Consider the following 84,745-nt stretch of genomic DNA (forward strand, 5'->3'; position numbering starts at 1 on the left):
ACGCCCCGTGGCCCGTCGCGGTGCTCTCCACCAAGATCAAGGGCTGGATCGACCGGCTCGGCACGGTCTGGGTCGAGGGCGAGATCACCCAGTGGGGGCTCTCCGGCGGCAACGTCTACGGCAAGCTCAAAGACCTCAGCGTCGACGCCACCGTGGGTTTTACCGTGTGGTCGTCGGTCAAGGCGAAGATCCCCGCCGATCTGAAACAGGGCGACCGGGTCGTCGCACTGGTCAAGCCCAATTACTGGGTCAAGGGCGGCACGCTCACGATGCAGGTGTTCGAGATGCGCCATGTCGGACTCGGCGACCTGCTCGAGCGGCTTGAACGGCTGCGGCAGACGCTGCGGGCCGAGGGGCTCTTCGACGCCTCCCGCAAGAGGCCGCTGCCGTTCCTCCCGCACCGCATAGGGCTCATCACCGGGAGGGACTCGGATGCCGAAAAGGATGTCCTCCGCAACGCGCAGTTGCGCTGGCCGTCGGTAGAGTTCCGTGTCGCCCATACCGCGGTGCAGGGCGACCGCGCCGCGGCTGAAGTGACGGCCGCGATCCGCGAGCTCGACGCCGACCCGCTCGTCGACGTCATCATCATCGCGCGCGGCGGCGGCGACTTCCAGAACCTCCTCGTCTTCAGCGACGAGACCCTCGTACGCACCGCCGCGGCCTGCTCCACGCCGATCGTGAGCGCGATCGGCCACGAGGCCGACCGCCCGCTGCTCGACGACGTTGCCGACCTGCGGGCATCCACCCCCACCGATGCGGCAAAGCGGGTCGTCCCCGACGTCGCCGAGGAGCTGAACAAGGTGCAGCAGGTGCGCGCACGCATCGGCATGCGGATGACGAGCCTGCTCTCGCGGGAAATCGACCGGCTCGAGCAGATGCGCAGCCGCCCGGTGCTCGCCTCCCCTGTCTCGCTCATCGATTACCGGGCGGAAGAGCTCTCCCGCTACGTGGGGCGCAGCACCGAGCTCATCGAACTGCGACTCGAACGCGCCGCGGAGAGGCTCGACGACCTGCGGTCGCACCTGCGGTCGCTGTCGCCGCAGCGGACCCTCGACCGCGGCTACGCCATCGCCCAGCTTCCCGGCGGAGCGGTCCTGCGCCACGCCAGCGACGCCCCGCCCGGCATGAAGCTCCTCCTGATGCTCGCCGAGGGATCGCTTCCCACGACGGTCGACGACGAGGCCGCGGCGCCGCGGACCGCTCGGTAGACTCATTCTGTGACAGCTTCCCCCATCGACACCGCCGAGTTGAGCTACGAGCAGGCCCGCGACGAGCTCATTTCCGTCGTGACCGAGCTCGAGCAGGGCGCGGCGACCCTCGAGGAGTCCCTCGCCCTGTGGGAACGCGGCGAGGCGCTCGCCAGGCGCTGCGAAGAGTGGCTGCTCGGCGCGAAGGCCAGGCTCGACGCCGCACGCACGAACGGGGCAGTGTAACCAGATGGCCAAGGAACCGCGCATCGTCGCCGAGCTCGGCAGGCCGGAGACCCCGGAGGAGACCGCCGCCCGCAAGGCGGAGAACTCCCGCAAGCACCGTGCGAACCAGACCGTCATCAATCTGGTGCTCGCGCTCGTCGCCTCCCTCGCTATCGTGCTGGTCCTGGTACTTGTGGTCGTGCGCCCGACCCAGCCGCCGCGGGCCGCGATCGACTACGCCGCCATCGCCGCCCAGGAGCAGCCCGGCGTTGACGAACCGCTCGCGAGCCCGACCCTGCCGCCCGAGTGGACGGCGAACGCGGCCACCCTCGACACGGGCACCGACGACATCACGACCTGGTCGATCGGCTTCATCACCCCGGCTGAGCAGTTCATCGCCCTGCGCCAAGGGATCGACGCCAACCCCACCTGGCTTGCCAACCGGCTCGACAAGCTCACCCCGACGGGAACAGAGATGATCGATGGCGTCGAATGGGCCGTCTACGACAACCGCGACAGTCGGGATCCCGGCAATCTCGCCTACGCGATGTCCTCGACGAGCGGGTCGAGCCGCTTCGCGCTCTACGGCACCGCAGAAACGGCAGAGTTCCTCGCCCTCGCGACGGCTCTCAGCGCCGACCTCGACGGGACGACCGAATGAGGGACCCGTCGCGCACGCCCGCGACGACGTGGAACGAAATGGTGCGCGGGAACGCGCGGTTCATCGCTGGCGAGCCCAAGCATCCGCGCCAGGACGTCGAACGCCGCGAATCCCTCGCGAGTGCGCAGGAGCCGGATGCTGCGCTGTTCGGCTGCAGCGACTCCCGACTCGCCGCCGAGATCATCTTCGACAAGGGGATCGGCGACCTGTTCGTCGTGCGCAACGCCGGACAGATCATTTCCGACTCGGTCGTCGGCTCGCTCGAATACGCGGTCGGCGTGCTGCATGTTCCCCTCATCGTCGTCCTCGGCCACGATGAGTGCGGGGCGGTGCACGCCGCGATCGCCTCGCAGGCCGCGGATGCCGCACCGCTCCCCCCGCACATTGCCAAGCTGATCTCGAAGATCGTGCCAGCCGTGCGCCGCGTCGCCCTCGCCGGCGGGGTCGCGATCGAGCCGCAGCGCGCCGACCCTTTCGAGGTCGGCCGCGAGCACCTGCGCGACACAATCTCCGAACTGCTCGAGGTATCCGAACTCATCAGCGACGCGATCGCGGCCGGAACCCTGGCCATCGTCGGCGCGAACTACCGCCTTCTCGAGGGTCGCGCGGTCCCCGACATCCACGTCGGCAATCTCACCATCAGCACCCAGGAAGGCGCACCGACATGAGCCACACCACCCAGACGCAACAGGGCGACGAGTTCCGCGTGGAGCACGACACGATGGGCGAGGTGCTCGTGCCGATCGCCGCCCTGTACGGGGCACAGACCCAGCGCGCCGTCGAGAACTTCCCGATTTCCGGCTCCGGGCTCGAGCCGGCGCAGATCGTCGCCCTCGCCCGCATCAAGCGCGCCGCCGCGCTCGTCAACAAGGAACTCGGGATCCTCGACCCCGCCATTGCAGACGCGGTCGCCGCCGCCGCCGACCGTCTGATCGCCGGCGAGCACCACGAGCAGTTCCCGGTCGACACGTACCAGACCGGCAGCGGCACCTCCTCGAACATGAACATGAACGAGGTTCTCGCGACGCTCGCGACGGGACTGCTCGGCTCGCCCGTGCACCCGAACGACCACGTCAACGCGTCGCAGTCGTCCAACGACGTCTTCCCCACCTCGGTGCACGTCGCCGTCACCGGTGCGCTGCTGCACGACCTGATCCCGGCGCTCGACCACCTCGCGTTCGCCCTCGAGACCAAAGCCGAGTTGTGGAAGACCGCCGTCAAGGCCGGCCGCACCCACCTCATGGACGCCACCCCCGTGACACTCGGCCAAGAGTTCGCCGGCTACGCCCGGCAGATTCGCCTCGGCATCGAGCGCGTCAGCTCCACGATCGGGCGCGTCGCCGAGGTCCCACTCGGCGGAACCGCCGTCGGCACCGGAATCAACACCCCGGCCGGGTTCTCCCAGCTCGTCATCGCCACCCTCGCCGAGGACTCCGGGCTGCCTGTCACCGAGGCGCTCGACCACTTCGAGGCACAGGGGGCCCGCGACGGCCTCGTCGAGGCATCCGGCGCGCTTCGCGTCATCGCCGTGAGCCTCACCAAAATCTGCAACGACCTGCGCTGGATGGGCTCCGGCCCGAACGCCGGCCTCGGCGAGCTGCACATCCCCGACCTGCAGCCCGGCTCCTCGATCATGCCCGGCAAGGTCAACCCGGTGATCCCCGAGGCTGTGCTCATGGTCGCCGCACGGGTGATCGGCAACGACGCGACGATCGCCTGGGCCGGAGCATCCGGCTCGTTCGAGCTCAACGTCGCGATCCCCGTGATGGGCACCTCCCTGCTCGAGTCGATCCGGCTGCTGTCGAACTCGACGCGTGCCCTGGCCGACAAAACCGTCGACGGACTTGAGGCGAACCTCGACCGCGCCCGCGCCCTCGCCGAGTCCTCCCCCGCGATCGTCACCCCGCTGAACCGGGTGATCGGCTACGAGGCCGCCGCGAAGGTGGCGAAGAACGCCGTCGCGAAGAGCATCACGGTGCGCGAATCGGTCATCGACCTTGGCTTCGTCGACCGCGGCGAGGTCAGCCTCGACCAGCTCGACACTTCCCTCGACGTGCTCTCAATGACGCGGCCTCCCGCAGCGAAGTAGGCGTGGGCCGCAACGCGGCCCGGGAGAATGCGCTCGGCTAGCGCACGGGCAGCGGCACGAGCGCGAGCGGCTCACCCGCGAGCGACTGCACGACCCTGTCGCCGAGCGGGTCGACGAGGTCGATGGGGATCAAAAACCCCCGGGTGTCGGATGCTGCCGGCGCGGAGTCGCAATCCGCGACGTTCTCGGCGTTGGAGCCATCCGCGGGATTGGGCTGGCCGAAGAATACCCCGACCTGCACGGCGCCGTCGACCGGAGTGACGACCACCTGATGCGGAATGCAGCGGTCGTCGCCGCGGACGTGGACGACGAGATCGGCGGTTCCGAGGGCCACGGTGCCCGGCAGCGGGACGACCCCGAGGAACCCCGGCTGGGTTGCGAGCCCTGCGGCGCGGATCTTGCCTGTCGCGAAGAGGTAGCTGGGGCTCTGCTCGAAGCCGATAACTCGCTGGTACCCGGTGACCTGCTGCTCGACGAGGCCCTCGGGCGGCGCGGTGAGCGGGGTGAACACCCGGTCGACGACATACGGGCGCGGAGAGCCCCACACCCGTTCGGCCACCGTGGGCTGCCGAACCGACTCGTCCTCGTCGAACGCGATGGCCCCGGCGCCCCAGCTCACCGCGATGGCCAGGACCGTCAGGAGCCCGAGCAGCGACACGAACCGGCTCGTCGCGTACGCCGCAGAACCGGGTTCGGTAGTTCGAGGATCGGTTCGCGTCCAGCCGACGAGCACGTGCCACTGGCTGCGCGGAGAGACGACGCCCCAGAGGAAGAACAGTCCGAGAACCCCGGCAACGGAGCTCAGGAAAGTGTTCACCTCTCGACCCTATGTCGTCCCTCCGCGCACCAGCGACCGCACGCTCCCTGTTACGCCAATTCGTTCGATTCGAGCATCTCGGTCACGAGTGCGGCGATCGCCGAACGCTCGGAACGCATCAGCGTGATGTGCCCGAACAACGCGTGTCCCTTGAGCGTCTCGATCACCGAGGCGACCCCATCGTGGCGTCCGACCCGCAGATTGTCGCGCTGGGCGACGTCGTGGGTGAGCACGACGCGGGAGTTCTGCCCGATGCGGCTGAGAACGGTGAGCAGCACGTTGCGCTCGAGCGACTGTGCCTCGTCGACGATCACGAAGGCGTCGTGCAGGGACCGGCCCCGGATGTGCGTGAGCGGCAGCACCTCGAGCATCCCGCGAGCGATGACCTCCTCGAGCACGTTCGGCGAGACGACCGAGCCGAGGGTATCGAAGACGGCCTGCGCCCACGGGTTCATCTTCTCGGATGCGTCACCGGGAAGGAACCCGAGCTCCTGCCCCCCTACGGCGTAGAGCGGCCGGAAGACCATGATCTTGCGGTGCTGTTGTTTCTCGAGCACAGCCTCGAGCCCCGCACACAGGGCGAGGGCCGACTTGCCGGTGCCGGCCCGACCGCCGAGCGACACGATCCCGATCTCCGGGTCGAGCAGCATGTCGATCGCGAGCCGCTGCTCGGCCGAGCGGCCGTGCAGCCCGAACACATCGCGGTCGCCGCGCACGAGCCGCAGCTCGCCGCGGGCGGTGACGCGCCCCAGGGCGGACCCGCGGTCGGAGTGGATGACGAGGCCGGTGTTGATTGGCAGGTCGGCGACGATCCGGGTCGACAGCCTCTCGTCCTCGTACAGGCGTGCGAGCTGTTCGGACCCGAGCGTGATCTCGTCGGTTCCGACCCAGCCGGAGTCGACCGCGAGCTCCGCGCGGTACTCCTCCGCGGCGAGACCGATCGACGCGGCTTTCACCCGCAGCGGAAGGTCCTTCGAGACGACGGTGACGGCGAGGCCGTCGTTGGCAAGGTTGAGCGCGACGGCGAGAATGCGCGAGTCGTTGTCACCGAGCTGCAGCCCGGATGGCAGCACCGACATGTTCGAATGGTTCAGCTCGACCCGGAGCGATCCGCCGTCTTCCCCGACGGCGATCGGAAAGTCGAGCCGCTCGTGCTGGATGCGCAGCTCGTCGAGGTTGCGGAGGGCCTGCCTCGCGAAATAGCCGATCTCGGGATCGTTACGCTTGGACTCGAGCTCCGAAATCACGATGACCGGCAGCACGACGGCGTGTTCCGCAAACCGGAACACCGCCTTGGGATCAGACAACAAAACGGACGTATCGAGCACATACGTCCGTTCGGCAGTGCTGGTCTTCTTTGTCGCGGATTCCTGGCCGGTCTTCTGGTTCGGGCGGTTTACCGTGGGCACTTGCACTCCATTCCCGAGTGACTGGCACTCGGATACTGTCGCACAGACGGCCATTTTGTGTTGCGAAACGAACTTTCGTGGCCGTCTCGATCAGGCGCCATACCTAATGATTATGAAACTACGTCGAGGTACCGGAATCAACCCCAGCGACACGCCCCCCGTACACGTTACGCTCACGTGAACATCACGAGACGGACAGGATACGCGGCCTCGAGCTACGTGCTGCGGAGGCTGAGGAATGCGGCCCTGAGCATCGCAAAGGTTTCGTCGCTCGTGGTGACGTGCGCGCTGAGCCGCACCCGGCCACCACGCGTCGTCGCCGTCACGCCGTGGTTGAAGAGCGAGGCGGTGAGGGTCGTGAGCCGATCAGCGGGCGGCTCGAGCACGACGATCCCGGCGCGCTCGTTTGGTGCCCTCGACGAGGCGATCGGGATGCCGAACTCGTCGGCAAGGTCGATCATCTCCGACACCTTCTCGGCGACCCCCTCGTGGATGACCTCGACCCCTACCTGCTCGATGTCCTCGAGCGCCGTCGCGAACATGGCTTGCGCGATGGGGCTCGGGTTGGCGACGCTGAACGCGGCCGCGCCGGCGAGCGGCTCGAGCACGTCGTCGAGGGGCAGCTCGTCGCCGCTCGCAATGGCCCCGGAGACGCCGGAGAAGACCGGTGTGAGACGCTCGGCGGCGCGGTCGCTGAGCGCCAGGAACCCGGTGCCCCAGCCTGCCCGCACCCACTTCTGGCCACCCGAGACGATGACGTCGGCGACCTCCCACGGAGCATCCACAATCCCGAAGGCCTGCACGGCGTCGACAATGAGCAGCCGGTCACCGATGACTTGGCGGATGCCGTCGAGATCGGCGAGATAGCCGGTGCGGAAGTCGACGAGGCTCACGGCGACGGCGGCGCAGGCCGGCGTGAGCTGGTCGCGGATCATGCCGGGGGTCACCTTGCCGTATTCCGTCTCGAGCCAGGTCGGCTTCAGCACGCTGAGCGTCTCGGCAGCCCGCGCCGCGGCGAAGGTCAGGCTCGGATACTCGGCCGGCGACATGGCAATGCCGCCGGTGATGCCGAACATCGCGTGCATGAGGCCCGAGCTGGTGTTCGGCTGGAAGACGACCTGGTCCGGCCGGAAGCGCAGCAGCCCGGCGACCGCCTCGCGCACCCGCGCATCCTGCCGTTCGAGGCTGTCGAGGCTTCCGAATCGTGCCCGTCCGAGCTGCTCGCTCAGGCCGCGTTGCTCGTCGAGAACGGCACGGCCGAGCGGTCCGACGCGGGCGAAGTCGAGGTAGCCGGGCTCCTCGCCGAATCCGGCAACGAAATCGTCGATGCTCACCGCGGTCTCAACTGCCGAAGCGGCGGTGCCGCCTCGCGTAGTCGCGCACGGCCCGCAGGAAGTCGACCTCGCGCAGGTCGGGGCCGAGCGCCTCCACGAAGTAGAACTCGCTGTGGGCGCTCTGCCAGAGCATGAAGTCACTGAGCCGCTGTTCGCCCGAGGTGCGGATGACGAGGTCGGGATCGGGCTGGCCGCCGGTGTACAGGTGCTCCGCGATCAACTCGGGGGTGAGGATCTCGGCGAGGGTCTCGAGCGCACCACCCTGGCTCTCGTGGGTGCGGACGATGCTGCGCATCGCCTCGGCGATCTCGGCGCGCCCCCCGTACCCGACGGCGAGGTTGATGTGCAGCCCCGTGCTGGACTTGGTGCGTTCCTCTGCGCCCTTGAGCGTCGCGACGAGCTGCTCGGGAAGTCCCTCGTCGGAGCCGACGTGCTGCACCCGCCAGTCACGGTAGTGCGAGAGGTCGTCGGCGAGGTCGCCGATGATCTGGAAGAGCTCGGCGAGCTCCTCCGGACCTCGGCCCGTGAGGTTGTCGGTGGAGAGCAGGTAGAGGGTGGCGACCTCGATGTCGAGGTCGTCACACCAGATGAGGAATTCGCGCATTTTCTCGGCGCCCGCCCGGTGGCCGTGCGCCGCGGTCTCGAGGTACCGCTGCTTCGCCCAGCGCCGGTTGCCGTCGATGATCATCGCGATGTGCCGGGGCAGCTCCTGGCTGCCCAGCCAGCGGCGAATCCGGCTCTGGTACAGGCCGTAGAGGATGCCCCGCCCGAGAGGTACTTCCCGATTGCGCACGTCACTACGCTAGCCCACCGGCGCCGGATTGAACTCGAACGGGGCGCGACCGGCTCTGCGCGCATCCGGGGCGATCTAAACTTGCCCCATGACGGGGCCAACAGACGACGTCAGCGTCGAGCACGAACCGGGCGCTGACCTTCCGAACCTTCCACTGCTCGACGACGCGATCGACATCGCCGACCGCAAGCCGACCTGGCGGGGCTGGATCCACGCAGGCACCTTCCCGATCGCGATCGTGCTCGGCATCGTGCTGATCACCCTCGCGGAGGGCTCTGCCGCCAAGGTCAGCTCATCGGTGTTCGTGGCGTCGTCGCTGCTGTTGTTCGGTGTCTCCGCCCTCTACCACCGGTTCAATTGGAGCGAGACGACCCGTCGCGTGCTCAAACGCATGGATCACGCGAACATCTTCCTGCTGATCGCTGGCTCGTACACGCCCATCACGGTGCTTGCGCTTCCGTCGGACAAGTCGACTCTGCTGCTCTGGCTCGTCTGGAGCGGGGCCGGCCTCGGCATCCTGTTCCGGGTCTTCTGGATCGGGGCCCCGCGCTGGCTCTATGTGCCGCTCTACCTGCTGCTCGGCTACGCCGCGCTGGTGTTCATTGTGGACTTCTTCGAGGCGAACGCGGCCATGATGACGCTCATCCTGGTCGGCGGCCTCTGCTACACGGTGGGTGCGGTCATCTACGGGCTCAAGCGGCCGAATCCGTTCCCCGGCAAGTTTGGCTTCCACGAGATCTTCCACACGCTGACCCTCGCGGCGTTCCTGTGCCACTGGACGGGCATCTTCCTCGTCGCGACAGACCCGCCCGTCTTCGGCTGAACCCGGGCACTGTCAGTTCGGCGCTACCGGGGCTGGCGGCACCCTTCATCATTCAGGAGTGACAGCCGACGGCACCCTTCATCATTCAGGAGTGACAGCCGACGGCACCCTTCATCATTTAGGGGTGGTCTGACTCCAGACCCCGAGCACTCGACCGGCACAACTGAAACCGCGGAAGACCGATGACTAAACGGGGCGGATGCTGTGCGGCGCGGCATCCGACACCGAATATGCTCGTTGCCCGCGGGCGCCCAGCCCCACACCTCCTGAATAATGAAAGCCGCCCGGCCTCACAACTCCTGAATAATGGAAGCCGCCCGGTTCCACTACTCCTGAATGATGAAAGCCAGCCAGCCCCACTACTCCTGAATAATGAAAGTCAGCGGCGGTCGTTCAGGTCGGAATCGTCTGTGCTCGGGCTGTCGGCGGGATCGTCTGTGCCACCGTCCGCCTCGGCGCGCGCGATCGCGCGAGCCTCGGCCTCCTCGGCGTCGAGCTGCTCTCCGATCTCCGCGCGGTACCGCGTGCGACGCACCCGGCGCACCATATCGAACGCGAGCAGCACGACCGCGAGGGCGAGGCCGAAAGTCGCCAAGAAGCCGATGACTCCCGGCGTCACGGTGTTCGGGTCGAACTGCTCGCGCTCCGCGAGCATCGTGAGAGCCAGGAGCCCAGCTGTAACGGTCATGCGGGGGCCTCTTCGGTCTCGGTGATTCCGGCGAACAGGTCGCTCTCCGGGAGAGTGGTTTCAACGGTCGAGCGGGCGAGCTCGTAGTCCTCGAACGGCCACACCTCCCACTGGAGGTCGTTGGGCCAGAAGAAGAACCGACTGTCCGGCGGCACCTGGCTCGCGTGGGCGCGGAGCGCGTCGTCGCGCGTGTCAAAGAACTCGCCGCAGTCGATGTGGGTCGTCGCCGTCGCGGGGCGCGCGCCCATCCACTCTTTCAACTCGGCCATCTGGGTCGTGCGCTCCGAGTCGGGCTCGGTCGCCAGCATCCGGTCGTAGACGGCGTTCAGCCGGGCGGCGTTGAAAATGCGGTCGTAGTAGGTCTTCGACACGGTCCAGGGGTCGCCGGCCTCCGGGTAGCGGGCCGGGTCCGCAGCGGCCTCGATCGCGTAGACCGTGAGCTCGTGGGTGCGAATGTGGTCCGGATGCGGGTACCCGCCGCTCTCGTCGTAGGTGTGGACGACTTGCGGTCGGAACTCGCGGATGATCTTCACGAGGGGTGCTGCCGAGTACTCGAGCGGGATGACCGCGAAGGAGTTCGCGGGCACCGTCTCACCCTCCCCGGGCAGCCCAGAGTCGTGGTAGCCCAGCCAGCGGTGCTGGCAGCCGATGACCTTCCGGGCGTGGGCCATCTCGTACCGGCGCAGCCCGCCCATGTCGCGATCGGCCATCGCCCGTGCCGAGAGCGCCTCGTTCTGGATGTCGCCCCGCTCGCCGCCGGTGCAACTGACGACCATCACGTCGACACCGATGCTCGAATAGTGCGCGTAGGTCGCCGCACCCTTGCTCGATTCGTCGTCGGGATGGGCATGGACCGCAAGCAAACGCCGTGTCACGAAACTCCTAGGTAAAAGCACTTAGCCTAGAGGCAAGCCTAATCGTCGCCACGAGTGCTTTCCTGCGAGAGGATCACCTTTTGTCCAGCTCCGCCCCCGCCTCCATCCCCACGGCGGAGATTGACGAACGCTATGGGCGCACGCCCGGCCGCAGGCGTTGGGGCAGGCGTGGCGCGTGGGCCGCGGCGGCCGCGTTCGTGGCCGTCTTCACCGCGTGGGTCGTCTGGGGTGGGCTGAGTGGCACAACCACCTCGGTCGACACGGTCGATGCCGCCCACAAGGTCATCGACGACCGGTCCGTCAGCATCACTTTCCGGGCCGCACTTCCCCCGGGCTCCTCAGCCAGTTGCGCGCTCCAAGCGCAGAACCAGGCGCATGGGATCGTCGGCTGGAAGATCGTCGACGTACCGGAATCGGATGTCAGGGTGAGGTCTATCACGAGCGTTGTCAATACCACCGAGCTTGCGGTCACGGGCTTGATCTACCGCTGCTGGCTCACGTAAACTTCCCGCAAGCAAGACCGGCCGGAACGCCGGTCTTCTTTGTTTGTTGCTGACGCGTCCCACTTCTGCAGGGCGCACGACCACTCCCGAGGAGTATCCCCATGTCCACTGAAACAAGCGAGACCTGGCTGACCCAGGAAGCCTACGACCGGCGCAGCGCCGAGCTCGAGCAGCTGAGCGGTCACGGTCGCACCGACATCGCGAAGAAGATCGAGCAGGCACGCGGCGAGGGCGACCTCAAGGAGAACGGCGGCTATCACGCCGCCAAGGAGGAGCAGGGCAAGATCGAGGCGCGCATCCGTGTGCTCACCGAGCTCCTGCGGCACGCGAAGGTCGGTGCCGCTCCCCAGAGCAACGGCGTCGTCGAGTCCGGCACCGTCGTGACGGCAACGATCCAGGGCGACCCGAGCGAGTTCCTGCTCGGCAGCCGCGAGATCGTCGACGCCGCCAGCGAACTCGACGTCTACTCCGAGGGAAGCCCGCTCGGCGCCGCAATCCTGGGCCACAAGGTCGGCGACACGGTCGTCTACACGGCCCCCAACGGCAAGGACATCACCGTAGTGATCTCCAAGGTCGAGCCCTACGAACCCTAGGCCGGCAGCCGACCGAGCCGTCGGTCAGTAGCCAACCCTCGGGTCGTAACCCGCCTCGCGCAGGCGCTCGATGACCCCGCGCACGTGCTCCGGCCCGCGCGTCTCCACACTGAGTTCGAGCTCGACCTCGCTGATGAGCGCGTTGCGGCCGTGTCGCGTGTGCAGCACCTCGACCACGTTCGCGTTCGCCTCCGAGATGAGCTCGGCGACGCGTGCGAGCTGGCCGGGGCGGTCGGGCAGCATGAGCTTGAGCTTGAGGTAACGCTCGGAGGCGGCGAGACCGCGCGAGATGATGCGCTCCATCACGAGCGGGTCGATGTTGCCGCCGCTGAGCACCACGACCGTGCGACCGAGATCCTTCACCTGCCCGGTGAGGATCGCGGCGACCGCGGCGGCACCGGCGGGCTCGACGACGAGCTTGGCGCGCTCCAGCAGCACCAGCAGCGCCCGCGCGATGTCGTCGTCGGTGACCGTGACGACCTCATCGACGGCGTCCTTGATGATGTCGAAGTTCAGCCGCCCGGGCTTGCTTACCGCAATGCCATCGGCGATCGTCGGCATCATCGTGATCTCCGTCGGCTCCCCCTCGGCGAGCGACACCGGGTAGGCGGCGGCGTTCGTCGCCTGCACCCCGATGATGCGCACCGTGCGGCCGTCCCGTGAGGCCGCCTGCTTGAGAGCGCTCGCGACGCCGGAGATGAGTCCGCCGCCGCCGATCGGCATGATGACGGTGTCGATGTCGGCGACCTGGTCGAGCATCTCGAGACCGAGGGTTCCCTGCCCGGCGACGACATCCGGGTGATCGAACGGTGGGATCAGAACCGCCCCGGTGCTCTCGGCGAACTCTGCCGCGGCCCGCAATGGCTCGTCCACCGTGTGCCCGCGGAGGATCACATCGGCTCCGTAGCTCCGGGTTGCCTGCAGCTTGGGCAGAGCGACCCCGACCGGCATGAAGATCGTCGCCGCGATGCCGAGCTCGCGAGCAGCGAAGGCGACGCCCTGCGCGTGGTTGCCCGCGGATGCCGCGACGACGCCGCGCGCACGCTCGTCGGCACTCAGCTGCGCCAGCCGGTTGTAGGCCCCGCGAATCTTGTACGAGCCGGTGCGCTGCAGGTTCTCGCACTTGAGGTAAACGGGCGAGCCCAGCAGCTCGGAGAGGTAGCGCGAGCTCTCCATCGGGGTGACCTCGGCGACACGAGAGACACGCTCGCGCGCCGCCTCGATTTCGGCCAGGGTGGGGCCGGCCAGGGTTTTCTCAGGCATTCCGCGTGACATCCTTCGCATTCGGATCAGGGTACGGGGTTTCTCTCCACGCTCCGCTTGCCGCGTACGCCGCCATCGTATTCACAGTCGCGACGACCGGCACGGCGAAGAGCGCTCCGGGGATCCCTGCGAGGTATCCGCCGGCACCGACGGCGAGCACGACCGCGAGCGGGTGCACCTTGACGGCCGCTCCCATCACGAGCGGCTGCAGCACGTGGCCCTCGATCTGCTGCACGAGCAGCACGCCCGCGAGCATGATGAGCGCGATGACCGGCCCTTGGTACACGAGGGCGATGAAAACGGCAATGGTTCCCGTGAGCACCGCGCCGACGATCGGGATGAACGAGCCGAGAAATACCGCGACCGCGATCGGAATCGCGAGCGGCAGCTGCAGGATGAGGGCGATTCCGCCGATCCCGACGGCATCGACTGCGGCGACGAAGATCTGCACCCGGACGAACCGGGTGAGGGTCGTCCAGCCGGCGATCCCGGAGCCGTTGACCGAGGCGCGCGCGTTGCGCGGGAACAGGCGCACTACCCAGCCCCAGATTCCCCCGCCGTCAATGAGCAGGATGAGGGTCGCGAACAGAACAAGCAGAATGCCGATCAGCACGTGGCCCGCCGTCGACCCGACCGAGAGCGCCCCCGTGACAAAGACGCCGCTGTCGGCTTGGATCGACTGGAGGGCCTGCCCGAGGTAGTCGCTGATCTGGGAGTCGGTTAGTTGCAGGGGAGAATCGAGGAGGAATCCACGGAAGGTGGCGATGGCCTCGACGGTGCGTTCCTGGAGGGCGGGGAAGCCGTCCCTGACCTGTGCGACAACGAGGTAGACCAGGGCCGAGACGATCGCGAGAATTCCCACCTCGGCAATCGTGATGGCCAGCCATTTGGGCCAGCGGTGCCGCTGCAGGAACGTCACAAAGGGCACGAGGAGCGCCGCAATCAGCACAGCGACCATGAGCGGGATGACGATCAGTCGCAGCTGCACGACGAGGAAGACGAAGATCGCGACAACGCCGGCGATCACGAGCAGACGCCAGGCCCACGCCCCGGCGATGCGCACACCGACCGGAACCGCCTCGTCGACCCTGACCCGGCGGTTCGAGGCCTCGACGGATCGGCGCACGCGGACCACCGCTTCCACCCTCCGTCTGCCGAATATCACTCGGTCATTCTAAACGCGTGGACTCGCCGAGACCGGCCGTCCCCTCAGCATGATGTGCACGACGTCTCCCGGCGCGGGGTGCTCCCCCACCTCGTGCTGGATCGACAGCATGAGGCCGTCGGCCACGCGCACCTGCGTGCGCCGGAGGGAACCGAGAAAACTCGACGCGACCACCGTCGCCGGGATGCCCTCGATCGCGAACTCGACGTCCTCCGGGCGGATGAGGGCCGTCACCGGACCGTCGGGCTGGCGCTCCCCCAGCAGGGGAAGCCGGGTTCCGAGCACGGTGACCGTGCCGCCGGCGTGCTCGGCGTCGACGTGGTTGCTCAGTCCGACGAAGTCGGCGACGAAGGGGCTGGCCGGAGACATGTACAGCTCCTCCGGCGTTCCGATCTGCTCGATATTGCCGTCACGCATGACCGCGACCCGGTCGGCGACGGCGAGGGCCTCCTCCTGGTCGTGCGTGACGAACAGCGTCGTGATTCCGAGGTCGGTCTGGATACGCCTGATCTCATCGCGCAGCTGCACTCGCACCTTGGCGTCGAGGGCGGAGAGAGGCTCGTCGAGCAGCAGCACCCGCGGGCGGGTGACGAGTGCGCGGGCGAGCGCGACGCGCTGTTGCTGGCCACCCGAGAGCTGGTGCGCGTAGCGTCCCTCGAGGTGGCTGAGGCCGACGAGTTCGAGGGTCTCCGCGGCCCGCCGGCGGCGCTCGCTCGCCGCGACCTTGCGCATCCGAAGTCCGAATTCGACGTTCTCGATCGTCGTCATGTGCGGGAAGAGCGAATAGGACTGGAACACCATTCCCATGTCGCGCTTGTTGACGGGCACGTTGACCACGTCGACGCCGTCGATGAGGATGCTGCCGCCGTCGACCAGCTCGAGTCCGGACAGTGCCCGCAGGGCCGTGGTCTTGCCGCATCCGGAAGGTCCGAGCAGGGCGACGAACTCCCCCGGCGCAACCGACAGGTTCACTCCGCTCAGGGCCCGCTGGCCCGCGAAGTCCTTGATGACGTCGACAAACTCGACTGTTGCTCCCGGATCTTGCTGGCTGGTGTCGCTCATGTGGTTTTCCGGCCTGGTCTGGTCGAGCCGACTCGACCGATGAGTAGTAGGAGGATAAAGACAAAGGCGAGCGCGAGCAGCGCGAAGATGACCGCGGCGTAGGGGTCGGACTTCGACACCTGCACGAGCGCCGTCTGCAGGTTCTGACGGTTGAGCAGCGAGGCGATCGTGTACTCCCCGAGTACGACCGCGACCGAAATGAGGGAGGCCGCGAGGATGCCGCGGCGCAGGTTCGGCAGCAGCACACGCCAGAGCACGTTGAGCCAGCCGGCGCCGAGCGACCTCGCCGCCTCCGACAGCGTGATCATGTCGACCGAGGAGATGCTCGCCTGGATCGCGCGGTAGGCATAGGGCAGCACCGTGATGCCGTAGGCGAACGCCAAGGTCCAGACCGAGCTGCCGAACACCCGCACGACGATGCTGTAGACCGGCGCGAGACCGACGACGAGTACGATCGCCGGCACGGTGATCGGGATGATGCAGATGAATTCGAGCACCCGACGGAGCCTCGGAAACTGCAACTGCACGAGGATCATCGTGGGCAGCAGCACGAACAGGATGATCGTGACGGTCACCACGGCGAGCACAGACGAGTTCTGCACCGCCTGGAACAGCTGCCGGTACTTGCGATTCTGCTCGGGGTCGAACAGCGCCGCCCAGTGGTCGAACGTGTAGCCGCCGCCGAGGCCGTCGCGGAAGGTGAACTCCATCATCGAGATGATGGGGATCGCGAACACGAGGCCGACGACCGTCAGGATCGTGCGGCGGGCCAGTATTCCCGGCTCCGCTCCGATGCGCACCGCGTTGGAGGTCACTGCTGCCACCTCGCCGTGCGCGCCTGCAGGAACGAATAGGCGGTCATGACGACCACCATGACGATGATCATGCCGAGGGCCAGGGCCCCGGCGAGGTTGGACCTGCCGAGCACCGTCTCGCTGATGAGCGCGGCGCGGATCTGCAGCGGCACGATCTGCGCGCCTTGGCTGATGAGCGCCGCCGCCGTCGCGTACGACGAGAAGGCGTTCGCGAACAGCAGAAGGAGGCTGCCGAGGAATGACGGCGCGAGAACGGGGCCGGCGATGCGCGTCCAATAGGTCCAGCGGGTTCCGCCGAGCGTCGCCGCGGCCTCGGCCCACTGGGGCTTGAGCCCTTCGAGCGCCGGCATGAACGTGATCACCATGAGCGGAACCTGGAAGTAGATGTACGGCAGCAGCAGCCCCGGCACCTGATAGAGCCACACGCCGTTCGCAAAGATGTCGAATCCGAGGGTGTCCTTGAGCAGGATCGTCACGAGGCCCTGGATGCCGATCGTCGCGATGAACGCGAAGGCGAGCATGACGCCGCCGAACTGGGCCAGCACACTGCTGGCCGAGCTCACGAACGAACGGAGCGGACCGTCCGGCTTCGTGCCGAGCATCGCGTAGCAGACGAGCGCCCCGAGCACGGAGCCGATGACGGCGGTGAGAGCCGAGACCCAGAAGGAGCTCGCGAAAGTGGCGAGGATGACCGGGTCGGCGAGGGCGCCGACGTTGTCGAGGGTGAGTGCGCCGTCCCCGTCGAAGAACCCGGTGCCGAGCGCGATGAGCGTCGGCACCGCGAGGAACAGCAGCACATACAGCGCGAACGGAACCAGACCGAGATATCTAGTGAGACCGCGGCGGACACCCGAAGGGCGACGCCGAGGCCCGGAGGCCTCGGCGTCGCCGCTCAAGAGTTCCGGCGCATTCGCGACACTCATGCCGCGATGCCGCCGGGGGTGGTGGCGTTAGCCAATGGCCGCGGCCCACTTCTCGGCCAGCAGTGCAGCCGCGGCTTCACTCTGCTCGGTTGTCGGGGTGACGAGCTCGTCGGGCAGCTCGCCGACCGCGTCGAGGGCATCCTGATCGACCGTTCCCGCGTCCATCATCGCGACGAGGGTCACGGGGTAGGCGCCGGCGGCGAGGTACAGGTTCTGCGCCGCTGGGCTGAAGATGAACTCCTGCCACAGCCGCGCCGCGGCCGGGTGGGGCGCGTCGACGTTGATGGCCTGGTTGTAGTAGCTGGTGTACGCGACGCCGGGAAGGGTCGTGACCTCCCAGCCGTCGACCGTCGAGGCGACCGCGAGGTTGTTGTAGCTCCAGTCGAAGACCACGGGAGTCTCACCCGACGCGATCGTCGCTTCCGTGGGGTCGAGCGGCAGGAAGTTGCCCGCGGCGTTGAGCTCCGAGAAGAAGTCGATGCCGGGCTGGAAGTCGTCGAGCGATTCGCCGCGCTGCGCTGCCGCGAGGCCGACAGCAGCGAAGGCCGCGCCGGCCTGGGTCGGGTCGCCGTTGATGGCGACCTTGCCCTTGTAGCCCTCATCGAGCAGGTCGTCGAGCGACGTCGGCTCGTCGACCTCGTTGGAGTTGAAGCCGATCGACATGCTGCCGGTGTAGTCGTTGACCCAGAGGCCCGTCGACTCCTTGTTCTCGTCGGGGATCTCGGCCCAGTTGGCGACAGTGTAGGGCGCGAAATAGTCGAGGCTGTCGAGTGCGACGGCGGTGCCGAGGTCGAAGACGTCGGGGGCGGCGACCTGGCCGGCGAGGTTCTTGGCGGCCGTGATCTCCTCGGCGCTGGAGACATCCGGGTCGGCGGAGTTCACGGTGATCCCGTACTCCTCCTCGAACGCGGCGATGATCAGTCCGTAGTTGGCCCAGTTCTCGGGGAGTGCGATGACGTTGAGCTCGCCCTCCTCCTGGGCTGCTGCGACGAGGGCGTCGAGTCCGCCGAAGTCGTCCGCGCTGGTCGCGGTGGCGGCGTCGACGCCGCCGCCGGCGGCGCCGTCTGTGCCGGAGTCCGTCCCAGCGCAGCCGGAAAGCGTAATGGCGACCACGGCGATTGCCGCCAGGCCTGCGAGGTTTCTCTTTCTGAACACGACTTCCTCCTGAGTTGGCCCGGCGTGCCGCCCATGCTGTGTTGCCGGCGGATGGGATACCGGGCACCTTTTCGGAGCATACTCACGCTCGACGGGTGCGTGACACCCCTCTCGTTAACGATTGGACAATCTCTCGTAATGATTTGGGGATCGGTGGCCATGGTTAGGCTCGGGGGGTGGCCGACGACATCTCTCCCGCGCACGCGCGCAGGATCGCGCTCGCGGCGCAGGGCTTCGGCCAGAAGACCGTCGCGGCACCGGGCATCCGGCAACTCAACCTCGCGATCGCGCGGCTCGGGCTGCTGCAGCTCGACTCGGTCAATGTTTTTGAGCGCAGCCACTACCTGCCCTTGTTCGCCCGGCTGGGCGCCTACGACAAGGCTGCCCTCGACCGTCTCACCTTCGCCCGCGGCAGCCGGTATATCGAGTACTGGGCGCACGAAGCGGCCATCATCCCCGTCGACACGTGGCCGCTGATGCGCTGGCGCATGCAGCGCTTCCGGGACCGTGCCGAGTCGGATGCCGACCACTGGGCCCATGCCAATCGGCCCATGATCCAGTGGCTCAGGGCGGAGCTGGCCGAGAAGGGACCGCTCCCGGCGAGCGCCGTCGAGCACGACCTCAACAAGAGGTCAGGACCCTGGTGGGGCTGGTCCGACGTCAAGACCGGGCTCGAGGCGATGTTCCGCTGGGGCGATCTTGTGAGCGCCGGGCGAAGCCGGTTCGAGCGCATCTATGCGCTGCCCGAGCAGGTGCTGCCCGGTGAGGTGCTCGAGCGCACCGTGTCCCGGCAGGAGGCCCACCGCGAGCTCCTGACCCGCGCGGCATCCGCACACGGCATCGGCACGGCATCCGATCTCGCCGACTACTTCCGGCTCGGCCAGGCGGAGTCGGTCGCGGCCCTGCATGAGCTCGAGGATGCCGGCGTGGTCTCGAGGGTCGCCGTTCCCGGCTGGAAGCAGCCCGGGTGGCTGCACCGCGATGCGCGCAGCCCGCGGCGGATCGACGCCGTCGCGATGCTCTCTCCGTTCGATCCCGTCGTCTGGAACCGGCCGCGTGCTGAGCGGCTGTTCGGTTTCCACTACCGGATCGAGATCTACACCCCGGCGCCGAAGCGGATCTTCGGCTACTACTCGCTGCCGATCCTGCTCGACGACGCTCTGGTCGGGCGCATCGACCTGAAGAACGATCGGCAGAACGGCGTGCTGCGGGTGCAGTCGGCCTGGTTGGAACCTGGCGCGCCCGCCGAGACGGCGGCGAGGCTCGTGCCGGTGCTGCGCGATGCGGCGTCCTGGCAGGGACTCGAGCAAATCGAGGTCGTCGGCCGCGGCACGCTCTCCCCCGGCCTCGCGGCCGAGCTCGGGGTCGCACTGATCTGAGGGGCGCCTCTGGGGGGCGTCGGTCCGCCCGCCCGCAAGCGTCATACAACTGGTGTTTTCTCAACAATCAAAAGGAGGTTTGTGCCCATAGCCTTCGAACATGCCCACCGTTCCGTTCCGTGCGATCCGTGCCCTCGCGATCATCCTCGCCGTATCCGCTGCCGCGACCGGGTGCGCGACGCCGGCGGGTGTGTCGCCGTCGGCATCCCCCGCGGCGGAACCGAGTCCGACTCCGAGCCCAAGTCCGAGTGCGGTCGAACGGATCGCCGCGCCGCTGCCCTACGTCGACGCGAGCTGTGCCGAGCTCCTCTCGACGGCGTCTCTCGCCTCCGGGTTCGCGGTGCCGGTGGCCGCTCTCGAGGTCGTCGAGAACATCTACCTCAGCGGGAGCGACGGACCGCTGCGCTTCGCCCTCCGGCAACTCGGCGGGATCGAATGCGAATGGAGCAATGGCGAACCGATCATCGCGAACTTCGGACCGAATCCGCGCTATGTCGGTGTGACGCTCCGCGTGCTTCCCGGCGCCGAGGACCGCTGGCAGTACTTCAGCGACTACTACAGCGTCGAGGGCGCAGAGCAGGCCTACTGCGGCGAGACCGCCGAACCGACCTCGTGTCTCATCAACGCTCTCGTGGCGGACGACTGGGTCGAGCTCGAGCTCCAGGCCGCCGCCTCGGTGATCGGGGACGGCTCGAACGCCGAGGCCGTGACGAGGCGCCTCTACGACGAGTTCGTCGCGGCGCTGTCCGCAGCGCCCGCCTCGTCGGCGGAATGGTCGCCGCCGACCGGCACTATCCCCCTGAGCAGCGAGTGCGCCCAGTTCGTGTCTCCGGCGGACGCGGCGGCCATCATCGGCCTGCCCGTGTACTTCGACGGGATGGATGGTGGAGCGAGCCTGGTCGCGGCGTCCTGGGCGAACTCGGGTGGCTCACCGTGCTTCTGGGCGCATTCCCCGGAGGAGCCGGCCGGCGTGTTCGTCTCCTGGTTGCCGGGCGGCGAGTGGGCATGGATGGAGCAGCAGCGGCCGGGATCGTACGAGGCCGTCGCGGTACCGGGGCTGCTCCCCGACGACGCGGCCTGGCTCGACTGCCCGGCGTCGACGGGTGACTGCGCCCTGGACCTGATCGTCGGTCACAACTGGATCCAGATCGCGCTGAGCCGCGACGACGCCGACAAGCCCGCGGTGCTCGAGCAACTGGCCGCCAAAGTCGTCGAGTCCATCCGCGGCTGACGTCGCGCGCGACGTCAGCGGCGGAGGGGTGGGCCGGCCTCACCCTCGCGAGCCGCCCAGTTACGTCGCCTCCACGAGCCCGAACACGACACATGCGGGCAACTCGCGGGTAAGGGTACCGCGCTACCGGTGCTCCGGGGCTACCGGAGGCGACGTGGGGTGCGCTTCGGCCGGTCGGCGCCCTTCGCGGAGGTGGTGCGCCCCACAGCATCCGCCCGCCCCGCAGCATCCGCCCGCTGCTCCTGCTCGACGCGGATCGCCTCGATCTCGGTCGTGTGGACGTCGGTCGGGCGGTCGCCGGGCTCCCACATGTGGTCGACCGCTGCCGACACCGAGGTCTCGGCCTCGAACGCCGACTCGAGCGCCCGTTCCAGCCGGCTCTGCCGGCGCTTCAGCCAGAGTCCGAGCAGGATGATGACCGCGAGCGACACGTAGCAGGCCAGCGCGAACGGGCGCGTCACGAGCGCGGTCAGGTCTCCTTGGCTGAGCTGCAGCGCACGTCGCAGCTGCGCCTCGGCCATGGGCCCGAGGATGAGGCCGATGACGAGAGGCGCGACCGGGTATCCGAAGCGCCGGAGGAAGTATCCGAGCACCCCGACGATGAGGAGGATCACGATGTCGATCGTCGAGAAGTTGACCGCGAACGCGCCGAGCGCGGCGAAGGTGAGGATACCGGCGTACAGGTACGGGCGAGGGATCTGCAGGAGCTTGACCCAGATGCCGACGAGCGGCAGGTTCAGCACGAGCAGCATCACGTTGCCGATGTAAAGACTGGCGATGAGCGCCCAGACCAGGCCCGACTGGTTCTGGAACAGCTGCGGGCCGGGCTGGATGCCGTACGACTGGAACGCCGAGAGGATAATCGCGGCCGTCGCGGTCGTCGGCAGCCCCAGGGTGAGCAGCGGCACGAGTACTCCGGCTGCGGCGGCGTTGTTCGCCGACTCCGGTCCGGCGACGCCCTCGATGGCGCCGCGCCCGAACTCGTTCTTGTGCTTGCTGAGCTTCTTCTCCGCGGCATACGACAGGAACGTCGCGACGTCCGCCCCGCCCGCGGGGATGGTGCCGATCGGGAACCCGATCGCCGTGCCGCGCAGCCACGGCTTCCATGAACGGCGCCAGTCCTCGCGGGTCATCCAGTTGCGCCAGCCCTTGGTGATCGGGATGAGCGAGACCGGCCCATGGCGCATCCGCGAGGCGACGTAGAAGGTCTCGCCGACCGCGAACAGGCCGACCGCGACGAGCACGACGTCGATGCCGTCGGCGAGCGGCAGCAGCCCGAACGTGTAGCGCTGCTGGCCGGAGAGGATCTCGGTGCCGACGAGGCCCAGGAACAGGCCGATACCGAGGGAGGTGAGGCCGCGCGACACCGAGGAGCCGAGCAGGGCGCCGACCGTGATGAACGCGATGACCATGAGCGCCACATAGTCGGCCGGCGCGAGGTTCACGGCGAGCGCCGCGATCGTCGGGGCGAGCAGGGTGAGGCCGATTGTCGCGACGGTTCCCGCGACGAACGAGCCGAGCGCCGCCGTCGCGAGGGCCGCGGCCCCCCGCCCGAGCTTCGCCATCTTATTGCCCTCGAGCGCCGTGACGATCGAGGCGGACTCCCCCGGGGTGTTGAGCAGGATGCTGGTGGTCGAGCCGCCGTACATTCCGCCGTAGTAGATGCCGGCGAAGGTGATGAGCGCCGCGGTGGGGTCGAGCGTGTAGGTGAGCGGGAGCAGGAGGGCGACGGTCATCGCCGGGCCGATGCCCGGCAGCACGCCGACTGCGGTGCCGACGAGCACGCCGAGGAAGGCGTAGATGAGGTACTCCCACCGCAAGGCGGTGGCGAAGCCCTCCATGAGCAGTTCGATGTTTTCCATGTCAGCCTCTGAGGAGTGCGATGAGTGGTTGGAGGAACCCCAGCACGGGTCCGAGGGGAAGCGAGAGCCCGAGGAGGCCGCCGAAGACGACCTGCACGGTGAGGCTGAGTGCGAGGCCGACGAGCAGCGCGACCCACCACCTCTTCGCCCCGAGCGACCAGGCGACGCCGCCGAACAGGATCGCCGCGGCGATCGGCCAGCCGAGAAGCGGGATCAGCACGATGTGCGCGACGACGAAAGCCACGAGCTTCGCCAGCGTGATCCAGTCGGTCCTGGCGTTGGGGTCGGCGTCTTCCGACTCCTCCTGGGGCCCCAGGTGTCCCCGCCACAGGTCGACGAGCACCATGGCCGCCGAGGCGATCAGGATGATGCTGACCAGGTAGGGGAACACCCGGGGGCCGACCGTGCTTCCGGCGCCCGGAACCCGGATCGCCCCCGCCCCGATGAGGACGAATAGCCCGAGGCCGAGCGCGAGCGCCGCGAAGACGACCTCGCCGATCCTCTGCGCCGTCGCCGGACGCACGGTCTGCACCATGGTCAGTCGACCAGGCCGATGTTGCGCAGCGTCGCGGTGACCTCGTCGATGTTGCCGGTGAGGTACTCGTCGAACTCGTCGCCGGCGAGGAACGCGTCGCTCCAGCCGCGCGTGTCGAGTTCGGTGGCCCACGTCTCTGTGTCCTGCAGCTGAGTCGCGACGTCGATGAGGGCGTCACGCTCGGCGTCCGAAATTCCGCCGGGGGCGAGCAGCCCGCGCCAGTTTGTCAGCACGACGTCGTAGCCGGCCTCGGTGATGGTCGGAGTGTCGGGCAGCAGCTCGACCGGTTCCTCCGACGACACGGCGAGCGCGCGCATCGTGCCCGCCTCGATGTGCTCGACGAATTCACCGACGCCGGAGATGCCGGCGGAGACGTTGTTGCCGAGGAGCAGCGTGACGGCCTCGCCTCCGCCCGAGTTTGGGATGTAGTTGAGCTTGGTGGAGATCTCGTCGTCGGTCAGTCCGGCCTCCTCGAGGAGGAGGCCGGCGAGGATGTGGTCGGCGCCGCCGGCGGAACCGCCTGTCACCGTGACGTCCTGGCCGGTTTCGACGATGGCGTCGACAAGGTCTTCGAGGGTCTCGTACGGCGAGGCCTCCGGGACGACGACAACCAGCGCCTCCTCCGTCAGCCGCGCGATCGGCGTGGTGTCCTCTATGCGGTTCGCCGCCGCGTTGGTCTCGACCGCGCCCACCATGACAAGCCCGGTCACCATGAGGGTGAAGGGGTCGGTCTCGTTGGCGAGGGAGGCGAGGCCGACGGTGCCTCCGGCGCCGCCGATGTTGGTCACCGCCGCGGAGTCGACGATGCCCTCGGACGTGAGGATCTGCGAGACGGCTCGGCCGGTCTGGTCCCAACCGCCGCCCGGATCGGCCGGAACGATGATCTGGACCTCGGAGACCGAGACCGCCGCGTCGTCCTCGGTCGGGGCTTCCGTCGGGGCCGGCGTCGAACTGCAGGATGCGAGGGTGAGGGCCGTGACCCCCGCGAAAACGATGATGCCAAGCGAACGCATGTGTACTCCTCATTGAGTGCCCGCGTCATCGCGGGCTGTGAACGTGCTGTGTGCGTCAACGCTAGAGATGGCGAGTCCCGCGCGGTGGACGGAAGGGGCTTTTGTAACTAGGAGACGGCTTTCGTAACTATTGGCCGCTACTCGCGATGTCGATCGGGAGAACCGGGCAGTCGCCACGGGGTGCACACTTGAGGGGTGGTCCAGTCGATGTCGCTGCGTCTTCAACTCCTGCTGTTGCAGGCGTTGATCATCTTCACGACCGTCGTCGGAACCGGAATTGTCGCCGGCGCACTCCAGGAGCGGCATCTGCGTGAGGCGTACCTCGACCGGATGATCGGCGTCGCGCAGTCTGTCGCTCGGCTTCCCGCGATCCTCGATGCCTTCGACACTCCCGATCCGGCGGCGATCATCCAGCCGATCGCCGAGGTGATCCGCACCGCCTCCAACGTCACGTACGTCGTCGTGACCGACGAGAACGGCATCCGCTACTCGCATCCGAACCCCGACCGTGTCGGCGAGCTCGTCTCGACCGACCCCTCCGCGCCGCTCTCCGGCGAGATGTGGGTGGGCACCCAGACCGGCACGCTCGGCGAGTCGTGGCGGGTGAAGGTGCCGCTCTACGGTCTCGATGACGAGATCGTCGGAACCGTCTCGGTGGGGATCCTTGAGTCGTCGCTGCGCGAGGAATTCATGGGCGACCTGAACTGGCTGCTGATCGCCCTCGGAGGTTCGGTGCTGCTGGGGCTGTTCGGATCGGCCTGGGTCACCTCGATCATCCGGCGGCGCATCTACCGCCTCGAGCCGAAGGAGATCGCGTCGCTCGTCGGCTCGCGCGAGACGATGCTGCACGGCCTCAGCGAAGGGATCGTCAACGTCGATGAGGGCGGCCGGATCACGCTCGTCAACGACGCCGCGCTCGCCCTGCTCGGTGTCGACATCGGCGCACTCGCCGGTCGACCCGCCGCCGAGGCTCTCGAGCAGGCGCTCGTCGAGGTGCTCGAACGGGGCGAGCCAGAGGGCCAGCTCGTGCTTGCGGGAGAACGCATCCTCGTCGCCCGCAGCACCGGCACCGAGCTCGACGGCCGCACGGTCGGGGCGACACTGCTGATCCGCGACCACACCGAGCTGCACGCGCTGCTGCGCCAGATGGACGGCGCCCAGTCGCTCACCGACGGTCTCCGGGCGCAGGCGCACGAGTTCGCCAACAAGCTGCACGTCGTCTCGGGCCTGCTCGAGCTCGGCCGGGTCGAGGATGCGCGCGCGTTCGTCGAGCGCGCCGGGCGCGGCGGGCCGCTCGGTATCGCCGGGGACGACAGCGTCGTCGACAACGCCGAACTGGCCGCGCTGCTCATGGTCAAGTCGAGCCAGGCGCGCGAGCTCGGGATCTCGCTCGAGATCCGCGATTCGCAGGTCGTGGACGAGCTCGGCGACCGCGATGCGGCAGCGCTCGCGGGCGGCGACCTCGTGACGGTCATCGGCAACCTCGTCGACAACGCACTCGAGGCCTGCTCGGCCGGCGACCGAGTGCGTCTCAGCCTCGCGACGGGAGGCGACGACCTCATCATCACCGTCGAGGACGACGGCCCCGGGATCTCACCGGAGCTGTACGACAGTGTCTTCGTCGAGGGAGTCAGCTCGAAGCTGCCCGACCTCGGCGAGGGCGACCGGCGGCTGCACCGTCGGGGAATCGGGCTCGCGCTGGTCCGCCGGGTCGTCCGGCGCCATGGCGGGCAGGTGAGCGTGGGCCGGTCGACGCTCGGTGGCGCGTGCTTCACCGTGCGTCTGCCGCTGGGCGCGCGCGGGGCGACCGAGCTCGAGAGGTCGACCCGGTGAGCGCGGGAACGCGCCTGCGCGTCGTCATCGTTGACGACGACTTCGCTGTCGCGGCGCTGCACGAGCGGTTCGTGGAGGCGCATCCGGCATTCGAGGTCGTCGCGACCGCGGCAACCGGCCCGCTCGCAGTCGACACGATCGCCGAGCACAGCCCCGACCTCGTGCTCCTCGACTTCTACCTGCCCGGCATGTCGGGCCTCGAGGTGTTGCGGGAGATCCGAGCGACGCATCATACGCAGCCCGAATTCATCGCCGTGACGGCCGCGCGGGATGCCGAGAGTGTGCGGCGCGCCCGGGTCGCCGGCGTGCGGCACTACCTCGTGAAGCCGTTCACCGCCGCCGACCTGCGATCACGCCTCGACGACATCGTGCGGGATCGCACCCTGCTCTCACGCACGACGCCGAACGCAGGGCTCGACCAGAACGACATCGACTCGCTCATGACCGGGGCGATGCGCCGGCCGCTGCCACTGCCGAAGGGACTCAGCGCGGAGACCCTCGCGGCGACCGCGCGGGCGCTTCTCGAGGCCCCGAATTCCTCCGCGACCGAAATCGGGGCGATCGTCGGCATCTCCCGGGTCAGCAGCCGCCGCTACCTCGAGCACCTCGTGCTCACCCGGCGGGCCGAGCGTGCGCTCGACTATGGCACAGCGGGCCGTCCGTCGAGCCGCTACCGTCTGGCGGACAGCGCGACGACCCCGTAGCCCCGCCACTCGCCCACTTATGCGGCCTCACCGCGCCGGAACCCGACCTATATGGGCAACTCGCGGACAGGGGGGCACAGGCTGTCGCGAAAGTCGGAGTGCGGGTGTCGGCTGCGGCGGCGAAACGCCCAACGCCAGTCATGTTCGGCGCCACGCCCGCCGCATCCGCCGGGATTTCCGACTTTCGCGACATCCCACCCCGAGGAGTGCACGAGCACACCGTCGAGACTTACCGAACGGCTAGAAGCGCAGGCCGCTCTCGCGCAGGCGCTTCGCGCGCTCGGCGATCGGCGGATGCGTGCTGAACATGCGGTCGATGATGCCGGGCTTGGTGGGGTCGGCGATCCACATGTGCGCCATCGTCGAATTCTGCTTCTGCATCGGCCGCCCGTACGCGCCGAGCTTCTCGAGGGCGCTCGCGAGGGCATCCGGATGCCGGGTGGTCAGCGCCCCCGTCGCGTCCGCAAGGTACTCGCGCTGGCGTGACACGGCCGCCTGCACGGCCGTCGCCACGATGGGTGCGACGATCATCGCGGCGAGCCCGAGCACGAGGAAGACCACGTTGCTGTTGTTGTTGCGGCCGCCGCGGGAGAAGAAGCTCATCCGCAGCAGGATGTCGGCGAGGAAGCCGATCGCGACGACGAGGCCGAAGACGATCGTCGTGACCCGGATGTCGTAGTTCTGTACGTGCCCCATCTCGTGCGCCATGACCCCTTCGAGCTCGGAGTCGTCCATCAGGTCAAGCAGTCCCGTGGTCGCCGCGACGACCGCGTGCTTGGGGTCGCGTCCGGCCGCGAACGCGTTGGGGGCGGGATCGTCGATGATGTAGACCTTCGGCATCGGCATCCCGGTCGTGATCGCGAGGTTCTCGACGGTGCGGTACAGCCTGGGGTTGTCGCGCTTCTCGATCTGCTTCGCCCCGCTCAGGGCGACGGCCTGGCCGCTCGCGGCGAAGTACTGGATGACGACGTAGATGAGCGCGCCGACGACGGTGCCGATGAAGATCGAGTACGAGCCGCTGGGGCTGTACATGTAGTTCGCGACAAGCCCGAGCGCGCCAATGATGACCAGAAAGAGCGCGATGATGAATATGGTGTTCCGCTTGTTCGCGGCAATTGCCCTGTACATCGGATCTTTCGACTACTCGCCGGTCAGAACTGCACGCGCGGGGGCTCCGCGATCGCGGCAGGGTTGGCAACCTCGAAGAAGTCGCGCTCGGTGAATCCGAGGCTGCGCACGAAGAGGGTGTTCGGGAACTGCTTGATCTTGGTGTTCAGCTCGCGCACGCCACCGTTGTAGAACCGGCGAGAGGCCTGGATCTTGTCCTCGGTGTCGACGAGCTCGCCCTGCAGGTGGAGAAAGTTCTGGCTGGCCTGCAGCTGCGGGTAGGCCTCGGCGACGGCGAAGATGCTCTTGAGTGCGGATTGCATGTGGTTCTCGGCCGCGGAGGCATCCGCCGGTCCCTGCGCCTGCAGGGTCTCGGCTCTGGCCTTGGTGACGGCCTCGAAGACGCCCTTCTCGTGCGCCGCGTATCCCTTCACCGCTTCGATGAGGTTGGGCAGCAGGTCTGCCCGGCGCTTGAGCTGAACGGTGATGTCGCTCCACGCTTCGTCGACACGCACGTTGAGCGCGACGAGAGAGTTGTAGGTCGACCACAGGTAGATGCCGGCGATGACGGCAAGGAGCACAATGATGCCGACAACGATCAGGATTTCCATATGCGCAACTATAACGGCGGTCTGCCGAATGTTGGCCGGACGTTTGCTGGACCCGCCGCGATTCCCGCCCCGCCCGCGGGTGTCGCGGGGGCGTTTACATGAGCGACACAGAGCTGGGATTTACTATCGCACTATGCACCGCGGTAAACCCGAGCCCGATTCAACCGCGCGCCGGATGCTGGCAGAAGGAGTCGCGTGGACCTGAACACCGTCGCGGCGATCCGCCAGCCGCGCGAGCGCGCCGACCTTGCCCTCGCACCGGGCGAGGCGATCCTCGGCGGCGGCTCGTGGCTCTTCTCAGAACCCCAGAACCACCTCACCGGGCTCGTCGACCTCACCACCATGGGGTGGGCCCCGATCGAGGTCACCGAGTCCGGGCTGTCGATCGCCGCGACCTGCACGTTCACCGAGCTGAGCCGCTTCGAGCTCTCCGCGGCCGCGACCGGCTGGGCCGCCGTGCCCCTCTTCCGGCAGTGCTGCACGGCCCTGCTCGGCTCGTTCAAGGTGTGGCACGCCGCCACTGTCGGCGGCAACATCTGCCTCGCCCTCCCCGCCGGACCGATGACGTCGCTCGGCGCCGCGCTCGACGCCGACGCCGTGGTCTGGATGCCGGACGGACGGGATCGGCGCGTGAGCGTGCTCGACTTCGTGACGGGGGTGGAGTCGACGGTGCTTCAGCCCGGTGAGGTGCTTCGCTCAATCGAGATCCCGACCCGCACCCTCGCCTCCCGCACCGGATTCCGCAAGATCGCCCTGTCACCCCTCGGCCGCTCCGGCACCGTCGTCATCGCCCGCCTCGACACCGACGGCGCCGTCGCCGTGACGGTCTCGGGCGGCACCGACCGGCCGGTGCAGCTGCGCTTTGACGCCCTGCCGACCGCCGCCGAGCTCGCGAGCAGGGTGCACGGCATCGACAACTGGTACGACGACGCCCACGGGGCTCCCGACTGGCGTCGGGCTATGAGCGCGCATCTGGCCGAGCAGCTACGCGCAGAATTGGCGGTCACGGCATGAGGTTCGAGGTCAACGGCATGCCGGTGGAGACATTTCCGGCCGCCGGGCAGAGCCTGAGATCGCTGCTGCGCGACCAGGAGCACTTCGAGGTCAAGAAGGGCTGCGATGCCGGCGACTGCGGCGCCTGCTCCGTGCTCGTCGACGGGGTTCCGATGCACTCCTGCATCTACCCGGCCGCGCGGATCGAGGGCCGCCGTGTGACGACCGCCGACGGTCTCGCCACGATCGGCGCGACCGCCACCGACCCGGGCACGGCGGGGCGCGGCGAGGCCGGGCACCTGCATCCGGTGCAGCAGGCCTTCGTCGACGGCGCCGCGTTCCAGTGCGGCTTCTGCACCCCCGGCATGGTCGTGACGGCATCGACCTTCACCGAGGGGCAGCTGTCCGGCGAGGCGCACGGCGACCTGCCCCGGCTGATGAAGGGCAATCTGTGCCGCTGCACGGGCTACCGCGCGATCGGCGACGCCCTCTGCGGCCGCACCAACGTCGAGCGGCCACTCGCGGGCACCTCGATCGGCAAGTCGGTGCCGGCCCCGGCCGGGGAGCGGATCGTGCGCGGCGTCGAGCCGTTCACTCTTGACCTTGCCACCCCTGGCCTGCTGCACCTGAGCGTGCTCGGCAGCCCGCATCCGCATGCGGGCATCCGGTCGATCGACACGGCCGCGGCGTGCGCCCTTCCCGGCGTGCACGCGGTGCTGACCCACCTCGACTCCCCCGATGTGCTGTTCTCGACCGGACGGCACCAGAACCGCACCGACGACCCCGACGACACGCGCGTGCTCGACACCGTTGCGCGGTTCCGTGGCCAGCGGGTCGCGGCGGTCGTCGCGGATACCCTCGCGATCGCCGAGGCCGCCTGCCGCCTGATCGCCGTCGACTATGAGCAGCTGCCCGCGAACTTCGACCCGGAGCTCGCCACCGCGCCCGGCAGCCCGCTGCTGCACGGCGAGAAGGGCGCCGAGTCCGGGCTCGCCGATCCGGCGGCGAACCTCGTCGCCGAGCTGCACGGCGAGATGGGCGACGTCGCCGCGGCACTGACCGCCGGCCACGCCGTCGTGCGCGGCACCTGGCGCACACAGCGGGTGACCCACGTGGCGCTCGAGACGCACGCGACGAGGGGCTGGTTCGACGAGCTGGGCCGCATTGTGCTGCGCACCAGCTCGCAGGTGCCGTATCTGGTGCGCGACGAGCTCTGCCACATCTTCGGGCTGCATCGCTCGCAGCTGCGGGTCATCACCGCGCGCGTCGGCGGCGGTTTCGGCGGCAAGCAGGAGCTGCTCACCGAGGACATCGTGCTGCTCGCGATGCAGAAGACCGGCCGCCCGGTGCAGTACGAGTTCAGCCGCGCCGACGAGTTCACGATCGCGCCGACCCGGCATCCGATGCGCATCCGGGTGGCCGTCGCGGCGGATGCCGAGGGGGCGCTCACGGCGATCGACGTCGACGTTCTCGCCGACACGGGCGCCTACGGCAACCACGGACCCGGCGTCATGTTCCACGGCTGCAACGAGTCGCTCAGCATCTACCGCTGCGCCAACAAGCGCGTCGACGCCCGCTCGGTCTACACGAACAACCTGCCGTCCGGGGCGTTCCGCGGCTACGGGCTCGGCCAGATCATCTTCGCCGTCGAGTCGGCGATGGACGAGCTCGCCCGCGAGCTGGGCATCGACCCGTTCGAGTTCCACCGCCGCAACGTGATCGTGCCCGGCGACCCGATGGTCGTGACCGACCCCGACGAGGAGAGCGACCTGCTCTACGGCAGCTACGGCCTCGACCAGTGCCTCGACCTTGCCGAGGCGGCCCTCGCCCGCGGCAACGGCGTGCAGCCGCCGGCTGGCGACAGTTGGCGGGTCGGCACCGGCATGGGCGTCGCGATGATCGCGACACTGCCGCCCCGCGGGCACTTCGCCGACGTGACCCTGTCGGTGGATGCCTCCGGCACCTACTCGGTTGGGGTCGGGACCGCCGACTTCGGCAGCGGCACGACGACCGCGCACACCCAGCTTCTGGCGAGCGCGATGAACACGCGGGTCGAGCGGATCGCGATGCGGCAGTCCGACACTGACATCGTGGCGCACGACACGGGCGCGTTCGGCTCGGCGGGCACCGTCGTGGCGGGTAAGGCGATCCTCGTGGCCGCCAGCGCGCTGCGGGCACGGTTGCTCGAGGGGGCGGCGGTGCTCGTCGGCGCCGGTGGTGCCGCAGAGCTGAGCGAGCGCGGCGTCGCGGTCGGCGACCGCCTCGTGACCTTCGCGGAGCTGTTCGCGCCGACCGCGGCATCCGAGTGGACGGCAACGGGTAGTGACGACGGCAGCCCGCGCTCGGTCGCGTTCAACGTGCACGCGTTCCGGGTCGCGGTCGACACCGCGACCGGCGAGGTGCGCATCCTGCAGTCGATCCAGGCGGCGGATGCCGGCGTCGTGATCAACCCGGAGCAGCTGCGCGGCCAGGTCGAGGGCGGCACAGCCCAAGCGATCGGCACCGCGCTCTACGAGGAGATGCGGCTCGATGGCGAGGGCCGCGTGCTCAACCCCGAGATTCGCAACTACCACCTGCCGCAGTTCGCCGATGTACCGCACACCGAGGTGTATTTCGCCGACACCGTCGACGCGCACGGCCCGATCGGCGCGAAGTCGATGAGCGAGGCGCCGTACAACCCCGTCGCACCCGCGCTCGCGAACGCGGTGCGGGATGCGATCGGGCTGCGTCCGGTGGAGCTGCCGATGTCGCGCGACCGGGTCTGGCGGATGCTTCACGGCTGAGGCTGCGGACCTGCGGCTCACCGCTTCCCCGGCCTGCGGTGCCCGCGCCGTCACGCGCGCGACACATGGAGGTGTTAGAAGTGAGCATGCTCACCATCACCGGCGCTGCCGCTATTCTCGTCGACGACAAGACGGAGTCATCCGGCGACATCCATCTCGACGGGGGCGTCGTCGTCGGGTCCGATGGGAGCGAGCGGCTCGAGCCAGCCGGCTCCCTCCGCCCCGCAGGCGAGACGCTCGACGCGAGCGGATGCGTCGTCACACCCGGGCTGGTGAACGCGCACCACCACCTGCTGCAGAGCGCGTTCCGCACCCTCCCCGGCACCCGCGGCGTGCCGATGTCGGAGTGGCTCCCGACCATGGCCGCAGAATATGCGCGGATCGGCATAGACCCGGAACTGTGCCACGCCGCGGCATCCGTCGGCCTCGCCGAGAGCCTGCTCTCTGGCGTCACAACGGTCGCCGACCACCACCTGACCTGGCCGGCCGGATGCGACTCGGTCTCGATGGCCCGCGGGACGGTCGCGGCGGCCCGCGAGCTCGGGGCGCGCCTGGTCTTCGTGCGCGGGACGGCGCGGGACGACCCGGAGCAGGCTGCCGCGTCGGCCGAGGCCATCGCCGGCGACCTCGTTCCCGGCAGGCCGGGCGGGATCAGCGCCGACGGGATGCTGCAGCTCGCGGTCGGCCCGGCCGGGGTGCACAGCGACGCGCCGGAGACGTTCCGGCTGCTCGGCGAGGTCGCCGCCCGGCTGGGACTCGCCCGCCGCACCCAGTCGAACGAGCAGGTCGACGTCGCCGTCGCGCTCGAACGCTACGGCCGGCGCCCGCTCGAGCTGCTCGAGGAGTGGGGCTGGCTCGCCGCTGACGTGACCCTCGCCCACCTGTGTGACGTGACCGCAGCGGAGATCTCCCGGATCGCGGCATCCGGCGCCACGGCGACCCACGCGCCGGGATGCGACCTGCCGATGGGCTGGGGAATCGCGCCCGTTGCCGCCCTGCAGGCCGCGGGTGTTGCGGTCGGCCTCGGCACGAGCGGCGGCGGCAGCAACGACGCGGGACACCTGCTCGCCGACGCGCGGCTCGCGATGCAGGTCGCGCCGCTCGTCGGGCCGCCGCTGTCCGCGCGCACCGTGCTCGGCATGGCGACCGCCGGCTCGGCCGCCGGACTCGGCCGCAGCGAGCTCGGCCACCTGCGGGTCGGGGCCGCCGCCGACCTGTGCGTGTGGGACGTCTCCGGTGTCTCGGATGCCGGGGTGGCCGACCCGATCGCGGGGCTGCTCTGGGCCTCACCCGGCCGGCGCCCGCGGCATGTCGTCGTGCGCGGTCGTGTGGTCGTGCGCGACGGGCGGCTCGTGGGGGCGACCTACGGTCTTGGCGACGGCGTCGATGAGCGGGCCATCGCGGGTCGGCTGCGCGACCGCATCCGCCGCCCTTTCATTATTCAGGAGTAGTCACTGCCGCGGTGGCCCAGGTCGCTTTCATTATTCAGGAGTGGGCGCTGCCGCGACCCGGCAGGTCACATTCATCATTCAGGAGTAGCTGGTGCGGCGACGCGGCTCTGTGCACAGAACTGGACCGCGACCCGGATGCTGCGGGATCCGAGCCCCGCAAAGACGGGCATCCGGGAGCCACCGGCGGCAAAACACAAGAGATGTCGGCGGAAGCCGCCCCACCACTCCTGAATGGTGAAAGCGAGCGGAGCGGTCACGCCGGCCGGATCACTCCCCCACTCCTGAATAATGACAGCGCGTGGGCCGGTCATCCAGCCCTCATCACCCCACCACTCCTGAATGATGAAAGCTAGAGGTCCAGCACGAGCCGCGGGCAGGCGGCGCGGGAGACACAGATCATCATCGTGTCGCCGCCGGCCTGCTCGTCCGGGGTGAGGATCGAGTCGCGATGCTCGATCTCGCCCTCGAGCACCGGCGTCTCGCAGGTGCCGCAGGTTCCCTTCCGACACGAGGAGACCACGAGGATGCCGTTCTCCTCGACAACCTCGAGGATCGAGCGGCCCAGCGGCACCTCGAGGGTCAGTCCCGACAGGGCGAGCTCGACCTCGAACGGCTGCTGCCAGACCGGCTCCCCGAACTCCTTCGCCTCGAAGCGCTCGACGTGCAGCAGCGCGGCGGGCCGGGCGGATGCTGCCTCCTCGACGGCATCGAGCAGGCGCGACGGCCCGCAGCAGTAGACAGCAGTGGTCTCGCGGAGCGATGCGACGAGTGCCGCCAGGTCGAGCCGGTCGCCCTCGTCGGCGGCGTGGATCCGCACGCGGTCGCCGTACTCCGCCTCGAGGGCATCGGCGAACGCCATCGTGCGGCGGGACCGGCCCGCGTAGACGAGGGAGAAGTCGACGCCGGCTGCATCCGCGGACCTCGCCATCGACAGGAACGGGGTGATGCCGATCCCGCCGGCGACGAACACCACCGGGCCAGACGGCGCGAAGGCGAAGTGGTTGCGCGGGCCGCGGATGCGCACGGCATCGCCGACGGCAAGGCCGTCGTGGACGACGTCGGAGCCTCCCCTGCCGTCGGGCTCCCGCAGCACCGCCACCCGGTACCGGGACCGGTCGTCCGGGTCGCCGCAGAGCGAGTACTGCCGCTCGATCGCGGTGCCGTCCGGGGCGGTGAGTATCAGGTCGATGTGGGAGCCGGCGCTCCACGGCGGCAGGTCGCGGCCGTTGACCGCGACGAGGTCGATGGCGACGACCCCCGACGCGACATCCTCCCGCCGATCGAGAACGCAGCCGCGTTCGACGTCGCTGAAAAAGCTCACTTCGCGTCCTCCAGTTCGACCATGAGGGCCGGGTCCCACACGCTGCCGAGGTCACGGAGCGGAAAATGCTGCTTCACGATAAACAGGCGGTAGCGGCTGCCGGTGCGCGAGAACCACCGGTGCGGGGTGCCTCCGACATAGTAGATCGAGTCGCCGGTCTCTAGTTCATGGATGCCCTCCGGACCGAGGTCGACCGTGCAGGGACCTGCCGAGACGTGCAGGAACTCATCCTCGTCGTGGATGTGCAACTCGCCCGGATCGACGTTGCTGGCCTCGAATGCCATCGGGTGGAACGCCCGCTCCCCGTGCACGAGAAGCCGCGCCTCTCCGCGGCTATAGGGGCCGCGATCGCCCTCGTCGGCGCGGACGAGGGTGGGCGCGGTGGGCGCGATCTGTCTGGACAGGTCCGCGGCGCCGGCGATGAGCTCGAGCTGGCTGCTGCCGAGTGCTCGCGCAATCTTCTCGAGCGACGTCATGCTCGGCCGGGCGCGGCCCCGCTCGAGTTGGGAGAGGAACGGATGCGACAGGTCGGCGAGCGCCGCCAACTGCACGAGGGTGAGCGCGCGGGATCGCCGCACCCCGCGGATGTACCGCCCGAGAAGCTCCGCGGCGGTGCTGTGCTCAGTCTCCATGGCCTCTGACTATAGGGTGTGCAAGCCGGGCGAAAGTCCCGCCCGGAGCCGCGCTCCCGGCTACGGCAGCGAAGCCCGCCGCGCTGTTTACGCGGCGGGAATGAGCGCGACACATAAACGAAATGAGTCGTGCGTAGATTCGCCGATGTTGAGTCCATCAACATTTCCGGTCGGATCGCGGCCGAAGGCACACGCCGACACGAGGAGACCCGTTGAACCTCCCCCGCCCCCTGTCGCTGCTGCGGAATGCGACCCTCCCGGACGGCCGCACGGTCGATGTGGAGATGATCGGCGACACGGTCTCCACTGTGCTCCCCGCGGGCTCCGCTCCCGGCAGCGCCGACGAACTCGACCTCGCCGGTTTCATGCTGCTCACCGCGACCGCCGACCCGCACGCGCACCTCGACAAGTCCCGCTCCTGGGATGCCATCCTGCCGCCCATGGGCGACCTCCTCTCGGCGATCGGGTCGTGGCGCGAGTACACCGCCACCATGACCGAGGACGACGTCGCCGACCGGGCCAGGGCGCAGGCGCTCGAGATGCTGCGCCAGGGGACGACCGCGATCCGCTCGCACGTCGACATCCTTGCCGGCGACGACCCGCTGCTCTGCTCCCGCGCCCTTGTGAGGGTGCGCCGGGAACTCGCCGGCCTGATCGACCTCGAGCTCGTCGTGCTCGCCGGACCCGACGTGCCGGACGTGCACATCGAGGCCGCTCTCGACCTCGGCCTCGACCTGGTCGGCGGCGCCCCGCACCTCGCGACCGACCCGAGTATCGACCTGCAGCGCCTGCTTGCGATCGCGCAGCGGCGCGGCAGCGGCGTCGACCTGCACACCGACGAGTCGCTCGACGGCCCGATGACCCTCCACGAGCTCGCGCTCACCGTGCGTGACTGGACGCAGAACGTGTCGGCCGGCCACTGTGTGCGCCTCGGCACCCTGCCGGCCGACGAGCGAGCGCTCATCATCGCCGACGTCGTCGTGAGCGGAGTCGGCATCATCGCGAATCCGATCACGAATCTCTATCTGCAGGGGTGGGACCACGACTCCTCCGCCCCGCGCGGACTCACCGCCGCCCGCGACCTGATCGATGCCGGCGCACGCTTCGCCGCCGGCGCCGACAACGTGCGCGACCCGTTCAACCCGCTCGGCCGCAGCGACGCCCTCGAGACCGCGATGCTGCTCGTCGCGGCCGGGCACCTCACCATCGACGAGGCCTACACCGCGGTCAGCACGGGAGCCCGCGAGGTGATGGCACTGCCGGAGGCCGGCGCCGCCCCGGGGTTGCGCGCCGAGTTCCTCGCCGTCCGCGGCACCAGCCTCGCCGACGCCGTCGCGACTGCTCCCGCCGACCGGCACGTGATCCACGCGGGGCGACTCGTTTCATCGACCACAGTCCGCTCGGAGACGGCAGCGCCATCCCGTGCTGCCCACCCCGTTTCCATCCTGGAGGGATGACCATCGTGTCCATCGCACCCACGATCGAGAAGCCCCTCGTCGACACCGACGCGCTGCTCGACTTCCGCAATGTCGCCATGCAGTTCCCGAACGGCACGGTCGCCCTCTCCGGCGTCGACCTCACGGTCAACCGCGGCGAGTTCGTCACCGTCGTCGGGCCGAGCGGATGCGGCAAGAGCACCCTGCTGAGGATCGCGTCGGGTCTCGAGACGGCGAGCGAGGGAACCGCCACGCTCGGCACCACGCGGATAGGCTACGTCTTCCAAGACGCGACCCTGCTGCCGTGGCGCACCGTGCAGGCGAACGTCGAGCTGCTCGCCGAACTGGGCGGCCAGCCCCGGCGCACGCGGGCGGAGAATGCCCGTGCCGCGATCGAGCTCGTCGGGCTCTCCGGATTCGAGAAGAACCTGCCCAAGGAGCTGTCCGGCGGCATGCGCATGCGCACCTCCCTCGCCCGCTCCCTCACCCTCGACCCGGAGCTGTTCCTGTTCGACGAACCGTTCGGCGCCCTCGACGAGATCACCCGGGAACGGCTCGGAGACGAGCTGCTGCGCATCTTCGCCGAGCAGAAGTTCGCCGGGCTCTTCATCACCCACTCCGTCGCCGAAGCCGTCTACCTCTCCACCAAGGTCGTCGTGATGAGCGGCAGGCCCGGGCGAATCGTCGACACGTTCGAGGTGCCGTTCGACTACCCGCGCGACCCCGACCTCCGATTCACACCCGAGTTCGCCGCTCTCTGCGGCGACGTGTCGCACGCACTCCGGGAAGGCCACTCATGAGCACCACGACCGCCACGACGGCAACGACGGCCGCGAACGACAGCCCGCCGGTGGCGAACCCGGCAGCCAAGAGCGGCACGCGGTCGATCCGCATCTGGGGTCCACCGACACTCGTCTTCGTCGGCCTCATCGCCGGTTGGTACGCGCTCGCGATCTACCTCGCGAGCATCGGGCGCACCACCCTGCTGCCGATCCCTCACCGCATCATCATCGACTCGTTCTTCCCGACGGATGCTGGCGCCCCGATCACGGATCAGCTGCTGCGCGGTCTGCTGCTGTCGACGACCGTCGCGCTCGCGGGCCTCGCGATCTCGATCGTGATCGGCATCGGCTGGGCGGTGCTCATGGTGCAGGCGAAGTGGGTGGAGCGGTCGCTGTTCCCGTACGCCGTCGTGCTGCAGTGCGTGCCGATCCTCGCGCTCGTGCCGCTCATCGGCATCACCCTCGGCTACAGCCTCGAGTCGCGGATCTTGGTCTGCGTTCTCATCTCGCTCTTCCCCATGGTGTCGAACACGCTGTTCGGCTTGCAGGCGGTGGAGAAGAGCCAGCGGGAACTGTTCCAGCTCCAGCACGCGAGCCGCTGGACAGTGCTCACCAAGCTGCAGTTCCCGAACGCGATGCCCGCCATTTTCGCGGGGATGCGCATCTCGGCCGGACTCGCTGTCGTCGGCTCGATCGTCGGCGACTTCTTCTTCCGCCGCGGACAGCCCGGCCTCGGCATCCTGATCAACAACTACGCCTCACGCAACCAGACCCCGGAGCTGTACGCGACGATCATCGTCGCCGCGCTCCTTGGTGTGGTGATCTTCCTCGTCTTCGGCTGGATCGGCAAGCTCGCCGTCGGCCGCTGGTACGAGTCCTCCTCCTAGACTCTCCCGTCGCAGTCCCGCCTCTCGCTCCACCACAGCACCGCACCAGCACCCACACCGCACGCAGCACACCACAGTGATCCCCAAGGAGAACCATGCCCAGCACACCCCAACGCCGCACGCTCGCGGCCGTCGGCGCATTCGCCGCCCTTGTCGCCCTCTCCGGATGCTCGACGGGAGGCGACGCCGAGGCGACACCGAGCGCAGACCTTGAGATCGGCGCGATCGACCTGTCCGCGGCATGCCCGGAGACGGTCGTCATCCAGACCGACTGGAACCCCGAGTCCGAGCACGGCGCCCAGTACAACCTCCTCGGCGAGGAGTACACGGTCGACGCCGACCTCAAGGCCGTCTCCGGCCCGCTCATGGCGGCCGGCGAGTACACCGGCGTCGACGTCGAGGTGCGATCGGGCGGTCCCGCGATCGGCTTCCAGACCGTCGCCGCCCAGATGTACCAGGACACCTCCATCACCCTCGGCTACGCGGGAACGGACGGCCAGGTGCAGCAGTCGGCCGACCTCCCCACGAAGGCCGTTCTGGCCCCCCTCGACATCAACCCGCAGATGATCATGTGGGACCCGGAGACCTACCCCGAGGTCGAGACCATCTCCGAGCTCGGCGAGACCGGGGCCTTCGTGCGCTACTTCGGCGGCGCCGCCTACATGGAGTACTTCATCGCCGACGGCCAGCTGTCGATCGACCAGGTCGACGGGGGCTACGACGGAACCCCGGCGAACTTCATCGCCGCCCAGGGCGCCGACGCGCAGCAGGGCTTCGCGAGCGCCGAGCCGTTCATCTACGAGAACGAGGTCGCCGACTGGGGCAAGCCCGTCGCGTTCGAGCTCATCCACGACGCCGGCTGGCGCGCCTACGCCGGCGCCATGTCGGTTCGGTCCGCAGAATTCGAGGAGCTCTCGCCCTGCCTCGAGCTGCTCGTGCCCGTCATGCAGCAGGCCACGGTCGACTACTACGCGGAACCGACGGCGACGAACGACCTGATCGTCGAGCTCGTCGAGGCCTACGACACCGGCTGGGTCTACTCCCCCGAGGTCGCCGACTTCTCGATGCAGCAGCAGCTCGACCTCGGTCTCGTCGGCAACGCCGGCAACGACACGCTCGGTGACTTCGACCTCGAGCGGGTGCAGGAGACGCTCGAGATCATGACGCCGATCGCGGAGGCGCTCGGAACCCCGCCGCTTGAGGGCCTCACCGTCGACGACCTCGTGAGCAACGAGTTCATCGACGAGACCATCGGCCTGCCGTAACCCGCACGACGACCATGACGACATCACCGGTGGCCACGGCCGACCCGACCCAGCCCGTCGCGCAGCGACTGGCCGGTACACGGGTCGTGGTCACCGGCGGTGCCCGAGGCATCGGCGCCGAGATCGCCATCCGGCTCACCTCCGATTGCGCCCGGGTTGCCGTGCTCGACCGGCTCGTGGACGACGGGACCGCCCTTGCCGCGCGGCTGGACGGATGCTTCGCGCCGGCCGATCTCGCCGACCCCGCCTCCACGGCGAGCGCGGTCGAGGCGCGGTCGCTCATCGCCGCGAATCGGCCGGGCAAGATCATCAACATCGCAAGCATGGCCGGCAAGTCCGGCGGCGCCGGGCAGGCGCACTATGCCGCATCCAAGGCCGCCCTGATCGCGCTGACCCGCGTCACCGCCCTCGAGCTCGGGGCATCCTGTATTACCGCCAACTCGCTCTGCCCGGGCCACATCCTCACCGACATGGGCGCGGCGACCCGCACCGACGACGACGTGGCGACCTGGTCGACCTACTCGCCGCTGGGCAGGCTCGACAGCCCGCGGGACGTGGCGGGCGTCGCCGCGTTCCTCGCCTCACCAGATTCCGACTACCTCACCGGGCAGGCCATCAACGTCTGCGGCGGAATGCACATGGGCTGAGCCGCACCGCCGGCCACCCGCACCAACCAGCAAAGGAAGCGCACACATGTCGGTCGAAGACCTCCACGCCGAGCTCGTCGAACTTCTGGGCGCGCGCGGCGCGTCCATTGACCTGCGGGCACGGGAGAAGGCCTCGGTCGACGGCGCGAAGATGTCGCCGATCATCACCGAGCTCCTGCCCCTCGGCCTCGCCGACATCGTCGCCTTCCCGACGAACGCGGTCGAGATCGTCGCCGTCGTCGCGGCCGCTGTTCGGCACGGGGTCGGGATCACCCCGCGCGGCAAGGGGACCGGCAACTACGGCCAGGGCATCCCGCTGCAGGGCGGGCTCGTGCTCGACCTGTCGAAGGCCCGCTCGATCATCGAGGTCGGCGACGGCTACATCACCGCCGAGGCCGGAGCGCCGATGGTCACGCTCGAGCAGGCCGCCCGGGAGACCGGGCAGGAGCTGTGGATGTACCCGTCGACGGCGCAGTCGAGCATCGGCGGATTCCTCGCCGGCGGGTCCGGCGGTACCGGGTCGATCGTCCACGGCGCCAACCACCAGGGCTTCGTCGCGGCCCTCGATGTGGTGCACGCCTCCCCCGACGCCGCACTCGTGCACGTCGAGGGCGACGACGCGCAGCCTTACGTGCACAATTACGGCACCGCGGGAATCATCGCCCAGGCGACGGTGCGACTCGACCCGGTGCACGACTGGGTCGGTTTCTACGCCAGCTTCGACACGTTCTACGACGTGCTCGCCGTCCTTCGCGGGATGCGCGCGCTCACCCCCACCCCGCGGCTCGTCTCGGCCGACCTGCCGGAGATCGCGGATGCCCTGCCGGACGACCCGGCGATCCCGAAGGGGCGCGCGAGCCTGCGCGCGATCCTCGACACCGCCTCCCTCGACGCCGCCCGCGCGATCGTCGAGGCCGGCGGCGGACGCGTTGAGGAGGTGCGGGAGGGACCGCAGGCGTGCGTGCGCATCAGCACCCTCTCCTACAACCACCCGATCGAGTGGCTTCAGAAGACCTCCCCCGGCACCTACTTCCACCTCGAGGTCGGCGGCGAGGCGCTCATCGACCGCATCGACGAGCTGCACGCGGTGTTCCGCGGCGGGATGCTGCACATCGAGGCCCAGCATGTGGGGCCGATCGGGATGCTCGCGGGCGTCTACGAGTCGCCGGAGCAGGTCTACGCGGGCATCGAGGCGCTCGGCGAGCTGGGGGTGGGCGTGCACAGCCCGCACCAGTGGAACGTCGACTTCGAGGTCGAGCGCACGGTCGAGCTCGCCCGGGAGACCGACCCGCTGGGTCTGCTCAACCCGGGCAAGCTCAACCTCGACTACGCCGGTCCCCGCAAGGGAGCGATCCGATGACACGCCTGCTCGCCGAGCTCTCCGGCACCGCGGTCACCGAGCGGCTCACCGCCGAGTCGGTCATCGTGATCCCGACCGGTGCAATTGAGCACCACGGGCCGCACCTGCCTCTGTCGACGGACGCGCTCCTCGCCGAGTCGCTCGCGACGGCCGCGGTCGAGCGGGGCGTCGCAGCCGGCCTCGACCTCTGGCAGCTGCCAACGCTGAGCTACACGAAGTCGGACGAGCACCACTGGGCGCCGGGAACAATGTGGCTGACCTGGGAGACCCTCATGGCCACCCTCGTCGACATCGGCCGCTCGGTCGCGTCCACTCCCGCCCGCAAGCTCGTCTTCATGAACGGGCACGGCGGAAACGGCGCACTGCTCCAGGTCGCCAACCGCGAGCTGCGGCGCCGGTTCGGACTGCAGACCTTCACGATGCCGGCGGGAATCCAGCGGGCCGGATCCGGCGGCGACACGGGCGCCGACGAGCACGGCCTCGGCATCCATGCGGGGCACGGCGAGACCTCCCTCGTGCTGCACGTGCGGCCCGACCTCGTCGACATGTCGCTTGCGGAGCGCAACGTTCCCGAGCACATCGCGAAGCTGGAGTACATCGGGTTCAACGGCATGCCGGTGTCGTTCGGCTGGATGAGCAACGACTTCGGTCCGAGCGGCGTGATCGGCGACCCGACCGCGGCGACCGCCGAGGCCGGCGCGGTGCTGTTCGAGGAGTCGGTGGCCCGGTCGGTCGAGGCGCTGCGGGAGATCTCGCGGTTCAGCTTCACAGATCCGGCGCATGGCTGAGGCGAGCGGGGCCAGCCCCGAGCTCGTCGACCCCGTGCTCGTCGACCCCGTGCTCGTCGACCCCGTGCTCGTCGACCCCGTGCTCGTCGACCCCACGCCCGTCGACCCCGTGCTTGTCGACCCCGTGCTTGTCGACCCCGTCGCGCTTGCGCTCACCTGGCTACCGGGCAACGACGAGGCGGAGCGGCCCCAGGTCACGCTGTCCACTCTCGCCACCGACGGCTGGCCGGATGCGCGCACGGTGCTGCTGAGCTCGGCCGGTCCCGAGGGGTTCTGCTTCCACACCGACGCGAACTCGCGCAAGGTCGCCCAGCTGCTCGCCGATCCGCGCGCCGTGATCACCGTGCTCTGGCCCGGATTCACCCGCCAGCTCGTTGTTGCGGGCCACGCCGAGCCCGTGTCGGCGGCGGCACTCACGTCGGCATACCGGGCCAGGTCGCCGTACCTGCAGCAGCTCGCCTGGCAGAACACGGCGCAGTTCGCACAGTTGCCGAAGGACGAGCAACGACGGCGCTGGGCGGCGTTCGCGGCTGAGTCAGGCGAGCAGTTCGACCAGCCGTCGAACTGGACGGGATTCGTGATCCGCCCGACACGCCTCGCCTTCTGGCAGAGCAACCCCGACACGGCAAGCGAGCGGCGCGAGTACACCCGGGCGGGCGACGGCTGGGCGCTCGAGCGTCTGCCCGGCTGAGCCTCGCCCGGAGCTGGCCGGGTCGCCCGGCGGCCGACGTGGCTCGACTGGGGCCCGGACCGAGCGCCGTGCCACCCACCTCGTCCGGAAGCCATTCCACGCCGCCTCGCTAGCCGATGGCGCCACAGAAGACGAGTGTCGGTCAACCCATGGTCGGTCGCGTCGTGCACGCATCGCGGCGGCGCTCCGATGTTGTCCAGAGCCGCGCCGCGCTCTCAGGACCGGCGCGCGATGAGCACAGTGTCGACGGCGTGGGCGTCGCCGACCGGGCGAAGCACCTGTTCGCAGCGCTCGATCTCGACGTCAGCGGCGGCCGCGCGGAGGGAGTCGACACTCGTGAGCACCGCGGGGTTCTGCGGACCCCCGACGCCGCGCTCGAGGTTGTCGAGGTCGTGCGCGACGAGAACAATCAGTCCCTCCGGCTCGAGCGATCCGGCGCAGGTGGCAATGACCGACGCGAGCTCGGCGGCGGGAAGCTGAAGATACGCGATAACGATGAGGTCGACGAGGGCCGGCGGCACCCAGTCCGTGACATCTGCCACGACCCAGTTCACCTCAAGGCCGAGGTGGTCGGCGCGCCGGCGCCCGGCTTCGACCGCAACGGCCGAGAAGTCGACCGCCGTGACCTGCCAGCCGCGCTGGGCCAGCCACAGCGCGTTGCGTCCCTCCCCGCAGGCGAGATCGATCGCGGTGCCGGGTGCGAAGCCGGCCACGACGGAGGCGACGAAGGCGTTGGGCTCGAGCGACCAGACGCTCGAATCGGATCTCGCGGCCTCCGCGTAGCGCGCATCCCACGCGCTGCTCGAGCTGGCGGCGCCGTTCCCCGCACTGCTCGCGGTGCCGTTGGTGTGACCGTGGGGCTTCTTGGCATTCATGGGCGCAGCTCCTGACTGATCGTGGCGAGCGCCCCGGCGAAGGCCAGGTCGCCGCCGGGTGAGGTTCCGCCGGAGAGGTTCACGCCGACGACGCCGTCGAGAGCCAGCATCCGCCGGCCCAGCTCGACCGCGGCGGTGATGCCGGCGCTGCGCGGGTCGGCCGCGGCGAGGATAGCGTCGAGGAAGCCCTCGGGCAGCACGAGGGTCGTGAAGGTGAGCATGAGCTCGGCGCTCGCTCGGTCGATCACGACCGGGATGCAGGGGACGAAGCTCATGGTGACGCCGAGCACACGCGCCTGGGCGATGAACGACTCGACCCGGTCGGCGCCGCCGGCGTGGTTGACGAAGCAGATCTCGGCGCCCGCGCGCTGCTTCTCGAGCAGCCTCTCGGCGCGACGGCCGACCGGCGGCGCGAGGGGCGACTCGGCGACCGAGACGAGGTGTCCGGCGGTGCGGGCGAGCGCCGCGACCCTCGTGGAGTCGAGGTCGAACACCGGCGCCGCATCGGGCCGAGCGCCGGTGAGCGTGTGGTCGCCGGTGACGCAGTGCACACCGGCGACGCCGACGTCGGCGAGTCCCGCCAGCTCGCCCTCGATCGCGACGCGGTTGCGGTCGCGGCAGTTCAGGCCGGTCCACACCTCCAGGCCGGTCCGGCGGATGAGGTGCGCGCGGTAACTCGGCGAGAACTGCACGCGCGCGCTCGGTGCATCGCCGGCGAGGACCGCGTCGACGGTGCCGGCGAGCGCCGCTCCGCACGCGGCGATCGACGCCGCGTCGAGGGCGCGGGCGGGGAAGTCGGCGACGACGATCGCGCGCTGCGCGAGGATGCCGCGCAGGCGGGTCGCCCCGGCGCTCGGCACAGCCGAGTCACGGGCATCCGGCCCGGCCCAGTGCACCGTCGGCATCTCGAGGAACACGCACGGGTGGTCGGCGACCTCGCAGCTCCCGTCGAATTCGACGCCGCCGCAGGGACCGAACCGCATCTGCTTGGGGCAGGCGGATGCCGGGCTGGGCTCGATCGTCCCTGGACTGTCGGGCACCGCGTCTCCTCGCTCTCACAGTGCGGCGGCTGGGTCCCGCTCCGTCTGTTTGAATGGTAGCGACCCAGAACGGAGCCCTGCATGTCGGACACGTTCGACCGGATCATCACGGCAGAGTCTGCGCTCATCGATGGGGTCTTCGTCGCCGCGTCGCTGGGGATCCGAAACGGCGTCATCGCCGCCATCGGAACTCGCGAACTCCCCGGATCGGGCGAGCGAATCCGCCTCTCCCCCGGCACGGTGCTGCTGCCGGGACTCGTGGACACCCACGTGCACGTCAACGAGCCCGGCCGCACGGAGTGGGAGGGGTTCGCGAGCGCGACCCGCGCGGCCGCCGCCGGCGGGGTCACGACGATCATCGACATGCCGCTCAACAGCATCCCGGCGACAGTGGATGTGGCAGCCCTCGACACGAAGCGCGCGATCGCCGCGCGCAAGGCGATCGTCGACGTCGGCTTCTGGGGCGGCGCGGTGCCGGCGAGTCTGGGCCGGCTGGGCGAGTTGCACGAGCGCGGGGTCTTCGGGTTCAAGTGCTTCCTCGCACCGTCGGGCGTGGACGAGTTCCCGCACCTCGACGCTGGGCAGCTCGACGACGCCCTCGCCGAGGTCGCCGGGCTCGGCGCTCTGCTGATCGTGCACGCGGAGGATCCCGGCGTGCTCGACGCGCACGAGAACGCGGGCGGCATCGGCTACAGCGACTTCGTCGCATCCCGGCCGAACGAGGCCGAGCTCGTCGCGATCGACCGGGTCATCGACGGGGTACGGCGCACCGGCGCCCGCGCCCACATCCTCCACCTCTCCTCCGCCGCCGCCCTCCCCCGCATCGCCGCGGCCAAGGCCGAGGGGCTGCCGATCACGGTGGAGACCTGCCCGCACTACCTGTGCTTCACGGCAGAGCAGATCCCCGACGGCGCGACGCAGTTCAAGTGCTGCCCGCCGATCCGCGACGAGCGCAACCGCGATCTGCTCTGGCAGGGGCTGCTCGATGGGGTCATCGACGTCATCGTCTCGGACCACTCGCCGAGCACGCGCGAGCTCAAGCTCGGCCACGGCGGCGACTTCGGGCTCGCCTGGGGCGGCATCTCGGGGCTCCAGCTCGGGCTGCCGGCCATCTGGACGGAGGCGCGGCGCCGCTGCATCCGCCTCGAACGCGTGCTCGGCTGGATGTCGCAGGCCCCGGCCGACCTCGTCGGGCTGCCGGCAAAGGGGCGGATCCGGGTCGGCGCCGACGCCGACCTCGTCGCATTCGACCCCGACGCCTCATTCACGGTCGACGTGGAGGCGCTGTTCCACCGCAACCGGGTGAGCGCCTACGAGGGCCGCCAGCTGACCGGGGTCGTGCGCGGCACCTGGTTGCGCGGCGAGAGCGTCGACCTCGCGCCGACCGCCGTTCCGCGGGGAGTACTGCTCGCGCGCTGATCGCGGCGCGTACGCTGAGCATCCGTCGACACGACCGAGGTATGAAACACCCCGGTCACATGGCTCTGGAAGAATCACCGCATGGCCATCGTTCTCGGATCACATCAATACGGCAAAGCCGAAAGCCGCCTCGTGCGCATCTACCGCGACCAGGTGCGGCATGAGATCCGCGACCTCAATGTGAGCACGAGCCTGCGCGGGAGCTTCGCCGAGGCACACCTCTACGGCGACCAGAGCCAGGTGCTTCCGACCGACACGCAGAAGAACACCGCCTACGCGTTCGCGAAGTCCGCCGGAATCCGCTCGATCGAGGGATTCGGGCTCACCCTCGCTCGCCACTTCGTCGACCACACCGCTCCCGCGACAGGGGCCCGCGTCGAGGTCGAGGAGTACGCCTGGCGGCGCGCCGTCGTCAACGGCGCCGAGCACGACCACACCTGGATCCGCGCCGGCGAGGAGGTGCGCACCGCCGCCGTCACCGTCGAGGGCAAGGGCGAGGAGCAGGTCGCGCACGTGGTCGGCGGATTCAAGGACCTCGTGCTGCTCAAGTCGACCGGGTCGGAGTTCCGCGACTTCCTGACCGACGAGTACACGACCCTCGCGGCGACGAGCGACCGCGTGCTCGCGACCTCCCTCGTCGCCCGCTGGCGCTTCTCCTCGACCGAGCCCGACTGGGAGGCCGTCATCTGGGACGACGTGTACTCCAGCGTCAAGCAGATCATCGTGACCCAGTTCGCGACCCTGCAGTCGCTCGCGCTGCAGCAGACCCTGTGGCACATGGGCAAGGCTGTTCTGCAGGAGCATCCGGAGATCGCCGAGATCCAGTTCTCCGCGCCGAACAAGCACCACTTCGTCGTCGACCTCGCCCCGTTCGGACTGGACAACCCGGGCGAGGTGTTCGTCGCCGCCGACCGGCCATACGGCCTGATCCAGGCGACGGTCACCCGCGACGACGCCTCGAATGCCGGCGGCGCGTGGGCCCCGGGGGCGGGTCTCGCATGAGCACCCCGACCGACAAGGACTGGCTCGCCCAGACCATCCAGCTCGCGATCGAGAACGTTGCGGAGGGCGGCGGGCCGTTCGGCGCGCTCATCGTGCGCGACGGCACGCTGCTCGCGACGGGCCAGAACCGCGTGACGCGCGACCTCGACCCGACCGCGCACGCCGAGGTCATGGCGATCCGCGCGGCCTGCCGAGCTGTCGGGGACTTCTCGCTCGCCGGCGCCATCCTGTACACGTCGTGCGAACCGTGTCCGCTGTGCATCTCGGCGTCGCTCTGGGCTCGGGTCGACCGCATTGTCTATGCGGCCGACCGGCACGATGCGGCCCGCGGCGGCTTCGACGACCTGGAGTTCTACGAGCTGTTCGCCAGGGACCGGTCGACCTGGCCGACCGCGGTCGACGCCGTGCGGCTCGACGACGCGGCACGGCCGTTCGATGTGTGGCTGAACGATGCGGAGCGTACCGCGTACTGAGGATGCGCGTGGCCTGTGCGGTCGTGGGGTTCGTAGGTTCTCGGCGTGCCGCGGATGAGCTTGCGGGCGCAACTCGGGAGATTCTGCGACACGCCGAGATCTCGGTCGCCGGAGCTCGGCGTGGCGCAGAATCTCCTGAGTTACGCGCGGGCTCGAGGTGGCCGCCGCAGCAGCGGCAGGTCGCCGCGTACCTGCGGTGACGTACTGATCACCACGACGCATCCGACTCTGCCATCTCCTGCGAACCGACTAACCGACCAACCGACTAACCGACTAACCGACTAACCGACTAACCGACTAACCGAGGAGATTCTGCGACACGCCGAGATCTCGGTCGCCGGAGCTCGGCGTGGCGCAGAATCTCCTGAGTTACCGACGAGCGGCCGTCAGCCCGCGCCGCGCTCAGCTGCCGCGGTAGCTGCTGAACGCGAACGGGCTCAGCAGCAGGGGCACATGGTGATGCGACGCGTCGACGACCGTGAAGACAAGGGTCACCTCGGGGAAGAATCCCGCCTGCCCTGTCGCGGAGGAGTACTTCGCGGTGTCGAAGGTCAGGCGGTAGTCGCCGGGCTCGAGCGACTCGGCGCCGAGCTGGCCGACACGGCCGTCGGCATCCGTCATGGCCTGGTCGAGGAGGGTCCAGGCGCCGCTCGCGCGGTGTTCGAGCGTGACCGGCACACCCGCGGCGGGCCGGCCGAGGGCGGTGTCGAGCACGTGGGTGGTGATCTGGCTCATGACGGCTCCCCTCCGAATGTCGGCCCGAAGGTCTTCTCCAGCCGCAGGAGCGCGATCTCGATCAGCTGCGCGCTCACGATGGCGAGCTCGGTCCGATCGTCGAGCAGCAGCCGGCGCTCGAGCTCGGCGAGGATCTCGGCCCGGCTGCGGCCGGCGGCGCGAATCAGGAAGACCCGGTCGAAGCGCTGCTCGTAGCGCCGGTTGCCGTCGGCGACGGCCGCGGCGAGCGCGCTATCGCCGGCATCCGCCGAGGCCTGCTCGGCGCGCGAGAACTGTTGCGCGGCGCCCTCGCCGACGGGCTTCTCGCCGATGCGCGGGTGGTGCCCGAGGGCCTCGTCGATCTCGGACCGTCGCAGCGGCGCCGCGACCCTCGCGGCGTCGAAAAGCGCATCAAGGTTCGCGAACGGGGCGTGGGAGGCGACCTCGTCGACCCAGCGGCGCACGGCGAGCGCCGCGGTGAGCCCGTCGCGCAGCTCGGCGTCATTGAGTTCGCGCATGAATCCCCCTCGCGGCGGCCCGTCACCGCTCGTGTGGGTATAACTGTACTGGTGACCTCCCCCACCGCCCCGACCCCGCAACCTCCCGCCGGCCTTGTTCTCGCCGCGGGCGCGGGAACGCGGATGGGCCAGCCGAAGGCGCTTGTCGTCGATGACCGCGGAGGCTGGCTCGAGCGCGCGACGGTGCTGCTGCTCGATGCCGGATGCGCGCCGGTGATCGTCGTGCTCGGCGCCGCGGCGGACGAGGCGCGCGCGCTGCTACCCGCCGACCCCCGTGTCTCGGTGGTCGTCGCCGAGCACTGGGAGCGCGGCCTCTCTGCGTCGCTCGCTGCGGGGCTGCGCGCGGCGGAGCGGACGGATGCGGCGTCCACCGCCGTCACCCTTGTCGACCTCCCGACGCTCGGCCTCGCCGCCGTCGAGCGGATGCTGCGCCCCGAGCCCCGTGTCGATACGCTGCGCCAGGCGAGGTGGGACGGCCGTCCCGGGCATCCGGTGGTCATCGGCCGGACGCACTGGGCGGCGCTGCTCGCCGAGCTGTCCGGGGATTCGGGCGCGCGGTCGTATCTGCAGCGCCACGGTGCCGACATGGTCGACTGCTCCGACCTCGGCGACGGGATGGACGTGGACGCGCGGCCAGAGCATCCGACCGGCTGAGCACGCCCGCCGCATCCGTGTCCGACGCTATCGCCCCGCGGCGTACCCCTGAGAGCCCCGCGGATTTGCGGCGGCGGAGAGGATGCCCGTGGCCGGGTCGCGGGACACGGACGACAGTCGGCCGAGGCTCCAGCCGCCGGCAACGACGATGCGGTGGCCGCGCTGCTCGAGCTCCGCGATGACGTCGGCGCCGAGGCGGTCCTCGACGACCGACTCTCCCGGCGCCCAGACCCGCGGCCAGAACGACGACGCGAACGAGTTCGTGTGCATCGCGGGGGCATCGATCGCCTGCTGCGGCGAGTAGCCGCCGACGATCGTGCGCAGCAGGTAGAGGAGCTGCCACTGGTCCTGCTGGTCGCCGCCGGGCGAGCCGAGGGCGGAGACCGGCTCTCCGTCGATCAGCACGAGGGTCGGGGTGAGCGTGGTGCGCGGGCGGCGTCCCGGCGTCAGGGTCGACGGCGAGCCGGGTTCGAGCCAGGTCATCTGCAGGCGGGATCCGAGGCAGAACCCCAGCTCGGGGATCGTCGGGGAGGACTGCAGCCAGCCCCCTGACGGCGTCGCGGAGACCATGTTGCCCGCGCGGTCGACGACGTCGATGTGGCAGGTGTCGCCGCGGGTCTGCCCCGTGCGGGCGACGGTCGGTTCGCCGACGCCCGCGGCGACGTGTCCGGCCATCGCGTTCGGCGGGGTGTACTCGGTGCGCAACGGCGGCGACGCGGGCTCGTGGCCGGCGAGAGCTCCAGGCCGCACCTCGTGCGACGCGCGCTCCGTGATGAGGGCACGGCGCTCGTCCGCGTAGTCGGCCGAGAGCAGGCGGTCGAGCGGCACGTCGGCGTCGCCGTAGAAGGCCTCGCGGTCGGCCATCACGAGCTTGATCGTCTCGAGGATCGTGTGCGCGCCGAGCGCGGTGGACGGATCGAGGTGATCGTCGTCGAAGCCGTCGAGGATCATGAGTGCCTGCAGCAGGGCGGGCCCCTGCCCCCAGGCGCCGGTCTTGGCGATCTCGTGCCCGCGGAACGTGACGGTCGTCGCGGGCTCGTAGCCGGCACGGAAGCCGGCGAGGTCGTCGGCGGCGATGACCCCGGCGTGGTCGGTGCCCGACGAGTGCCTGTGCGGCTCGCGGATGAACTCGACGATCTCCCGCGCGACGAAGCCCTCGGACCAGGCGACCCGTGCCGCGTCGATGCGGTGCTCCCGGGTGGGGGCGGTGCCGGCACTCGCGCTCGTCGCGCCCTCCTCGCTGGCCGCCACGATACCGGCACCGTCCTCGCTCGCGGTGAGGATCCGGTCGAGGGTGCGCGCCCAGGCCTCATTCGTGATCAGTTCGCCGGGCACGGGAGCCCGGCCCTGCGGCATCCACCTGTCCGCGGACGACGGCCAGTGCTCGGCGAACAGGTCGGCGACGGAGGAGATCGTGGCGCACACGTTCGCGAGCACCGGATGCCCGTTGCGGGCGTAGTCGATCGCGAAGGCGAGCACGGGCCCGAGCTCCCAGGTGCCGTGGTCGCGCAGCAGCAGGAGCCAGGCGTCGACCGCTCCGGGAATCGCCGCCGCGAGCGCTCCCGAGCCGGGCACCAGTTCGAGCCCCTCGGCGAGGTAGTGCGCGGTTGTTGCGGCGGCCGGGGCTGGCCCCTGGCCGACGAGCACGATCGGCTGGCCGGGGTTCTCCGCGGTCGCGAACACCCCGGTCATGTCGCCGCCCGGACCGTTGAGGTGCGGCTCGACGACGTGCAGCACGAAGGCCCCCGCGACGGCGGCGTCGAAGGCGTTGCCGCCGCGCTCGAGCACCGCCTGCGCGGTCGCTGTCGCGAGCCAGTGGGTCGATGCCGTCATGCCGAAGGTGCCGGTGAGGTCGGGGCGGGTCGTGAATGGGTCAGGTGCGGTGTAGCTCACGGAGTCACTTTCGGCGGGGACGGATGCTGCAGAAGCAGTCTTCCCATCATGCGCGCCCACCGGCTCGCATCCGCAATCGGCGCCCCGTCTCGCGAGGTGCCCAGTTGTGTCCCCTCCGCACCCAGAGAAGCAGCCAATTCAGGCAACTCGCGTCGTCGGGCATCCGCGGCATCACGCATCCGCCCGGGAACGCGTCCGGCGACCACCGGTCAGGGCGCTTCGATCTCCGCGAGCGCTGCGTAGCTGGCGCCGATGCGAGCGACCCGCTCCCGGCCAGCGCGACCGGTGCGGGCGAGCACGGCCGCCGCGAGCAGGCTCACGACGCTCATGGCCGTGGCATAGCTGTCGAAAGGCAGGCCCGTGTCGAGCGGACACTCGATGAAGTGGGCGGATGCCGCGTGCCGGCGCGCTCCCGCATCGCCGAGCAGCACGAGGGACGCGCCGCTCTCCCGCACGCCCTCCGCGACGCGGGTGAACGACTCCGGCCGTCGGCGGAAGCCCACGAGCACGACGGCGTCGTCGCGGCCGAGGCTCGCGAGCTCCTCGCCGAGCGACTGGCCCGGCTGCGGGGCGAGCGCGACGCCGGGCCTGGCCTGCGCGAGCTGCTGACGCAAGTGCAGCGCCACCGGATAGCTGTTGCGGAATCCGACGATCAGCACAGAACGGGCATCGGCGAGGAGCCGGGCGGGCTCGGTCAGGTCGAGGGATCCGAGCGTTGCTGTGAGGTTCGCAAGCTCCCGCTCCAGATGGCCGGATGCCGACCCGCCGGCGATCGGCGCCCCGGCGCCGCGGGTGGCGCGCACCTGCTCGCGCACCGCGCCCGCGTTCTCGAAGCCGAGCCGACGGAAGAGCCGCGACACGGTCGCCTTCGAGACACCGCTGTGGGCCGCGAGCTCGGTGGCCGTGTAGACGGCGAGGTCGCCGAGGTTGGCGAGGATAAAGTCAGCCGCACGCTTCTCCTGCGGGGTGAGGTCGGCGTAGCTCGCGTCGATCCGCTCCCCGATGCCAGGCGCCAGAGCGCTGCTCACGGCGCGGCCGGAGCCGCAGCGGCGTGCTGCGCGGCGACCTCGAGCACAGCCGTTTCGAACGCGTCGAGGGCGACGGCGACGTCGTCCTCCCGCACCGACTCATCGGGGTGATGGCTTACTCCCGCCGCGCAGCGGATGAAGAGCATCCCGAACTCGGTCACGGCCGACACGGCCACGCCGTCGTGCCCGGCGCGACTGTAGAAGGCGAGCGGGTCGCCGTCCCCGGTGGAGCGGATGCCGGCGGAGACAGCCCGGCGCAGCCCGAGTCCGCACCGCACGGCATCCGCACGGTAGATCTCGCTCACCGTGAAGCCCAGCCCGCGACGGGAGCAGATCTCGGCGGCGGACTGCTCGATTTGCTCCCAGCATCGGTCCCGCGCGTCGTCCGTCTCGGCGCGCAGGTCGAGGCTGAACTCGACCCGACCGGGGATGACGTTGACACCGCCGGGAAAGGCCTGCAGCCGGCCGACCGTGCCAATCGTGCCGTGGGCCTTCGACATCGCCTCGACCGCGAGAACGAGTTCACTCGCGCCGACGAGCGCATCGCGACGGAGCTCGATCGGGGTGCCGCCGGCGTGTCCGGCCATGCCCGTCATCTCGAGCGAGAACCGGCGTGCCCCCGCGATGGAGGTGACGACGGCGAGGGCACGGTCGGTGTCGTCGAGCACCCGGCCCTGCTCGATGTGCGCCTCGAGGTAGCCGACGAGCTGTTCGGGCCGGCGGAAGGCGCCGGGCAGGCGTGCGGGGTCGAGTCCGAAGTCCTGGAACGCCTCGAAGAGGGTGATGCCATCGGCATCCGTCAGGTCCCACCAGGCCTCGTCCCAGGTGCCGGCAAGGGCGCGGCTGCCGAGCAGCGCCGTGCCGAACCGGGTGCCCTCCTCGTCACTGAACGCGACGACCTCGAGGGCGAACGGCAGTGCCCGGCCGGACCCGGCGATGCGGGCGGCGACGGCGATCGCGAGTAGCACGCCGAGCATGCCGTCGTATCGCCCGGCGTCGGGGACGGTGTCGATGTGCGAGCCGAGCAGGAGGGCGGGCAGGCCGGGGGTGGCCCCCTCGAGGCGTCCGCACTGGTTGCCGGCGGCATCCTGCCAGGTCGACAGGCCAGCCTCGGTCATCCAACCGGCGACCATGGCGTTGCCGGCGGCATGCTCGGGCGAGAGGTGAACGCGCTCGAGGTGTTCCGCCGAGCGGGAGAGGGTCGCGAGCTCGTCGCAGCGCTCCATGATGAGGCCGGCCTCGGCGATGGCAGACGGCGGCATCGTCATGGGGTGCCGCCCGGGTTGGTCGCCGCGTCGGAGGGGTGGTCGCCCGACGCACCCGCCCCCGGGCTGCCAGATGCGCTGGCCGCGAGGTCGGCGTAGGCGTCGAGGGCCGCACCGACGCCACCGCCGGGAGTGACGGTGGCGCCGCCCGCGCGGAGCACCTGCTCGAGGGCGGCGAGGGTCGTGAGCACCGTGTCGCGGCGGGCGTTGTAGCCCATCGTTCCGATGCGCCAGATGCGGCCGTGCAGTGGACCGAACGACGTGCCGATCTCGATTCCGAAGTCATTGAGCATTACCGAGCGCGCCCCGTCGCCGTCGATGCCGTCGGGGATCTCGATTCCGACGACGTTGTTCATGCGATGACCCTGGTCGCCGAAGAGCACAAGGCCGAGGCCCGTTAGCCCGTGGACCATCGCGGTGCCGTGCACCCGGTGCCGCTCGACGGCGTTCGCCATTCCCTCGTCGACCAGCAGCCGCGCGCACTCCCGCGCGCAGTAGAGCATGCTCGTGGCCTCGGTGTGGTGGTTGAGGCGCTTCTCTCCCCAATAGTCGAGAACCATCGCGAGGTCGAAGTAGTTCGACCGGATCGGGGACTGGCTGACAGGATCCCCCGGGGAACGGATGCCGGACTCGATGCTCTTCCGCGAGGTGATCACCTCGACCGCGCGCGGCGAGAGACTGATCGGGGCGCTGCCGGAGGGACCGGCGAGGCACTTCTGCAGGCCGGCGGTCACGGCATCCAGCCCCCACGCGTCGAGGTGGAACTCGTTGCCCGCAAGCGAGGCCGTGACGTCGGTGTAGAACAGCACGCCGTGCCGCCGGCAGATCTCGCCGAGTTCGTCGAGCGGCTGAGCGAGCGTCGTCGAGGTGTCGCCGTGCACGATGGCGAGGAGCTTGGGCCTTGTCTCGGTGATCGCCGCCTCGATCTGCTCCGGGGTGAAGACGGTGCCCCATTCGGTCTCGATCACGTGCACCTCGGCGCCGCAGCGCTCGGCGATCTCTCGCAGCAGGTGGCCGAATCGGCCGAAGATCGGCACGAGCACCCGGTCGCCGGGCTCGATGAGCGACACGAGGGCGGCCTCGATGCCGGCGCGGGAGGTTCCGTCGACAACGAAGGTCGCCTCGTTCTCAGTGTCGAAGACGCTGCGGTAGAGGGCCATCGTCTCGTTCATGTAGGCCGTCATCGCCGGGTCGTACTGGCCGATGAGCTGCGCCGACATCGCACGCAGAACCCGCGGGTCGGCATTGATCGGGCCGGGACCCATCAGCAGTCGGGCGGGCGGGTTGATCTGCTGGCTGGCGATGGTGGCGCTCCCTGGACTCTGATGCGTTTGTTTCAGTGCACCAAGTTTACGCAACAACTGTTTCAGATGGGTTTCGCGCTGGGGTCGGGCGCCGCCCTCCACGACCCGCCCAACTGTGTCACCTCGAACGCGTGCTGGCACCTACCTCCTCGGATGCGCCATCCGCTCCCCGACCTCGATGAGGCCGAGGTCACTGCCGCGCGGACCGACCAGGCACAGCCCCACCGGCCCCCCGGCCACGCGCAACAGTGGCACCGACAGGGCGGGCATCCCGGCGATCCCGGCAATGCAGGTGAGGCGCAGCGTGCGGGCGCGGGTCTGCTCGTTCTCGGCCGCGCCCATGGTGGCCTGCGGTGCGGCGGAGGATGCTGCGGGCAACAGCAGGACACGTCCATCGAGCGCACGCTCGATGTCGACCCGGGCGGCGAGCACGGCCACGCGCGCTGCCTCCTCCTCGTCCGGGCCGAAGCCGGAGGCCCAGGCGAAACGCCCCGCGATGTCCGCGCCCAGCGCACTGGGGTGCGCTGAGATCCAATCGCCGTGCGCCCGCCATGCCTCGGCTGCCTGCACCGTGCGGAACGCCTCGAACAGAAGGTCACCGTCGGGCAGCTCCACCCGTTCGAGATCGTCGAGCAGACCGCCGAGCCCGGCAAGCGCGTCGTCGAAGGCGCCCCGCACGTCGGCATCGGCGAGCGAGGTGACGGCGTCGCACACCGCGAATCGCCTCAACTGCACGGCACCCGGATCCCCCGACGGGAGACTCAGCACGGCGGCCGCCTGGAGGGTGGCCGAGTCGCGGGTGAGCCAGCCGACAGTGTCGAACGACGGCGCGAGCGGTAGCAGTCCGCCGCGATCGACCGCGCCGTGGGTCGTGCGCAGCCCCCACAGCCCCTGGTACGACGCCGGCACCCGGACGGAGCCGCCGGTGTCGGTGCCGAGCCCGATGTCGGCCTGGCCGAGCGCGACGGCGGATGCCGGACCGTTCGACGATCCGCCCGGGATGCCGCCGACCACGGCGGGGTTGGGCGGCGTGCCGTAGTGCGGGTTGCGGCCGGCGATGCTGTACGCGAACTCGTCGGTGCGCGCGATTCCCTGCACGTCGGCGCCCGCGGCGAGCAGCGCGGCCACGGCGGGCGCGCTGGCTGCGGCGCGCGGAGACTCGGCGAGGAACGCCGGAACTCCCGCTCCGACGGCATGCCCGGCGACGTCGAACAGGTCCTTCACGGCGACGCGGCGGCCGGTGAGGGCGCCGCCCGGCTCCCCGGCGACGAGCGGCGTGCCGACGACCCGCCACACCGACGGGTCGATCGCGCGTGCGGGCCCGCTCACGTGCGCGGCGTCGATGACCCAGCCGGATTCACCGCGGTGCCACAGCTGAGTCTGCTGGCCGCGCCCGCCGCCGAGCGGGGCGAGCACCGAGACGACGAGGGCGTGATCGTCGTCGATGGTGCGCACCTCGACCGACGCGATCTCCCGCTGAGGCGCGCCGCCGCGGCCCTGCCGGTACCGGCTGATCCGCTCGTGCCCGACGAGCAGCCCCGCCGCATCCCCGCGCATCGTGCTGTCACCGTCGGCGAAGAATGCGTCCAGGGCATCGAGGTCGTTCGCCATGAGGGCAAGCTCGTACGCGTCGACCGCATCGAGCAGCCCGTCCGGGGGGTGGATGCCGGGCGCCCCGGTCGATCCGTCGCTCTCACCCACCGAAATCACTCACCCTGATTCGCGCGTGAATGCCCGTGACGACATCCACCACCTGCGAGATGTTGAAGTCGGTCGCGGCGCTGAGGTAGGCGTACGCGAGGTGCGCCTCCATGCCGTACCTGGCCTGCAGCAGGGCGATCGCCGCCCGCACGCACTGGCGAACCGCCTCGTCGAGGTCCTCGTCCATCCCGGTCGGCACCAGGAACTCGGTCGTCTCGACGAGCGGACCGGCAAGTTCGCCGAATGACTCGAGGGCCGACGCCTGGGTCACGACCTCGAACCGCAGGTCGGCGCGCAGCGACGCCTCCATCGCGGTCAGCGCGACTTCGCCGTCACCCTGGGCGAAGTGCGGGTCGCCGACGTACGCGAGCGCGCCGTCGACCTGCACCGGCAGGTACAGCGCCGATCCCGCGGTGAGCAGATTGATGTCGATGTTGCCTCCGTGCGCCCCCGGCGGCACCGAGTGCGGGCGCGTGTCCCCGGCGACCGCGACGCCCATGATGCCGAGGAACGGGTTGAGCGGAAATCGCACCCGCGGCCCGCCGCCCTCGCGCAGAGGCAAGCTGCCGACCCCGTCGTCGTCGACCGACGCGAAGACGCTCACCGTGCCACCGCCGGCCGGGTACTCGCCGGGAAGCGCCCCGCGGGCGTGCCGGTTCGAAATGACGCCGTAGGGCACCCGCGGCTGCACCCCCAACACCGTGATCTTGAGCAGGTCGCCGGGCCGGGCGCCGCGCACCGCGATCGGTCCGCTGACCACGTGCGGCCCGTCACTGCCGGCCTGGCTCGTCGGCCCGGCATTGCGACGATGATCGGATGCCGCCACCGCCACCGCGTCGTCGAGAACACGGTCCCGGGCGACGCCGTGCGCGGCGAAGAACGCCGCCGGGTCGCGGCCCTGGTCCTCGAGGATGCCCTCGTGGCTGAGGGTGTCGATCGTCACCTCGGTGCCGGAGTCGATCGTGAGCACGGGGCTATCGGCCGCGCAGGGAAGCCGACCCCAGAGATAGCTGCCGGGCTCGACGGGCAGGTAGTGCGGGGAGCGGATAGTGCCCTCGCCCGAGTTGAGGATGCCGGTTCCGAGCTGCACACCGTCGGAGATTGCCGGGTCTGGGGTCACGTCAGCCGCCTTCGGGTGTCCACTGTCGATCGGTCACACTGCCCTCTCACAGTAGCGCCGCGCCCAGCATCCGTCCGCCCGGCATCCGCCGGCCGCAGCACTCGCCCGCCCGGACATGCGCCGTCGTCAGCGATTGCCGAGCAGCTCCTGCAGTAAGCGGTAGCTGCGCTTGGGCGTGCGGTCCTGCGTGTCGGCGTGCACGTGCACGAGGCCGGACGGCTGGGTGAACCCCGCCTCCCAGTCCCAGCCGTCGAGCAGCGACGACACGAAGTACCCCTGCAGGTCGACTCCGGGCGCCCCCGCGAAGGCGACCGCGAGGTGCTCGGCGAGATGCGCACACCTGCCCTCGTCGTCGATCGACCCGTCGCGCTGCACGACATCGGGGTAGCTCGCACCGGCGGTCACCACGACGGGCGGCAGTGCGTCGCCATACCGGTCGGCGAGCTCCCGCAGCGCGACGCCGAGGAACTCGGGCGCGTTCGGCAGGCCGGAGCCGGTCGCCTGGAACTCCGGCCACGGCACGAACGAGAACGGGAAGTGGCCCGGCCCGCCCGCCCGGATGCGCGTCGGCGCGTGGTAGTTGAGCCCGTAGAAGTCGATGGGCCGGGAAATCGCCGCGAGGTCGCTCGGCTCGATTTCGTCGAACGCCGAAGTGAGGTGGCGCAGCTCCTCCGGCAGCGCCGGAAACCGGCCGAGCAGCAGCGGATCGGAGAACAGCCGGTTGTGGAGAGTGTCGAACAGCTCCGCCTGGAGAACATCGTCGTGCCGGTCGGATGCCGGCTCGACCGGCGAGTGGGTGTTCGCGATGCCGATACCGCCGCGCACGTCAGCGGCCCGCAGCGCCTCGACGGCGAGGCCGTGGCCGAGCAGCTGGTGGTGCGCTGTCGGCAGCGCGTCGAACAGCAGGGTCGCGCCCGGCGCGTGCACCCCGAGGGCGTACCCGCCCAGCATCACGGTGGCGGGTTCGTTGATCGTGACCCACGAGTCGACCCGGTCGCCGAAGGCCTCGCCGGCGAGGTAGGCGTAGTCGGCGAGCCGGTACGCGGTGTCGCGATTGAGCCACCCGCCGGCGTGCTGCAGCGGCTCGGGCATGTCCCAATGGTGCAGCGTGACCATCGGACGGATGCCGGCGGCGAGCAGCTCGTCGATCAGACGGTCGTAGAACGCGACCGCGGCACGGTTGGCGCTGCCCCGACCGTTCGGCTGCAGCCGGGGCCAGCCGAGCGAGAACCGGTAGGAGTCGACACCGAGCTCGCGCAGCATCCGCACGTCCTCCCCCGTGCGGTGGTACGCGTCGGCGGCGACCGCTGCGGTGCTGTCGTCGACGATGCGGCCGGACTGGCCCATGAAGGTGTCCCAGGTCGACGGTTCGCGACCCTCGTCGCGCACGGCACCCTCGACCTGCATCGCCGACGTCGCGACGCCGATGGTGAGGCCGCCGGGTGCGAGTGCGGCGAGGCCGGGCAAATCGTGCAGCCAGGGGCTCTCGGTTTTCTGGGGACTCATGGGCCGAGCACCTTCTCGAGGTAGGGGTTGCTGAAGAGGCGGTCGGGGTAGAGCCACGGCGTCGCCTCGGGACGGACGAGTTCGAGGGTCATCCTCGCCTGTTCCGGAGGTTTCCCGCACTGGAATGGCGAGGCGCTGCAGAGACCGGCAGCGGCCGGCCCTGGACGACATGGCGCATCTGCTGAATCTACCGTCCCGCGCCGGACCGGGCGGCGATAACCATTGCGCAACGTGCCGGGGAAAGGTTTGACACTCCTTCCTGAAGCCCGCTAAATGGAACCACGGTGCGATCACTTTTCTCAGATTCTCACCGGCGGGCGTCGCGCAGTACAGCCAGGACACCCGACCGGGTGCATCGTCGAACGGGCGGCGCAACAGCTATTGCGGTCCTCGTGCTTGCGGCCCTGATGCTCGCGGCATCACCGGCGAACGGGGCAATCGAGGACTCCCCGCCCGACCCGAGCTCATCGGCCGACCCGAAGTCGTCGCAGGACCCGGTCGGCCCGACGTCTGTCACGACCTCTCCCGCCGATTTCTCGCCCACGGGTTTCGTTGCCGTCTCGGGCACCCGCCAACCCGGCAGCAGCGTCACGGTCACCCGCACCGACACTGGGGCGGCGGTCTGCGCGGTGAAGGCCGCGGATGCCGAGAACTGGTCCTGCACCGGCCTGCAGGCACTGCCGAACGGGGCGGACATCTCGCTCACCGCAACCGAGACTCCGGCCGAGGGCGAGATCGCGCCGGGGACGATCACCGTGGATGTGCTCGGGCCGCCCACCATGGATGGAAGCGGCAGCTACCTGACCACTGGCCTGGTATCGGGGAGCGGGAATCCGGGATCCACCGTCGCGGTGTCGATCGACGGTGAGGTCGATCCGAACTGCTCGTCGGTGCCCGTGTCGGCGAGCACCTACTGGTCGTGCAACGTCTCCACGCCGACCGGTGGGCCGTACTTCGTGCGTTCCCAGCAGTCCGACTCGGCGATCGGGGGCGGATCGCTCTCGGACTACTCCGACGTACGCCGCGTCACCGTGGACCGCGATGCCCCCGCGGCCGCCGTCATCACCTCACCGCGCAGCGAGGGCAGGATCGTCGGGCCGCAGATCGTCATCTCCGGCACCGGTGAAAGCGGTTCGACCGTCGACGTCTACGTCAACGACATTCCCGCCTGCACCGCTGCGGTCGCGAACGGAACGTGGGCCTGCGACATCGGCACGCACGGCAAGGGCCCACACATGCTGCAGGCACTGCAGAGGGACGCGGCCGGCAATTTCGCCGCACCCAGCGAGCAAATCCGGGTATATTTCGGCCCTCGCGACGCGGGGGCTCCCCCACCCGCCCCCTCCCCGGCGGCGCCATCCGAAACCCCCGCACCCGCACCGGAACCGGAGCCCTCCCCGGACGACGCGGACACGGCCCCCCTGCTCCCGACGCGCCCGGACATTCGCGACTGGTCCGCGCCGGCGCCGGACGAGGCCCTGACAAACTGGGGAACCCCGACCGGGTTCGGCGGCACCCTCACGACCTTCACGGATTCGGTGCGCACACCCTGGTACTCCCCGCTCATCCTGAGCCTCGCCTTCCTCTCGCTGATTGCGCTCCCTCTGCGATTGCTCGCGTCCGCCCTGCGCGGGAGGCTGCGGCTTTCCCGAACGCAGCTGACCGGGCGCAATCTCCGGACCGATCCCACTGCCGACGTCCCCCGGCCGATCAATCCGTGGCTCGCGGGCGCTGTGCCGGTCGCTGCCGCGGCCGGTCTCATCGTGCTCACGGGCGGAGTCGAGGGTGAGGTGCGCTACCTTCGCCTCGCCCTCGCGGTCAGCATCGGGCTCGCGATCCTCAACATCGTGGGCACCGCTATGCTCACCCGGCTGGGATCCGGATGGACCGGCACGAGCAGGCGGCTGCGCTTCGTACCGATCATGCTGCTGGCCGCGGCACTCGCGTCGATGGCCTCGCGCTGGACCGGCATGGACCCGCCCCTCGTCGCCGGCGTTCTGATCGGCGCGGTGTTCGCCGCCGCCACACCCGTGCGTCCGCGCGCGATCGTCAACCTCATCCATGTCGGCGGCATCCTCGTGCTCGGCGTGCTCGGGTGGCTCGCACACGGCGTTCTGGGACCCGTCCAGGGCTTCTGGGGCTCCCTCGCGAGCGAGACGCTCGCCACCCTGTGCCTCGCCGGCCTCGGGTCGGCACTCGTGCTCGTGCTCCCGATCGCGACACTGCCGGGTCGGGTCATCCTCGAGTGGTCCCTCGCCGCCTGGGTCGCCACCGTTCTGCTCGTTGCGGGCACAGTGGCCACCGTCGTCTACGGAACCGCCCTCACCGGCGCCGTGCTGCCGTGGCTTGGCAGCGCCGCCGTCTTCGCGGCAGTCAGTCTCGCGATGTGGTTGTTCGTGCGATTCGTCGAGCCGCGCGCCACGGCGTGAGGCGGTTCGCGGCCATCAATACGAAGTAACTGGAAATCCGCGCTGATTCCCGGCATGCTCGATTCGAAGCACCAGAGCACCCAGGGAGAAAATTGGACACCGAGTCACTCTTCGCCGAGTTCAACTCCCTGCTGCGCGCCTCGAACGCGACCTGGGACGATCCTGTGTTCACGGCCGAGTTCCCTGGAATGATGCAGCGGATCACCTCCGCGCTCGTCTTCGCGATCGGCGACGACCGTCTCGACTACCTCGACTCGAGCATCGACTGCGAGGGCCGGATCCTCGAGGTTCTCGCCTTCGGCAGCGACACACTGTTCCACCTCTACTGCGACGACACCGACGGCCCCTCGGTCGATGTGTCGCGACTGAGCGCCGTGCGCGAGCTCACCGTGACCGGTTCGCCGCTCGTGCACGACGACACCCGCCGCGGCGGCGAGCGACCGTTCGTGTTCTCCGCCCAGTTCGGGGCGCGCCGCTTCGAGTTCCCACTCGAGGCCGGCAACACCATGCAGCGGGATCGGATGCCGCACGCCTACACCCTGCTGCGCCGCCAGCTCGTCGCCTGAGCCGAGCAGCCCGGACGAGGCCCACCGGTGCCGGCTCAGTCGGCGAAGTACGCGACTCGAGACGGCTTGTCGACGAGGACCAGGATTGGCCAGGATGATGGCTCGGGTGCGGATGTCTCGGAACCGGCCGGCGCTGAGGTCGCTGGCTCCGCGTCCGTCACGATCGAAAACGGTGTTCCGTCGAAGATCGCGAGCACGACCGCCGGCCCCGAGAGCTTCTCGGTGGTCGTGGTGAACTCGCCCTTGCGGCGGCGATGCTCGGGACGGGTGCCCGCCATCTTTCGCCCGACCTCGGCCGTCCACGACTCCCGGCCGACCTTGAACGCGACCTGCCTGATGCGTCGTCCGGATTCCGCGGGAGCCGCTCCCGCCAGCTCCGCCAGTCGGCGATAGGCGGCCTCGTCCGCATCCGGCAGCCCGGCATCCTGCGGCCCGGCATAGGGCGGCGCGGCATCCGCGGCCCCTGGCACGAAGAACTCGGTCATGCTGGTACCCCCGGTGGGACTTGAACCCACACTGGAACGATTTTAAGTCGCCTGCCTCTGCCGATTGGGCTACGGGGGCACGCCCATACAGGCGCACCCGTCGAGCCTAGACCTTGGGGCGTGACGCGAATTCGGCGAACGCGGCGCGGGGGGCCTCTCGGGCCTCGAGTGCCACGATGTCGCGGCGCAGGAGGAAGTTGAGGATCCAGTTCGTGAACACCCGGATCTTGCGCTCCCAGGTAGGGATCGCGAGGCCGTGGTAGCCGCGGTGCATGACCCACGCCGGGAACCCGGTGATCGCGATCTTGCCGGATTGGAACACGCCGACGTAGAGGCCGAGGGTCGCGACGGCGCCGAGGTTGTCGTGCTTGTACTCGGCCGGAGCGTCGCCGCGGAGCACCCCCACGATGTTCTTCGCCATGAGCTTTCCCTCGCGCACGGCGTGCTGGGCGTTCGGAACGCAGTAGCCGCCGACGCCGTTGCCGGTCAGGTCGGGAACGGCGCTGACGTCTCCGGCACCCCACGCGTCGGCCACGACGCCGTCGTCGTCGATGACACGGAGGTCGGCGCCGACCCGCAGGCGACCGCGTTCCTCTGTGGGCAGGTCGGTGTTGCGCAGCACGGGATTGGCCATGACTCCGGCGGTCCAGACGATGAGGTCCGACTCGAACGACTCGCCGGTGGACAGCTCGATGCGTCCGTCGATGGCGGAGGTCAGCTGGGTGTCGAGGTGCACCTCGGCGCCGCGCTGGGCGAGGTTCTTGAGAACCCAGTGGCTGGTCTTGAGCGACACCTCGGGCATGATGCGGCCCATCGCCTCGATGAGGTGGAAGCGGGTGTCATCGAACGTGATCGTCGGGTAGTACCGAAGGAGCGCGGTCGCGAAGCTGCGCAGCTCACCGAAGAGCTCGATGCCGGCGAAACCGCCGCCGACGACCGTGAAGGTGAGGAGACGGTCGCGCTCGGGTCCGGCGGGGAGGTTCGCGGCGCGGTCGAAGTTGCCGAGAACGCGGTCGCGGATCGCGACGGCCTCCTCGATCGTCTTGAGCCCGATCGCCTCGTCGGCCACCCCGGGAATGGGGAAGGTGCGCGATACCGCACCGGCGGTGACGACGATCTGGTCGTAGTCCATCTCCCACGAGTCCCCGACCGCGGGGGTGATTGTCGCGGTCTTGGCCGCGTGGTTGATCGCGGTGACCTTGGCCGTGACGACCTCGGTCTTGTAGAGGTGGCGCCTCAGCGAGACGACGGCGTGGCGGTCCTCGACCGAGCCTGCGGCGATCTCCGGAAGGAAGGGCTGATAGGTCATGTACGGAAGCGGGTCGACAACCACGACATCCGCTTCGCCGGCGGTCAGCCACTTCTCGAGCCCGAGGGCAGTATAAAAACCGGCATATCCGCCGCCGACAATAAGGATTTTTGGCACGGCCAATAACCTACCACCGCAGGCCAGTCAGCTTTCGCGGCGCATCCGCCTCAGCTGGCGTCCGGCGAGCACCAGCGAAAACACCAGTAATGACCCGAAGCCGCCAACGACCAACAGCGGGATCCCGACGTCGCGCAGCGATTCGACCGTCGGAAGTACCACGCCGAGCGGGGTCGGCGGTCCCGCGACGGGAGGCGCTGGCGCCGGTTCTGCGCTCGCACTCGGGCTCGGCAGCGGCTCCGACGGTTCCGGGGCGGCCTCCGCGCGACGGTTCAGCCGGATCCACTCCCTGAGGTCGCCCATCGGGTTGGCGTCGACGAGCGCGACCTGGTCGAAAACCGCGGCGCGCGCGTCGATGAGCCCGTATCCGTAGAGCGGGCTGGGAACCGCGCCGCCGACGGGGGTGGCGGTGCGGATGACCCGGTTGATGACGTTGTTGGCGTCGAGTTCCGGATGCGCGGACCGCACGAGCGCGACGAGGCCGGCGACCAATGGCGCCGCGCCACTCGTGCCGGCCCATTCGAAGTAGGCGTCGCCGGGGGCCGCACCGACCAGCGCCTCGCTCGGCGCGGACACCGAGATCGTGATGCCCTGCGAGGAGGCGTCGTCGCTGGCCTGCGCCGAACGATCGACGCCGGCGACCGTGAGCACGCCCGGCATCGTCGCCGGGGCGCCGACGACGGCGGTGCCGCTGCCCCGGTTGCCGGCCGCCGCGACGACCACGACGTCGTTCTCCATGGCGTAGAGGAAGGCGTCGTCCCAGCTCTGCGGCCAGTCGAGGGTGTTGCGGGTCAGCGACATGTTGATGACGTCGGCGCCATTGTCAACCGACCAGCGCACGGCATCCGCGATCTGCTCGTCGCTCGTTCTCGTGCCGACACCGAAACCAACCGAGACCGCCAGCAGGGACGCGGCGGGGGCGACGCCGATCACGCCGGCACCATCGCCGTGCCCACGGCCGGCGAGCACCGACGCGACGAGGGTGCCGTGCCTGCTGTCGTCGCCGACCGGGGTCTGGCCGTTCGGGCTGCCGATGCCCGAGACATCCGTGCCGCCGACGACGGCGCCGCGGAGGTCCTGGTTGCTGCCGTCGATGCCGGTGTCGATCACCGCGATCGTGACGCCGGCGCCGCGGGTGGCCTGCCAGGCGCCGGTGATGCCGTACTCGGAGAGCCAGTACTGGCGGTCCCGGATCTCGTCGGCCGCGGCGGGCTGCGCGACGACGAGAACGGATGCCGCGACGACGACTGCTGCGACGGCGGAGGCCCAGCGCCTCACTCGGTGGTCCGTGCGCTCGCCGTCGTGTCGGCGCCATCGCGGGCATCGTCGCCACTGGGCGAATAGTCGACGCACTCGCAGACGTCCGGCGACCAGGAGGCCCGCGCGAGCGCAAGGTCGCCGATGGGGTTCACCCCGGGTCCGGCTGAGAGGGAGTGGCCGGCGAGGGCGTGCAGGCACTTCACGCGCGTCGGCATGCCCCCGGCGGAGATACCGGCAACCTCGTCGACGACCTCGATGCTCTCCCGGTCGGCGAGGTAGGCGTGGTGCGCGACGGTGTAGGCCGCGGCGATCTCCGGGTCGTCGGCGAGCAGCGCCTGCAGCTCGGCCATGACCTGCGTCGCCTCGAGCGTCGAGATCGCGGCGGTCGCGGCGGGGTGGCACAGGTAGTAGAGCGTCGGGAACGGGGTGCCGTCACCGAGCCGGGGCTTCGTCGCGACGACCGTCGGCGCCCCGCAGCGGCAGCGCGCGGAGATGCCGATCACGTTGCGAGCCGGGCGGCCGAGCTGGTGCGAGACGATGCGGATGTCGTCGTCGGTGGGCGGGTCGAATGGCGGTGTGGTCATTGCTCGCCTCCGTCGATCGGGGGCGCGACGATCTCGCCGGGCGGGGCATCCGTGAGGCCGGCGGTGAACACCGACGACAGCATCGAGCCGATCCAGTCGACCTCCGTCGTCTGGATCTCCTCGCTGATCGGCAGGCCGTCCGGCGCGGTGACGGTCATTCCATCGTCGATGACGAGAAAGCTGAACTCGCCCGGGTAGACATAGTCGAGGCGCTCCCGCGCAAGCGACTGGATGTAGCTGGGGTCGTCCCAGCGTGCCCGCTGGCCCTCGAGCTCGTCGACGGCCTCCTGCTGCTCGGCGACGTCGGCCGTGAGGGCCGTGATCTCCTGCCGCTGCTCGACGAGAATCCGCAGGCTCGGCGCGAGCACGACGACGGTGAGCACGATGAGGGTCAGGGCCGCGATGGTGAACCCGGACAGGCGGATGCTGCGGAGCCAGGTCGCGGCGCCCGTGTCGAGGGTCGGCAACGCAACAGAGATCTTCCTGGTGCGTTGCCGACTCGTCATGCCTTACAGACTAAGCGGGCTCAGGCCGTGAAGCGGGGGAACGCGCTGCGTCCGGCGTAGACCGCCGCGTCGCCGAGTTCCTCTTCGATGCGCAGCAGCTGGTTGTACTTGGCAACCCGCTCGGAACGCGCCGGGGCGCCGGTCTTGATCTGGCCGCAGTCGGTCGCGACGGCGAGGTCGGCGATCGTGGTGTCCTCTGTTTCTCCGGAGCGGTGCGAAAGAACGGCGGTGTAGCCGCTTCGCTGCGCGAGGCTGACCGCGTCGAGCGTCTCGGTGAGCGTGCCGATCTGGTTGACCTTGACGAGGATCGAGTTCGCGGTCTTCAGCTCGATGCCCTTGGCGAGGCGCTTCGGGTTGGTGACGAACAGGTCGTCGCCGACGATCTGCACCTTGTCGCCGATCTGGGCGTTGAGCTGGGCCCAGCCCTCCCAGTCGTCCTCGGACAGCGGGTCCTCGATCGTGACGAGCGGGTACGCGGCGACGAGCTCGGCATAGTAGGAGCCGAGGTCGCCGGCGGAGATCTTCTTGCCCTCGAACAGGTAGGCGTCGTTCTCGAAGAACTCGGTCGCGGCGACATCCAGTCCCAGCGCGATGTCCTTGCCGGGGGTGAAGCCGGCCGAGGCGATGGCCTCCATGAGCAGGTCGAGTGCGGCGCGGTTGCTGTCGAGGTTGGGGGCGAAGCCGCCCTCGTCGCCGAGGCCGGTGCTGAGGTCCTTGCCGTGCAGGATGCTCTTGAGCGCGTGGTACGTCTCGACGCCCCAGCGGAGTCCCTCGGAGAAGGTCGCGGCGCCGAGCGGCAGGATCATGAACTCCTGGATGTCGACGTTGCTGTCGGCGTGCGATCCGCCGTTGATGACGTTGAGCATCGGCACCGGCAGGGTGTGCGCGTTCGGGCCACCGAGGTAGCGGAACAGCGGCAGGTCGGAGGAGTCGGCCGCAGCCTTTGCGACGGCGAGCGAGACGCCGAGGATCGCGTTCGCGCCGAGGCGGCTCTTGTTCTCGGTGCCGTCGAGCTCGATGAGCTCGGCGTCGAGCAGGCGCTGGTCGGTGGCGTCGAGGCCCTCGATCTGCAGCGAGATCTCCTCGTTGATGGCGTCGACGGCCTTGAGCACTCCCTTGCCCAGGTAGCGCTTCTTGTCGCCGTCGCGCAGCTCGTAGGCCTCGAAGGCGCCGGTGGATGCGCCGGAGGGCACTGCAGCGCGTGAGACGGTTCCGTCTTCGAGCATGACCTCGACTTCGACGGTCGGGTTGCCCCTCGAGTCGAGAATCTCGCGGGCTCGTACTACCTCGATCGCTGACACCAGTGATCTCCTTTTTTGTGCGTGGATGGTGGGGGCGGCGCTCCAGGCGCCTCATTCGCGTGCGCTGGATATCCTACTCGCGCGCCGCAAACGGGCCGTGAGGCGCCGGCGCGGGGGCACGGGCGTCTGCCGGGCTGTGTGATCAGCGCGTCCGGATGCTGCCGGTCGGCCCGGCTGCGAGCGTGTCAGACACCTCGCGACGCTCGATCCACGCGAGCGCGGCGGTGTTGAACAGGTCGACGTTCTCAATGTTCCACTGGTGGTGCATCCCGGGCGCGATCGCGGTGCGGGCACCGGGAATCGACTCGGCGATGCGGCGCAGCGAGTGCGACCTGACGAACGCGGCATCGCGCTCCCCCGCGACCGCGAGCGTCGGAGCGCGCACCGCGGCGAGCATCTCACCCGGGATTCCCCCTCCGACCTCGTCGAGGATCAGCCGCGCGGTCTCCTGTCGGATGCCGAGGCCGGTGTCGACGAACAGGTCGCGCGAGTCGGCCGGCAGCCGGTAGGAGCGGGCGAGTCCTTCCCAGAACCAGCGGTGATTCCACGCGCGGATCATCAGGGAGCCGGCCAGTCGCTGGCCGGACGGTACCGGCGTCACGGTCGGGCTCGCGAGGAAGAGGCTCGTCACGGCCGGCGGATGCCTCGCGGCGAGCGCGAGCGCCACGCTCGACCCGAGGGACAGCCCCACGATGTGCGCCCGCCCATCGTGGGCGCGGTCCGCGATCATTCCGGCGACGCGATCCGCAGCATCCGCCACCGAGGTCCACTCCTCCGCGTGGCTCTCGCCGAAACCCGGCAGGTCGGGCACGAGCGTGTGTACGCGCGAGAATGCCGGGAGCTGTTCGCCCCACATCCAGCCCGCGACGTTGCCGCCGTGCAAGAACACGACGCTCTCGCGAGCGTCGCGGTGGGACTCGTGGAGCTTCACGACCCCTCCCCCAGCGCGGCGACGGCGTTGGCGATGAGCCGGTCGAGCGCGCTCGCGAGGGCTCGCTCGTCGATTCCCGTCTCGAGGCCGTCGTCGCGTGATTCGAGGCCGTCCCAGGCGCGGTCGAACAGTTCGGCTCCTGACGGGGTGAGGGTCACGAGGTTGGCGCGCGCGTCCCGGGGGTCGGTCGTCACAACCAGGTGTCCGTCGGCGACGAGCGCCGCGACCCGCTGGGTCACGGAGGCGCGCGAGACGTTGAGATTGGCGGCGATCGCCTGCTGGCTCGTCGGCCCGAGCAGGCGAGCCATCATGAGCACGAGAAACGGTGCATACCGGATTCCGTGGCTCTGCCTCAGATAGTCGTCGGCGATGCGCTCGATGAGCCCGGCAGCGCGATTGAGTTTGAAGGCGGTGCTGTCGAGAAGCGGTGAGCCATTCATATTGTTAACTACTTAACAATATGACCCGTCCCGAGTCAACCGTCCCTTTCATAATTCAGGAGTTGTGGTGGCAGTATTCAGGAGCTGCGGGCGCTCACGCAGTTATCCAGCGGATAGCAGCCTGAACGCTATACATTCCTGTGTCGGCAGGGTTGGAATGCACGAAACCGCCACCACCGGTTTCTTCCCTCCTGAATAATGACAGGGGTGGTCAGGCGAGAGGGCGGAAGGCCAGCTCGTCGATGCTCGTGGTTGACGTCCCGACGGTGGCGAAGCTCGTGAATCCGGATGCGGCGAGCTGCGCGAACAGCGGCTTGAGGTTGCGGGGCTTGCGCTCGAGCCGCACCCGGCGGCCCTGTGCGATGAGCGCGGTCTTGAGCGCGACGAGCGTGGCCGGGGCAACATCCGCCTCGTGCAGCAGGGCGACCGAGTCGCCGGGGTCGCCGGTCGGCACACGCACGAGGTCTACGATGCGCTCGAAGCCGATCGAGAAGCCCGCCGCGGGCACGTCGACCCCGAGGAAGCGGCCGATCATGCCGTCGTAGCGGCCGCCGCCGCCCAGGGAGGAGGCGAAGTCGGGGTGTGCGATCTCGAAGATCGTGCCCGTGTAGTAGCCCATGCCGCGCACGAGGAACGGGTCGAACTCGAGGCCCACGCCGGGGCCCGCGGCCAGTACGGCGTCACCGAGCGCGGCGAGCTCGGCGACCAGCCCGGCATCCACTCCCGCGGGGACCGCGTGCGTGATCGCGGCGTGCCCGAATGGCAGCGACTCGCTCAGCACGGGCCTGGCGAAGAAGTCGTGCAGCGCGTCGATGGCCTCCGCGCCGAAGCCGCGGTCACGCAGTTCGGCGACGACGCCGGCCCGCCCGACCTTGTCGAGCTTGTCGATCGTGATGACGACCGCGTCGTGGTCGGCGGCCGCGAAGCCGAGGGCGGTGAGCATGCCGGTGAGGATTCGGCGGTCGTTGATGCGGATGCTGCAGCCGTCGAGTCCGAGCGCGCGCAGCGTCGCCGCCGTCGCGGTGATCAGCTCGACCTCGGCGAGCGGCCCAGCCTCCCCGATGATGTCGATGTCGCACTGCACGAACTGGCGGTAGCGGCCCTTCTGCGGACGCTCGGCCCGCCAGACCGGAGCGATCTGGATGGCCCGGAACACCGAGGGGAGCTCGGAGCGGTGGCTCGCGTAGAACCGGGCGAGCGGCACCGTCAGGTCGAAGCGCAGCCCGAGGTCGGCGAGATCGAGCGCGTCGGTCGCGGCCGCGAAGTCCTCCGGCGTGAGCCCACGCTTGAGCACCCCGAAGGCGAGCTTCTCGTTGTCCCCGCCGAGCCCGGCGTGCAGCCGGGAGCTGTCCTCCATGACGGGCGTCTCGATCTCGTCAAAGCCGTGCGCCGCGTAGACGCCGCGGATGATGCCGAGCACGCGCTCACGGTGCGCCTTGTCGGCGGGGAGGAAGTCGCGCATTCCGCGCGGAGGATTGACAGGAGAAGCCATGCGTCGATTCTCTCGCACCGCCGCGGCTCCCTCCGCCGCGCCGTGCACCGCGCCGGATTCGACCTGCGGCACATGCCCGGCCGGAAGCTACCGGGCGAGCAGTGCGTACGCGCTCGAGACCCCGGTGAATACGGCCACGAGCAGGGTGAGAATCGCGAAGACGGTCTTCACCAGGTTATCCGGCAGTCGCCCGGCGAACCGCGCGGCGACGAACGACGCGATGATCGCGGCCGCCGCGAACACCGCCACCACCGGCCAGTTGTCGCCGAGCGACCCCGCGGTCGCGGAGAGTCCCGCGAGCGCATTGACGACGATGATGACGAGCGAGGTGCCGACGGCTGTCGCCATGCCGAGACCGAGCAGCAGTGTCAGCGCGGGAATGATGATGAATCCGCCGCCGATGCCGAGCATCCCGGTGAGGAAGCCGACCCCGAGTCCGACCGCGATGCCCCTCACGATGCGGATGCCGAGGAGTGCCGGCGTGCGCGGCGCGACGGGGCGGCGTCCGCCGACAAGCATTCGCACGCCCGCGGCGACCATGAGCACGGCGAAGGCGAGCAGGAGCGCGTCGGCGTCGAGCAGGCGGCCGACCGCGGCACCGAGCCAGGCCGCGGGAATGCCCGCGGCGCCGACGGTCGCCGCGGCGGTCCAGTCGACGCCCCGGCGCAGCCGCGGCAGCACGGCCACGATCGAGGACAGCCCCACGATGATGAGCGACGCCGGGATCGCCTCCCGCGGGCTCAGCCCGGTGCCGTAGACGAGGGCGGGCACCGCGATGATCGAGCCACCGGCGCCGACGAGGCCGAGGATGGCACCGACGAGCAGCCCGAGCGGGACAGCGATCAGCAGCGGCATCAGAGGAAGCGGACCGGGAGGCCCTGGGCGGACCACTCGATCATGCCGCCGCCCATGGTGTCGCACTCGAACCCTGCAGCCGTGAGCGCCTCCGCGACGCTCGCGCTTCGCGCGCCACTGCGACACACGGCGATCACGCGCCGGCTCGGGTCGAGTTCACCCAGCCGGGCCGTGAGCTCGCTCATCGGCAGGTGCGCGGCGGCGGCGACCATGCCGGCGTGCAGTTCGTTCGCCTCGCGCACATCGATCAGCTGGGCCGACGCATCGGCGTTGAGCACCTCGGTGCAGGTAATTTCTCTCATCGGCGACTCCGTCGGTTCTGCGGAAGGTTATGCGGAAACGGGCACGTGCAGGGCGGCCCACTCGGTGTAGCCGCCGACGACGTCGGTGACCTCGTCCCGGCCCGCGGCACGGAGCACGCTCGCCGCGACGCTCGAGCGCCAGCCGCTCGCGCAGTGCACGATGACGGGGCGCCCGGCAGGCAGCTCGTCGAGCCGCTGCGGCAGCTCGGCCAGCGGGATGAACTCGGAGCCGGGGATGAATCCCGCCTCGCGCTCTCCCGGGTTGCGCACGTCGAGAACGATCGCCCCCGTCCGCTCGGCGACCTCGTCGAGCTCGGAGGCGTTGATCCGGTCGGCGGTGCGCACGAAGGACGAGAGCTGCTCGAAGGCGCGCTCCGGCTCCGGCAGGAAGCCGACGGCTCGGTCGTAGCCGATGCGGCCGAGGCGCAGGGCGACGTCGTCCTCGCTGCCCGGGTTCGCGACGATAAGCACATCATCGCCCTCGGCGAGCACCATTCCGGCGGTCTCGGCGAAGCGTCCGTCAATGCCGACGTTGACCGACCCGACGAGGTGTCCCGCCGCGTACTCGTCCGGGGTCCTCGCGTCGACGATCTTGACGCCGGCCGTGATGAGGTCGCGCACGGCGTCCACCGCGAGCGGTGACGCGAGCGTCTCGCGCCCCATGAGGGCGTGGGCGCGCCGGTTGAGCAGCGCGTCGGTGACGAAGTACTGCGGAATCGCGGGCTGGCCGCTCGTGATCAATGCGACGAAGTCGTCCTCGTCCATGGGCGAGACCGACGGGTTCATGAAGCGCTGGGCTCCGATCGTCGACTCGAGTTCCTCGGAGAGGTTCTTGCCGCACGCGGACCCGGCGCCGTGCGCGGGGAGCAGGCGAACGGCATCCGGGAGCACCATCAGGACGTCGTGGATGGAGTGGTACAGCGCGTGGGCGAGCTCGATCGGCGAGGCGCCGACGGATGCCGCGAGGTCGGGCCGGCCGACGTCGCCGATGAACAGGGCGTCGCCGGTGAGCACCGCGTGGGGCACCTCGTCACCGGCGTGCTCGCGCACGAGGATCGAGATGGACTCCCAGGTGTGGCCGGGGGTCTCGAGGATCTCGAGCTCGACGTCGCCGAGCGGGATGCGCTCGCCGTGCCCGAGGGAGCGGATCTCGTAGTCTGCCGAAGCAGCCGCGCCGTAGCCGATCCAGGCGCCGGTCGCGGCGGCGAGCTCGAGGTGCCCGGCGACGAAGTCGGCGTGGAAGTGAGTGTTGATGACCCCGACGATGCGAAGTCCGGATGCCGCGGCGTCATCGAGGTATCCCTTGATGTCGCGGCGGGGATCCACGACGACCGCCTGGCCCGTGGATTCGTCAGCGATCAGGTAGGAGCCGTGCGAGAGGCACCCGAGGTAGTACTGCTTCAGGATCATGGTCATGGCCCCATAGTACACATACCCCTAGGGGTATGCAAAATACCCAGCAGGGTATAGTATTTGAGTGTCATCAACTATCGCCAGGAGGCACAGATGGACCTCGATCCCACCGACATGAAGCCGGTGATCAACCGTCTGCGCCGCGCGCAGGGCCAGCTCGCCGCGGTGACGCGCATGATCGAGGAGGGCAAGGACTGCAAGAGCGTCGTGACCCAGCTCGCCGCCGTCTCGAGTGCGCTCGACAAGGCGGGCTTCTCGATTATCGCGACGGCGCTGCAGCAGTGCATGGCGCAGGAGGATCCGAGCGTCGACCAGGCCGAGTTGGAGAAGCTCTTCCTCTCCCTCGCCTGACCGCGGATGATTAAAGCTGACAACTTCGTAGAACAGCACCAACGAGATGCAAGGAGACGCACCATGATGTGGGGAAACGGATACGGATCGGGCTGGATGTGGCTGTTCGGAATAATGGTCTTCCTCGGACTGATCCTCGTGATCGGGGCGATCGTGTGGGCCATAGCGAACGGCAACCGCAGTAGCGGCCAAGCCGCATCCGGGGCCGACCGCGCGGGCCAGCCCCAGGGGCTCGGATCGAGCAAGGCCAAGCAGATCCTCGACGAGCGCTACGCCCGAGGTGAGATCGACGCCCAGGAGTACCGCGACCGACGGGACGCGCTCAGCGAGGGTCCGTGATGCTGGAGCGCAGTCGCCACACGGGCCGGCGCTCCGGCAGAAGCGCCTGATGCCCGAAGTCAGCCGCCGCACGATCCTGATCGTCGGCGGCGTCGGCGGACTCGCCGCGCTCGTCGGCGGCACCGGACTGCTCTGGGGCAGCACCGAGCCCTCGCTCCCCGGCGGCACCGGCAGCCTGGGCGGCCTCGACGATCTGCTCCAACCCGAGGTCCTGCGCAGCGACGCCGGTCTGCTCCGGGTGCGCCTGTCCTCCGCCAAGGCGGCCGTGCGGATCGGCGGCCGCGAGGCGACGGTACTCGCCTACAACGGCTCCCTCCCAGGGCCCACCCTCGTGCTCCGCCCCGGCGACCGGCTCGAGGTCGCGCTCGAGAACGGCCTCGACGCCGCCACCAACCTGCACGTGCACGGCCTGCACGTGACCCCCCGCGGCAACGGCGACAACGTGCTCCTGGCGATCGACCCGGGCGACACCTTCGACTACGCCTACGACCTGCCCGCCGACCATCCGCCGGGGGTCTACTGGTACCACCCCCACCACCACGGCAACGTCGCCGAGCAGGTCTCAGCGGGCCTGTACGGCACGATCATCGTCGAGGACCCCGAGCCCATCCCGGTAACCCGCGAGCGGGTGCTCATCATCTCCGACCTGACCCTCGACGCGGCGGGGCGCGTCGCACCGGCATCCGACGAGGACCAGATGTTCGGCCGGGAGGGCGAACTCGTGCTCGTCAATGGCCAGCTGGCACCGACGCTGTCCGCGCGGCCGGGCGAGCGGGAACGGTGGCGTGTGGTCAACGCCTGCGTGTCGAGATACCTGTCACTGCGACTCGACGGCCAGAACCTGCAGTTGCTCGGGATGGACTCCGGCCGGGACGCTGAACCCGAATCCGTCGAAGAGGTGCGACTCGCGCCTGGCAACCGGGCGGACCTGCTCGTCGACGCGGCATCCGGCACCTCGATCCTCCGCACGTCTCCCGTCGACCGTGGGTCGATGCAGGGCATGATGGGCGGCTCGGCTGCCACCGGCGCCGATCTCGCGGTGTTCGAGGTCGCGGGAGGCCCGGTCGATGCGCCACCGCCGGTGCCGCGCCAGAGCGCCCCGCGCGATCTGCGCGACGAGGAGGTCACCGGCCGGCGGGAGATCACCCTCGCGATGGGCATGGGCGGCATGATGGGGCCGGGCGGGATGACCTTCACGATCGACGGCCGCAAGTTCAACCGCGAGCGGGTGGACACGCAAGTCGAGCTGGGCGCCGTCGAGGAGTGGACCCTCGTGAACGCGAGTCCGATGGATCACCCGTTCCACCTGCACGTCTGGCCGATGCAGGTCGTCGAATTTCCCGGCGCATCGATCGACCGACCGGTCTGGCGAGATGTCGTCAATCTGCCGGCCAGGTCGCGGGTTCGGGTGCGCATCGCGTTCGAGGACTTCAGGGGGCCGAGCGTCTATCACTGCCACATCCTCGACCACGAGGACCTCGGAATGATGGGCATCATCGACACCGAGTGACCTCCCAGACCACCACACCACCCACATCAAAGCAAAGGACACACACATGACCTACGCCATCACCATCACCGTTCCCCTCGCCTGGGACGAGGCCCTCCGCCGCACGAAGGAGGCGCTCGCGGAGCAGGGCTTCGGCATTCTCTCCGAGATCGACGTGCGCGCCACGTTCACCGCCAAGCTCGGCCAGGAGCGCGCGGACGAGCTCGGCGATCTCGTCATCCTCGGAGCCTGCAATCCCGACCTCGCAAGCCACGCGCTGCGGGCCGAGCCGGACCTCGGCCTGCTTCTGCCCTGCAACGTCGTGGTTCGACGCGGACCGGATGCCGACGCGACCGTCGTGCAGGCGATCGCCCCCCAAACGATGGTGCAGCTGACCGGCAACCCCGCCGTCGCCGAGGTCGCCGACGACGCCGAGGCACGCCTCACCCGCGCCCTACGAAGCCTCGAGGCCGCCGCAGCCTAGATGACGCGGGCGGCCACGACACACCGCATCAACACGTGCTGAATAGGTTAGGAGATCACCGGTTCTGCATATACCCTGTCAACCGAAAGGCATTCGGGTTGCCTTTTACTGGGTCGGCGCTTTCGGGTAATCGTGCCGACCTCGGCAGCACAGCCCCCTCGTTGCTGGATCTCGAGACCTGACTGCCCGGACGCCCTCCCCCACCCCCCTTCGGGAGGGCGTCCCCTACTCTTTCCCGGTGTTCTCCGCGACCCGAATGTCGGACTGAAGCCCCCGCAGTGCGCCGCGCAGCGCACGCTCGGCGTCGAGGCCGTTCGCCGTGGCCGATGCCACAAGAGCGAGCAGCGTCTCTCCCAGTTCCTCTTCGCTCGCCGGAGCAGAATCGTGCCGGGCTGGCTGCATTCCGACGCGCTGGGCCCGCCCGAGCAGCTTCTCGGCAAGGAGCAGCGACGGCATCGCCTGCGGGATGCCGTCGAGCACGCTCGTGCGACCGGGCTTCTCGACCGCCTTGAGGTCGTCCCACACCGCGATGACGTCGACGGCGGTCTCTGCGGTCGCGTCCGCGAAGACGTGCGGATGCCGCCCGATCATCTTCTGCGTCATGCGCGCCGCCACATCATCGATGTCGAAGCTGCCCTCGCTGCGGTGGGCAGCGATGTCGGCATGGAAGATCACCTGGTAGAGCACGTCGCCGAGTTCCTCGATGAGCTCGTCACGGCTGCCCGATTCGATCGCGTCGACGAGCTCGTACGATTCCTCGATCAGGTGCCGCACGAGCGACTCGTGGGTCTGCTCGAAATCCCAGGCGCAGCCGCCCGGCGCGCGCAGCCGCGCGAGCACTGAGATGAGTTCGTCGAGTTTCGGATGCGGGGCACCGGTCATGCCCTCATCCTCCCACCCGGGTGCGGGGGCGTGCGGACCGCCTTGATAACGTTGTGCGCCAGGCGGCGAGAAAACGGAGACGGGCAATGCAGGCAATGAGAATCGATCCGGATGACGTGCTGTGGTCCGCTCCGGAGCGCGAGCGGGCCGGGCGTCCGTTGCTCGTGCTGCTGCACGGCTACGGCTCCCACGAGGGCGACCTGTTCGGACTGTCTCCCCAGTTGCCGCTGCAGCCGGTCATCGCCTCGGTGCGGGCGCCGCTGCGCGCGGGCGCGGGCTACGCCTGGTTCCCGTTCTCGGGCGAGGAGGCACCGGTCCCGGGCATCGCCGACGACACCGCGCGCGCCCTCCTCGAGTGGCTCGACACGACTACGTCGACGTCGATCGGCCTGCTTGGCTTCTCGCAGGGAGGCGCGATGGCGCTTCAGCTCCTGCGTCACGCGCCGACCCGTTTCGCGTACGCGGTGATGCTGGCCGGGTTCGCGATCGATGAGGGTCGGGTAGACGCTGACCTCGCCGCGGCGAGTCCGCCCGTGTTCTGGGGACGCGGCACCGCCGACCACGTCATCCCCGTCGCGTTGATCGCCCACACCCAACGGTGGCTGCCGTCGCACTCGACCCTCACCGAGCGAATCTACGAGGATCTCGCCCACGGCGTGTCCGCCGCCGAACTCGGCGACGTGAGCGCTTTCATCCGGCGCCAGCTCGCCTGACCGGCAACGCCGACCGGCCATACTCCTCCTACGTCTCGGGAGCGGTCTCGGCGAGCCACTCGTCGAGCAGGCTGGGGCGATCGGTCACGATGCCGTCCACCCCCAGCGCCACGGCATCGGACCAGCGGCGTTCGCTGTTGAGCGTGTAGACGATGAGCCCCAGGCCGGAGCGGTGCATCTCCTCGACGGCATCCGGATTCTCCTCGAGCGACCTCGGGGTCGTGATGATCGCGATCGCGCCGAAGTGGGTCGCGAGCCCGACCGGGTCCTTCGGGAGGTCTCTGCAGATGATCGCACGCCCGAAGCCGGGGCCGACCTCGCCGATGTTGTCGAGGGTCGTGAAGTCGACGCTCGCGAAGGTGACTCGATCCTGCACCCAGTAGTCGTGCACGAGGTCGGTGACCAGCCGCACCTCGTCGGCGGTCCAGAAGCCCTTGAGTTCGAGCAGCGCCTTCTTGTCGGACTCGGCGAGAATCTCGAGGAACGCGGCGAGGGTCGGGACGCGCGCGTCGGCGAAGGCGGTCGAGTACCAGGATCCGGCGTCGAGCGCCTGAAGCTGCGCGAGGGTGTGGTCGGCGACCGCCCCGGAGCCATCGGTCGTGCGGTCGACCGTCACGTCGTGGATGAGCACCGGTACACCGTCGGCGGAGAGCTGGAGGTCGGTCTCGACGAAGTCCATCGAGCTGTCGAGCGCGGCCTGCAGCGCCGGGAGCGTGTTCTCCGGCGCTCCCGCGCGATCGCCCCGGTGGCCGGCGATGAATGCGGGCTCCCCCGCAGCGCGCAGACCGCCGAACACGCTCGACGCCTGCACGGCCGATCGCCCCGGGTCGAGGATGATCACGAGCACCAGGGCCAGCACGAGAGCGACGCTCGCCGCCGGCAGCATCCGTCCCGCGCGGGGATCGTCGAGGATCGCGCGGGGTGCGCGAAATCGAGGGCGCATTGTCGCCATTGACAATCCGTTCTGTTCGGGTCTTCGGGTGGCCCGCAGCAGTGCGGTTAGCTCATTATATTGCAGTCCGTTACCTTTCCGTTACACGCGCCGTGCACTCGGCGTGGCCTGACACTATGGACACATGGATGCTGTCGAGACGGGAGACTGAGGCGTGCTCTCACCGTCGTCGCCGAGCACCCCGATCCTGCTCGGTGTGGCCCTCATTGCGCTCGTCGCCCTCCTCACCATCAGGGCACTGCGCAAGGACCGCCGCGAGTACCAGCAGTTCAAGCGCTTCCGAGGCACGCTGAAGCGGCAGGGGATGTACCGCAAGTGGCTCATCGACTCCTTCCGCACCTTCGGCGGGACGGGAATCGTCGTGCTGCTGCTCGCCGGGAACCAGGTGCCGCTGCTGCTCGCCGACATCAACAGCATCGGCTGGGTCGCCGCGGCCCGCACCGCCTTCTCCCAGTCGGGAATCGCGATCGCCGTGGTCACCGGCATCCTCGTGCTCCTCGTCGGCGGGATGGTGCTCGCGATCTACGCCGCCCGGCACATCGACGAGGTGCCCGCGATCGGCGATATCCAGGCGTTGCTGCCCCGCAACCGCACCGAGCTCCGCTATGGCGCGCTCCTGTCGATCAACGCGGGGGTGGTGGAGGAGCTGCTGTTCCGCCTCGCCCTGCCCGCCCTCATCTACGGAGTGACCGGCAGCGCCGTCGCGGCGATCCTCGGCAGCCTCGCGCTGTTCGGAGCGCTGCACGTCTACCAGGGTGCCGCCGGGGTGATCGGGTCGACGATCGTCGGTGGGCTGCTGATGTTGGTCTACCTCGTGACCGGCAGCATCCTCGTCGCGATGACGGTGCACGCCCTGATCGACCTGCGTTCGCTCGTGCTCATCCCGGTTGTCGTGTACAAGGTGCACAAGAAGACGGTCAGGCGGAGATCTCCTACCCCGCCGAGCTCTCCCGGTCTGTCGCTGCCGCCGAGCTGAGCTCGGCCCCGAAGATCGCCACGAGCAGTCCGCTCGTCCACGCGATGAGGGTCGCATCGTCGGGGCCCTGCCCGTCGATGCGGGGCAGCGGTACCGAGACCGACTTCGTCTGCGCGAAGTAGCGCGCGCCCGGGTAGAGCCGCTGCAGGCGAACCTGGATCGAGTCGGCGAGTTCGGCGCTCGCGACGCGCAGGTTGCCACCCATCGTGACGACCTCGCTCAGGCCCACCTTCTGCGCCATCCGGCGCAGTCGCGAGACGGCGATGAGGTTGTGCACCTGCTGCGGCGGCTCGCCGTAGCGGTCGGTGAGCTCGTCAAGCACCTGGTCGATCGCGCCGTCGGCCGACGTGAGTCCGCTCGCGGCCGAGAGCTTCTGGTAGGCCTCGAGGCGCAGCCGCTCGCTCTCCACGTATTCCTCCGGCACATGGGCGTCGACGGGCAGCTCGAGCCGCAGCTCGGTCTGGCCCTCGGCGACGTCGCCGCGAAAAGCGCTCACCGCTTCGCCGATCATCCGCAGGTAGAGGTCGAATCCGACACCGGCGATGTGTCCGGACTGCTCCCCGCCGAGGAGGTTTCCGGCGCCGCGGATCTCGAGGTCCTTGAGCGCGATCTGCATTCCGGCGCCGAGGTCGTTGTTCGCGGCGATCGTCGACAGGCGGTCGTGGGCGACTTCGCCGAGGGGTTTGTCTGCGTCATAGAGGAAGTAGGCGTAGGCGCGCTCCCGGCCGCGGCCGACTCGTCCGCGCAGCTGGTGCAGCTGGCTGAGCCCGTACTTGTCGGCCCGGTCGATGATGAGGGTGTTGGCGTTGGCGATATCGAGGCCGGTCTCGATGATCGTCGTCGACACGAGCACGTCGAACTTGCGTTCCCAGAAGTCGACCATGACCTGCTCGAGCACGTGCTCGGGCAGCTGCCCGTGGGCCACGGCGATGCGCGCCTCCGGCACGAGCTCGGCCAGTTGGGAGGCGATCCGGTTGATGCTCGACACGCGGTTGTGCACGAAGAACACCTGTCCCTCGCGCAGCAGCTCGCGGCGGATCGCGGCGCTCACCTGCTTCTCGCTGTAGGGGCCGACGAACGTGAGGATCGGATGCCGGTCCTCGGGCGGGGTCGCCAGGGTGGACATCTCGCGGATGCCGGTCACCGCCATCTCGAGGGTCCGCGGGATCGGCGTGGCGCTCATCGCGAGGATGTCGACGTTGGTCTTCAGCTTCTTGAGGGCATCCTTGTGCTCGACGCCGAACCGCTGCTCCTCGTCGATGATGACGAGGCCCAGGTCTTTGATCACGATCCCCTTCGACAGCAGGCGGTGGGTGCCGATGACGATGTCGACGGTGCCGTCGGCAAGCCCGTCGATGGCCTCCTTCGACTCCTTCTCGGTCTGAAACCGGCTGAGCGCGCGCAGATGCACGGGGAATCCCGCGAATCGCTCGGCGAAGGTCTCCATGTGCTGTCGCACCAGCAGCGTCGTCGGAACGAGCATGATGGCCTGCTTGCCGTCTTGCACGGCCTTGAACGCCGCGCGGATCGCGATCTCGGTCTTGCCGTAGCCGACGTCGCCCGAGATGAGGCGGTCCATCGGGATGGGCCGCTCCATGTCGGCCTTGACCTCGTCGATTGTCGTGAGCTGGTCGGGCGTCTCGGCGAAGGGGAACGCCTCCTCGAGCTCGCGCTGCCAGGGGGTGTCGGGCGGGAACGCGTGGCCCTTGCTCGCCATCCGGGCGGAGTAGAGCTTGACGAGTTCGACGGCGATGTCGCGTACGGCCTTGCGTGCCTTGCCCTTGGCCGCGGACCAGTCGCTGCCGCCCATCTTGCTGAGGCTGGGCGCCTCTCCCCCGACGTAGCGGGTGAGAAGGTCGAGCTGGTCGGTGGGCACGTAGAGCTTGTCGCCCGGGTAGCCGCGCTTCGAGGGTGCGTACTCGATCGCGAGGTACTCGCGACTGTTCTTCACCGGGTTGCGGCCACCGGTGGAGACCTCGCGTTGCACCAGTTCGAGGAACCGGCCGATACCGTGCGTGTTGTGCACGACGATGTCGCCGGTCTTGAGCTGCAGCGGGTCGACGACGTTCTTGCGCCGGCTGGCGAGCTTCTTGACCTGCCGGGAGTCGAATCCGGCGCTGCGCCCGTAGAACTCGCTCTCGCTCACAACTGCGAGTTTGGACTCGGGCAGTTCGAAACCGTGCTCGACGGACGCCTTCACGAGATAGGCGACACCGGGTTCGGCATCCACGGGGAAGTCGTCGACGATTCGACCGGCGAGGCCGTGTTCGCCGAGGGCTTCGGCGGCGCGCTCGACGAGTCCGGACCCCTGCGCGACAACGAGCACTGTCCAGCCCTCGGCCAATCGTGCGCCGAGGTGGTCGATCGCTCCGTCGACCCGGCCGGCGAAGCTCGGCACGCTGTCGGCGGCGATGCGCACATACTCGCCGGCGTCCTCGACCAGGGCGCTGATGGCGGCGGATGCTGCGGTGTCGACCGCGGACGGGGTGCCTGAAACGGTTCCGTCGACCGCGGTGCCACCTGCTGTCGCGCCACCTGCTACCGCGCCACCCCGGACCGCGCTTCGGACCACCGGTGCGACGGGCTCAGCTGCGCCGGTGTTGAATCCGCTGAAGGTCCACCAGGAGCGTGCGCCGGCCGCATCCCTCAGTGCGGGGAGGGTGAGGAAATCGCCCGAGTCGAGGTCGATGGGCGCCTCGGCGCCGGCCGTGGCCGCATTCCAGGCGGCACTGAGGAACTCGCGGTTGGTCTCGACGAGGCTCACGGCACGGGAGGCGACTCGCTCAGGGGCGAGCACCGCGATCGCGGTGCTCGCGGGCAGGTAGTGGGTGATCGGCACGAGCCGGTCGACGAGGGCGGGCGCGAGCGACTCCATGCCGTCGACGGGGATGCCTTCGGCGATCTTGGCGAGCATCTGAGCGAGGCTCGGGAACTCGTGCTGCATCTCTCGCGCGCGCTGGCGCACCTCGGGGCCGAGAAGCATCTCGCGGCTCGCGGGCAGTTCCGTCTCGGCGAGCTGCTCGGACAGCGACCGCTGGTCCGCGACCGAGAACGGACGGATGTGCTCGATCTCGTCGCCGAAGAACTCGGCGCGCACCGGGTGCTCGGCGTCGGGGGCGAAGACGTCGAGGATGCCGCCGCGCACGGCGAACTCTCCGCGCCGGGTGACCATGTCGACCCGCGAATAGGCGAGGTCGACGAGCTGGGAGGACAGTGTCGCGAGGTTGTAGCCGCGTCCACCGGCGACGAGGCGCAGCGGGTCGAGACTCGTGAGGTTATCGGAGAGGGGCTGGAGAGCCGCACGCACACTCGCGACAACGACGATGTCGCGAGCCGGCGTGCCCGCGTCGACCTGCGCTTGCCAGGCCTGGAGGCGGCGGAGCGCATGGATGCGTTTGCCGACCGTTTCCGCGCTGGGGCTGAGCCGTTCGTGAGGGAGGGTCTCCCACGCGGGGAACTCGATGATCTCGGCATCCGGCATGACGCTCGGGAGAGCCGATCGGAGCGACTCGGAGTCGCGCCCGGTTGCCACGATCGCGAAGAGAGACTTGGGGCCTTCGCGGGCATCGAGCAGTCCGGCGACGAGAGGGGCCCGGAGTCCGTCGACGAGAGAGAAATCGGCACTTCTGCGCGCATATTTCAGGGCAGCATCGAACGTCTGGGCGCGCGAAAGCGCCGGAATTAAGCCCTGAAGAATCACCGGGGAAGTCTACGCTCGCTCGCTGGCACTCTCCTGCGGCGGGGTGGACCACGATTTTGATTCGGCGGGGATGGTGGCTGGTCGCGGGGCGGGCTGGGTCGACTGCGGCGGGCTGGGTCGACTGCGGCGGGCTGGGTCGACTACGGCGGGCTGGGTCGACTACGGCGGGCTGGGTCGACTGCGGCGGGCTGGGTCGACTGCGGCGGGCTGGGTCGACTACGGCGGGCTGGGTCGACTACGGCGGGCTGGGTCGACTGCGGTCCGTTGCGTCTAGACCGGCCGGGACGGATCGACTCGTGGCCGCATCCGTCCCGGCACGGCCCGCGAGGATCGCTTGACCCCTGCCCCACCCCCGGCGAGCAGTTGTGGTCTAGTGCGGGCGTGGCATTCTGACTGCTCGACATTCCTGTCTCACGTCCGGCCCATCGCGACGATTTGCCCCCCTTCTGCTGCGCACGATGAGGCGGCTGCTGCAGAGCATGTCCGCCTTGTGTCCTTGGAGTTCGATTGTGTCTTTCACGGTCAGCTCGCTTTCTCTTTCCTCGCGACCGCGTTCTTGGCGGCGGCCGTAATGGTGGCGATGGTGGGTGTTCTGCTGGGGAGCAGGATGAGGGTTTGGGTGGGGTCGATGTTTTTTGGTGGTTGGAGCCAGTAGCTGTTGTTGAT

General features: G+C 69.5%; 80 protein-coding genes and 1 tRNA gene (1 of these 81 cut by a window edge). 35 read left to right on the forward strand and 46 right to left on the reverse strand.

All coding sequences use genetic code 11. The features are described 5' to 3' along the window. The 5 genes in view from xseA to ABIB15_RS07985 are tightly spaced (at most 9 nt apart) and all read left to right on the forward strand, a layout consistent with a single transcriptional unit that may run on beyond the window. Positions 1 to 1,208, forward strand: partial view of an exodeoxyribonuclease VII large subunit gene (gene xseA, locus ABIB15_RS07965; protein WP_354476714.1) — the 3' portion only. Its footprint begins 31 nt before the window's first position; 1,208 of the gene's 1,239 nt are visible here — the last part of the coding sequence; its start codon lies beyond the left edge, outside the window; it ends in the stop codon at positions 1,206 to 1,208. 9 nt (positions 1,209 to 1,217) lie between these two features. Then, positions 1,218 to 1,433, forward strand: coding sequence for an exodeoxyribonuclease VII small subunit (locus ABIB15_RS07970; protein WP_354476715.1), 216 nt, complete (start codon positions 1,218 to 1,220; stop codon positions 1,431 to 1,433). A gap of 4 nt (positions 1,434 to 1,437) precedes the next feature. Then, complete coding sequence (locus ABIB15_RS07975) at positions 1,438 to 2,073, forward strand: DUF4245 domain-containing protein (RefSeq protein ID WP_354476717.1); 636 nt, start codon at positions 1,438 to 1,440, stop codon at positions 2,071 to 2,073. Next, positions 2,070 to 2,741, forward strand: coding sequence for a carbonic anhydrase (locus ABIB15_RS07980; protein WP_354476719.1), 672 nt, complete (start codon positions 2,070 to 2,072; stop codon positions 2,739 to 2,741). The genes ABIB15_RS07975 and ABIB15_RS07980 overlap by 4 nt, the downstream gene beginning before the upstream one ends. After that, positions 2,738 to 4,162, forward strand: coding sequence for a class II fumarate hydratase (locus ABIB15_RS07985; RefSeq protein ID WP_354476721.1), 1,425 nt, complete (start codon positions 2,738 to 2,740; stop codon positions 4,160 to 4,162). The genes ABIB15_RS07980 and ABIB15_RS07985 overlap by 4 nt, the downstream gene beginning before the upstream one ends. Before the next feature lie 37 nt (positions 4,163 to 4,199). On the opposite strand, the gene ABIB15_RS07990 is transcribed toward ABIB15_RS07985, so the two are convergent. The 4 genes from ABIB15_RS07990 to ABIB15_RS08005 all read right to left on the reverse strand — a co-directional run bounded on the left by ABIB15_RS07990 (position 4,200) and on the right by ABIB15_RS08005 (position 8,515). Beyond that, complete coding sequence (locus tag ABIB15_RS07990) at positions 4,200 to 4,979, reverse strand: DUF6199 family natural product biosynthesis protein (RefSeq protein ID WP_354476723.1); 780 nt, start codon at positions 4,977 to 4,979, stop codon at positions 4,200 to 4,202. Between the two features lie 50 nt (positions 4,980 to 5,029). Continuing rightward, entirely contained in the window at positions 5,030 to 6,388 is a 1,359-nt protein-coding gene (gene phoH2, locus ABIB15_RS07995) for an RNA 5'-3' helicase PhoH2 (RefSeq protein WP_354476725.1), read from the reverse strand. Positions 6,389 to 6,603: 215 nt separating this feature from the next. Further along, positions 6,604 to 7,722 (reverse strand): aminotransferase class V-fold PLP-dependent enzyme, encoded by a 1,119-nt coding sequence (locus ABIB15_RS08000; RefSeq protein WP_354476727.1) that lies wholly within the window; start codon positions 7,720 to 7,722, stop codon positions 6,604 to 6,606. A gap of 7 nt (positions 7,723 to 7,729) precedes the next feature. Beyond that, the gene (locus tag ABIB15_RS08005) at positions 7,730 to 8,515 is read right to left on the reverse strand and encodes an isoprenyl transferase (RefSeq protein WP_354476728.1); all 786 of its coding nucleotides are present in this window, start codon (positions 8,513 to 8,515) and stop codon (positions 7,730 to 7,732) included. Between the two features lie 88 nt (positions 8,516 to 8,603). Between ABIB15_RS08005 and trhA the strand changes: the two genes are divergently transcribed. Further along, positions 8,604 to 9,338: a PAQR family membrane homeostasis protein TrhA gene (gene trhA / locus ABIB15_RS08010; protein WP_354476729.1), complete on the forward strand. Its 735-nt coding sequence runs from the start codon at positions 8,604 to 8,606 to the stop codon at positions 9,336 to 9,338. 379 nt (positions 9,339 to 9,717) lie between these two features. On the opposite strand, the gene ABIB15_RS08015 is transcribed toward trhA, so the two are convergent. After that, positions 9,718 to 10,026: a hypothetical protein gene (locus ABIB15_RS08015; protein WP_354476731.1), complete on the reverse strand. Its 309-nt coding sequence runs from the start codon at positions 10,024 to 10,026 to the stop codon at positions 9,718 to 9,720. After that, a complete protein-coding gene (mca, locus tag ABIB15_RS08020) occupies positions 10,023 to 10,901 on the reverse strand; it encodes a mycothiol conjugate amidase Mca (protein WP_354476733.1) in 879 nt (292 codons plus the stop codon). Before mca ends, ABIB15_RS08015 begins: the two co-directional genes overlap by 4 nt. 80 nt (positions 10,902 to 10,981) lie before the next feature. On the opposite strand from mca, the gene ABIB15_RS08025 reads away from it, so the two are divergent. Then, positions 10,982 to 11,404 (forward strand): DUF4307 domain-containing protein, encoded by a 423-nt coding sequence (locus ABIB15_RS08025; RefSeq protein ID WP_354476735.1) that lies wholly within the window; start codon positions 10,982 to 10,984, stop codon positions 11,402 to 11,404. A 101-nt stretch (positions 11,405 to 11,505) separates the two neighbouring features. Beyond that, positions 11,506 to 11,997 carry a transcription elongation factor GreA gene (greA, locus tag ABIB15_RS08030; protein ID WP_354476737.1) on the forward strand — a complete coding sequence of 164 codons (492 nt, stop codon included), beginning with the start codon at positions 11,506 to 11,508 and terminating at the stop codon, positions 11,995 to 11,997. A 24-nt stretch (positions 11,998 to 12,021) separates the two neighbouring features. Here greA and ilvA read toward each other — a convergent pair whose 3' ends face one another. From ilvA to ABIB15_RS08060, 6 genes are read right to left on the reverse strand one after another with little or no spacing between them, the layout of a single operon-like run. Then, positions 12,022 to 13,260 (reverse strand): threonine ammonia-lyase, encoded by a 1,239-nt coding sequence (gene ilvA / locus ABIB15_RS08035; protein WP_354476739.1) that lies wholly within the window; start codon positions 13,258 to 13,260, stop codon positions 12,022 to 12,024. Next, a complete protein-coding gene (locus ABIB15_RS08040) occupies positions 13,253 to 14,395 on the reverse strand; it encodes an AI-2E family transporter (protein WP_354476741.1) in 1,143 nt (380 codons plus the stop codon). Before ABIB15_RS08040 ends, ilvA begins: the two co-directional genes overlap by 8 nt. Before the next feature lie 39 nt (positions 14,396 to 14,434). Continuing rightward, positions 14,435 to 15,487 (reverse strand): ABC transporter ATP-binding protein, encoded by a 1,053-nt coding sequence (locus ABIB15_RS08045; RefSeq protein ID WP_354476742.1) that lies wholly within the window; start codon positions 15,485 to 15,487, stop codon positions 14,435 to 14,437. Beyond that, positions 15,484 to 16,302, reverse strand: coding sequence for an ABC transporter permease (locus ABIB15_RS08050; RefSeq protein WP_354476743.1), 819 nt, complete (start codon positions 16,300 to 16,302; stop codon positions 15,484 to 15,486). The genes ABIB15_RS08045 and ABIB15_RS08050 overlap by 4 nt, the downstream gene beginning before the upstream one ends. Next, a complete protein-coding gene (locus ABIB15_RS08055; protein WP_354476745.1) occupies positions 16,299 to 17,225 on the reverse strand; it encodes an ABC transporter permease in 927 nt (308 codons plus the stop codon). The genes ABIB15_RS08050 and ABIB15_RS08055 overlap by 4 nt, the downstream gene beginning before the upstream one ends. Positions 17,226 to 17,252: 27 nt before the next feature. Further along, positions 17,253 to 18,380: an ABC transporter substrate-binding protein gene (locus ABIB15_RS08060; protein WP_354476746.1), complete on the reverse strand. Its 1,128-nt coding sequence runs from the start codon at positions 18,378 to 18,380 to the stop codon at positions 17,253 to 17,255. Between the two features lie 176 nt (positions 18,381 to 18,556). Between ABIB15_RS08060 and ABIB15_RS08065 the strand changes: the two genes are divergently transcribed. Next, positions 18,557 to 19,759 carry a winged helix-turn-helix domain-containing protein gene (locus ABIB15_RS08065; RefSeq protein WP_354476747.1) on the forward strand — a complete coding sequence of 401 codons (1,203 nt, stop codon included), beginning with the start codon at positions 18,557 to 18,559 and terminating at the stop codon, positions 19,757 to 19,759. A 100-nt stretch (positions 19,760 to 19,859) separates the two neighbouring features. Further along, on the forward strand, positions 19,860 to 20,990 hold the full coding sequence (locus ABIB15_RS08070) for a hypothetical protein (RefSeq protein ID WP_354476748.1): 1,131 nt from the start codon (positions 19,860 to 19,862) through the stop codon (positions 20,988 to 20,990). A gap of 140 nt (positions 20,991 to 21,130) precedes the next feature. Here the strand turns inward: ABIB15_RS08070 and ABIB15_RS08075 are convergent, their stop codons facing one another. Genes ABIB15_RS08075 through ABIB15_RS08085 form a run of 3 tightly spaced genes read right to left on the reverse strand, consistent with a single transcriptional unit; the run spans position 21,131 to position 24,400 of the window. Next, complete coding sequence (locus tag ABIB15_RS08075; protein WP_354476749.1) at positions 21,131 to 22,852, reverse strand: tripartite tricarboxylate transporter permease; 1,722 nt, start codon at positions 22,850 to 22,852, stop codon at positions 21,131 to 21,133. Position 22,853: 1 nt separating this feature from the next. Continuing rightward, positions 22,854 to 23,387 (reverse strand): tripartite tricarboxylate transporter TctB family protein, encoded by a 534-nt coding sequence (locus tag ABIB15_RS08080; protein WP_354476750.1) that lies wholly within the window; start codon positions 23,385 to 23,387, stop codon positions 22,854 to 22,856. Between the two features lie 2 nt (positions 23,388 to 23,389). Then, on the reverse strand, positions 23,390 to 24,400 hold the full coding sequence (locus ABIB15_RS08085) for a Bug family tripartite tricarboxylate transporter substrate binding protein (protein WP_354476751.1): 1,011 nt from the start codon (positions 24,398 to 24,400) through the stop codon (positions 23,390 to 23,392). A gap of 195 nt (positions 24,401 to 24,595) precedes the next feature. On the opposite strand from ABIB15_RS08085, the gene ABIB15_RS08090 reads away from it, so the two are divergent. Together ABIB15_RS08090 and ABIB15_RS08095 are read left to right on the forward strand one after the other, a co-directional pair. After that, positions 24,596 to 26,233: an ATP-binding protein gene (locus ABIB15_RS08090; RefSeq protein WP_354476752.1), complete on the forward strand. Its 1,638-nt coding sequence runs from the start codon at positions 24,596 to 24,598 to the stop codon at positions 26,231 to 26,233. Continuing rightward, the gene (locus ABIB15_RS08095; protein WP_354476753.1) at positions 26,230 to 26,937 is read left to right on the forward strand and encodes a response regulator; all 708 of its coding nucleotides are present in this window, start codon (positions 26,230 to 26,232) and stop codon (positions 26,935 to 26,937) included. Before ABIB15_RS08090 ends, ABIB15_RS08095 begins: the two co-directional genes overlap by 4 nt. Positions 26,938 to 27,177: 240 nt before the next feature. Here the strand turns inward: ABIB15_RS08095 and ABIB15_RS08100 are convergent, their stop codons facing one another. After that, complete coding sequence (locus ABIB15_RS08100; RefSeq protein ID WP_354476755.1) at positions 27,178 to 28,065, reverse strand: M48 family metalloprotease; 888 nt, start codon at positions 28,063 to 28,065, stop codon at positions 27,178 to 27,180. 23 nt (positions 28,066 to 28,088) lie between these two features. Continuing rightward, on the reverse strand, positions 28,089 to 28,655 hold the full coding sequence (locus ABIB15_RS08105; RefSeq protein ID WP_354476757.1) for a LemA family protein: 567 nt from the start codon (positions 28,653 to 28,655) through the stop codon (positions 28,089 to 28,091). 195 nt (positions 28,656 to 28,850) lie between these two features. On the opposite strand from ABIB15_RS08105, the gene ABIB15_RS08110 reads away from it, so the two are divergent. The 3 genes from ABIB15_RS08110 to ABIB15_RS08120 all read left to right on the forward strand — a co-directional run bounded on the left by ABIB15_RS08110 (position 28,851) and on the right by ABIB15_RS08120 (position 33,882). Then, positions 28,851 to 29,669, forward strand: a complete 819-nt coding sequence (locus ABIB15_RS08110) for an FAD binding domain-containing protein (RefSeq protein ID WP_354476759.1) — start codon at positions 28,851 to 28,853, stop codon at positions 29,667 to 29,669. Further along, positions 29,666 to 32,431, forward strand: coding sequence for a molybdopterin-dependent oxidoreductase (locus tag ABIB15_RS08115; RefSeq protein WP_354476761.1), 2,766 nt, complete (start codon positions 29,666 to 29,668; stop codon positions 32,429 to 32,431). The genes ABIB15_RS08110 and ABIB15_RS08115 overlap by 4 nt, the downstream gene beginning before the upstream one ends. Before the next feature lie 86 nt (positions 32,432 to 32,517). Beyond that, positions 32,518 to 33,882: an amidohydrolase family protein gene (locus ABIB15_RS08120; RefSeq protein ID WP_354476854.1), complete on the forward strand. Its 1,365-nt coding sequence runs from the start codon at positions 32,518 to 32,520 to the stop codon at positions 33,880 to 33,882. Positions 33,883 to 34,231: 349 nt separating this feature from the next. Here ABIB15_RS08120 and ABIB15_RS08125 read toward each other — a convergent pair whose 3' ends face one another. Both ABIB15_RS08125 and ABIB15_RS08130 read right to left on the reverse strand, forming a co-directional pair. After that, a complete protein-coding gene (locus ABIB15_RS08125) occupies positions 34,232 to 35,203 on the reverse strand; it encodes a PDR/VanB family oxidoreductase (RefSeq protein ID WP_354476762.1) in 972 nt (323 codons plus the stop codon). After that, complete coding sequence (locus ABIB15_RS08130) at positions 35,200 to 35,835, reverse strand: helix-turn-helix domain-containing protein (protein ID WP_354476764.1); 636 nt, start codon at positions 35,833 to 35,835, stop codon at positions 35,200 to 35,202. The genes ABIB15_RS08125 and ABIB15_RS08130 overlap by 4 nt, the downstream gene beginning before the upstream one ends. Before the next feature lie 212 nt (positions 35,836 to 36,047). Here ABIB15_RS08130 and ABIB15_RS08135 point away from each other — a divergent pair, with 212 nt between their 5' ends. From ABIB15_RS08135 to ABIB15_RS08170, 8 genes are all read left to right on the forward strand, one after another. Beyond that, entirely contained in the window at positions 36,048 to 37,292 is a 1,245-nt protein-coding gene (locus ABIB15_RS08135) for an amidohydrolase family protein (RefSeq protein ID WP_354476766.1), read from the forward strand. Continuing rightward, positions 37,289 to 38,071, forward strand: a complete 783-nt coding sequence (locus ABIB15_RS08140) for an ABC transporter ATP-binding protein (RefSeq protein WP_354476768.1) — start codon at positions 37,289 to 37,291, stop codon at positions 38,069 to 38,071. The genes ABIB15_RS08135 and ABIB15_RS08140 overlap by 4 nt, the downstream gene beginning before the upstream one ends. After that, positions 38,068 to 38,940 carry an ABC transporter permease gene (locus ABIB15_RS08145; protein WP_354476770.1) on the forward strand — a complete coding sequence of 291 codons (873 nt, stop codon included), beginning with the start codon at positions 38,068 to 38,070 and terminating at the stop codon, positions 38,938 to 38,940. Before ABIB15_RS08140 ends, ABIB15_RS08145 begins: the two co-directional genes overlap by 4 nt. Before the next feature lie 95 nt (positions 38,941 to 39,035). Further along, complete coding sequence (locus ABIB15_RS08150; RefSeq protein WP_354476772.1) at positions 39,036 to 40,205, forward strand: substrate-binding domain-containing protein; 1,170 nt, start codon at positions 39,036 to 39,038, stop codon at positions 40,203 to 40,205. A 14-nt stretch (positions 40,206 to 40,219) separates the two neighbouring features. Beyond that, positions 40,220 to 40,852, forward strand: coding sequence for an SDR family oxidoreductase (locus tag ABIB15_RS08155; RefSeq protein WP_354476774.1), 633 nt, complete (start codon positions 40,220 to 40,222; stop codon positions 40,850 to 40,852). A 46-nt stretch (positions 40,853 to 40,898) separates the two neighbouring features. Next, positions 40,899 to 42,212, forward strand: coding sequence for an FAD-binding oxidoreductase (locus ABIB15_RS08160; RefSeq protein ID WP_354476776.1), 1,314 nt, complete (start codon positions 40,899 to 40,901; stop codon positions 42,210 to 42,212). Then, positions 42,209 to 43,000 carry a creatininase family protein gene (locus ABIB15_RS08165; protein WP_354476778.1) on the forward strand — a complete coding sequence of 264 codons (792 nt, stop codon included), beginning with the start codon at positions 42,209 to 42,211 and terminating at the stop codon, positions 42,998 to 43,000. The genes ABIB15_RS08160 and ABIB15_RS08165 overlap by 4 nt, the downstream gene beginning before the upstream one ends. Then, positions 42,993 to 43,691 carry a pyridoxine/pyridoxamine 5'-phosphate oxidase gene (locus tag ABIB15_RS08170; protein WP_354476780.1) on the forward strand — a complete coding sequence of 233 codons (699 nt, stop codon included), beginning with the start codon at positions 42,993 to 42,995 and terminating at the stop codon, positions 43,689 to 43,691. The genes ABIB15_RS08165 and ABIB15_RS08170 overlap by 8 nt, the downstream gene beginning before the upstream one ends. Positions 43,692 to 43,906: 215 nt before the next feature. On the opposite strand, the gene ABIB15_RS08175 is transcribed toward ABIB15_RS08170, so the two are convergent. Further along, on the reverse strand, positions 43,907 to 44,566 hold the full coding sequence (locus tag ABIB15_RS08175) for a class I SAM-dependent methyltransferase (protein ID WP_354476782.1): 660 nt from the start codon (positions 44,564 to 44,566) through the stop codon (positions 43,907 to 43,909). Continuing rightward, complete coding sequence (locus ABIB15_RS08180; RefSeq protein WP_354476784.1) at positions 44,563 to 45,606, reverse strand: methylenetetrahydrofolate reductase C-terminal domain-containing protein; 1,044 nt, start codon at positions 45,604 to 45,606, stop codon at positions 44,563 to 44,565. Before ABIB15_RS08180 ends, ABIB15_RS08175 begins: the two co-directional genes overlap by 4 nt. 81 nt (positions 45,607 to 45,687) lie before the next feature. On the opposite strand from ABIB15_RS08180, the gene allB reads away from it, so the two are divergent. The 3 genes from allB (at position 45,688) to ABIB15_RS08195 (ending at position 48,500) form a co-directional block, all read left to right on the forward strand. After that, positions 45,688 to 47,025: an allantoinase AllB gene (gene allB / locus ABIB15_RS08185; protein WP_354476786.1), complete on the forward strand. Its 1,338-nt coding sequence runs from the start codon at positions 45,688 to 45,690 to the stop codon at positions 47,023 to 47,025. Positions 47,026 to 47,106: 81 nt separating this feature from the next. Next, positions 47,107 to 48,027 carry a factor-independent urate hydroxylase gene (pucL, locus tag ABIB15_RS08190; RefSeq protein ID WP_354476788.1) on the forward strand — a complete coding sequence of 307 codons (921 nt, stop codon included), beginning with the start codon at positions 47,107 to 47,109 and terminating at the stop codon, positions 48,025 to 48,027. Further along, positions 48,024 to 48,500, forward strand: coding sequence for a nucleoside deaminase (locus tag ABIB15_RS08195; protein WP_354476790.1), 477 nt, complete (start codon positions 48,024 to 48,026; stop codon positions 48,498 to 48,500). The genes pucL and ABIB15_RS08195 overlap by 4 nt, the downstream gene beginning before the upstream one ends. A gap of 402 nt (positions 48,501 to 48,902) precedes the next feature. Here ABIB15_RS08195 and uraH read toward each other — a convergent pair whose 3' ends face one another. Beyond that, complete coding sequence (gene uraH, locus ABIB15_RS08200; RefSeq protein ID WP_354476791.1) at positions 48,903 to 49,235, reverse strand: hydroxyisourate hydrolase; 333 nt, start codon at positions 49,233 to 49,235, stop codon at positions 48,903 to 48,905. Beyond that, positions 49,232 to 49,732, reverse strand: a complete 501-nt coding sequence (locus ABIB15_RS08205; protein WP_354476793.1) for a 2-oxo-4-hydroxy-4-carboxy-5-ureidoimidazoline decarboxylase — start codon at positions 49,730 to 49,732, stop codon at positions 49,232 to 49,234. The genes uraH and ABIB15_RS08205 overlap by 4 nt, the downstream gene beginning before the upstream one ends. Before the next feature lie 51 nt (positions 49,733 to 49,783). Here ABIB15_RS08205 and ABIB15_RS08210 point away from each other — a divergent pair, with 51 nt between their 5' ends. After that, complete coding sequence (locus ABIB15_RS08210) at positions 49,784 to 50,386, forward strand: nucleotidyltransferase family protein (RefSeq protein ID WP_354476795.1); 603 nt, start codon at positions 49,784 to 49,786, stop codon at positions 50,384 to 50,386. A 27-nt stretch (positions 50,387 to 50,413) separates the two neighbouring features. On the opposite strand, the gene ABIB15_RS08215 is transcribed toward ABIB15_RS08210, so the two are convergent. From ABIB15_RS08215 to ABIB15_RS08245, 7 genes are all read right to left on the reverse strand, one after another. Continuing rightward, complete coding sequence (locus ABIB15_RS08215) at positions 50,414 to 52,219, reverse strand: gamma-glutamyltransferase family protein (RefSeq protein ID WP_502908927.1); 1,806 nt, start codon at positions 52,217 to 52,219, stop codon at positions 50,414 to 50,416. A 269-nt stretch (positions 52,220 to 52,488) separates the two neighbouring features. After that, complete coding sequence (locus ABIB15_RS08220; RefSeq protein WP_354476799.1) at positions 52,489 to 53,307, reverse strand: MurR/RpiR family transcriptional regulator; 819 nt, start codon at positions 53,305 to 53,307, stop codon at positions 52,489 to 52,491. Continuing rightward, positions 53,304 to 54,575 carry an allantoate amidohydrolase gene (locus ABIB15_RS08225; RefSeq protein WP_354476801.1) on the reverse strand — a complete coding sequence of 424 codons (1,272 nt, stop codon included), beginning with the start codon at positions 54,573 to 54,575 and terminating at the stop codon, positions 53,304 to 53,306. The genes ABIB15_RS08220 and ABIB15_RS08225 overlap by 4 nt, the downstream gene beginning before the upstream one ends. Further along, positions 54,572 to 55,837 (reverse strand): pyridoxal-phosphate-dependent aminotransferase family protein, encoded by a 1,266-nt coding sequence (locus ABIB15_RS08230; protein WP_354476803.1) that lies wholly within the window; start codon positions 55,835 to 55,837, stop codon positions 54,572 to 54,574. Before ABIB15_RS08230 ends, ABIB15_RS08225 begins: the two co-directional genes overlap by 4 nt. 180 nt (positions 55,838 to 56,017) lie before the next feature. Continuing rightward, entirely contained in the window at positions 56,018 to 57,577 is a 1,560-nt protein-coding gene (locus ABIB15_RS08235; protein ID WP_354476805.1) for an AtzH-like domain-containing protein, read from the reverse strand. Beyond that, positions 57,570 to 58,697, reverse strand: a complete 1,128-nt coding sequence (locus ABIB15_RS08240; protein WP_502908925.1) for an acetamidase/formamidase family protein — start codon at positions 58,695 to 58,697, stop codon at positions 57,570 to 57,572. The genes ABIB15_RS08235 and ABIB15_RS08240 overlap by 8 nt, the downstream gene beginning before the upstream one ends. Positions 58,698 to 58,823: 126 nt before the next feature. Then, complete coding sequence (locus tag ABIB15_RS08245) at positions 58,824 to 60,203, reverse strand: glycoside hydrolase family 1 protein (protein ID WP_354476807.1); 1,380 nt, start codon at positions 60,201 to 60,203, stop codon at positions 58,824 to 58,826. 392 nt (positions 60,204 to 60,595) lie between these two features. On the opposite strand from ABIB15_RS08245, the gene ABIB15_RS08250 reads away from it, so the two are divergent. Both ABIB15_RS08250 and ABIB15_RS08255 read left to right on the forward strand, forming a co-directional pair. Next, positions 60,596 to 62,632, forward strand: coding sequence for a hypothetical protein (locus ABIB15_RS08250; RefSeq protein ID WP_354476809.1), 2,037 nt, complete (start codon positions 60,596 to 60,598; stop codon positions 62,630 to 62,632). A gap of 92 nt (positions 62,633 to 62,724) precedes the next feature. Next, positions 62,725 to 63,198, forward strand: coding sequence for a hypothetical protein (locus ABIB15_RS08255; RefSeq protein WP_354476810.1), 474 nt, complete (start codon positions 62,725 to 62,727; stop codon positions 63,196 to 63,198). Positions 63,199 to 63,233: 35 nt separating this feature from the next. Here ABIB15_RS08255 and ABIB15_RS08260 read toward each other — a convergent pair whose 3' ends face one another. From ABIB15_RS08260 to ABIB15_RS08320, 13 genes are all read right to left on the reverse strand, one after another. Beyond that, on the reverse strand, positions 63,234 to 63,683 hold the full coding sequence (locus ABIB15_RS08260; protein WP_354476812.1) for a hypothetical protein: 450 nt from the start codon (positions 63,681 to 63,683) through the stop codon (positions 63,234 to 63,236). Positions 63,684 to 63,685: 2 nt separating this feature from the next. Continuing rightward, positions 63,686 to 63,762, reverse strand: a tRNA-Leu gene (locus ABIB15_RS08265). Between the two features lie 27 nt (positions 63,763 to 63,789). Further along, a complete protein-coding gene (locus tag ABIB15_RS08270; RefSeq protein ID WP_354476813.1) occupies positions 63,790 to 65,109 on the reverse strand; it encodes an NAD(P)/FAD-dependent oxidoreductase in 1,320 nt (439 codons plus the stop codon). 27 nt (positions 65,110 to 65,136) lie between these two features. Next, the gene (locus tag ABIB15_RS08275) at positions 65,137 to 66,387 is read right to left on the reverse strand and encodes a S8 family peptidase (RefSeq protein ID WP_354476815.1); all 1,251 of its coding nucleotides are present in this window, start codon (positions 66,385 to 66,387) and stop codon (positions 65,137 to 65,139) included. Beyond that, on the reverse strand, positions 66,384 to 66,953 hold the full coding sequence (locus tag ABIB15_RS08280; protein WP_354476817.1) for a DUF501 domain-containing protein: 570 nt from the start codon (positions 66,951 to 66,953) through the stop codon (positions 66,384 to 66,386). Before ABIB15_RS08280 ends, ABIB15_RS08275 begins: the two co-directional genes overlap by 4 nt. Continuing rightward, positions 66,950 to 67,459: an FtsB family cell division protein gene (locus ABIB15_RS08285; protein WP_354476818.1), complete on the reverse strand. Its 510-nt coding sequence runs from the start codon at positions 67,457 to 67,459 to the stop codon at positions 66,950 to 66,952. Before ABIB15_RS08285 ends, ABIB15_RS08280 begins: the two co-directional genes overlap by 4 nt. Before the next feature lie 20 nt (positions 67,460 to 67,479). After that, entirely contained in the window at positions 67,480 to 68,760 is a 1,281-nt protein-coding gene (gene eno, locus ABIB15_RS08290) for a phosphopyruvate hydratase (protein WP_354476820.1), read from the reverse strand. 142 nt (positions 68,761 to 68,902) lie between these two features. Continuing rightward, on the reverse strand, positions 68,903 to 69,691 hold the full coding sequence (locus ABIB15_RS08295; RefSeq protein ID WP_354476822.1) for an alpha/beta fold hydrolase: 789 nt from the start codon (positions 69,689 to 69,691) through the stop codon (positions 68,903 to 68,905). Next, positions 69,688 to 70,131 (reverse strand): MarR family winged helix-turn-helix transcriptional regulator, encoded by a 444-nt coding sequence (locus ABIB15_RS08300; RefSeq protein ID WP_354476824.1) that lies wholly within the window; start codon positions 70,129 to 70,131, stop codon positions 69,688 to 69,690. The genes ABIB15_RS08295 and ABIB15_RS08300 overlap by 4 nt, the downstream gene beginning before the upstream one ends. A gap of 211 nt (positions 70,132 to 70,342) precedes the next feature. Continuing rightward, complete coding sequence (hisS, locus tag ABIB15_RS08305; protein ID WP_354476826.1) at positions 70,343 to 71,623, reverse strand: histidine--tRNA ligase; 1,281 nt, start codon at positions 71,621 to 71,623, stop codon at positions 70,343 to 70,345. A gap of 87 nt (positions 71,624 to 71,710) precedes the next feature. Continuing rightward, positions 71,711 to 72,478, reverse strand: a complete 768-nt coding sequence (locus ABIB15_RS08310; protein ID WP_354476828.1) for a sulfite exporter TauE/SafE family protein — start codon at positions 72,476 to 72,478, stop codon at positions 71,711 to 71,713. Further along, positions 72,478 to 72,780, reverse strand: a complete 303-nt coding sequence (locus tag ABIB15_RS08315) for a rhodanese-like domain-containing protein (RefSeq protein WP_354476830.1) — start codon at positions 72,778 to 72,780, stop codon at positions 72,478 to 72,480. The genes ABIB15_RS08310 and ABIB15_RS08315 overlap by 1 nt, the downstream gene beginning before the upstream one ends. Positions 72,781 to 72,807: 27 nt before the next feature. Beyond that, complete coding sequence (locus tag ABIB15_RS08320) at positions 72,808 to 74,196, reverse strand: MBL fold metallo-hydrolase (RefSeq protein WP_354476832.1); 1,389 nt, start codon at positions 74,194 to 74,196, stop codon at positions 72,808 to 72,810. Between the two features lie 90 nt (positions 74,197 to 74,286). On the opposite strand from ABIB15_RS08320, the gene ABIB15_RS08325 reads away from it, so the two are divergent. The 4 genes from ABIB15_RS08325 to ABIB15_RS08340 all read left to right on the forward strand — a co-directional run bounded on the left by ABIB15_RS08325 (position 74,287) and on the right by ABIB15_RS08340 (position 76,856). Continuing rightward, positions 74,287 to 74,544, forward strand: a complete 258-nt coding sequence (locus tag ABIB15_RS08325) for a metal-sensitive transcriptional regulator (RefSeq protein ID WP_354476834.1) — start codon at positions 74,287 to 74,289, stop codon at positions 74,542 to 74,544. A 63-nt stretch (positions 74,545 to 74,607) separates the two neighbouring features. Beyond that, complete coding sequence (locus ABIB15_RS08330) at positions 74,608 to 74,883, forward strand: SHOCT domain-containing protein (protein ID WP_354476836.1); 276 nt, start codon at positions 74,608 to 74,610, stop codon at positions 74,881 to 74,883. Between the two features lie 49 nt (positions 74,884 to 74,932). Next, entirely contained in the window at positions 74,933 to 76,393 is a 1,461-nt protein-coding gene (locus ABIB15_RS08335) for a multicopper oxidase family protein (protein ID WP_354476838.1), read from the forward strand. Between the two features lie 46 nt (positions 76,394 to 76,439). Continuing rightward, positions 76,440 to 76,856, forward strand: coding sequence for a DUF302 domain-containing protein (locus tag ABIB15_RS08340; protein ID WP_354476840.1), 417 nt, complete (start codon positions 76,440 to 76,442; stop codon positions 76,854 to 76,856). Between the two features lie 225 nt (positions 76,857 to 77,081). Here the strand turns inward: ABIB15_RS08340 and ABIB15_RS08345 are convergent, their stop codons facing one another. Continuing rightward, complete coding sequence (locus ABIB15_RS08345) at positions 77,082 to 77,738, reverse strand: nucleoside triphosphate pyrophosphohydrolase (protein ID WP_354476842.1); 657 nt, start codon at positions 77,736 to 77,738, stop codon at positions 77,082 to 77,084. Between the two features lie 86 nt (positions 77,739 to 77,824). Here ABIB15_RS08345 and ABIB15_RS08350 point away from each other — a divergent pair, with 86 nt between their 5' ends. Then, positions 77,825 to 78,451 carry an alpha/beta hydrolase gene (locus ABIB15_RS08350; protein ID WP_354476843.1) on the forward strand — a complete coding sequence of 209 codons (627 nt, stop codon included), beginning with the start codon at positions 77,825 to 77,827 and terminating at the stop codon, positions 78,449 to 78,451. Positions 78,452 to 78,479: 28 nt separating this feature from the next. Here the strand turns inward: ABIB15_RS08350 and ABIB15_RS08355 are convergent, their stop codons facing one another. Beyond that, a complete protein-coding gene (locus ABIB15_RS08355) occupies positions 78,480 to 79,403 on the reverse strand; it encodes a glycerophosphodiester phosphodiesterase (RefSeq protein WP_354476845.1) in 924 nt (307 codons plus the stop codon). Positions 79,404 to 79,557: 154 nt separating this feature from the next. Here ABIB15_RS08355 and ABIB15_RS08360 point away from each other — a divergent pair, with 154 nt between their 5' ends. Next, positions 79,558 to 80,379 (forward strand): CPBP family intramembrane glutamic endopeptidase, encoded by an 822-nt coding sequence (locus ABIB15_RS08360; protein ID WP_354476847.1) that lies wholly within the window; start codon positions 79,558 to 79,560, stop codon positions 80,377 to 80,379. Here ABIB15_RS08360 and mfd read toward each other — a convergent pair. Further along, positions 80,336 to 84,079: a transcription-repair coupling factor gene (mfd, locus tag ABIB15_RS08365; protein ID WP_354476849.1), complete on the reverse strand. Its 3,744-nt coding sequence runs from the start codon at positions 84,077 to 84,079 to the stop codon at positions 80,336 to 80,338. The two genes, ABIB15_RS08360 and mfd, sit on opposite strands and share 44 nt — an antisense overlap. Positions 84,080 to 84,745: the final 666 nt, after the last annotated feature.

Source organism: Marisediminicola sp. UYEF4, from assembly GCF_040546025.1.
In the GTDB taxonomy this organism is placed as follows: Bacteria; Actinomycetota; Actinomycetes; order Actinomycetales; family Microbacteriaceae; genus Marisediminicola.

What these genes read in the sequence shown, in the direction of transcription:
- uraH (WP_354476791.1), bottom strand. Translation starts at nt 49,235, where the DNA reads ATGAGCCAGATCACCACCCACGTGCTCGACACCGCCCTCGGCCGGCCC.
- ABIB15_RS08245 (WP_354476807.1), bottom strand. Translation starts at nt 60,203, where the DNA reads ATGAGTCCCCAGAAAACCGAGAGCCCCTGGCTGCACGATTTGCCCGGC.
- ABIB15_RS08195 (WP_354476790.1), top strand. Translation starts at nt 48,024, where the DNA reads ATGAGCACCCCGACCGACAAGGACTGGCTCGCCCAGACCATCCAGCTC.
- ABIB15_RS08015 (WP_354476731.1), bottom strand. Translation starts at nt 10,026, where the DNA reads ATGACCGTTACAGCTGGGCTCCTGGCTCTCACGATGCTCGCGGAGCGC.
- ABIB15_RS07975 (WP_354476717.1), top strand. Translation starts at nt 1,438, where the DNA reads ATGGCCAAGGAACCGCGCATCGTCGCCGAGCTCGGCAGGCCGGAGACC.
- pucL (WP_354476788.1), top strand. Translation starts at nt 47,107, where the DNA reads ATGGCCATCGTTCTCGGATCACATCAATACGGCAAAGCCGAAAGCCGC.
- ABIB15_RS08080 (WP_354476750.1), bottom strand. Translation starts at nt 23,387, where the DNA reads ATGGTGCAGACCGTGCGTCCGGCGACGGCGCAGAGGATCGGCGAGGTC.
- ABIB15_RS07985 (WP_354476721.1), top strand. Translation starts at nt 2,738, where the DNA reads ATGAGCCACACCACCCAGACGCAACAGGGCGACGAGTTCCGCGTGGAG.
- ABIB15_RS08285 (WP_354476818.1), bottom strand. Translation starts at nt 67,459, where the DNA reads ATGACGAGTCGGCAACGCACCAGGAAGATCTCTGTTGCGTTGCCGACC.
- ABIB15_RS08085 (WP_354476751.1), bottom strand. Translation starts at nt 24,400, where the DNA reads ATGCGTTCGCTTGGCATCATCGTTTTCGCGGGGGTCACGGCCCTCACC.
- ABIB15_RS08325 (WP_354476834.1), top strand. Translation starts at nt 74,287, where the DNA reads ATGGACCTCGATCCCACCGACATGAAGCCGGTGATCAACCGTCTGCGC.
- ABIB15_RS08070 (WP_354476748.1), top strand. Translation starts at nt 19,860, where the DNA reads ATGCCCACCGTTCCGTTCCGTGCGATCCGTGCCCTCGCGATCATCCTC.
- ABIB15_RS08300 (WP_354476824.1), bottom strand. Translation starts at nt 70,131, where the DNA reads ATGAATGGCTCACCGCTTCTCGACAGCACCGCCTTCAAACTCAATCGC.
- ABIB15_RS08170 (WP_354476780.1), top strand. Translation starts at nt 42,993, where the DNA reads ATGGCTGAGGCGAGCGGGGCCAGCCCCGAGCTCGTCGACCCCGTGCTC.
- ABIB15_RS07980 (WP_354476719.1), top strand. Translation starts at nt 2,070, where the DNA reads ATGAGGGACCCGTCGCGCACGCCCGCGACGACGTGGAACGAAATGGTG.
- hisS (WP_354476826.1), bottom strand. Translation starts at nt 71,623, where the DNA reads ATGGCTTCTCCTGTCAATCCTCCGCGCGGAATGCGCGACTTCCTCCCC.
- ABIB15_RS08315 (WP_354476830.1), bottom strand. Translation starts at nt 72,780, where the DNA reads ATGAGAGAAATTACCTGCACCGAGGTGCTCAACGCCGATGCGTCGGCC.
- ABIB15_RS08055 (WP_354476745.1), bottom strand. Translation starts at nt 17,225, where the DNA reads ATGAGTGTCGCGAATGCGCCGGAACTCTTGAGCGGCGACGCCGAGGCC.
- ABIB15_RS08160 (WP_354476776.1), top strand. Translation starts at nt 40,899, where the DNA reads ATGTCGGTCGAAGACCTCCACGCCGAGCTCGTCGAACTTCTGGGCGCG.
- ABIB15_RS08120 (WP_354476854.1), top strand. Translation starts at nt 32,518, where the DNA reads ATGCTCACCATCACCGGCGCTGCCGCTATTCTCGTCGACGACAAGACG.
- ilvA (WP_354476739.1), bottom strand. Translation starts at nt 13,260, where the DNA reads ATGCCTGAGAAAACCCTGGCCGGCCCCACCCTGGCCGAAATCGAGGCG.
- ABIB15_RS08340 (WP_354476840.1), top strand. Translation starts at nt 76,440, where the DNA reads ATGACCTACGCCATCACCATCACCGTTCCCCTCGCCTGGGACGAGGCC.
- ABIB15_RS08130 (WP_354476764.1), bottom strand. Translation starts at nt 35,835, where the DNA reads ATGGAGACTGAGCACAGCACCGCCGCGGAGCTTCTCGGGCGGTACATC.
- ABIB15_RS08320 (WP_354476832.1), bottom strand. Translation starts at nt 74,196, where the DNA reads ATGACCATGATCCTGAAGCAGTACTACCTCGGGTGCCTCTCGCACGGC.
- ABIB15_RS08045 (WP_354476742.1), bottom strand. Translation starts at nt 15,487, where the DNA reads ATGAGCGACACCAGCCAGCAAGATCCGGGAGCAACAGTCGAGTTTGTC.
- ABIB15_RS08075 (WP_354476749.1), bottom strand. Translation starts at nt 22,852, where the DNA reads ATGGAAAACATCGAACTGCTCATGGAGGGCTTCGCCACCGCCTTGCGG.
- ABIB15_RS08330 (WP_354476836.1), top strand. Translation starts at nt 74,608, where the DNA reads ATGATGTGGGGAAACGGATACGGATCGGGCTGGATGTGGCTGTTCGGA.
- ABIB15_RS08100 (WP_354476755.1), bottom strand. Translation starts at nt 28,065, where the DNA reads ATGTACAGGGCAATTGCCGCGAACAAGCGGAACACCATATTCATCATC.
- ABIB15_RS08260 (WP_354476812.1), bottom strand. Translation starts at nt 63,683, where the DNA reads ATGACCGAGTTCTTCGTGCCAGGGGCCGCGGATGCCGCGCCGCCCTAT.
- ABIB15_RS08155 (WP_354476774.1), top strand. Translation starts at nt 40,220, where the DNA reads ATGACGACATCACCGGTGGCCACGGCCGACCCGACCCAGCCCGTCGCG.
- ABIB15_RS08280 (WP_354476817.1), bottom strand. Translation starts at nt 66,953, where the DNA reads ATGACCACACCGCCATTCGACCCGCCCACCGACGACGACATCCGCATC.
- ABIB15_RS08140 (WP_354476768.1), top strand. Translation starts at nt 37,289, where the DNA reads ATGACCATCGTGTCCATCGCACCCACGATCGAGAAGCCCCTCGTCGAC.
- ABIB15_RS08310 (WP_354476828.1), bottom strand. Translation starts at nt 72,478, where the DNA reads ATGCCGCTGCTGATCGCTGTCCCGCTCGGGCTGCTCGTCGGTGCCATC.
- ABIB15_RS08105 (WP_354476757.1), bottom strand. Translation starts at nt 28,655, where the DNA reads ATGGAAATCCTGATCGTTGTCGGCATCATTGTGCTCCTTGCCGTCATC.
- ABIB15_RS08145 (WP_354476770.1), top strand. Translation starts at nt 38,068, where the DNA reads ATGAGCACCACGACCGCCACGACGGCAACGACGGCCGCGAACGACAGC.
- ABIB15_RS08345 (WP_354476842.1), bottom strand. Translation starts at nt 77,738, where the DNA reads ATGACCGGTGCCCCGCATCCGAAACTCGACGAACTCATCTCAGTGCTC.
- ABIB15_RS08205 (WP_354476793.1), bottom strand. Translation starts at nt 49,732, where the DNA reads ATGCGCGAACTCAATGACGCCGAGCTGCGCGACGGGCTCACCGCGGCG.
- ABIB15_RS08335 (WP_354476838.1), top strand. Translation starts at nt 74,933, where the DNA reads ATGCCCGAAGTCAGCCGCCGCACGATCCTGATCGTCGGCGGCGTCGGC.
- ABIB15_RS08175 (WP_354476782.1), bottom strand. Translation starts at nt 44,566, where the DNA reads ATGAATGCCAAGAAGCCCCACGGTCACACCAACGGCACCGCGAGCAGT.
- ABIB15_RS08230 (WP_354476803.1), bottom strand. Translation starts at nt 55,837, where the DNA reads ATGGGTCCCGGCCCGATCAATGCCGACCCGCGGGTTCTGCGTGCGATG.
- ABIB15_RS08355 (WP_354476845.1), bottom strand. Translation starts at nt 79,403, where the DNA reads ATGGCGACAATGCGCCCTCGATTTCGCGCACCCCGCGCGATCCTCGAC.
- allB (WP_354476786.1), top strand. Translation starts at nt 45,688, where the DNA reads ATGTCGGACACGTTCGACCGGATCATCACGGCAGAGTCTGCGCTCATC.
- ABIB15_RS08225 (WP_354476801.1), bottom strand. Translation starts at nt 54,575, where the DNA reads ATGACGATGCCGCCGTCTGCCATCGCCGAGGCCGGCCTCATCATGGAG.
- ABIB15_RS08150 (WP_354476772.1), top strand. Translation starts at nt 39,036, where the DNA reads ATGCCCAGCACACCCCAACGCCGCACGCTCGCGGCCGTCGGCGCATTC.
- greA (WP_354476737.1), top strand. Translation starts at nt 11,506, where the DNA reads ATGTCCACTGAAACAAGCGAGACCTGGCTGACCCAGGAAGCCTACGAC.
- trhA (WP_354476729.1), top strand. Translation starts at nt 8,604, where the DNA reads ATGACGGGGCCAACAGACGACGTCAGCGTCGAGCACGAACCGGGCGCT.
- ABIB15_RS08215 (WP_502908927.1), bottom strand. Translation starts at nt 52,219, where the DNA reads ATGACGGCATCGACCCACTGGCTCGCGACAGCGACCGCGCAGGCGGTG.
- ABIB15_RS08350 (WP_354476843.1), top strand. Translation starts at nt 77,825, where the DNA reads ATGCAGGCAATGAGAATCGATCCGGATGACGTGCTGTGGTCCGCTCCG.
- ABIB15_RS08115 (WP_354476761.1), top strand. Translation starts at nt 29,666, where the DNA reads ATGAGGTTCGAGGTCAACGGCATGCCGGTGGAGACATTTCCGGCCGCC.
- ABIB15_RS08165 (WP_354476778.1), top strand. Translation starts at nt 42,209, where the DNA reads ATGACACGCCTGCTCGCCGAGCTCTCCGGCACCGCGGTCACCGAGCGG.